We start from the raw sequence: 109,014 nt of genomic DNA, 5'->3' as shown, positions 1-109,014 counted from the left end.
GGGGTGGAGCAGCCCGGTAGCTCGTCAGGCTCATAACCTGAAGGTCGTAGGTTCAAATCCTACCCCCGCAACCAAAATTTCGCAATAAATCAAAGACTTAAAACCAGAGCGTTTCGCTTGTGTATAGGCTAATGCGTTTTGCATCAACGCCACATCAACACTGACGCATAAAAACCGCACCAGCGCGCATAAGCGGGCAGCGATATGCAGCCACGTACAAAAAAGCGTGACCCGAAGTTGCCCAGACCCAGTGACCGCGATGCCCGCTTATTGCTTTGCATCTAGGTTACAGTGAATTGCCCCATCATACCGGCGTCTTCATGTTCCAGGATATGGCAGTGAAACATGAATGGCGTCTCGGCGCTGGCCGGTTGGTCAAAGCGGGCGAGGATCTCCGCCTCGCCTGGAACCAACAAAGTATCTTTCCAGCCGGTGTTCTCAGGGAGCGGGGGGCCGCCGTTCTCGGTGACCACTCGGAAGCGGACACCATGGACATGGAACGGGTGCGCGACCATGGAACTGCGGATGTGCCAGCGTTCAACCGATCCGAGGGCGACCTCAAAATCGATCCGGCGCATGTCGTAGGGGCTCCCGTTGATGGCAAATCCGCCGCCCATCATCATGCCGCCCATGCCCATGTCGAGCGAGACTTGTCGTGTTGTGACTTCGGCTCCGATAAGGTCTTCTAGAATTCCGTCCAGGCGTTCGGGCAGGCGTGTGATGCGCGAGGGCAGGGTGCCATCTGTGGCGAATTGCAGGACGCCATACGCTTGCCCCGGATCGCTCATCAACACGGGCGCCGGGCCAGCCGAGAAATCGACCAGGATCTCTGCCCGCTCGCCGGGCGCAAGCCGCAGGGTCTCAATTGCTATTGGCGCGGGCAAGAAGCCAGCATCCGTTGCCACCAAATGCATTGGGCGTGTATCATCGAAGAACAGCGTGTAGATGCGCGCGTTTGACCCGTTCAGCAGTCGAAGCCGGACGATCCCCTCCGGCACGACTGCTGTTGCCCCCGACTGACCATTGATCTGCATCCGGTTGCCAAGAAAGCCGTGCATCACGTCCATCATCGACGGTTCATAGACCATGCGCCCAGCGCGGTCGAAGCGGCGATCTTGTAGAACCAGCGTCAGATCATCCACACCGTAGCCTGACGGCAGGCCGCGCGCATCGTCTTGCCCGTCAGTCACGTGGATCACCCCGGCCAGCCCGAAATACACCTGCTCGGCTGTCCGCTCATGGATATGCGAGTGATACCAGAGTGTTGCTGGGTCTTGTGCGATGTTCAGAGGGGGCCGCCACGTCGCGCCTGGGTCAATGGGCTGGTGCGGGCCGCCGTCATGTGAGCCGGGCGCGAGCAAGCCGTGCCAATGAGTGCTGACGGGTTCTGCGAGGGCATTGGTCACTTCGGTGGCCAGTTCGCCATTTTGCATCACAATGGTTGGTCCAAGATAGGACTGATTGAAGCCTGCGGTGACCACCGCAGGACCGTCGCCAAAACTGGTCCGGCCGGGCTGTGCTTGCAACGCCAGCCGACCCGTCGCGCGCGTGTCGAGTATCGGTGGCATTGCGAGCCGCTGCGCTGGCGTGCCGGTTTGCGCAAAGGCATTGCGAGCGGATGCCAGAGGCAGGATCCCAGCCCCGGCCAGGATTGAAGCAGATGAAGTCAGGAATTGGCGTCGGTTCATTTTGATCTTTCCTAGAGCATTCTTGCGCGCTTTGCCTCGGTTCTGGCAAGCGAGAGCAAGCACTTAGGCCGCCGAGACTAGTATGCGGCATATGAGTCCGTTTTGTTTGTTCATAATCAAAGGGAAGCTATGTTTTTGGGCCAAAACGATGCAGGCACCTTGGCACCGCCAGTTGCGCATTCACAACTGGCGGTGGTCGTTGTTCTGTAAATTACTCGTTGCGCAATTGCACAACAGTCAGACGACCGTTGACGCGGCCGGGGACAAACTGGATGGCTTGGCCAACAGTCAGGCCGTCAATCATCGTCGGTTCAGCAAGGCGGAACACCATGGTCATGGCCTCCATATCAAGGTCCACCAGGGGATCATGAGCGATGGTTAGGCGCCCGCGGTCGGTGTCGATGGCCTCGATTACGCCATTTACAAAGGTCTCGGCAAAGCTGGGCATTGCGAATGCTGCAAAAGCGACGGCGAGGGTCAGGGTTTTGGTCCGTTTCATGTGTCTTTCTCCAAGGTTCAGTTGACGGTCAGTGGGCCGTGCATGCCTGCGTCCATGTGGCCAGGGATCAGGCAGGCGTATTGAAACGTGCCTGCTTGGCTGAAGGTCCAGATCAGCTCGCCGGATTCGCCGGGCGCGAGGGTTAGGGCGTTCGGATCGGCGTGGCGCATTTCGGGCTGGTTCATCATCAGATCGGCGTGGTCCAAGATTTCCTCGGCGGTGTCGAACACGATTTCATGGTCCAAATAGCCGGTATTGGTGACGACAAAGCGCACGGTTTCGCCGCGTGCAAAGGTTAGCTCACTGGGGTCATAGGCCATGCCACCGGCCTCAGGCTCGACCATCGAAATCTCGACGGTGCGCGTGACATCGGCGGCCTGACCGGGACGGCCGATTTCCATGTCATTGTCATGGGAATCTGAGTGCGTACCCGAGGCGAACGCCGTGCTTGCCGAGAGCAGCAGGGCGCAGATGGCTGTGGTGATTTTCTGTGTCATGGGTTTTCCTTTGTTGACGTCAGAGATTGGTCGCGCGTGTCGGGCGCGGGGTGAGGGTGGTTCTTGCGTCGGTGTTGCGGGTGACGTCTGGCATATCGCCAGTCCATTCGGCGGCCTCGGTGCCGGGTGGGTTTTCATACCAACCGGGATCTGCGTAATCGTCGGGCGCAATGTCCGGGCGCACTTTGACCACCGAGAACATGCCGCCCATCTCAATCGGGCCATGCGGTCCCCACCCGGTCATCATCGGCGTTGTGTTGGCGGGCAGGGGCATCTCCATCTCGCCCATCTCGGCCATGCCATCAGAGCCCATCGGCATGAAGCTGCGTTGATGGCGGCGAATGAGGCTGGTGGCGCGCGATTGATCCGCTCCGATCAGCGTTGGAATGTCGTGCCCCATCGCGTTCATCGTGTGGTGCGACTTGTGGCAATGGATCGCCCAGTCGCCGGGGTGGATGGCGTCGAACTCATACGCACGCATCGCACCGACCGGGATGTCGATCGACACCTCGGGCCAGCGCGCTCCGGGCGGAACCCAACCGCCATCGGTGCCGGTGACCTCAAAGTCATAGCCATGCATGTGGATCGGGTGGTTGGTCATCGTCAGGTTGCCGACGCGGACGCGCACCCTGTCGCCCTGGCGCACCACCAGCGGGTCGATGTCGGGGAACATGCGACTGTTCCAGCACCACAGATTGAAGTCTGTCATCGTCATGATGCGCGGCACACTGGCACCGGGGTTGAGGTCGAACGCATTGAGCAGGAACGCAAAATCGCGGTCCACCGGCATGAAGGCCGGATCGCGCGGATGCACGATGAACAGCCCCATCATGCCCATCGCCATTTGCACCATCTCGTCGGCGTGTGGGTGATACATGAAGGTGCCGGACTTGGTCAGGTCGAACTCGTAGACAAAGGTTTTGCCGGGCGGGATACCGGGGTGTGATAACCCGCCAACCCCGTCCATACCCGACGGCAGGATCAACCCGTGCCAATGCACCGAGGTGTGCTCAGGCAGCCGGTTGGTGACAAAAATGCGCACCCGGTCGCCCTCGACGGCCTCAATCGTGGGGCCAGTCGAAGAGCCGTTATATCCCCACAGCCGGGCAACGGTGTCCTCTGAGAGTTCGCGCTCGACGGGTTCGGCGATCAAGTGGAACTCTTTGACATTGTCCTTCATGCGAAATGGCAGGGACCAGCCGTTCAGCGTGACCACGGGGTTATAATCACGGCCCTGGTTGGGGCTCGGTGGCACTTGCGTATGGCTGCTGACGGCCACCGGGGCCTCGGGGATCTGTTGGTTGGAAGTTTGCGCCCAGGCCCCTGTCGCGATAAGCGAGGCACCGGCACCCAGAATTTGACGTCTATACATGGGGTTCTCTTTCTATCAATGACCAGGGCTGGCACCGGCGATGGCGGCAGATGCGCCACCTCCGCCGCCGCCCGCAGCATCGCCGCCGCCGTAAATCGCACCCATCATGGCCGCTTCGGCGCGCCAGAAATCGGCGCGCGCACCGGATTCCATCAAGCCTGCGTTCAGCGCCTCACGCGTGTCGGCGAGTAGCTCAAAGGTTGTAGTGATCATGCCGTTGTAACTGAGCAGAGCCTCGGCCTCGATCGTGCGGCGCAGCGGCAGCAAGGTATCGCGGTAGTGGGTCGCGATACGGTGTGCGCCGACGTATTCGGCATGGGCTGCGCGTGCTTCTGAGCGCACCGTGACCGCCCGTTCCGCCAGTTGATGCGCGGCACGCAGATAGGCGGTCTCGGCACGCCGCATCCTTGCTTCGCCGCTGTCAAAGATCGGAATGGCGAACTCGATTTCAAGCTGCGGGGTGGTGGAAGTCTCAATCACACCTCCGGCATTTTCGCGTTCGGTTTCGAACCCGGCGATGATCTCCAGATCGCTGACGATCCGGGTGGCTTGGGTCAGATTGTGTTCGCGTGCGACAGCTTCCAGTTCAAGCCGCGCAATCGCCAGATCGACCCGGCCCGCCAAAGCTTCGGCTTCAACACCGCGCTGCGCGCTGGGTGCGCGTGGCAAGGCGGGCAAGGCGTTGGGCACAAAGTAATCGACCTCGGTGCCCCAAAGTCCCAGGGCACGTGTCAGCCGTTCCTTGGCCAGTTGTGCGTCCAACCGCGCCCGGGCGCGCTGCCCCGCCAACTCTGCGTGCAAGGCTTGTTCGCGGGCCTGATCCGACCGGTTCAAGAACCCAGTTTCGCCCAGCCGCGCTGCCAACTCTGACGCAGCATCGGCGGTGGATTCTGCATCGCGCAACAGCCCGGCGGTCTCAAACGCGGCGACGGCGTCAATCCAGGCCGTGCGCGCTTCAAGACCGACAGCCAAGGTCGCTTCAGCGGCGCGCAATTGCGCTTGGCGAAACCGAACGTCTGCAACCCGGTCGCGACGCCCGGAAGTGGCCAGCGACAAGATGTTGTTGGCGATAATCCCTTCAATTGCGCGCCACGCCCCGACGCCCTCAGCCCCGATGCCTAGAACGCCGAGCGAGACCACCGGGTTTGGCTGCAATGTGGACTGCCAGATCTCGGCCGAGGTCATGCCCAGTTCGGCGTAAGACGCTTGCAGGCCCCGATTGTTCAGAAGCGCAACTTGCACCGCTTGGTCTGCCGTAATGGTGCGTTCATGCACCATTCCATGAACGCGTTCGGCAGTCTGGCGGATCTGATCGGCATCCTGCAGCCAAACGGTGTCTTGGCGCATGACTGTCTCGGTGACACTTCTTACCTCTTCAAAGCCGGGTTCACGGGCGGACAACGCCGCGGTCAGGTCTGGATTGGCGCAGGCAGACAAAGTCAGTGCCGCGCTCAAACTCATCACAATCGGGCGCATCATCGGCTCTGCGCCCCGCCCGGTGCCTGAAGGTCGTTCAGCCGTTGCCAATCGCCGGGTCTGACAACCGGACGCGGCGTGAAGTTGGTCAAAAGCGCGGGCATCGTGGCCGCACTACGCGAGATAGCGGGATCGGCGGCTGTGGTCAGCGCAGCGCCATCAGGCAGTGCGGCTGGTGCTGCACAGGCAGCCAGCGCCAGCGGCAATGCCGCCAGTAGGTGAATTTTCATGGAATGTCCTGAATCGTATCAAACCGATACGGACCAGCATCAGCTAGTCCGCGCGACGAGACAGATCAGGCTTTGGGTGGTCGACGCAGTGACCCGTCATCATGCGATGGCAGGTGCAGATCTTGAAGGTCAGCGCGAGGAGCGCGTGACAATGAAAGCGCGTTTGCGTGGTCAGCAAAAACCGGCAACAGAACGACTGCTGCACACATGGCCTGACAGCAAGAACTCCCGCTGTCATGGTGATCAGACATTGGCTGCGACGAGGTGCCGGTCTCGGCACAGTGTTGTTGCACCAGCGTAACGTCGTCACCGGACATGTGATCTGACTGCGCGACCGACGGCATGCCGTGCGACATCGTGACAGCGTTTGCGCCTGAGCCAATCAAGGCAAAGGCAATCAAAACAATCGCAAAAAGATGTATCACACGCATATTCATTGTCTGAACCTAACGGACGAAATTTTTCCCTGCAATGCAGAATCGGCGCGCCCGTGACGGGTCTGACGCGTTCGTGAGCCACCGTGTTGACGTCGATAGATCATGCCGACCCTGACATATCGTCACGAGGTAGCCGGACCTTGGCGACCAGCCCGCCATCGACTCCATTGCTCAATGTGACGGTCCCGTCATGCGCTTGGATAATGGCGCGGGTGATCGCAAGGCCCAGCCCCGATCCCCCGGTTTCGCGGTTTCGCGAGGTTTCTGCGCGCGTGAATGGTTCGAACACGGTTTCCAACTGATCCTCGGGCAGACCCGGACCCGCATCCGCGATGTCGATGACAAGGGCATCGGGTTCGGCCCGCAGCGTGACGCGTGCCTGTGACCCATAGGACACCGCGTTGTCGATCAGATTGCGAAGCGCGCGGGTGATACTGTTGGCACGAACCGTTGCAAGGATCGGGCCTTGAGCCGACAGAACCGCCTTGCCAGGGCCGACGTCACTGACCAGATCCGCAAGGAGCTTTGCAAGGTCGATCGCGACAAGGGGCTCAGCCTGCGCGACCCCGCGCGCATAGTCGAGCGTTCCTTCGACCATCGTTTGCATGTCGTCGACCAGTGCTCCCAAACGCAGGCTGTCCTCGGTTTCATCCAAGAGCGCAATGCGCAAGCGCATGGCCGTGAGCGGCGAGCGCAAGTCATGGCTCAGGGCTGCCAGCATTTGCGCGCGCTCACTCGAATGCCGGGTCACGCGGTCCTGCATCCGGTTGAACGCCCTCATCGTCGCACGAATTTCGCTTGGGCCAGCCTCATCCAGTGGATTTGTTGTCAGACCACGCCCCAGCCGATCAGCACTCTCTGCTAAGGCGCGGATCGGGCGGACGACGCGGCCCACCGTCCACGTCGTGATCAGACCCAGCGACAAGATCATGAGAAAGACCGGCAACAAAGCCTGGGGTGAAAGCTGCGGACCGGGGCGCTGAAACATCGTTCGGACATTCAGCCACTCCCCGCCCGGCAGTGCGATTGACAGCGTCATTTCCACCGCCTCGGGCTGACTTGCCATCATCGCCTCGTGCATCGCACGCATGTCAGGGGGAACGTCGATCAGGGACTGCGGTGCTGGAAAAGTCAGGGCATGGATATCGACGTGGATCGTTCGGTCATCCCGCCCAAGAATTTGGGTGATCTGATCCCGAACGCCGCGCGAGTCGTCGCTATCATGCGTGGCTTCGGGCTCAGGAGCGATTGAAAATCGGACGAGCGGCGAGTTGGCGGCCCGCAAGATCGAAGACCGCAGGTCGGCTGGAGCCTCGTCGAGCAGCAATACAACATTCGCCGCGCGCCCGGCCGCTTCGAGCCCCAAAGCGGCGCGTACGGCGCGGTTGCGTTCGTCGGCTAGCAAGATCAAACTGAGCGTCTGCGTCACGACCAAAGCAAGAAGCAGCAGGGCCAGTAACTGCCCGCCAAGGGATCGTGGCATGAAGCGGCCCATTCTGGTCATGTCAGTTCCCTCACATCGGAAGAAAAGCTATAGCCGCCGCCCCAAATCGTGGTGATCAGGACCGGGTTTGCCGGATCGGCCTCGATCTTGCGGCGCAGTCGGCTGATCTGGTTGTCGATCGTGCGATCAAAAACCTGCGCAGAGCGGCCGGAGGTCAGATCCAGCAATTGATCGCGGCTGAGGACAAATCGCGGGCGTTCCAGAAGAACTGACAAAAGGCGAAACTCGGCGGTGGTAAGCGCAACTTCGTGGCCATCGTCGTCAGCAAGCGTTTTCTGGTCAACATTCAGGACCCATCGGTCGAAGGCAAGCTTGCGGCCAACAAGCGTCCCACCAAGTGTTTGAGTGCGCTCCGAGCGACGCAGTATCGCTTTGATCCGGGCCAGAAGTTCGCGCGGATTGAAGGGTTTGCACAGGTAATCATCGGCGCCAACCTCAAGCCCGACGATCCGATCGGTGTCTTCGCCGAGGGCCGTAAGCATCAGAATCGGCATCTCGCCCTTGGCGCGAAGGCGACGGCAAACCGACAACCCGTCTTCACCCGGCATCATGACGTCCAGCACGACAAGGTCATAGCGCCCGGTTTTGAGCATTACATCCATGGCAACCGCATCCTTGGCGACCGAAGCCCGCATTCCGTTCTTGTCCAGATAGCGCGCCAGCGCATCGCGGATTTCGCGGTTGTCATCAACGATCAGGATATGCGGGGTGTTTGTCATGGACGGCTCCTTGCGCTGTTCATAGCCGACAACCGCGGCGAGCCGAAAGAATTCGTGTCGCAAGATGTCGCGAGGGCGGGTCTTGCGACAGATTGATACAAAAAGCCCTCCGACTGACAAACCTGTGCGACACCTGCCCCCCAGATTGGTCTCATCGAAATAAAGTCTAGGAGAGACAGAATGAAACGTTCAACCAAACTTGCCTTTGCAGCCGTTGCCACACTTGGCCTTGCCGCCGCCGCTGTGCCGGTGATTGCCCAGCAATCCCAGATGCCGCATGGCGGAATGATGGGGGGCGGAATGGGTATGATGGGCGGTCAATACGGCATGATGGGCGGCATGATGGGCGCCGGCATGACCTCGACGATGGCGGCGCATGATACCGACGGTGACGGCACCCTCAGCGACGAAGAACGCGCCGCGGGGATCGCAGGCGAGATCACCAGCTATGACGCAAATGCTGACGGCACCTTGTCGCTGGACGAATTCGCCACGATGCATGCCGCGCATATCCGCCCGATGATGGTGCGCGTCTTTCAGATGCATGACGCCGATGGCGACGCTCAAGTGACCGATGCCGAAATGATGGCGCTGGCTGATATGATGCAAGGCCATGGGCAGGGTTCCGCTGGCGGGTATGATCATGGCCACGCGGCACAAGGCGACATGCCCCGGTCACGGCATGGTCAGATGGACGACAACTGAGTAACCCACTGTTCCTGATGAACACCCACGGGCGTTTGTCAGGAACCACACACAAGGAGACGGGGTTATGGATGGGTATGGTATGGGGTTCGGAATGGGCTTTGGCTGGTTGTGGATGATCTTGCTCTTGGTCGTTGTCGGCCTGTCGATCGCGGCTTTGATCAAGTATCTGCGCAAATAAGACGAGGATGAGAAAATGACATATACGATTAACAGATTGATTGCGAACGCGGATTTTGACGCAGTCGATGCTCGCACCCGTGCGGCATTGGCAAAGGACGGCTTCGGCGTCCTGACCGAAATCGACGTCAAGGCGACGATGAAAATGAAGCTGGACGTCGAGATGCCGGCCTATCGCATCCTTGGCGCTTGCAACCCGAAGATGGCGCATCAGGCCATCGGTCTGGAACCGCGCGTCGGTGCGATGCTGCCCTGCAACGTCATCCTGCGCGAAGTCGAGGGCGGAGTAGAGGTCAGCGCTATCGACCCGGTGGCATCGATGCAGGCGATTGAGAATCCCGAATTGACGGCCGTCGCGGGTCAAGTCCGCGACCTACTGGCCAAGGCTGTCGCGGCGGTCTGAGGTGACCCTGCGCGCCATCATCCTCGTGGCGCTGGCGATCCTCGGGATCGTCCTTCTCGGCGTCTGGCAGTTCGCCCCTTCGGTGTTCGCCGAGGCGCGTGGATTGATGGACGGAGAGCGTCTGAGGACGCTGGTCGCCCGAGCAGGCCTTTGGGGGCCGGTTCTAATCGTTACGCTCATGACCCTTGCAGTCGTGGCGAGCCCGATCCCCAGCGCTCCGATCGCGCTGGCCGCCGGGGCTGCCTATGGACATATCTGGGGAACGGCGCTTGTGGTGATCGGCGCCGAGCTTGGCGCCTTGATCGCCTTCGCGCTGGCGCGCATTCTGGGGCATGACGTCTTGCGGCGGGTATTCGGAGACCGCGTGGACGTCGGCCTGCTCGGGTCGCAGACCGCGTTGACGACAACGGTCTTTGCCAGCCGTCTGATGCCCTTCGTGTCCTTCGACATGATCAGTTATGCGGCGGGGCTCAGCCGCCTGCATGCCTGGCGTTTCGCGTTCGCGACACTGGCCGGGATCGTTCCGGCAAGCTTCTTGTTAGCCCATTTCGGCGGCGAAGCGGTCAGCGGAGACCTCGGGCAAGCGACATGGGCGGTCCTCGGCCTCGGCCTGGTCACCGGATTGCCGCTGCTCTGGATCGCGACCCGGCGGCAGGAGAAAGAGGAACCCTGATGGCGAAAACCATGACACCACGAGCACGCCTGAGGGACAGGCTATGGACCGTCAATCGCCGGATAATCCTGTTAACGCTCGGCCGGTCTGCCAGCAGGGTTCTCTTGACCCGTGAGATTTCGGAAAACGGCCAAGCGTCTCGCCGCTGGTTGCCGTCCGATGTTGATCGGTTCCTGTCAAAAGTCGCGGCTGTGGCCGAGGATTTACGCCCGGTCGCAAATCTCGATGCTTTGCCAAAGGCTGGCAATAGGCTGATGGTCGAAATGGCGATTTTCACTAGCGCCGCCTATCGCGTATTGCTCGATGAGGGTGTCCCGGCAGACAGCGCTCGCGCTCTTGTAGCAGATGTGGGTTGGGACTACTACGCCCGGCTCCTGCGCCTGACGTCCCTTCCGTTTCGGCTGACCTCGCGCGATCCTGGGCGGCGCCTGCGACGAACGATCCGGCTTTTGCTTCGGTTTCCGTTCAGCGCACCCGGAGCACCCGGCTACGCGGTCAATGTGCGCACTGAAGGTCCTGACATCCTGACCGACTTCACGCATTGCCCGCCGCAGACCTTCGTCCGCACCCTCATCGCCACCCAAGGGGATCGTGGTGATCTCGAGGCATTTCGGCAAAGCTGGTGCAAGTATGATTGGCCGGGTGCCGATCTGATCGCCGATGATGGACAGCGTGGCCATTATGTTCGGCGCCAGACGCTGTCGGCAGGCGATCCCCGGTGCGACATGTGCTGGGCCGCTCGCGGACATTAAGAGGTATAGGAGAAACATGGCGATGGTGGACGGTTACAAGAAAAACAGCATCACCCTCTTGGGCGCAGTCGCCATGGGGACAGGCGTAATGATCGGTGCGGGCATCTTCGCTCTGACCGGGCAGATCGCCGAGCTTGCCGGACCGCTCTTCCCGCTCTCATTTGCTATGGGCGCCATGGTGACCGCCTTCAGCGCATACACCTACATCAAGATGTCGAACGAATACCCGTCCGCGGGCGGCATTGGGATGATCCTGAAGAAGGCCTATGGACCGACGACAGTCGCGGCGGGTGCCTCGCTCCTGATGGCGCTGTCGATGGTCATCAACGAAAGCCTCGTCGCGCGCACCTTCGGAACCTACACCCTCCGAGCATTCGGCGGCGATCCGGACAGCGTTCTTGTGCCGGTCCTCGGCGCCGGGCTGATCGTTTTCGCCTATCTCGTGAATGTCTCGGGCAACCGGTCGGTCGGGCTGTTGTCCGTCGTCATGGCCATTCTCAAGGTGGGCGGCATCGCGCTGTTTGGGGTTTCTGCGCTTTGGGCCAGTGGTCTGTCGTTCGAGGCAACCGGCGGCGACGCGGGTGCCACCGGCTTCGTGGCATCGGTGGCACTTTCGATCCTGGCTTTCAAGGGCTTTACCACAATCACGAACAGCGGCGCGGAGGTCACTGACCCGCACCGCAACGTCGGCCGGGCCATCATCTTGTCCATCGCGATCTGCGTGGTCGTCTATCTGCTGGTCGCCTTCGCCGTTGGCTCCAGCTTGCCGCTCGACCGCATCGTGGCGGCCAAGGATTACGCGCTGGCCGAAGCCGCTGAGCCCTCCCTTGGGCAGACAGGCTTCTACCTGACGGTGGCGCTGGCACTTGTGGCCACCGCGTCGGGCCTGATCGCCAGCGTTTTCGCGGTGTCTCGGATGCTGGCGATGTTGACCGACATGAAGATGATCCCGCATAGCCATTTCGGTATGCCGGGCACGATCAAGGACCATACGCTCGTCTACACCGTTGTGATCGCAGGTTTCCTGACGATCTTCTTTGACCTCAGCCGGATCGCCTCGCTCGGCGCCTTCTTCTATCTGGTCATGGACATGATCATCCATTGGGGCGTGTTCCGGCATCTGCGCGAGGAGATCGGCGCGAAAGGATGGGTGCTGCTGACGGCTATCACCCTCGACGCTGTGGTGCTGGCCGCCTTCGCCGCGATGAAAGGACAATCCGACCCGATGATCGTCGTGATTGGCCTCGTCGGCATGGCGCTGGTGTTTGTATTCGTGCGGATCTTTCTCGCGCGGAACCCGGCAACGGAAGGCGCTCACGACAACCCTTGAGAAAGGACTTGAGCTTCCAGTGACTGGAAGCACTAGGCTGAAAAACAACTGAAAGGCTGGTACTTCATGGACCACGATCATCATCAAGTAGCAACCGAACTCCCGGCAGGATCCGAGACGGCAAAGGACCCTGTGTGCGGGATGACGGTCGCTGTCAAACCCGACGGACGGCACGCAGAGTTCGGGGACGAGACCTTCCAATTCTGCTCAGACAAATGCCAAACAAAATTCAAGGGTGATCCCTGGTTCTACGCCTCGGGGCGGGCCGCTAGGCACAAGACGGCCGCTCCGGCCAACGTTCAGTACACCTGCCCAATGCACCCCGAGATCGTCCGCGATGCGCCGGGGGCCTGCCCACTCTGCGGCATGGCGCTGGAGCCGATGGTGCCCTCCGATGAACCCAGCCATGAGTTGACCGACTTCACCCGGCGGATGTGGATCTCTGCGGCGGCGGCTGTGCCGCTGATCATTCTGACAATGGGCGAACTGGTGGGTCTGCCAGTCCGCGACTGGATCGGACACCAAACAGCCAGCTATCTCGAATTCGTGCTGGCGACGCCCATCGTTCTGTGGGCAGCATTGCCGTTCTTCATGCGCGGCTGGGACTCGCTGGTAAACCGCTCGCCCAACATGTGGACGCTGATCAGTCTCGGCGTGGGGGCGGCGTATCTCTATTCGATCTTCGCGACGTTCCTGCCGGGCGTGTTTCCTGAGCAGTATCGCATGGGTCAAGGCGTCGGCACCTATTTCGAGGCGGCGGTGGTGATCATCGCACTGGTGTTTGTCGGCCAAGTGCTGGAATTGCGCGCCCGCGAGCGTACCGGCGACGCGATCCGCGCGCTTTTGGATCTGGCACCCAAGACAGCGCGGCGCATTCTGCCCGATGGCACGGAATATGATGCGCCCTTGGAAAACATCATGGAGGGCGACCGCCTGCGGGTGCGTCCCGGCGACGCGGTGCCGGTGGACGGCACGGTGATCGAGGGGCGGTCATCGCTGGACGAGAGCATGCTGACCGGCGAGTCGATGCCAGTGGAAAAGGGCCCCGGCGATACTGTGACAGGCGCCACGATCAACAAAAACGGCTCTTTGGTGATCGAGGCGGGCAAGGTTGGCGCGGATACCGTGCTGGCGCAAATCGTGACGATGGTATCGAACGCACGGCGATCACGGGCCCCAATCCAGGGACTAGCGGACCGGGTCTCAGCCATATTTGTGCCGACGGTCGTTGGTATCGCGGTCTTTGCTTTCGTCGTGTGGATGATCTTCGGGCCCGAACCCGCACTGGTTTTTGCCATCGCTTCAGCCGTCTCGGTGCTGATCATCGCCTGTCCGTGCGCGCTGGGCCTCGCCACGCCGATCTCGATCACCACGGCGGCGGGGCGCGGCGCGCAGGCGGGCGTGCTGATCAAGGATGCCGAGGCGCTGGAACGTATGGCGGGCGTTGATACGCTGATCGTCGACAAGACTGGCACGCTGACCATGGGCAAGCCGAAGCTGACCGACACTGTGACACTGGGGGATGTGGCCGAGGCGGACCTGCTGTCATTGGCAGCGGCCCTTGAACGCGGGTCAGAGCATCCTCTGGCTGAAGCAATCGTGGAAGGCGCAGAAGCGGCAGGCACCGCCCGCCAAGAGGCCAAGGATTTCGAGGCCATCACCGGCAAGGGTGTGCGCGGTCAGGTCGGCGGGCGCACGGTCGCGCTCGGCAACACGGCGATGATGAAGGAGTTGGGTCTGGAGACGACGCAGGCAGAGGTAAAAGCCGACAGCCTGCGCGCCGAGGGCAAGACGGCGATGTTCATCGCGGTTGATGGGGCGCTGGCGGGCATCGTGGCCGTGGCCGACCCTATCAAGGACAGCACCGCGCAGGCGATCAAGGAGCTGCACGCGCAGGGGCTGCGTGTTATTATGGCGACGGGCGACAATGAACGCACGGCGCAAGCGGTTGCGAGTAAACTCGGCATCGACGAAGTGCGCGCGGGTGTTCTGCCCGAGGCCAAGAAGGACCTGATCGACCAGTTGCGCCGCGACGGCCACAAGATCGCCATGGCAGGCGATGGGGTGAACGACGCCCCCGCGCTAGCCGCCGCCGATGTCGGCATCGCCATGGGCACCGGGGCCGACGTGGCCATGGAAAGTGCAGGCATCACGCTGTTGGGCGGTGATCTGATGGGTATCGTGCGGGCGCGCAAACTGGCGCGGGCGACCCTGCGCAACATCAAACAGAACCTGTTCTTCGCCTTCGCCTACAACGCGCTTGGCGTGCCCATCGCGGCGGGGCTGCTGTACCCGGTGACCGGGTTGCTGTTGTCGCCGATGATCGCGGCGGCGGCGATGAGCCTGTCTTCGGTTTCGGTGATTTCCAACGCCTTGCGGTTGCGGCGCGTTGACCTTTAGACACCTTCAATAGGAGATTGAGAATGGCGACCTACCATATTCCCGACATGAGCTGCGGTCATTGCAAGGCGACGATCGAGACGACCATCCAAGCCCTCGACCCAGCGGCACGGATCGACTTTGACATGGCGGCGCGGCGCATTTCGGTCGAAAGCACCCTTGACGCTGTTCAAATCCAGGCAGCGCTGGGACAGGCCGGATACCCCGCGGCCTTGCCGTGATCTGCTCTATTGTCCACCGTCGGACGCAGTCCGCTCAGCCTGGTAGCGGCGCTCACGCTCGGGCCAGCGCGATTTGATATAGTCCAGAATATCGGCGATCTCTTCCGCATTCAGTTGGTTGCCGTAACCGGGCATGCCGCTGTCATAGGTTACGCCCATCTGCGCCAGCGCCTCCGCGCCGCCCAAGGTGATGTAGGCGATCAGGTCGGCGTCGGAATGATGCCACGTATGGCCCGTGGCATCATGGGGCGGCGCGGGCAACTGCCCATCCGCCCCGGGGCTCTGCCAATTCGGCTGACCTTCGAGGTTTCCCCCATGGCATGCGGCGCAATTGGCATCGTACAAAGCCCGGCCGCGCGACCATGTGGCCCCGTCGCGGGCGGAGATATGCAAGGCGGCCCCGATGATCCCCACAAGGGCCGCGCCAGCGAGAACAAGGATGCTGGTCTTCATTTCTGTAGACCGGAGTCGCACCAACGGGTCCGGCTGGGTTTATGCCACATCAGTTGATCCCGTTTGCGCGTTGCAATTCTCGCACATAAGAAACAATGGCGCCGAGTTCGCCATCTGTCAGAGGTTGTTCGATTGGCGGCATGTTGCCGAACGGCCAATGATGCGCCCGGACGCCATTGCGCGCCGCCAGAACAAAGGCCATGTCCCCGTGGTGCGACGGCTCGTAGATGCGGTGCACAAGCGGTGGCGCGACACCGTCCTGTCCCGCAGCATTCGCGCCATGACAGGCCGCGCAGACGGCATTGAAATAGGTCTCGCCGGTTTGCGCCTGTGCCGAAAGCGTGGCGGGAACAATGACCTCCACAAGTGGTGATCCCGGTTCCTGAGCTGCGGCTGCCTCCACAGAGACGGGGGCCGGATTGTCGATGGAGGGCGTTTGTGTCCAATACCAGCCGGCCCCAGCAACAGCTATGACCACCAGCGCGCCAATAAGTCTCTTGTTCATGATTTCATGTCTCTTTTTTCGGCGAAACCTGCGGCCGCGATACTCGATCATCTTCAAGTCATCGGAACCGGTTGCGGTGTTAACGCCAGCACTTGATTTGGCCGCCGGAAATAGGTTTCGTTCCGGCAGCAGTTTGACAATCAGGCAAAGCGAACTCGCATATCATCAGAACCAGAAAAAGCGGCCGTTTGCGTCAGCATTACGTTTACTGCATGACCCGTCTTGAAAGCACGAAGGCAGCCAAGGAGATAGGCAACAGGTCGACACAACGCCACAGCGAAAAGACTGCAGTCCTGCTCAGATATCGAGCTCTTCAGAGGGTTCTTGGAGGTCGGTCAGCAGGATCTATCGGTCGACCGGACAATGCGAGAAGTGTCGGCATCCAAAGGGGGGCTTGGCTGAACTCAATCGCCGCTATTCCAACAGACAGCGCCCAAAATGCGGTTGGTCCCTGACAGCCGATAGCGCAAGCGCCACTCATCGACTGATCCCCATCTCCGCACGGATGGGAGCGATTTCCATCCATCACCGTCCCGAGCTCGTCGTGGAAACATGCCTCAGAAGCTTCGGTTGCACCACTCGCCATGGACCCATGCGGAAAAGCGCCAAGAAAAACCGCGGCGATCATGAGGACTATGAAAAGCATATTGCGCGGCATCGGTGTCGGCATTCGTTGCAAGCAAGGGTTCTAGGCCCTTTCTATGCTTGATAAGTGCTGGCTGCAACTCGCGTTCCTGCTCAGCAGGCGAGAACGTCAGAATTGGAGTTTCATGTGCAACCGTATCTCGATCGATAGTTAACACAATCTCGCCTGATCCCTCAAAACAACGTAATCGGCCACCATCTCGACGATGGCTGATCCATTTGGCAACAGCGTCAATTCCTCTGCTGCCCGCGCCCGAAACTCTCGGCTGTATTCCACGATCGGCGGACAGGCCGCAAAGCCCATCGCTTCAGAATCCGCCGTCGCGCAACCGGTCAACCAGCTCATTGCGATCACGAGGACGGCGAACGGCCGCCTGCAACATCCGGCGTTGGACTTCATTGGTGGGCTCCAGCATGTTGATCCGCTCGGCTGCACGGCCTGCGCGCTCACCCATTCGGCGGAGGTTGAGAAGGAAGAGTGTGATCGTGAGCGCGGCGAGAGCGATTATCGCCACCCGCCGCGCCCATGGCCGGGCGAGGACCCCGGCCAGCAGGCTGCTAAACATCATCGCCGCCCTCGCGTCCAATCATCGATCCTCGCCCAGACCGCGACGGCAATCCCGCCCAGCGCCACGGCGATGAACACCCAGCGCAATGTGTCGAGATACGGCACCAGCGGTAACACCGCGTCCTGCGCTTCAGCCAGAACGTCCTGCGCAAGCTCGACCCCAGCCGCGCCGACGGTCGCCACGCCAGCAGCCCCGGTGCCGCGCAGCGTCCGGCTCTGGGCCAGCACTTCGCGCGCGGGTGGTGTTTCCTCGACGAACGCCGTTGCCTGGACCGGGAAGCGGCCACCCCAAGACCGCGCTGGGCCCAGATCGATGTGCATGAAGCCCGAGCGGGGATAGTACCCAAAGCCAAGGAACCCCATCGCGCGTGCCGCTTGCTCAAACGCCACGGGGTCGTGGTTCGACATGGCGATGTCGAAGGCGGTGCCCTGCATGTGCCTGGACGCCGGCGCGCCGCCGACGGCGCGGTTATGCTCCGGGCTACGATAGGCCGACAGCACGATCAGCGGCTTGGCGAGCCGATTGCGCAGACGCTGCAGCGCGTCCATCGCTTCCGTGTTGATCTTGAGGGCGCCAGTGCCGCGGCAGGCAATTTCCGCCGGAGAGAAGCTGGGCCAATGCCAGACGGTTTCGCGCACGTCGCGCCAATGGGCATAGGTCAGGGTCGTCATGATGTCCTCCAATTAGACAAAACCCGCCTCTGGGGCGGGTTGGGGTGGGGATTGGGAAAGGGGGCTATGCGTAGCGCTAGGGGCTTGAACCAAAGATCTTGAGCTTGAGGGCGATCCCGGCGAGCAGGCCGAGCATCACGCCGGTGGTGATCATCCGCACGGCCGTCTGCATCGCGGTGCGGCGCACGAGCCGGATGCAATCGAGCAGGGAGCGCAGATCGCGGATGTCGAGGGCGGCTTCTTCGCCGTCGAGGCCGACATTGGCCAGCGCGCGCTGGGCACCGGCCTCGGCGGCGCGCGCCAGCAGGTCCTCGAACTCGGAATCGGGCATACGAACATGGTGCTCGCCAGAGCGGCTTGGTGTCATGGTGGCAAAATCCTGAGAGGTGTTTCGTCGCTTCTGGCCAAACGGGCAATCTGAACTGCGTTCAGGCTAAGGCGACCTTGTCCACAACTGCGGCGTTGTAGGGCCCCGCGAGCGGATCGAGGGCGAAGACCGTGTAGTCAAACCCGATCAGGGCCGGCAGCGAGAACTCTCCGCTACCATCGCTTTGGCCATGAAACAGGTATTTCTGCTCCCCCCGGGCGACAGCGACCACGGGTCGCGAGACCGGCGCGTCGTCTGCGCGCACGATGCCCGACAGGGCGCCATAAAGGGGCGGCGCGCTATCGCCCTCGGTCCCCGTCGAGAAATGCGACAAGTAAGCGGGGAAGCCGGTGCCTGTGCGACCGATTACCGAGAAGCCTGCGTCGTTGGTGCTGGTATAGGTCGTGGTGACATCCCAGAGGGTAGGCTCGGGCTCGCCAATGGGCCAGGCCCTGGCGAAGACGCTGACGGTCCCGGTGCCTTCGACTCTCAGCCGCACGGTGATGGGCCAGCGATTGCGGCCTAGCGCCGCCAGATCGATCGTCTCAAGGGCACCCTCTGCCCCGGTTGTACTCCTGCGGGCGACGACGATCGTGGAGGAATGCGGCGCGACGAAGATGGTGCCATTCGGGGTTTGCGTAAACGTCTCGGGGGAACGGCAGAAGCACCGGCTCGTCTGGTTGTTGAAGGGATGCGCGAAGACGGCGAGGATCTCGTTGGTTTCGCTGGGGGTGTCATCGGCGGTGATGCGGAAACTCGAACCGCCACCGCCGCCGCCTGCACGGCCAAACACCGAATGCAAACCGCAGGGACCAAAGAAGCTCTTGAACCCGCCGCTGGTCAGCAGGGCGAGATCGGCTTCAGTATTGCTGAAGGCGTTGTCAGGTGTGGCCCAGCGCGCCGGGGCCAGCCATTTGAATTGGGCCATGGTGTCAAAACTCCAGAATGAGGGCGTCGCCCGCCGGTGGGGCGAAGGGGGTGTCGGGGAGGATGAGGGTGATGTTGCCCGCGTCGGGTGGTGCGTAGGGCCCCGGAGAAGGCAGCGAGGTCTCGCCGAATTCCAGGGTGATTGCGTCGCTGTCTGGCGGGGTGAAAGGATCCCCGCTGAAGGCGAGGACGATGCTATCTGCCGAGGGGGGCTCATAGTTGTCCGTGGGTGGAGGTCCTGCAGCACCGCGCTGGGCGAGAATTGCCGCGCGCATCAGGAGCAGGCTCATGCCACGCTCCCTGCGAGCGCACCCTGAACAACCCAGGCATCTGCCCCACGCTTGGTGAGAGCGACGCCGGACCAAGGCCCGTCGAGGTCAACCGATCCGGCAATGACGCCATTCAGGGACACGCCCGCCGCAGCCGAGATCGTCGCGACGCCAGAGCCAGTTTGCGTGACGTTGATCAGCGTGCCGATCTCGAAGAGCACGCTGGCCTCCGCGGGGATCGTCACGGTTACGGGAGAAGCCCCAGTTGTCTCGATGATCGTACCAGTGTCGATCAGCTCCAGCACATGCGTCGTGCCCGCAAGGGTTCGGATCGGCACGATGCCGGGGCGCGGCACCGCGGCCCAGGCGCCACCGGCAAAACGAAGCCGGCGCGCCTCATCGGCGATCCAGACTTCCCAGCCCTCCTGTGGGATGAGAAACACCCAATCCTCCGCACCCGGTTCGCCGTCCCAGACTGCGATGGCGTGGGTGTTGGCTGGCGACCCTGCCGGCACGACGGTTATGTCGCCTACATTCCCTGCTAGCGGCAACGGCGTGCTCCGCGAGAGCACAGTTGCCTGCACCAGCACCGAGAGACGGCGCAGGTCTTCGCTGAGGCTGGTGCCCCAATCGCGTTGGCCAGGATCGTAAAAGGCGCGCAGCCCCAATCCCGGCATGATCCGTTCCGGCATGCGTATCCTCGTGCTTGGTCGTCATTGTGGTCTGGGCGGTGGTTCTGGCGTCGGCCGCGCTGGCCGCGCCGACCGAAGTGGCCGCGTCGGCCCTGGCGTTCACGGTGATTGCCGCGATCAGCTGCCCCAGAGAAATCCCCAGCCGCGATCCCAGCCGGCGGCAAAAGGTGCGGTCAGGCGAAACCATCGCGCCTCGCGATCGGTGAGCCAAGCGCCCCCATTGAGCCGGCGCGCCCTGACCGCGACCGCGATCTCAGCCGTGCGCTCCGGTGCGGAGCCCTCGGGAATATCTTCGGAGGAAAGGGTCCAGCTGGTGCTGGCCCCTGCGTCAATGACGACGCCCGCGGGCAGGATGGGCGCATTCGTGTCCGGGTCGATCCAGCGAACCTCGATGACATAGGAGACGCCCGGCTCCGGCCCGATCGAGGCCGCGGTGTGATCGATGATCACCGGGCTCGTTTGCGTGAGCCGGTCCCGATGCGCCCAGGTCAGCGCCAGATCGCCAGCGATCAGAGCGCCCGCGTCCGGCACATTGCTGCCATTGCCCTGCACCCGACCGGGCGGCAGCGGCCGGATGGCACGGCGGTTCAGTGTCACTGTATCTTCCGGCGCCAGTGCGTAAGCCAGCGTGCCACGCCCGGTCTCGGGCAAAAGCCGCATCGCCAAGGTCTCGCCCGCGGCCCAGGAAGTTTCTGTGATCCGCGCGGATTCGTCGAAGAACACGATCGGCGTGCCGGCCGCATGCGCGCGCGGCACGGTATCAAGGCACCCCCGGCCGACGGTTATGGTGGCTTGCGTAATTCCGTCGATGCGCACGAGCTCGCCGTCGATGCTGGCCAGCGTACCAATCCCAACCCCAGTCACGTCGCGCCAGCCCGTGACGGCGAGAGTCCTGTCCTCCGGATTGTCCGACAGATCAGCATCCAATATCGCGGTTGGTGCAAAGGCGACCACGCCCTCCAGCTCAGGACCGGTGCCAGGATCGATCCAGAGCTGAGCAGCCAGCGCGTCGGCACTCGGTCGCTCGCCGGCAGCGACCAGCGCTCCGGCATCGGGATCCTCGGCCAGAAGACGGTCGGCGTCGGAATGCCCGAGCTCACGCACCAACAACCAGTAAGGGGCTTCCTCGACCATGCGATGTGCGAGCGCCCGCGGCGGGGTGGTGATGCCCGGGCGGTGTGGCAGGGTTCCTCCGGCAACGGCGGTGGCGCCCAGCGCGAAGACATCCTCTGCAATCTTGAGCCGGATGCCATTGTCGCGCCCATCCCCCTGGCCGATCTCCGTGAGGCGCATGACCACGTCATCGAGCCCGAGACGCTCCGAGCGCAGCCGGATTACATCACCGGGGCCGAGGTTTGACCCTTCGCGGTTCACGACGATCTCGCCACTCAGGAGCGGGGCGGACAAGGCGCGCAGGTCCCGTTCCGCCACCCGCAGCGCCAGGCTCTGATGGCGGATGCCTGGATAGTCGAGCGTCGTAGCAACCACCTCGCCCATCGCCTGTACCCGGGCCGTATCGGTCACGCTGACCGCTCCGGTCTCATCGGTGCTGGCATCGGTGAAGCGCACCGTCACGCTGTTGAGCAAATCGGTGGGAGCCCGGCGCCCCAACCGGCCCCAATCAACGACGTTGGTCTCATCAAAGAGGGGCAGCGTTGCGGCGGTGTAGTCGGCCCGGATCAGCTTGAGTTCCCAAAGCCCGGTGCGCCGGTCAATGAACAGCGTGGCATCGATATGATCGAGGACGCTGGCGATGAATTCCTCGAGTGAGCTGTCCTGCTGCCAGATCAGCGAGAGCCCGAAGCTCTCGGCATAGAGGGTATCGGCGGCAGTGGTAAAACTCTCGCCGATCTCCACCGCCGGATAGCCCAGCCCCCAATCGCGGTTGGTCAGGCACTCGCGGATGATATGGGCAGGGTTCATGTCCGGCCCGGAGCCAAAGGCCCCGCGCAGGGAGGCAACCAGCGCCTGGGCGTCACCGGGCGGGATTATCGGCACGCCATCGACGAGGGTGTTATCGATGCGCGCGGTCCAGCTCGTGTCCGAAAGTGCGATGTTGAAGCCAAAGATATCGGTCGGGGGCAGGGTGGCGATCATCGCCTCCGCAGCATCGACCGAGGAGGCGGGTTCTGGAAACCCGTCGGTGACGAAGATCGCGATCCGCCGCTTGGAACCGCTGCCGGCGAAGAAACCCGCGGCTTCGGCAAAGGCAGTATCAAACCTTGTGCCGCCAAAACTGGCGATCGGCAGCGCCAGCAGCCAGGTGTTGAGCGTCGAATAATCGTCGGCCGTCACATCGCGGTGCTCGATCCCTCCGGCCACGGCCTCGTTCCAGAGCACGATGCGGATGTCGTTGGGCCGGTCGGGATCGACGCTGGCCCCGATCTCGCGGATCAACGCGGCGACGCCGGCCTTTTGCGCGGCCATGCGCGTGCCTGACATCGAGCCCGAGGTGTCGAGCGCGATGTAGATCGCAGCATCCGAGATGCTGGCCTCCGGAACGATGGCGGCCTTCTCGGGGTACCATTGCTGGGCACCCGCTTCACCCGCCAGAACGCGGGTCACGCGGATCGCCCAGGGCTTCAGGTAGGGGTTGATGCCGAGATAGACCTGCCGCAGGACGAGACTGCAGAGCCCGCGATAGGCGGGGACATCCGCGCCCTGTTGTGCGGTGAGATAGTCGTTCGGTCCCTGGTTGGGGGCGCCCATCAGCACATCGATGTCTCCGACGATGCCGCCCTCGCGGGTTTCGCCGCCAAAGAGCTCGGGCGCGTCGATGCGGATGCGCCCGCCACCTGCGCCCGCGTTGCTGGCGGGGTTTGCCGCGAGCCGGGTTTCGACCGATTGCGCGGGGAAGGCTAGGGTGGCGGGCAGCACGGACCAGGACGTCGTCTCTGTCGTCGCATCGAATGCCACGCTGTGCAGGGTGATCGTCTCGCTGGTGCCATTTGCAAGTTGCAAACGATACGACTGTCCAACGCGCACGCCTGCCAGCGTGCCGGGAAAGATGATCGTCGCATCGCCATCGCCGAAGGGCGCAGAGGTGGCCGACATGGCGGCGACGAAGCCAAGGCGTTTCTCCACCGCGGCACCGCCACCGCTTGCCTCGCTGCCGGTCGTCACCGACCAGGCGGTTCGGCGATCGACCAGAATCTCGCGGATGGCATCGACCGGGCCGTGGCAGAGGGCGAGATGCGCGCCCAGGGAATACCGATAGCCGACGGTCTGGGACTTGCTACTGCCCATCGCCGGCCTCCAGGGTTGCGGAAACCGAGGCCAATGACGGTGCTGGTTTGCGTGTCTCTGCCAGTCCCAAGGCCAGCGCTTTCGTCTCGCGCGTCATGGCCACCGCGATCACCGGATCGACCAGTGCATCGCCTGTGGCGCAGAGCCTCTCGGCCTCGATGCCGGTCTCCAGAAATTCCTGCCAATCAAGCCCGTGGCGGCGAAACCATGGCCGCACACCGGCGAGGCAGTAGCGTGCGGCGCGCAGGTCCTGGATCGTCACGCGGAGGGTGGGCGCGCTGGTCTGATCTGAGCTCCTCACTTCTTGCCGCCTTTCTTCTTGATAGGGTCGACCAGCAGATCACCGGCCCAGACAACATTGGGGCCGGTGATCAGCACGGTGCCGAACACGACCGGGATCGGTCGGCCTTCTTCGGCAGTGGGCAGCGAGAAGTCGTCGAGCCCCGCCGCTTGCGGCTGCTCAGTCTTGGGGCGGGGGTTCAGTGCATAGGAAATAGCGGAAAGCACGAGCCCGAGAACGAGCCGCGCGATGAAGGTCCAGACCATGAGAGTGTGCCGTTTGCCGGGATGCGCTGCGCGCGTCAGAGGATGGAGCCGCCGCCGAAGGGATTGCGGCCCGGGATCTCGGGAAATCCGCCGAAGTTGAGCAGATTGCCGAACTTGGCCGCACAGGTTGCCGCGCGCAGATCGCAACCCGGAGCGATGTCGACGAGTACGGGCAGTGGGTCGCCGGTGACCGGGTCGAGACCTGGTGCAGCCACTGCCGCGGCGATTTCCGGGATCGGTCGCGACAGTATCAGTTGCGCCCCGACATGGTCGATGATGAAGCCCAGTTGCGCGCCAAAGCGCAGCACCCCGCCGCGGTACCAGCCGTCTGGCCGTTCCGCCGCCTCAGTCACGGTCACGGTGCTACCACTCGCGCTCAGTACGGTTCCGGTCTGCCAATGCCCCGCGATGTCCAACCCGCAGCCGCGCCCGTAGAGGGCATGCCGGCAGAGCCGCTGGTACTTCGCCCGCACGCCCGCCCGGCGCAGCGTGCTGAACACGCTTTCGCAGGTCAGCAGGATCCGCTGTCCCTCAACCGACGCGCCGACCACCCGGCCTTTCCAATGCGCAACCGTTTCGCCCAGCACCTGCTCATGGCCTCGGAAGATGGTCAGCGTAACCGGGGTGTTTCCAAGCGGTGCCAGGAACCGTCGCGCGAACAGGTGCGACAGTGACCAGGTCAGTTCCAGCTGCCCGCGCTCGATCTCACTCGTTTGCACGACATCGCCGTGCGCGATGGCTGTGGGCTCCCAGGTGATCTGTGTCCCGCTCACGTCCGTGCTGATCAAGACGGCGGCCCGGCTGGTGAAGCGCCAGATCTGGGCGCCTTCGGCGAATTGGTAGAGAAAGTACGGGCGGCCATCGGCGGTGGAGGATTCGGCGAGGGCGTAGGTCATGGGGGGATTCACGGGTTCACGGGGATATAATGCTCGATGTCAGTCGAACCGTGATGAAATCTTATTATTTTCCGCCAATCTGCCGATCAAGCGTTTGAAATACCGCAATATGCCGAAAGCATTGTGACCGGTGGCATTGGGCGGATCAGCTGCTGGCGAAGGGTTTGGGGACGATGCTTCTCCCGGCAGAAGACTTCCCATGCCGGAAGGTCGCCACTCTCGAAAATGCCGTCAAGCGTCACACGTCCAGAAGCCGCGAAACCGTGCCTCGGGGCCGGGATCGAGACGGAAGGTCAACTCGCTGTCCGACCGCAGGGCGTCTATGGTTGCGACGCTCATCTCGATGCCTTCGACCCCGTAGCGCCCGTCGGCCACCGCGGGAAGCGTCAGCAGGACACCGTTCAGCAAGGTGACCGCAACGGAGCCGTCCCGCGCGGCAATGAGCACAGGCTCTTCGCTGCGAGTGCGCCGGAACGCACAGGTCGCACCCTCAGGCAGCAGACCTTCGGCCTGACCTTGGGTCAGCGGCGCGGGGTCGAGCGTCGACAGCAGTGTGTTCGACAGCGCGTCCTGCAGGCCACCGACACGCGGGGGCGGATCGCGATAGATGTCGGTTGCCATGTTTCCTGACTCAAGATCGGCGATCATTGCCCGCATCTCACTGATCTCCTTGTTCTGGGCGGCTATGATGCCATCGGCCAGTGCCCGCACGCGCGCATCTTCGATGTGCGCGCGCCCAGAGGTCATTATGGCGATCGAGTGATGCGGAATCATTGCCCTTAAGTAACTGAGACCATTCACGGTAGCCTGACTGCGCACCAGCCACAAAGCACCTGCAAAGACCACGACCGAGCCCGTGAAAATTGCGATGTTGATGGTACGACTTGGGTACATCGACGCCATGAAGGCCAACATAACGAAGGCCATAGCGGCGCCCATGACGACGGACATCCACGCCCTCGTCTCGCTGAAAAAGACGTGTTCGACCGCAAAAGTGTTGAGATACATGAGTCCGAACATCACAAGGGTCGAGACCACGATCATCAAGGTGAAGCGTTTGTATGTCATGGTAACCTCCGGTTTGCTTACGAAACAACAACATTCCAGCGCTGGAAGGTTCCCGGAAAAATTCGACTCTGCGCTTCTCAGGGCTGACTTCGGGTTGGTCTGACCGTTTATGCTCGGGCCCAGTCGAGCGGAAGCAATCCAGCACCATGTTGATATCGTCCCTGCGTATGATCCTTGCGGATCATAGCTTTGCGTTCAGACGAGCACATCACTTCAGCTCTAGTGACAAAAAATAGTTTCGACCGGCAACTTCGCGATCTTGGCATGGAGTTCTTTGACTTCTACCTTTTTTGCCTTGTCAGAAAAAAACCCGTTGGGCCGTCAATCGCCTGCCAATTCTATGCCGTCACCTGCGTTGGGTGGATCTTGTGGTTGGCGCAAGCACTTGCACCATCTTGTCTTCACGCAACGCCGCGAGCGCTACAGTGGCTTTGAACTTGACCGAAAAACCGCGTCTCGTGGTCATAGGTGTATCCCGTCAAAAGCGTTGGATAAAGGTAGGCTCCAGACCCATTGATTTCAGGCGTTTGGCGTGATTCAGGCTCCGCAAGGAGACCTGATCGATGAGCAATCTTTACTGGCTGACGGACGCCCAAATGGAGCGCCTGAAGCCGTTCTTTCCCAAGAGCCATGGCAAGCCCCGCGTCGATGATCGTCGCGTCCTCAGCGGCATAATCTTCATCAATCGCAATGGGTTGCGGTGGTGCGACGCGCCGAAGGAATACGGGCCCGCCAAGACCCTTTACAACCGATGGAAACGCTGGAGCGACAATGGCGTCTTCGCCAGGATCATGGTCGGCCTGGCCGCCGAGAGCGCCGAGCACAAGACGATCATGATCGACGCGACCTATCTCAAGGCGCACCGCACGGCATCAAGCCTTGGGGTGAAAAAGGGGGGCGCGGGCGCCAGATCGGGCGCACCAAAGGCGGCATGAACACCAAGTTGCACGCCGTTGCCGATGCCAAGGGGCGCCCGATCAGGTTCTTCATGTCCGCCGGGCCGATCAGTGATTACACCGGCGCGGCGGCGCTGCTGGGCAGTCTGCCGAAGGCAGGGTGGTTGCTGGGAGATCGGGGCTATGATGCCGATTGGTTCAGAGAAGCATTGAAAGACAAGGGGATAAAGGTCTGCATCCCCGGCCGAAAGTCTCGCAAGACGGCGGTCAAATACGACAAGAGGCGCGACAAACGGCGCAACCGCATTGAGATCATGTTCGGGCGGTTGAAGGATTGGAGGCGTGTCGCCACCCGATACGACCGCTGTCCTCAGACCTTCTTCTCTGCCATCCTCCTCGCCGCAATCGTACTGTTCTGGCTATGATCCACAACGAGATGCCGTAACGGGGCCTGCGTCGCGACCCGCCCGTTACCGTTGCAAAATAGAGGGCAAGCTGGCGCCATACCCCTATCAGATCCAAAGGGAGGACTGCGGGATGAAGCTGTTTGTCGGGCTGGATGTGTCGCTGGAGAAGACCGCGATCTGCGTGATCAGCGAGCATGGGAAGATCGTGAAGGAAGCGCAGGTGGCCAGTGAGCCCGAAGCATTGTTGCGCTGGATCGGCGATCAGGATGGCGCGATTGCTGCCATCGGACTTGAGGCTGGCCCCCTGTCGCAGTGGCTGCATCGCGGTTTGTCAGAGGCGGGACAGCCTGTCGTGCTGATGGAAACCCGGCAGGTGAAGGGCGCTCTGAAAGCCATGCCGATCAAGACGGACCGTCGTGATGCTGAAGGTATCGCGCGTCTGTTGCACCTCGGCTGGTTCCGGCCGGTTCATTGCAAATCGATGTCTGCACAAGAGGTCCGCGCTGTGCTCAGCGCTCGTAAGGCCGTGCAACAAGGGTTCATCACGCTGGAAATGTCCCTGCGCGGGCTGTTGCGGAACTTCGGCCTCAAGGTTGGCGCGATATCCCGTGGCCGGTTCGAAGAACGTATCCGCGAACTGGCGGCGGGCAATCCGATGCTGGAAGCTGCAACCGAACCCATGCTCCGCGCGCGTTCCGCGCTGCGGCGGGAACTGGCAGGCCTTGAACGCCATGTCCGCCAACTCGCCCATGAGGATCCCGTCTGTCTGCGCCTCATGTCGATGCCCGGCATTGGCGCGGTCGTGTCACTGACCTATCGATCCGCTGTCGATGACCCGGCCCGGTTCACCTCCTCGAAGAAGGTCGGGCCGTGGGTCGGCCTGACGCCCTCTCGCAACCAGTCGGGCGAGCGCGATATCTCGGGCGGGATCACCAAGGCGGGCGACGTCAACCTTCGGCGCGCGCTGTGTCAGGCTGCCACCGTCATGATGCATCGCGGGCGGGCGACTTGGCTGCGAACATGGGCAGCGAAACTCGCGCGCCGTCGTGGCGCCAAGCGCGCGGTGGTTGCCCTGGCGCGGCGCATCGCCGTGATACTGCACCGGATGTGGAAAGATGACACGGACTTCCGCGTCGATGTTCCGGCGCCTCATGCCAGCTGAAGACACAGATTCCAGACTGCTGCCCGCCTGATCGCGGGCCTTCGAGGTCCCCACGGGACGCGGTTCCGGTGATGCCGTGCTCAGGACTGATGCCGATAGCATCGAGCACGCCAATGAGATGGGCACATCGGAATTGCATTGAACCAGCATCATGTTGGCGGCCATCGCGCCGACCACGGACCGAAGCATGCACCCGGGTCGATCTCAGGCGAAGGCTGCCAAACAGGGAAGCAGATCACTTGTTTAAAGGAGAAAACCGCGGTCCGGCGGCGCATCCCGCATGCGCAAAACCGCTTGACTGGGACGGACCCGTTACCGAAGTCCTGAGCCTAGCGTCCGAGACCTCTGGCAGAAATGTTCCGATCCGGAAATGCAGCCCTTTGTGCCCCGAACCCTCGTAGAACATCGCAGGCATTTCCGCGTCGTGGCTGCAGACAGTGCCGCACCCGCCGTCACTCCCCCACCTCGACCATTGGCAAGGTCAGCTCGCTGGCCACCGCCCCATGCTGGATCTCCACCCGATCCGCGTCCAGCCGCACGCAGGTCAGGAAATGCACTTTGGTCCCATGCGGCACCGCTTCGCCGAGGTTCGAGCTGAGCGTCAACCTGTGCTCGGCACCGTCTTCAGCCGCAGCGATGATCGAGCGAAACCGCAGGCCCCCCGGCATCTCCAGCATTATCCTGCGCCCGACATACGAGGCGATCGGCGCAACCGGTGCGACCGATGCGATCGGTGCGACGCGCATGAGGACCGATCCCGAGGTCATGGCGGCGCGAAGCTGCAACTCGTGGCCCCAAGTCGGCAACCAGAAACTCGCCTGGCGGCCGTGCAGACTGTAGAGCCACCGGCGCAGCGCCCAGCGCGCCGTCGTGCCCTGTGCCTTCAGCGTGATGGCCTCACCGCGCTCGAAGACATCGCGGAGCGGCTCCACCACAACGGGGCCAAAACCGTTGTCGACATACTCGACTGCGCGCCGCAGGCTGGCGGTCAGCGGACGCCGCACAAGGCTCGGATCGGTCTGCACCGGGCGGCCGAGGTAGCTCGGCAATACCGGCGCGGTCAGATCGGGCGCATCCCGCAGCAGGAAACTCGCGGTTACGGTTCCGTCTCCCTGCCGGCGGCGAGCAATCTCGACCGCCGAGGTCAGCACGCCCGCGCGGATCGGTGCAACCGTGATCCGTCCTGCAGCGATCGACAGGCCGGGCAGCGGCAGGCCCGCCAGCGGCAAAATCAACGGCTCCGCCAGCATCAACCGATCCGACTGAACCGTGTCGATCGCCACCGGAACCACCTCGCCCCCATCCAACGCCACGGCCACCAAACCCCCGCCGCGGAAGTCAGACACAGAGGTGTCGAGCAGGATCTCCGTCGCCCCTTGATCCATATCCACCACCGGCTGCACCGCCATGTGCCAGAGAGGCACGTTGCATTCCCCGGCAAACCCAGCCCGCGCCAGTTCCGCGACGCGCGCCATGCCCAGCGCATCCAGCCGATGCCGGACGGTGATAATCTCGCGGGGCAAGGCCCTCAGCGCAATCCGCTGCTCGCCCGCGCGCGCCTGCAGCACGTCGGTGCGCCATTCGAGCACCTCGCTGATCTCTTGCGCTGCAGGGAAGGGCCAGAGCAGCGGCTGACCACCATCGTCAGGCATTGAGCGCACCCCTGTTGCGGCGGATCACATTGAGGATCGCCCGCTCGCCTGAGGGCGTGGCGAGATAGTCCCCGACCACCGAGGGGTCGAGCACATTGATGATCCGGGTCGACGGGGCCGCCGCTGGAGCCGTGGCATCGCCGTTCATCTCAACCCCGAGCCGCCCGCCGCGGCCGCGCCGCAGGGGCAGAATGGCCTCGGGCCCGGCCTCGCCCATCAGCCCGATGCCGCGCGCGAAGGGAAACACCGTCGGCCGGTTGACCACGCCGCCTCGGGCGAAGGCGGTGAGTTGCTGACCGCCCGCAAAGACGCCACCCCGGGCAAAGCCGAAGAGGCTGGCAAAGAAGCCACCGCCCCCGCCACCCCCACCGGACAAAGCGCGCATCAGCGCATTCTCGATCGGCTGGAAGGCCAGCTCGATCAGCCGAGTGGCGAGGTTCTGGGCAATGCGCGAGATGGCGCTGGCAAAGGTTTCCCAGGTGAACTCACCCGACTTCAGCGCGTCCTTGATTGGCCCGAGGATATCCTGCGCGAGGCCCTGGGCGATCTCGCGCGATCGCTCTTGTGCTGCCCCCACTGCCTCGGCGGTAGCCTCCCAGGCGCCCCGCGCTGTGTCAGCCGCCTCGCGCAGGGCCTGACCGGCCCCACGACCGGCACCGCCGGCGCGCCCCGCAGCTTCGCCCGCAGAATCGAGCGTCTGCTCCAACCCTGCTGCTGCAGTTTGCGCCCCGTTCAACCCGGCCTCGGCCTCGACGCCAGAGACGGCGACGGCCTCGCGCAGCGCGGCGATGGATTTAAGCGGGGCAGTGGCCGCCCCAACCACACCGGCCAGGGTCTCACGCAGAGCGTCGGCTTCCGCTCGGGCCTCGCTGACATACTGGCCCAATCCCAAATCGGGCAGCGCAATTGGGTCGGCAGCGAAGGCTGCCTGAAACGCTGCGCGCGCCTCGGTCCCCGCTTGCGCGGCAGAGTCCGCAAACGGATTCTCGACCCGGCCAAGCTCCAGAGTGCCGATGAGCGAGATCCGCCGCTCGATACCCAGGGCCTCGAGACCGGTGTTGATGCCCTCCAGGAACCCGTTGATCCGCTGCCCAACACCGTTGAGCATGGCCTCGACACCCGCGATCAGCGCGTTCGCCGCCTGGAAGGCAAAGTCACCAATGACGCCGGGCAAGGCGCCCCAGAGCACCTGAACCGCGCTGAACGCCCCCTCGAACGTGTTGAGGACGCCATTGCCGAAGTTCACCACGGCTTCCAGAGACGCCTGCAACGCCTCGGCAATCGCGGCCTTGATCCCAGCCCAGCTTGCCATGACCTGCAGACCCATGGCGGTGGCGCCAAGCTGTATCCGCTCCCACACTTCCCGGGCCAAATCGCCGAGAAGCGTGAGCGCATTCCCAAAGCCGCCCGCTCCGCGCACCAACCGCCCGAACCAGAGGATCAGCTCGCCCGCGGCAACGATCAGCCCGACAATCGGCAGGCGCAGCAGCGCGCCGCGCAACACGACCAGTGCCATGGCCAGCCCGCGCACCGAAACCGCCGCGGCCAGTTTCGCCGCGACAAACCGCCCAGCCATCAGGGTGGCGATCCCCGTCGCATAGGCGCTCAGCCGTCCGAGGTTCTCAAAAAGCCCCCGGATCGCGATGCCCAACGGCCCGGTGGTCCGCGCCACTGTTGCCATGGCATTGGCCACAGCTTCCAGCGCGGGGGCGGCAGCGACGGCCAGCTGGTTCGACAGACCCCGCCAGATCAGCCCCAGCCGTGAGATCGCGTCATTGGTCCGCTCGATCTGCTCGGCATCCTGCTCGGAGACCACGACGCCGAAGTCTCGCACATCCTGCGTCGCCTGGCGCAGCGTGGCGGTATCGATCCGCGCCATAGCGATCGAGCCTTCCTCGCCGAAGAGCTGACCGGCGACGGCCGCGCGCTCGGCGACCGGCACAAACTCCGCAATAGCCGCATTAATCGCGCCGACGCGCTCATCGAGCGGCAGGGCCATCAATCCGCTGGCCGTGAGGCCAAGCCGCTCCAGCGCATCAGCCGCGGGTCCTGTCCCAGCCGCGGCCTGGCTCAGCCGCCGGGTCAGATCCTTCGTCGCCTGTTCGATACCGGACATCGACACGCCTGCCAGTTCGCCGGCGCGCTCCAGCGTCTGGATGGAGGCAACCGTGGTGCCGAGCGACTGGGCGAGCTTTGCCTGCGCATCGACGGTTTGAAGTCCGGAGCGGATCATCGCCCCGCCGGTCGCTGCGGCAGCGGCGACGGCCGCAGCCGCCACCAACCGCACGCGCCGCGAGAAGGCGGCCAGCCGGGCGTTGGCGGATTCCATCTCGCGCCCCAGACGACCAAAGCCGCGCGAGCCGGCCTCGCCGACGCCTTCCAGCTCCGCGCGAACCTGGCGCCCGCCGACGGCAGAGAGGCGGACGGAAACGCGTTTCTCGCTCATCGGTCAGAATCCCTGCTGTCTTCCATTTGTTCGTTGAGTTTGCGCGCCATCACCGCTTCAAGAACGGGGAGGAATTCGGCGGCGGCACGGCGATCAACGCCCAGCGCTTCGGCCATGGCGAGGGCTGCATTCATATCCCACCCCAGCACCACCCCGGGCAGAGCGCGGATCTGACCCCCGAGGCGGTCAGCCAGATCCCAGACCTGCCAGCCTTCCCAGGTCTGGGGGGCGTTCAGGATTTGCGGGCAGTCTTTGCACGTGGCGCCGCGGGGCTCGCAGCCCTCGCAGGGCCCGCCGCCCTCGCATGGTTCGCAGGGCTGACAGGCGGCGCAATAGCGATCGCCCCCGCCGTAGACCCAGTCGGCGAGGGCGCGGAGGCGTTTTTTTCTGCGTCCAGCTCCAGCCCCTTGGCGACATAGGCCAGCTGGAAACGCTCGAAGATCGGCCAGATGTCGAGAAGAGCAGCAATCCCCTCCGGGCTCACAGGTACCGGCACGCCTTCCGCGTCACCCACACCTTCCCAGTCGGTGATCGCGCGCTCGGCCAGTGCCTTGCCAAAGATCACCGCGATCTCGTCGTCGCTGGTGCCCTCGGGCAGGGTGCGCACAGCGGGGTCGCTGCGACTGGCGACCATCAGCGCGGTGGTTAGGGGCTCGACACGGACGCGCACGCCGAGGCCAAGATCGAGCCACCCGGGCTCGCGGGCGAGGTTAAGACGCAGCATGCTCAGTATTCCTCAACAGAGTTGATGAGAGTGACGGTGGCCATCCGGCCCAGCGTAGCGTCGCGCGCGGCCTGCCAGTCGAAGGTGGCTTGCACGCCCTGTGGCCCGGAGATCTCGATGCGCGGGCGGGGCAGGTAAACCGCGTGGGCGGTGAGCGTCAGGCTGTCGCCGGAGGGCAGGATGTAGCCAAAGGTCAACTCGCAGGGATCGCCGCTGATCGCCTGGTCGACCAGCACCTGGTCGGCAAAGCGCACTTCAATCCGACCGGTAAGAGCAGCAATCGAGGGGTCCGCGCCGTCGATGCGCCCGTCCGAACGGATGGTCTCCACCCGGTCAAGACTGTTGGCATAGGTGATCTCGGCCGACACGATGTTGCCGAGGGGGTTGCCGTCGCGGGTGATCGCGCCGTTGAAATGCCCGAACCGCTGCAGGCCGAGATCGGCCAGCGTGCCCGCGGCAGAACTTGTTGCTACGCTCTCGCCCTGCGCGACCAGGCTTGCCGTTGCGGTCAGCAGGCCAGAGCGCTGCATCTGCCAGCTGAGCGTGTCGAGCACGCAGCCAGAATAGAGCGCATAGCGTGGCACCTCGGGCATGCCGGTCTCGATCGACAGGGACGGCAGGGTCCAGCCGCCGGTGCGGAACTCGTGGGTGAAGGGCCCCGGTGCGATGCCTGTGGTGGCCGGCTGCCCGAACGCCGCCTTCAACCAGAAGCCAAAGGCCTGGGCGTCGATGGGCACGACGACGTTGCCATCGACCGTCACCGCATCCTTGATCGGCGGAAGCGGGTCGCGGCCGTAACCCAGCAACTCGCTGTTCAGCAGCGGCTGCTCGGCCCCCAGCGTCGCACTGGCAAACGGCATCCGTGTAAAGCCGCTCACCGGCGGGGTGCCATAGGTCGTCTCGAACGCAAGCGCCATCTGCGCCCGCGCCCCCTGGGCTCGTGCCATTGGAATTTCCTCAGTTCGTTGGAGCGTGTCAGGCCAGCGGATCGGCCGTGGAATAATGGAGCAAGACCGGGATCACGGCAGCCTTGAGGGCCGCCGCGCCCTCGACGGGCAGATCGACCGGGCGGGGTGCTTCCGCCTCGACCCAGTCGCACAGGCCACCCAGCGTGCGGTCGGCCGAGAGAGCCACGCCGATGCCCGCGCAAAGTGTGCTGAAGGCCGCGTCGCGCGCAGCACCCTGCACGACCGCCTCGATCTCGGCGCGGTGCTGGTAGTGATACCGCAAGGGCGAAAGCGTCACGCCGGGATCGCCCGGATCGCCATCGCGCAGGATCAGAAGACCGGCGGGTGGGACACGCTCGGGCAGGATATCGCCGCGCAGGACGGTGGCGGACGACGCCTGTAGCAGGGCGTGCAGCGCGGTCAGTATGGTTTCGCGGGAGGGCATTGTCTGTTCCAACAGGGAGGGGCTGGCCGAGGTTACGGGAGTATTTTTGCCCGTTCGTCATGCTGCGGCCTGCTGCACCGCTCGCGCTCCGATACGCTGAACCGGCAACCTGAGAGGTTTTGCCAAGGATTCTGACCGAGCAGACTTGGTGACATTGGTCGCGCAGTCAGGAACGACTGTTCTTGACCACGATGTTAAAGGTAGGGGTTATTATCCGAGGACAGCCATTGAAGAAAAACGCAGCGACGGCCGGCTCAGAGCCCAAACCCACCGACTTGATGTGTCGAAGCGATTTCTGACTTTAGTGCTTTCGCCGAAGAGCAAGCTCTCGATATAGCGCAGGTTGCGAAACTCCAATCGCGTTTGCGACCCGAATCCATTCGCCCTTCGCTGGCTCACTGTAAAGGTCTAGCCATGCGTCCAGCCTGTCTGCCACGCGACGCAGCCGCAGTATTTCGATACGTGCCCTTTGGCTCTGAATCTCGCGGGCATTGGCATTGATCAGAGCAAGAGCTGAATCTGGCGATTCTCGGAGTGACGCTAGGAAAGCCGAGCGGGGCATGCATGCGATGACAGCCCGTTCCCGGACGACCGCATCGCAGTGGTAGGCGTCCGCGAATATCGAGGCTTCCGCAAGCATCATGCCAGCTGATGCAATATGCAGCGTCAGCGTGGTGCCGTCTGCCAACGGTCGCTCCAAGGCAATCTGTCCTGACCGCACAAGATAAATTGACCGCACGGGATCTTCTCGCCGGAACAGTGTTGCGCCTTCATCAATGCTGCGCACCGGGGCGCCATCAAAGGATTGCTGCCAACTCGACATGATAGAAATCATACTTGGTTTTGTTGGCAGGTCATAGGGTCAACCTGAAAACACATTTCGGAGATTCCAATGCGATTTGAGACTGCCATTGCCCTGACCATTCTTGTTGGCACAGCCACCACTGGCTTTGCTCAGACGAGCCAGATGGGTCACTCGCCTACAATGGATCACAACGCGCATATGCAGAGCGCGACACCGGGCGGCTCGGTGCTGACCGAACCGGGGCAGGGTGCGTTCGCCGCTTTGTCCGAGATCGTGAGCGTTCTTGAAGCCGATCCCCAGACTGACTGGTCACGGGTCGATCTGGGCGCCTTGCGCTATCATCTGGTCGATATGGATCGCCTGATTAGCGGCACGGTGGTGGAAGAAACCGAATTGCAAGACGGCCTTCGCGCCGTCGCCACCGGTGACCCGGATACACTGGCGACCCTTCACCGGATGGTGCCTGCCCATGCGGCACAACTGGCAACTGATAGCCGTTGGATCGTCGCTGTTTCCGAGGACGATGTGAGCGTTACGCTGAGCGTCACAAGTGAAGATTCCTCCGTCGCAGCGCGGATTCAGGGACTGGGCTTTTTCGGTCTGATGGCGAGCCAAGATCATCACCGAGCACATCATATGATGATAGCACGCGGAGAAGATCCCCACCGCCCCTAGTAAGGCCCTGAACGCGACCGAACCGCGCGATGATCGAAAGCCGACCTTATAGCGAAAAGAGGCAAACTGCCGCAACAGACTGCGCCGTTGTTTTTCAACCCAGCCGCCCCTCCACCCACCTCGCCACGATCAACCCCGGCACGGCCTCATGCGCCCTCGCGGCCTCCCTCGCAAGATCCAGCCGCTTGCTCAGCTTGACCTGCGGTACCAGCAGGAAGATCGGCACGGTGGTCAGCCCGCGCCCGGTCTTTGACCGCGACGCCACGGCGCGGCCCTTGGTGTTCAGCCGTCCTTCGGCCACCAGCAGACTTGGCCCCGTCCGCCGATAGATAAAGCGCAGGCGCAGCCCGGTGCGGCGCTCCCATTCTCCGGGCGTGATCCGACCCCCACGGCTGGACTTGCCCGCCGCAGGGGTCGGAATCGCCAGCCAGAACCCGGTCCTGGAACGGATTAGCGGGCCGGTGTCGTGCGCGCCGATGATCACCGGGGCTTTGGACCAGACGAGGGCCGCTGCCTCGAGGCTGTCACCTGATCTCGGGAAGGTCTGGTTGCGGATCGAGTTGCCAAGGCGCTGGCCCAGACCCGCGCCGGTGATCTGCGTTCGCCACGCGCCCTTGAGCCCGCTACCCGCCTCGCGCATCGCGACGGTCACGGCGCGCTCGCCCGCCGCCACCTCGGCCGCCATCATGGCGACAATGTCAGGGTCGATGTCGAGCTTCAGTCTCATCACCATTACGCCGGCCTCAGATCTACCGTCCAGACCAGCCGCTCGCGATCGCGCACCGGCTCGCCCTGGATCAGAAACCCCTCGCCATCGATCTCTATTCGATCGCCGGGGCGCGGGTTCGGAACCTCGGCCACACGCAGGTCCACCCGGGTCGTTTCCGACCAGAGCCGCGCCTCGCCAAAGCCGGTGATCTCATCCGCGCGGCGCATGACGACGCGGACGAGGACCGGCGCTCCGCCCTCCGCGATGTAGACCGCGTCACGCGCGATATTGGGATCGGCGAAGAGATTGTCGATCACGGCGACAAAGACGGACATCATCGGTTACCGTCAGTTCGAGCTGTGCAGACGGATCGCCAGCCGCGGGCGTTTGTTGACCGGCAGGATCGAAGCCTCGGTCATCAGATCGATCCAGCGGCCCTTGGCGTCGATCATCTGGCGGGCATAGAGCGGCAGGCCGATGGTATTGGCGGTTTCCAGCAGGTTTGCCGGCCCACCATAGGTGGTGAAGGTATCAAACGTGCCCATCGGGAAAGCGATGCCCTCGCCGTTCGGGATCAGCCGTTCCGAGGTGCCGTTTGAGAGCGTGACCGAGCCGTTGTATTCCTCGAACAGGATGCCCGCGAAGGGGAAGGCGCGGCGCATGTCGTCGCGCAGCGGCTGGCCGCCAGTGGCCGAGAAGAACTTGTAGGCGTCCTCGGTCTTGGGGTGGCTGATCAGCTTGTCGAAGAACTCGGAGCTGACCAGGGCATGAGCCGTGGTCATCGTCTCGCCCATGAGGTTGTCCTCGATCGCGCGCAGTGTCGTGCGAACTTTGCCCTGGACGTTGGTGGTCGCGGTGCCAAAGACAAAGTCGACTTCGATCTGCGCCAGCCCGAACTCTGTGAAGTAGTTGTAAAGCGTGGTGCCCGCGCCGTCCTTCACGATGCCGCGCAGCGCGTTCATCTCCATGTACTCGCGGGTCTGGGCATGCTTGCGGCGCATCAGCGTGAGCTTGCGGTTCATCACCTCGACCAGCGGGTCGGCGGCGTCGGACACGCCCAGCGCCGGCATGCCCTGAATATCGGCGGGCAGGATCACGTCATCATGCGGGATCCAGGGCAGCGCGAAGCTGCGCATGGAGCGGGCCTCACGATTGCCGACAGTCGCAGGAGCACCGAGCGGCACCGAGGGCAGCAGGCTCAGCACGCCTTCGCGCTGCTCGATGACGATGGACCGCTGGGAAACCCCCTCGAAGCGAAAGAGGCCAAGCTGGCCGAGGCGCGTATAGAGGTTGGGCAGGATGTTGATGGCCTGCGTCATCTCGGCAAGCGAATAGCCGCCCGCGTCGAACGGGTTGCGGGTGATGGTCATGGGGAACTCCGGGGAAAGTGGGAAGTCAGAAGGACGTCGAGCGGGTAGACCTGACGCTGATCACCGCTGTCTGCGTCGTGAGAACCGCTCAGGCGGTGTCGCGCGGGATGATGCCCAGCGCGGTCAATTGCCCGACCTTCACCGCGATCTTGGCCGGGTCATCGACACTGGAATCAAAAGCCAAGGCCGCGCGCGAGACGATGGCGGGGCCTCGAGCCAGCAGGAGGCCGATGGCATCGCTGAGCGTGGCGTCGACGGCATAGAGCAGGACGCCCAGCGCGGTTTCGGAACCGTCCGATCCGGTCTCAGGGGAGAGGGTGTATTTGCCGCTTGCGGTGATGCGGCCGAGCACCGAACCGACGGAATAGGCGGTGCCGGCCAGCAGGGTGACGGTCTCTCGGGTGTAGTTCGGGTTGACCTCATATTTGAGGACATCGCCCATCATGGCGGGCTGGGTCAGGACGGTCATGGTGGGAGTTCCGTGTGCAAAGGGGTGCAAAGGGACAGCCCCCGCCAGGCGCACCGCGGCGGGGGATCAGTCAGGCTATCGGTCGTTGAGGCGCGGTGACGCCGTAGCCGTCAGCCGCGGGCGCCGGTTGCAGCAGCGCGCTTCGCAGCCGCGACGATCGGGCTCTCCTTCGATTGGGGCCGGATCGGTGAGGGTGCGGCAGCAATCACGTCGCGAGCATCTGCAACTGCACTGGCGCGCTCGAGGACGAGGCGGCGCAGCGCTTCGGGCATCGTGCCGTCGCGGAGCGCTTTGGCCGCGTCGATGGCGATCCCGAGCCGTCCGGCCTGCGCCGCAATCTCGGCGATCTCCGCCGCCGCCTCGCGAACCTGCGCGGAGATCTCCGCCAGATTGCCTGGCTGTGCAGCACCCGGGACAGGCGCTGCAGATGCGGCCGCGGGCGATGGTGGTTGTACGGTTGTTGCTGTCACGGTGTCCGGTGCATCATCATCAGCGGTCTGCCCAGCACCTTCAGCGTCAGATGCGCTATCACGCTCCCCATCATCGATTGCATCCTGCATACCGCCATCCTGATCTTGGTGCGTCGTCATCTGTGGTTTCTCCGTTGGGTGAGGTGTGCTGCTGGATTGGGGCAGTGCGGCACGATGGCCGCGCAGGGGTGAAGCACCACCAGCATCCGCAACCAGCTGCCGAAACGCCGCGAAGCCGCGCGCCAGATCGGTGACCTCGTCAGCGAGCCCCGCAGCGACGGCATCAGCCCCGCGGTAGGTCGCGGCCTCCGTTGCCATGGCGGCGTCCTGGCTAAGCCGACCGGTGCGACCGGCGGCCACGGTCTCTGCGAAGAGAAACCGCAGCACATCGATCTCGCGCTGGATATCGTCGCGCACGGCTTCGGGCAGGGGCGCGTAAGGATTGCCATCAACCTTGTGGCGGCCGGAGTGGATCAGCGTCACGCGCGCACCCTCCTGATCAAGCTGGCCGCTCAGATCGGCGTGCATCACCACGACCCCTATGCTGCCCACCGCTCCGGTGCGGGGCAGCACAATGCGGTCCGCCTGGGAGGCCAGCGCGTAACCCGCCGAGAAGGCGTGCTCCGCGACGAACGCCCAGACCGGCTTGGCGCGCCGCAGCGCGCGTATGCGATCGGCAAGATCGAACACGCCCGCGACCTCACCGCCGAAACTGTCGATCTCCAGGGCGACGGCGCGCACCGACGGATCGCTGGCCGCTGCCTCGATCTGAGCGGCGATCCCTTCGTAGCTGGTCTGGCCCGAGGAATTTCCGATCCAGCCGCCGCGATGGATCAGCACGCCGGAGATCTCGATCACCGCGATCCCGTTCACGACCGGGAAGGGTACGTCGCCGTGCCGTTGAAGGCTCTCAGCAAGCCCGCCAGCCAGGATGCTGGCGCGGGCAGGCGGGACGACGGCGCTTGGCGACAAAATATCTCCATCTGCGATCTCGACCTGCCGGCCGAGAATGCGCGGCCCGAGACCTGAGAGGAAGGCCATGGCCTTGGACGGCTCAACCAGCAGCGGCGTGTTGAAGGCGCGCGCGGCAATGCGGGCGTGGAGCATTACGGTTGGTCCTCTTCCTCGCGCGGCCTGTCGTCTGCGCCGTCGGTTTCATCTGGCTTTTCAGGCTCTTCGCCCTCTGCCGGCACAGCCTGCACGCCCTGGGCAGGCGAACCGGGCCGGCGGAAGTCCAGGCCGAGTTGTCGTTCACGGGTCCGTTCCGCGGCAATCTCGCGGTCGACCTGTTCCGCGTCATAGCCGCGCTCAGCGATGGCCTGCGTGCGGGATTTGAGCCCCGCCTCGATCTGGGCAATCTCAGCATTGGCGTCTTTCAACGGATCAACCCAGTCCCACTTCGTCGGCAGCCAGTCGGCGGTCAGGAGCTGCCTGCGATCCGCCTCATAGCGCGGCAAGGACAATGCGCCCGACAGCACGGCGGCATCCATCCAGCGCGCATAGACCGGCCGGCAGAGCTGCCAGACCATGACGGCATGCTGCCAGGCCGAGACCCGGCGGCGGAACTCGATCAGGGCCAGGCGCGAGTTCGAGAAGTTCCCCTTCACCATGTCATTGGCGAGATAGGGATAGGGAATGCCGAGTGCGGCAGAGATTTGCAGCAGGGTTCGGTATTGGAACGGCTCATACGTCCCGCCACTGTCGGCGGGCTGACCCACGGTGACATCCTCGCCGGGATCAAGGCGAACGATCTGACCGGGGCTGATTTCTACACCGGCGGAGCCGTCCTCGTCGTCTGCGGGGGCGAGGGGGTTCTCCGGTGCGGGCGAGGTCACGAACATCGCGTACATTGCCGCCACTTTCTTGCGGTCGAGCTCGGCGTCGTCATACTGATCGAGCAGGAACAGCTTCACGATGGCGGGTGCCAGCTTTGAGACCCCGCGCAGCTGACCGCCCTCAACCGGGTCGATCACATGGATCACCTCGGTCGCCGGCACCCGGACGATGTCACCGGCGAGCCCCGGATCGGTGCTGTCACCGGGATGACGGCGCAGGAAGTGATAGGCCACGCGCCGTCCAATCCGGTCGAACTCGATCCCCTGGCGGATCGCATTGCCATTGGCTGCAACACCGGTCTGTTCCAGCGGCAGCATTTCCGCGGGCAACATCTGCAATTGCAGCGGCACGGTCAGCCCGTCGCCTGCGCGCCGCATCCTGATCCGAAAGAACACCTCGCCAGCGATGAACACCTCACGCGCGGCGCGGCGCTGCAGTCCGTAGAAATCCGTGAGCCCCTCGGCATCGGCCTCGTCGGTCCAAGCGAGCCACAGGCGCTGCAACTCCTCCTTGCGGGTCGCATCCCCGATCTTCGAGATCGGCTTGATCCCGTCGCCGACGGTATTGGCGGCCCAGCTCTCGACGGCGTTCACCGCATAGCCATTGTTGCGCACGAGCCAGCGGGCGCGGGCGGTGATGTCGGGACCTGACGCCGCAATCAGCGCGTTGACATGGGCACGCGTGGCGCGGAAGCCGCGCAGGCGACGGTGATGCTGGCCTGCATCAAACCCACCGATGAAGGCGCCGAGGCGCTGCCGCCAGCTCATCACAGATCCTTCACGGCGAAGGGGCGAAGGATGCGCCCTGTGCCGCGCTCCAGCCTGGCGATCCGACGTTCGATGTCCGCGATCGCGGCGGCCAGTTCCACGTCCGAGCCATAGGTCACCGTTTTGCCGTCATAGCTCACAGAGCGCGTGCCGCTGTAGCGCGCGGCCAGCAGGGCGCTGTGGCGGGATTTGAGCTCATCAAGGGTCATCGGGGATCCGGTCAGTCCATGTATCGCGGCGTGCTGATCTTCCAGCCGCGCCGCCGCGGGGTTGCGATGCGCCCGGCTTGAGGTTCGGACGGTTTCTCTGGCTCCGGGTTCGGCGCAACTGCGACGGTCTCCACCCCGGCCTGCTTCTCGAGCTGCCGCCACATCCGCTCGTCAAAACGATCGGCACCGAGAATCCAGGCGGCCGCCCTGGCATAGACGCGGGTGTCGAGCGCCTCGTTGCGCTCGCGCAGCTTTTGCCATTCCTGGCGGGCATAGCCGCGCCGGTCGCGGATTGTGACCAGCTGCTCGCCCACCAGCTGCTTGAGCCATTCGCTGTCGGCCCAGTCAGGCAGGTGGATTGTGCCAGCAGGGAAGGCCACGCCCAGCGCACGATCCTCATCGCTCGGGCGTTCCAACCGCAAATACCGATAGGTCTCGGCCTTGAAGGTGGCGGTGGCCACGGTCCAGAGCCGGGCGCCGCGCTTCAGTTTGCGCCCGTTCACGGTCGCATCGACGAAAGTCGGGCCCGATACCGGCGTCGCCCGGTTGAAGCCCTCGAGCCCTTTGACCGGGGCGACTTGTGCAATGCCCTGCTGGCGCGCCCAGCCATAGACGGCGGCGGATTCGTAGCCGGTGTCGATGGCGAGCTTGGCGAGCGTCATGATCGCGCCGTTCTCGTGCGTCCAGGTCTGCCCCAGGAGCGCGGTCAGGGTGTTCCAGCATTCCGGATCATCCGGCCCACCCGGGATCACGATGTGATCGACGAGCCAGCTTTGCAGACCCCGGCCCCAGGCCCAGACGTCGACCTCAATACGGTCCTTTTGCACATCGACGCCCGCCGTCAGGAACAGCCCGCCGGCAGGGATCTGCGCCGCAAACACCTCGCGACGGTCCGCCAGCCGCTGCCATTCCGGCGCCTCGCCGCTCTCGATCCAGGTCTCGCCCAGCAGCGTGTTGCGCGCGGCGCGCAGCATCTCGTCCGAGCCCTGGGCCGCCAGCCAGTCGCGCGCGATCTGCTCCCAGCTCTTCCAGCCGATCGGCGAGTAGAGCGCCGAGAGGTGGAAGCCCAGCGCCTTGGGGTCGGTTGGAACCGCGGTTGCGCGCCATTCGCCTCGCGCCAGCATTTCGGTCTTGTGGTGCTCGGCGATCGGGCGCTCGCAGCCTTCGCAATGATACGCGGCGGTTTCCGGACGCCCCTTGGCCCAACGCAGGCGCTCGAATTGCAGCCATTGCTGATGACCACAATGTGGGCAGGGCACGAAGTAGCGCTGCTGGTCGCTGGCCTCGAACTCCCGCTCAATGCGCGACAACCCGCGGATCGTCGGTGTCGAGACCATGAACACCTTGCGCCGATGCGCGAAGGTCGTGGTGCGCGCCTCGGCCAGCGTAACCGGATCGCCCTCTTCGTCGGCCGAGGCCGGATAGGCGTCGACCTCGTCGAGAAATACATAGCGCGCCGGCATTGACCGCAGGCCGGTCGCCGAATTGGCACCCGTGAGCACCAGGATACCGCCCGGAAACTCTTTCGACAGCATCGAATTGCCCGCATCGCGCGAGCGGGCAGGGTTCACCCGCTCCCGTAGCGCCGGGCTGTCCTCGATCAGCGGATCGATCCGGCCCCGCGACGAGCGCTTGGCCATCTCGACGGTCGGCAGCACCGCCAGCATTGGCCCCGGCGCGTGGTGGATGACAAAGCCGATCCAATTGTTGCCGGCCTCAGTCGCGCCAACCTGCGCGGCCTTCATGAAGGAGATCCGCTGCGCCGGGTGGCTGGGAGACAGGGTGTCCATGATGGCGCGCAGATACGGTGTGCGCGCCGTGCGATACCGTCCCGGTTCGGCCGAGGCCCGCGAGGACAGCCACCGGTTCTGATCCGCCCATTCCGACACCGTCAGGTCCGGATCCGGCCGCATGCCGCGGCGCCAGGCGCGCAGGATGTCTTCGGCCCCGTCAAAGCCGAGGTCGAGGCCTTCTGTCAGATCAGGGTCAGAATCTCCGTCATGCAAGCGAGACCCGGAGGTCTGCCAGGGCGTCGAGTTGCTCTCGGACATGGGTTTCCAGCACCCTCTGCAGGATCGCAGTCTCGAGTGTCACGGGTGCGCCTGAGGCCTTCTCCATCTCTGCGGACAGCTGCGCCGCCATCAGCGCCGCCACGCGGGTGGGCCAGGTGACCCAGACGTCGCGTTCCTGGCGCGCAAGGCGAAACACCAGCGTTTCCGCCCGCGCCCGATCAACCAGCACGCCCTTCTTCTTCTGGATCGACAGCTGGCGTTCTTGCGCCTGGTAGACGGTTAGCGCGGTGCGGGCTTTGAGGTAGGACGAGGTCTCGCCGGGGCCCGAGACGTTGTTGCCGCCAAGGCCAAGGCTATCGCTGCTGCTGCCCAATCCACCCCGCGACCGGATCTGCTGATCCGGATCGGTCATCGCACCACGACGGGCATCCGAGGCGGCCGCGTTGATCGACCCGTCCGCAAACAGCACCAAGCGGCCGTTCCTACGGGCCTTCTGCACCGCCCCGCGCGAGAGCCCGGAATGGGCAGCGTAGGCCCGTTCGCTCATTCCCTCCATGGCGCGGACCGTTCCTATTAAAGCAATGATATTGCTTGGTATTGAGTTGATTGATGTCGGCCAAAGAGCGATTCTGATTGTACCAGAACGAAACAACTCAGCCCGGGAGACGACACCATGACCACCAAGAACGCAGCCGCCACCGCCACCGCCGCCACACAAGCCCTGCTGCAAGAAATCGCCGCCAGGCATCTCTTCCTGGAGACACTGGACACCCGCAACGCTGACAGCCTCGACTTCCATGATGTTGCGGTCTGGTCGATCCGCGCCGCGCTCGAAGCCGCATTTGCCGCGGGCCAAGCTGCCTCGCGCGCACCCTGAGCCCGGAGGCCAAGATGACCAAACTCACCCAAACCCAGACCACCATCCTCAGCCGCGCCGCAGCCCGCCCGGGCGCTCTGGCCCTGCCGCTGCCCGAGCGGTTGGCCGGTGCCGCCGCCAACATGGCTGTTGCCCGGATGATTGAGCTCGGCTGGCTCGAGGAAGTCGACGCTGACATCAGATGCCGCGAGCCGCTCTGGCGCGAGACTGGCGATGGCCATGGCACCACGCTGATCGCCACCGAGGCCGGGCTCGCAGCCATCGGGATCGAGCCGGTCGTCCTGAAGGCCGTGGCCGGATTACGCGGGGCGAAGTCGGCACAAGAGCGGGAGCCGACCTCGACCAGCATCGCCGACGCTCCAAAGCCCGCAGCCATCCGTACCGGCACCAAGCAGGCGCAGATCATCGCGCTCCTGCAGCGTCCCGAAGGTGCGGCCATCGCCGAGATCGCTGCCGAGACGGGCTGGCAGGCTCACTCCGTGCGCGGCGCCATCTCCGGAGCGCTGAAGAAGAAGCTGGGTCTGCCAATCACGTCGGAGAAGGTTGAGGGGCGAGGCACAGTCTACAAACTCGACGACGCCTGAGCATTTAGACGTCAACGCCACCGCTCGAACAATCGGCGCAGTGTGGACGTGCGCAGAAGCGATATCCCGGTGAACAGCGCGCCGATGGCAAGGTTCTCGCCGAGGCTGGGATACAGGCCGAACCACGGGAACACCACGATTTGCGTGACGACGGCTAGTACATAACCCACCGTGACATTGGTGGCAGCCTCGACCAGTGACATGGGGCGGGACTGGCTCATGCCGCGAGCCGCTTGGCCTTGAGCGCCGCGAACCTCTCGCCGGTTTCCACCAGCACGGGCTCTTTGCCGGTGAAGGATTGCCAGCGCTCGACGGCCACATCGACATAGGCTGGGTTCAGTTCGACCCCGAAACAGACCCGGCCCGTGGTTTCGGCTGCGATCAGTGTTGTGCCGGATCCCATGAACGGCTCGTAGACGGCCTGACCGGGGCTGGAGTTGTTCAGGATCGGGCGGCGCATGCATTCGACTGGCTTTTGCGTCCCATGCACGGTGTCAGCATCCTGATCGCGGTTGGCGATCTGCCAGAGCGTCGTCTGCTTGCGATCCCCCGCCCAGTGACCCTTGCCCTTTGTGCGCACCGCATACCAGCAAGGCTCGTGTTGCCAGTGATAATCGCCGCGGCTCAGCACCAGCCTGTCCTTGGCCCAGATGATCTGTGACCGGATGGCGAAGCCCGCGGCGGTCAGACTTTCTGCTACCGTCGTGGCGTGCAGCGCGCCGTGCCAGACATAAGCGACATCGCCCGGGAACAGCACCCAGGCCTCGCGCCAGTCGGCCCGGTCATCGTTCAGAACTTTCCCGGTGCGCTTGGTTTTGGCAGCACCGGCCTGGTTGCGCCAGGCCGGATCATACTCGACTCCATAAGGTGGGTCCGTCACCATCAGCATCGGCTTCACGTCCCCGAGCAGCTTGCCGACCACGTCGGCCGCGGTGCTATCGCCGCAGATCAGCCGGTGCGCGCCTAGCTGCCAGAGATCGCCGGGCATCGACACTGGCGTGGCGGGCAACTCCGGCACCTCGTCCTCGCCTTCGATCGGACCGTCACCGCCCAGCGCCTCGGGGTCACGCAGCAGGGCGTCGAGATCCTCGTCGCTCATGCCGAGCAATGACAGATCAAAATCCTCAGCCATCAACCCCGCGATCTCGTCACGCAACATTGCATCGTCCCAGTCGCCGAGTTCCGTCAGCTTGTTGTCGGCAATCCGGTAGGCCCGTCGTTCGGCCTCATCGAGGTGACCGAGCCGGATCACCGGAACTTCGGTAAGCCCGAGCATCGTCGCGGCCAGCACGCGGCCGTGTCCGGCGATCAGTTCGCCGTCGCCGGCCACCAAGCAGGGCACCGTCCAGCCGAACTTCGCCATGCTGGCGGCGATCTTTGCTACCTGGTCGTCGCCGTGCATCTTGGCATTGCGGGCATAGGGGCGCAGCCGATCGATGGACCACGTCTCGATCTGGCTCGGCGCGAAGACGAGGTCCATGGGGCGGTTCTCTGTGAGGTGAAAGGTGGCCGGCACTACGCTGCGCCGGCACGGCGAGCGCTTAAACCACGGTCCACAATGTCGGGAAAACAAAAGCGCCCGCGAGGGGGTTCCTCCGGGCGCAACTCTTCGATGATCAAGGGATAGGTCAAGGGGGGCAGCTTTGTCAAACCATTTTTGTACTTTGAATCAACGCCTTCCGGGGATGCCGCAAAGCCCGCTCAGCGAGGTGGCCTGCGGCCGTGGCTTCTGGCCAGGGTGGCTTCCCGAAAGTGGCTTGGGTGGATTCCGCGTGGGAATCCACCTTGGCCACCGCATGGTTGCGCAAGCGTTTGATTTTGAGTCAGAATTTCGCGCGGTGCCCGCGAGGTGGATTCCAAGTGGATTCCCCGGTGAAAAAGCCAGTCGCTAGAAAACGCCCGCGCTGCGCCCCCCCGCATACCTTCGGGGCCGGGGAGGAACCATCCCAGGGGGGACGACGTGCTCGGCCCTTAGCCCGCCTGTGGACGTGGCTAAGCGACAAGACTGGCTGACGCCGGTTCGGTGATGTCCCGCCACCAACCCCAACGCTCGCTGCCAATCAGACAACATCGGCGGCAATCGGGCGGAACAGATCGATTGGGCCCAGTACATGGCCGTCCGGGAGATAGCTCGCGCCGCTGAACCCAGTAATCCGGCGCTCGATGCGCGGGAGATCGTTGATCGTCATCGGCCCGTTTCGCGCGGCGCCGACAAGGTGTCGAAAGGTCTTCTCCTCGATGCCGATGAAAGTGCCTGAACTCTGATCGAGTCTGAAGGGATCGTTCGGCACGGCGACCAGCTTTCCGTCGTCGAACTTGAAGGGCAGAACGCCCTCGGGATCGGTTGGGAAATAGCCTCCGACGAACCGTAGTCCCTTCAGCGTTGGCAGCAGACATTCCCACAGAACGATCTGGAAGCTCAGGTCGTCAGCGATCGTCGTACCTGTCGCAAGCGCGGCCGAGAGGACGGGCTGACGGATCTTCGCAAGGCTCGGCGCATAATGGAGGGAGCGGACCGCGGCCGCGAACCCGCCGCTTTCATCGAAAAAGGGACGCTCGCCCGGGGTCTGCGGATCCTCCGCGGAGAGGGTAGTGAAGATGGCGGGGCTATGGGTGTGGACTGCCCATCGCATCGCGACGATGTAACCCTTCACGCTCATCGCGTTTCCGGACCGATCAAGAACGCGCACCCGGTTGAACTGATTGCGCCACGTCGCGAATTTCTTAGCCTTGAAACCGACCGCCTCGATCGTGCCCTTCGCCTCTGCGAGCGACACCTGGCCTGTCGGCTCCACGCAGAAATAATCGGGGGCGTCTCCATCGGTGCCCGGATTGCATTCGACCGTCACGCCATGCGCCCAGGAAAGCGCGCCGTGATTGCGAACGTCATCGATCCGGGCGACGTGCGTGATGTCGAGGTGCTCGGACAGGAACCAGCGACAGAAGGCTTCGCCGAGCTCGTTCGAGTTGTTTTGCTTCTTCGTTTTGTTGGCGCCGAGGCCGTTCGGCTGGAACCGAAATGCGGTGCATGGCTCCAGATATCGAACGTGCTCGAACTGGGCGGGGTTAGGGTTCGGCGGGGCCTTGTCGTAGCTCTGCAGATAATAATGGTGATACAAGTCGGCTAGATCGACCATGATTTCCGGCACTGGACTTCCCGGCTTTGCTGGATTTTGGAGTGAAGCCGGCACGGCCGGAAACTTGTTAAGCGCTACTCTCACCGATTTCTGCATGCATCCCCCAAGGCGTTTCCCGGCCGACGTCGGACAGCGGCAACCCGTTGCCGATTCCAATATGAACCCGACCCTTTCTCCGTGGCAATACTCGGCCGCGGGAAACCACCCTCAATGACCGATTCTTGACTGCTATTCCGGTATTGCCGCGGTTGCAATGCGGCGCTGCGGTCAGGCCGCTTTCCGCCGTTTGTGTCGATCATGGCTATCTTAATTTGATCGGCCGACAGCTGCCTTCGGCTGCACCGCAATGTACTGCGTTGCAGAACACGATCACAGACATTCGTCTAAATCCTGGGAACACCGTGACTTAATCAGAAAGAATATATACGATTCGACATTATATTTTTATGAGGTACAGGATGAAGCTTGAAGAATATTATCGGCCTCGGCTGTCTGAAGCAGGCTACGATCTGTTGGCTGTCTTCAGTCGATTTGAATATGCGATGAAGAAGGGTGGGTTTCGCCGAGTGAACTCACCTGACGCCGCTTGGCAAACCTTTGCGGAGCATCTGCCGCAGAATTTCTTTCAAAAGATGCGACAGTCCGACCAAGCCCAAATCTATTTTGAGGCACCCCCAGATTACCTCGTTACAACAGCTGATGATGGCGTGGACTGGTCGGGGACGCCACTCGTTCCTAACGATGCGGCAAGCCTATTTCAAAGCATTAAGACGGCACGAAATAACTTGTTTCATGGGGACAAGAAACATGACAGCGACCGAGACACCCGACTAATGGAAGCTGCGCTGTTCGTGCTGAATGAAGCCTACAAGGAAGCGGAGGGTAGTGAAGTGTTCCATAGGTTTCTGAACGCTATGGAGTTTGGGCTTTAACACTCGGCCCATAGCAGACTGTCGTGCCGCAGCGCAGGAATCACCGAACTAGCCATCCGAGCCCCGCGCAGCGTAGGACGGCAGGAGCCTCTACCCGGACTTTCGTTCAGGGTGCAACTCGAGACAGGATACTGGCGCGAAGGCGGAGACCCGACCATCGCAGAATAGACGGCGAATGGCCGAATTGGATCCTTGTCGACCGCCGACAACTGGTTCCTAAAATTCAAATCTTGTTGTTCGCCTCTTCAATCGGATTGGGACCGGCTCAAATGTTGATCGTGTTGCGAATGAATTTTTATTTGCGGATTGACGTATCAGCTTGCCCCTCAAGATCGAAACGAAAGCCAAAAAGCCCCCCTGTCTCATCGTCTGTCAACTTCACTACGTTGACGAATGGCAACAACGATATGTCGCTAAGTGAATCCGCGCTCCTAAATTCGTCGCTATTGAGCGCAACGATGTACTGGCCGGAGACGGCGTTTGCGACCTTATCGCCATAGACCAACGCTTGGCTGACCTGACGGGAATCGACACCATCGAACAAGTGGCTGTCGTGGATGATGAGGCGAGGGCCATAACGAAAACGCTCAGCCGTGATGCACAATAGTGCTGTATCGAAGCAAAAGATTTTCATCATATCGATGCCACCCTTATTGCCGCCGCCTTGTATATCTATGCGGATTTGCGGCCCTAATCTCGAAGGCGCAATGATCAGGTTTCCGGTGCGGTCATCGTAGAGTTCAGAAATCGCTTGATCGACCAAAACCGTCGCGCGTTTAATCGAGCTATCTGAGTCAGCGAGACTTTGCTGCAGTTTAAGTTCGAGCTCGGCACTTTCGGCTTTGAGCTGAACGCGATTATTTTCAAGGACAGCAGCGTGTTGAAGTTTGCTGCGAAGCATCTCGGCACGCGCGGAGTATTTACCCAATTCCTCCTGGAGACGAACTAGATCATCGAAGGCGCCTTTTCCGGCCAGCGACCGAAGGATGTCTGATCGCTCTTTCCCCTCATCATCAAGGTCTTTGGACAGGATATCGCGGCGCTCACGAATCTCGTTGATTTGCTCGTAAAGATATTGCTGCCGATTGGCGGTCACCGAGGCTTGAAATGCTTTGACGTCTTCAAACCGGCGCATCGCGACATTGGGGAGCTCGACGCCGACCATCTGGTACAGGCGCTCAATATCGGTATAGGCTGGTGGGGACTCTTGAGCCACCGATTTGGCAAGATAGTCGAGCGCCGAGTTCGCTTCGGAAAGCTCAAGGGTAATCTCGTTAAGGCGATCCTTGAGCTTGCTGGCCTGAAGGGCGAGCTTTCGATAGCTCTCGTGCACCACAAAATTATCTACCTGCAACCGAAGGGCGGTCATTTGCTTTTCGACACGTGCTAGCTCAGGCCGAATCTGCGCTGTTGCGCCGAAAATATCGCCGAGTTCGCCGTTATTGATGGCCTTTTTCAAGGCGGCGACAACCTTTTTGCGGTCGCGCATGTCCTGAAACTGCCGCGCAACGTGCCAGTTGAGCCCCAAGAGATACGACAGAGATACTTGCCAACTGCCCGGCTGTTGCTCCTTCGTGTTCTTCTCGATCGTTTCGAAGCCACCCGCCTTCCGTCGTCGCACAAAATAACCGATGAGTTGGCGAAAGCTAGGCGCGCCTTTGCCTGAAAACTCGGTGTCATCGCGATTGATGGGCAGATCGAACCAATACGATCCAATTATCGATTTCCAAGTTTCGATTGATACAGGCGTCTGGGTCTGCGCATCATCGAAAAGGGAGACTGGGACGGTGATGCCTAAGGCTTCAGCATCGTCAATACTAAGTTGGACAATATTGTCGTCAGCACCTTTGCGCGTCGCGGTAACCCAACGGTCCCCGAGCAAAATTTCGATCGAAAAACTTTGCTCGATAAGGGCATCGTGCTTGAACAATGTTTTCTTTGCGGCCTCACCGCCGAGTACGAAGTTTATGATCTCGACAAGACTGGTCTTGCCTGCCGAATTCCGAGTGTGACGATCCGTCGATGCTTCGGCGACATCCGCAAGCACGATGTTCAGCCCTGAACCGAAGGTGATCGGTTTGAAACTAGCTAGAGAACTGCTGACGGTCCGAATCATCAGTTAACTTTCTTGATCAATAATTCGCCGCGCATGTCGATGGCGCTGATGGTATATAGCAGAGTGAGTGCCAGCAAAAACCAGTCGAAGGGCAGAGGCGACTTATCCTCACGCTTCGACCGCAGCACACGCACCTCGTCCCAGAGCACCGACACCGTGGATGTCTCACCCATCACCGTGAGAATTTCCCCGCCGACGGATAGCAACGCGCGGTCGGGCTTGAGGTGTTTTCCCGGCAGGATCATGCGACCGCCTCCGCCACCGGGCTGTCCTCGAAAATTGTGCACTTTTCGAAGAAATGCGCGAGCAGACTCCATATTACCGCATCCAGAGCAGCCGTCAGGGCCGTGGTGTTGGCGACAAACTCCCATAACTGAAACATGATGTCATCAGGGTCGAGCGATTGCGCCTTAAGATCGAAATACTTGTCATTGAGGACGGCGGCGACGGCACCCTCGAACAGCGGATCCTGATGGTCTTGGAGGAGTTTCGACACCCAATCAGCATTCTGCAGCCCTTGCACGATCCGGCCCTGCGCGTGGTCGGAAAGCCCGTTGAAACGCAATTTCTGCGCCGGGACCTTTACCGGCTCATCGTCAGTTGGCACCGAAGCGCTATCATTCGCCAGTAAGGTGTCGACGACCTTCAACAGCACATCGGGTTGGAGCGCGCGAAAATCTTCGTCGCTGGCAGCGTCGCCAACCAGTTCCTCAATCGCAGCATCATCCAAACTGAATAACGTGGCTTCGAACTGCTCCCTGCCAAATAGGCTCATATCGATGCCTGGATGTTGATTGCGCAGGCCCAGAATCTTCTGGACAATTTGTGCCGGTGGCTCGACGTAGTTGTGAACGAATTTCCACCCTTTTAGGTTTGGCCATTCCTTCTTAGCTCCGAGAAAGTCGCTTTCGACCTTTGCAACAGCCGTCCTCATAGAGGCTTCGGTCGCGCTCGCCCCCGCGTTCACTGGTCCGTAACACGCGAAAATCGTCAACGGACTATCGAGAAGGCCGTCACATTGCAGATCGCCACGCGAATAGTCGGTGCCGACCGACTGGAAATTATCGCCGTGCACCTTCGTCATGAGCAGTGCTAGGAACTCTTGAAGTCGCGTTCCCTTCGCCCGTCGCAGCTTGAGTTCCAATGCTGCCTTAATCGCTTTCTTTCGGGAGGGAGATCGCGCCACGCCAGCTTCCTATTTTTCCTTGGGTATGCAAATCTCTTCTTATTTCTTATCATCCACTTAACGCCCCTCGAACGCAATCAAATAGCGCAAGATTCGCTGAAATCTGGTTTCGCCAGCGTACTTCTGCGGCTAGAAGTCGGTGCGGCGAATGGCTGCTTCTGCGGTGAGTTGCATTTGCGAGGATGCAACTTCGCAGTCGGCTCTGCGCACCTCTGTGACGCTTTCAATCGGCTTTCCATGGACGCACCTTCGGCATCGCCGTGGTCACCTCGACCTCTCTCAGCATGCCGCCGACCACCAGCCCATCCTGTATCCAGCCCAACGCCTGCCACCAATCCCCATATCCCCGCCGAGCGGACGCAATCTGCTCCGGGTGCGGCCGCCAGGTGACCGGACAGGCCAAAACCTCTACCGATCGCCATTTGCCGCGGGTCAGCACGCGTTCGGTGCCGACCACCACCGTGGTCGACCGCTCGCCGTGTTGGTTGCGCTTGGTCTCAACCGGCACACAGCGCGGCACGACGCCGGGCATCCAGTCGGGCGTTATCCCCGCGCGCGCAAGTTCGGCCACGCTGATCGCCATGCGGACGCCGCCGAGGCTGTTAGGCATCCCCGCGACTGTGGCGGCGATCACGTCCGCATCTGGATGGGTGTAACTGCCCATCTTGTATTGGCCGCCATCGACCTTGCAGCCCAGCGCCGCACGCTGCAGCAGGACATATTCCAGACCGAAGCCGAAGCCTTCTTCCGGCACGTCCTTGCGAGGCGGCAGTTCCAGCTGTGCTTTCTCGATCCGGAACGCCCATTCCAGTGCCGCCTGCACGCTCAGCGCACGTTTGACACGTGCGCCGCGATTGTTGATGGGTCGGTGCATCGTCATTGCACACCCCGCATCCGGAGCCGTTCTGGGGTGACCAGCCCTCGCACCAGCATTGCGTTGCGGGTGGTGTTGCTGATCATGCTGACCGGTAGGTAACGGTCGGAGTTCACCAGATCGGCGTAGAAGGCGGCCAGATCGTCGGCGCTTGCTCGCGGCGTCAAATTGCCCTTGCGGGTGGCCTTGGGCTTGAGCGGCTTCGCTAGGCCTGCCGCAGCCTGTGCGTCGCGCTGGGCGGCGCGTTCCATGAAACGATCCAGCGCCTTGGGGCCATCGGGCGGGTTGGGGTGATCGCGGCGAGTTTCCGTGGCGGTCTCGAGGATCCGCGCTTCAGACAACCCGAGATCATCAATCCAGCGGTGAACGTGCACCCTTGCTGGCCATCCCTGCCACCAAGCGGGCAGGGTGGCGTTGGCTTTGAGGCCCAGCGCCGTCAGCAGCTCTGCAAAGAACCGATCAAACTCGATCTCGCGCGCCTGCGCGTCCTCCTCCTCCTTTACTGGTTTCCTTAAAGGTTCTCTTACAAGGTTAGTGTCCGGATTTCGGACACGGCTTTGGTCATTTTCCGGACACGGCTCCGGGCAAAATCCGGACACGGCTTGCCCGTCGATCCCGTGTGTGAATTCCGGACACGGCTCGACCGGAAGAGTGGGTATGGGGTCGATTTCAGGGGCCGTTTCTACATCAAGGCCGCGTGCCGACCCCCCGTGTCCGATTTCCGGACATGGAACCACATCAGCCGGTGTGAAGCCCGGCTCAAAGCCCAGAATGTAGCGGGTGGGCAACTGCCGTTTGGTCACCGGATCAATGCGCGGGATGCGGCGTAAGAGACCCGCGGCTTCAAGTTGGGCGATATGGTCGTTCAGCGTCGAGCGGCTGATCTCGCAATCATGGGCCAGCCGCACCTGTGAGGGGAAGCAGCCGTAATCCGGGTTGAACCGGTCGCAGAGGTGCCAGAGCACAATCTTGGTGGTGGGTTTCAACCCGCGCTGCTTGATGGCCCAATTGGTGGCGTCATGGCTCATGACGGGGACCTCCGCACGGGTGGCACAATGCGCGTTGTAAAACCGTGATCGGCCAGAGCGCCGAGCGCGTCGTCGAGGCTGCGCACCAGGGCCCAGCCAAAACCTTGCGCCAGCACGGCATCGCGAAACGCCTCCTGCGTTGGGCGCAGGCGACCTTTCGGGGCCTTCAGCTCGAGAAACAGGATGCGCCCGTCGCAGAGGACCATCAAATCGGCAGAGCCTGCATGAACGCCCATGCCGTTGAGGATGGCCTGTCGCTTAGCGCCACGGGGGCTAGGCTCGGTCACCTCGTTGGCGCAGTGATGAATGATTGCTGTGCGGGGCAGGGCGAGGCGCAGGGCCTGCACCACGGCGCGTTGCAGATCAGCCTCGGGAGTGGCGCGCCGGTTCATGGCTCAGCCCTCCCGTCGTCATCCTGGCGCTGGGCTCGGCGCAGCGGCCGCCGTGCGTCGATCACCACCAGGAGAATGCGAGCGTGTTTGCGCTCGGCGGACGTTTCGCCGTGTGTGATGAGGACATGGCAAGCGAGCCGGATCAGGTGATCGGAATGATGGGCGACATCGGCGATGACGGCGCGCGCTTCGGCCAGACGGTCGGCGGGCCAGACGGCTTGATGGGGCAGGGCGTGCATCAACGGCGCCCTCCCGCACGACGGCGCCGCGGCGCATTCAGTTCCTGCTCTTCCAGCCATTGCTCGACCGCAGTGCGGCGGTAATAGACTTTGCGCCCGGCGCGGATGCAGGGCGGACCCGTCCGCTGCGCCTCCCAGCGGCGCAATGTGTCGACCGACAGGCCGAATTCCAGCGCGAGGTCTATGCGACTGATCCAGCCGACCAGAAGCGTGCGGGGTTTTTCTTGCGGGTCTGGCATCGATCCGAGATGCGGCATGTGGGTCTCCCTGTCCTGGCCCCGTGACGGTTGATGTCGGGGGGCGTTTGCAGAGACCAGTGAGCGCAGAGGGGCAGGGGTGGCGGGAAGGCGGAGGGTGGCGCAAAGGACGCGGCCTTTGTGCCACCCCATATTTTATTGGGAATCTCGCATCAAAGAGGGAGGGCGCGGCTATGGCGTCGGGGGCGGTCCTGCGGTCGGCAATTGCGCCAAAACTGCATACACCTGCGAACAGCCGGATTTACAGGGGATTGACCGGCATTGGCGGGCAAAGAGGGGGTGGCACCCGGCACGCCACCGCGCCACCCCCTGAATTTATTGGGAATTTACAACCCTGATGCGGTCAGGCGCGCTGATTTCAGCTCTTTTGGCACTGAGTCGCGGGAAATCGGGACCAAGTATCGAGTTGGCTGTCGCCCGCGTCCACTCCCTCCAGTGCTGAAACGCCTGTAAAACAAGGGGTGGCACAAAGGCCGCGACCTTTGCGCCACTCTCTGCCTCCCCGCCACCCACGTCGCCATGCTTGCCTTGCAGTCTAGGCGAAACCACGCCTCATGTCGGATGCAAGACAGGACGGAACCCATGCCCGAGCGCCAAAAGTTGACCGAGAAACTGCTCCGCGAGGTCGAACCCGTCGCCGGGCGAGACTACCAGATTTTTGACACGGACCTGCGCGGGTTCGCTGTCTGCATCTACCGCGGCGGTGGCCGGGCCTTCACGCTCGACTACCGTCATGCCGGACGACAGCGCCGGATGACCTTTGGGCGCTGGCCGGAATGGTCAGTGTCAGCGGCGCGCGAGCGGGCCAAGGAACTCCGCCGTGAGATCGATGCCGGCGCTGACCCGTTGGCCCAACGCGGAGCGTTGCGCGAAGCCCCTCGCGTGAACGATCTCATTGAGCGCTACTGCGCCCAGCATCTGCCGAAACTGGCCGAACGCAATGCGGCCGATCAACGATCCGCGTTGTCAAAGATGGTGGCCCCGGTCTGGGGGAGAAAGCTGGTGACGGAGATCACGTCGACCGATGTCGACAAGCTTTTGAACAAAGTGGCCGAAGGCCGGGCGCGGCCCCATAAGGACAAGCCCAACAACCGGGCGCGCAAGTTGCAGGGGGCGAAGGCCACGCCGGTTCGCGCCAACCGCATCGGGGAAATTCTGCGCAAGATGTTTACGCTGGCGATGGAATGGGGCTGGTGCGAGGACAATCCTGCCCAGCGCTTCCATCGCCGTATAGAAACCCCGCGTGAGAGATTCCTGTCCAAGGAGGAAATCGCCAGCCTTGCCGCCGCCCTGGATGCCGCCGAGGACCGGCGCGCGGCGGATATCATCCGGATGTGTATGTTGACGGGGGCGCGGCTGGGCGAGGCGCGGCAGGCGCGGTTCGAGCAGTTTAACCTCGAGCACCTGAGTTGGTCGAAGCCGCCGACCATGACCAAACAGCGCCGCGTGCATCGTGTGCCGATCTCTGATGAGACTGCCGCCATTGTGCGTCAGCGCCAGCTTTTAGTGCTGAGCGGCACGCCGTGGCTCTTCCCGGGTGACACGCCGGGCCAGCCGGTTCAGGAAGTGCGCCGGTTCTGGGCGCAGATCCAAAAGCAGACCGGGTTGCAGGACGTGCACATCCACGATCTGCGCCATACGTTCGCATCGCTGCTGGTGAGTGGTGGGGCGTCGCTGGAAATGATCGGCAAGCTCTTGGGTCATAGCCAGACGCAGACCACTTTGCGTTACGCACACTTGATGGACTCGCCATTGCGGGCGGGTGTTGACGCCGTGGCCAGTGCGTTCCGACCGAAGCCCCGACTGGTTCATGATGCGGAGGCGCGGGGCGACAGGCATTCCGCGTGATCCGGCCCAGCGTGCTGCGACCAGCGCGTTGGGCCCAGCGCGGGACTTGTTCATCATGCTTCTTCCCGTCGAAGTGCCTTCCACACCGGCGTGATCCGCCGCCGGATGGTGCGGCTAAGCGGCATAGGCACGTCCGGCGAGATCCGAAGGGGCAAGCGTCAGGAGCCAGGCGAAGGCTGCAAGACTGGCCAGACCGGGAATGAGCCACAGCGCGCTTGCGCCGAGCCGCATCCAGCTCCACACCGCGAAGCAACCGGCGATTTCGGTCAGTGCAGCGACAGCGTAGACTGCGAGGGTTCCTGGCAACGTCATGACGTCTCATCGCCTCTTGGATGGCGATGGTCGGTCGCACACAAGGAATGGTCGCCAAGGATCTCAATGACCCGGCAATCGGCGATCCGCCCGCCCGCGCATTGCACAATCATGCGCTCCAACTCCCCCTTCAGGGCCGTTAGCCGAGCAAGGCGGCTTTCCACCTCGAGCAATTGCGCCTTGGCGATGGCATCTGCGGCGGCGCAGGGCTGGTCGGGATTGTCCGACAGGCTGAGCAGGTCACGGATCGCCTCGAGCGTGAAGCCGAGGTCACGCGCATGCCGGATGAAGGCCAGCCGTTCCAATGCCTTCTGGCCATAAAGCCGCTGATTGCCCGAACTGCGTTCCGCCTCTGGTAAGAGCCCGATCTGTTCATAGTAACGGATGGTCGGAACCTTCACCCCGGCACTTGCACCCAACTTTCCGATGGTCAGCATCAATTTCCCCTTGAAGCTATAGTTACTAGAGACATTAGATATCTGATTCGATGAAGGCAATGACCCGTTGAAGAGGACTGCGATGACAAACCCTGAGAACGAAGCAACCTGCGACTGGACGGTCTCTGGGATGGATTGCGGATCCTGTGCCAGCAAGGTCAAGGACGCTGTCGGACGGCTACCCGGTGTCAGCGATGTCGAGGTGGGCCTGATGTCTGAACGCCTGCGCCTGAGGCTGGACGAAACGAAGACCGGTCGTGACAAGATCGAGGGTGTTGTAAAGTCTCTTGGCTACGGGATCGCGACACGCACTGCCGGAGCGAAGAAGGAATTCGTTCTGCCGGGTGCCGGGTCCGAGGAGTCTCATGATCACGAACATGATCACTCGCCCAAGTCGTCTGTCAAATCCGATTCCGGCCACGGCAGTCCCGGCCATGTTCATGATGATCCTGCCGATAAGGGAAAAAGCTGGTATCAGACAGGCAAGGGCAGGCTGGTGATCTTCACGGCGATGCTTCTGGGGCTGGCTTGGATCGTGGAGTTCTTGACCCCGGCGCTTGGGGCTTGGCCTTTCATCGCGGCCTGCCTGATCGGTGTCGCACCCGTAGCCAGACGCGCTTTCGCCGCGCTGCGACTTGGCCAGCCTTTCAGCATTGAAAGCTTGATGACCGTGGCTGCGATTGGTGCGCTATTCATCGGTGCGGCCGAGGAAGCGGCGCTTGTCGTGTTCCTCTTTGCGGTAGGCGAGGTTCTGGAAGGCGTCGCCGCTGGCAAGGCGCGAGACGGCATTCGGGCGCTGGCCAATCTGGTGCCCAAGACAGCGCTGCTTGAGGTCGACGGCGTGACACGCGAAGTGCCTGCCGCCAGCTTGAGCGTTGGTCAGACGGTGCTGGTGCGCCCTGGTGACCGCGTTCCGGCGGATGGCGAGATCGCCGAAGGAATCTCGGGCGTCGACGACAGCCCGGTCACCGGCGAAAGCGTGCCAGTCACCAAAGGCCCCGGCGATAGCGTGTTTGCCGGATCCATCAACACCGAGGCCGCGTTGCGGGTAACCGTGACCAAGGCAGCCGAGGACAACACCATCGCCCGCATCATCCGATTGGTCGAGGACGCCGAAGAGGCACGCGCCCCAACCGAGCGGTTCATTGACCGGTTTAGTCGCTGGTACATGCCCGCCATCGTCTTAGTCGCCGCGCTGGTAGTGTTGGTGCCACCGCTGGCGTTCGGTCAGCCATGGGATACCTGGGTCTATCGTGGTTTGGCGCTATTGCTGATCGGATGCCCTTGTGCGCTGGTAATCTCGGTCCCGGCGTCCATCGCCTCGGCGCTGTCAACGGGTGCACGGCGTGGGCTGTTGATGAAGGGCGGCGCGGTGATCGAGGCAGCAGCTAGCGTAAAGCAGGTGGCCTTTGATAAGACCGGAACGCTAACCCACGGGCGGCCCGTGGTAACAGATGTGGTCCCCTTTGGGGCGACCTCCGAGGCCGAGCTTCTGGCCGTCGCCGCCGGTGTCGAAGCTGGGTCCAGCCACCCGCTTGCCATGGCGATCCTAAACAAGGCGCAGGATGAAGGCATTGCCCTGCTGCCGTCCAAAGACGCGAGGGTGTTGATCGGCAAGGGCGTCTCGGCCGAGGTGGACGGTGCACTTGCCTGGGTTGCGTCGCCGCGCCATGCTTCGGAAAACGGTGGACTGGATGACAAGGGCGTCCAGCAGGCAGCGGTTTTTGAGACCGAAGGCAAGACGGCTGTTGCGGTGTTCCGTGAGCACAAGCCATTGGGCCTGATTGCCATGCGCGATGAACCGCGCGCGGATGCCAGCGTGGCGGTTGCGCAGTTGAAGCGGCTTGGCGTCACCTCGGTCATGCTGACGGGCGACAACGCGCGGACCGCCGCCGCCATCGCGGGTGGGCTGGGCATGGAGTTCAAAGCCGACATGATGCCCGAGGACAAGCTGGACGCGATCAAAACCATGAGCGCCAATGGCGGCGTGATGATGATTGGCGACGGCATCAACGATGCCCCGGCGCTGAAACAGGCCAGCGTCGGCGTGGCGATGGGATCGGGCACTGACGTGGCGCTGGAAACCGCTGACGCAGCGATCCTGCGCGACAAGGTAACGGACATCTCCGCCACGATCCGGTTGGCCCGTGGGGCGATGGCCAATATCCGCCAGAACGTGACCATCGCGCTAGGGCTGAAAGCCGTGTTCCTTGTGACTTCGGTCTTTGGCATCACCGGCCTATGGCTGGCGATCATGGCCGATACCGGCGCAACGGTTCTTGTCACGCTGAACGCCTTGCGGCTCTTGCGTTTCAATCCGGAAGGCGAGAGTTAAGAGATGCTGCAATTGCCAACGGAACTGGAATGGATTCCCTTCGTTGCAGGCGCCTATTTGCTGGTGCGTTCGGTTCGCGCAATGCTTGATCCCACCGCGCAATTGTGGCCCCCAAAGAACCGCAATGGCCCTGTATACGCGAAGTTCATCTGGCCGTTCAGGATCTTGTTTTGGGGCCTGATCGTTGTCTCGCTGCTGGTCATTCCAGAGGTCGCGCCTAGCCCCGGCATGCCAGGCTTCTGGATCGGTATTGTCCTGCTGATCCTCGGATTTGGGATCGCGGTGCATGCGACTCTGCAACTTGGCTGGTGCGTAGCCTTTGGCCAGGACGGGGCATTGCAAGAAGGCGGTTGGTTTCGGTTCAGTCGTAACCCCGTCTATGTCGCTACCTGGATGGGTCTCGCCGGTTGGGCAATCTTGTTGCCCAAAGCCCCGATTATGGCGGCCCTCGCCGTCTGGGCCGGGTTTTACATTTTCGCTGTTTTTCTCGAGGAGCGCGCTCTCGAGCGCAGCCACGGCGCCGAATTCGCCGCCTATAAATTAAGAACCGCGCGCTTTCTCGGATGGCCGCGCGTGGACGAAAGACAAGGATCCTGACATGAACACTTGGTTTGGCTGGGCGGCGCTTGCTGTTCTGCTCGCATATCTTGCGCTTTTCTACTGGGGCACTTATCGCGCCGCCAAGGCCGCTGGAAAGCAGGTCTGGCTCATCGGACAGTCTGGTGGTCACGACCGACTAGCCGCTCTGGGTTACCGTGCTGCCTTCTCCATGGCCCTCTTTGGACCGCTCGTCTGGATGACCCTACCTCTGTTGCAAAGACTAGACCCGCTTTGGACGGAAGGCCGCTTTCCTGTGCTCGGCACTCTGGGTATCACTCTCGCGGGTAGCGGTGCCCTGATTGCTGTGGTGGCACAGCTTTCGATGGGTGCCTCTTGGCGTGTGGGTGTCAAAGAAGGTGCAGCCGGAGATCTCGTGTCAGGTGGTATCTTCAAGTTCAGCCGCAACCCGACCTTTGTCGGACAATTCTTACTGCTAATCGGTGTTGCCTTGGCTATCCCATCACTGCCAACGGCCGTGGCACCGCTGCTCTTTATCCGGTTGGCCTCTGCACAGGTCCGATCCGAAGAAACCGCACTGCGCGCGGCGATCGGGTCCGAATACGATGCCTATATGAGGTCCGTACCGCGATGGATCGGGCTGCCCCGAAAGGAGGCATCATGAAAACGCCCCTGATGCTGTTTGTGATCGCCGTCGCTGCGGTTGCCGATCAGGTGACTAAGGCTCTTGCATTGTCGCTGCTTTCGGCTGACATGCCCTTTTCGATTCTACCCGGCTTCAACCTCACGCTTGGCTTCAACGAAGGAGCGAGCTTCGGCATGTTGTCGGGCGTCATGTCTGGCAAGCCCTTGGTCATGGCCGGACTGACGGGCGTGTTGACGCTGGGTTTGGCTGTTGTGGCGTTTCGGTCGCGGCATCCCTTGGAGCGCGCGGGTTTTGCGCTGATCGTCGGCGGGTCGCTTGGCAATATCATTGACCGGGTGCGACAGGGGGCAGTGACCGACTTCCTTGATTTCTATTGGCGAGACTGGCACTGGCCGACGTTCAACCTTGCAGATATCGCAATTTTTCTGGGCGCAATGTGCATCATCGCAACGGCCATCCCCTTACGCAGCCGAAAGGGATCCGCCGATGACCAAACCTGAATCACAGGCACTTTCACGCGAAGACATTCTCCTCCTTGCCGCGTTTCTGATCGCGCTTGCAGCCACACTGGGTGCGCTGTTCATTGGCGAGGTGATGGGCCAGATGCCCTGTACCCTGTGCTGGTATCAGCGCATCGCGATGTTTCCACTTGTGCCGATCCTTGGTTTGTCGATGTGGCGCGGCGACGGCGTAGCACGACCTTACGCCGTACCGTTGACGCTCGCAGGTCTTGCATTGGCGGGGTGGCACGCGGGTCTTTATCTCGGGATCGTGCCCGAGGCGATCGTTCCCTGCACAGCAGATGGACCATCCTGCAGTGGCCCGTCGCAGATGATATTCGGGCTACCCATCCCTTATCTGTCGTTGGCTGCTTTTGCCGCGATTCTTACTTGCTTACTTGTACCGAAAGGAAATCAGACATGAATCGTCGTACTGTGTTGTTGGGGGCGTCGGCAATTGGGGCAGCAGCCTTTGGTGGCGGCTATGTATTCTTGTCTCGCCGACGCGAGGCCGAAGCTGAGGCCGCTGCTGCGGCCATCCCCCGTGCTGACCCGGCGCTTTTGATTCGCGCCTATTCGCCGAGTTTTGGACCGGTGGACGCACCGGTCACGCTGGTGGAGTTTTTCGATCCGTCCTGTGAAGCCTGCCGCGCTTATCATCCGGTTGTCCAAGGAATCCGGCGACAGTTCCCGACGCAAGTACGGGTTGTATTGCGCTATACCATATTCCACGAGGGGTCGGATGAGGCGGTACGCATCCTCGAGGCCGCGCGGATGCAGGACGTTTTTGAACCCGTTCTGGATGCCTTGCTAGAGCAACAGCCGAACTGGGCCGTGCATGGCACGCCGAGGATGGATGTGGCTTGGAACATCGCGGGGGCTGCTGGCCTTGTTCTCCAGCGCGCGCAAAACGATCGGCTCTTTCCGGGAATCACTGGGACAATCAATCAAGACACAGCCGATGTCGAAGCATTGGGAATTCGCCAGACACCAACGTTCTACCTCGACGGACGGCGGATCGAGAATTTGAGTCGCGACAGCTTGATCGCCGAAGTCCGTCTCGCGGTCGAAAACGCCTGATCGGCGCTTAGGACCGGTCTGCAAAGTCAGCGAATAGGGCAAGCGTCCGTTCGCTGACGTGGTGCTCGATGCCTTCGGCATCGCGTTCCGCCGTCTCTGGGTCAAGTCCGAGGCTCAGGAGAAACCGCAGGACAATCTCGTGGCGGTGCCTGCATTCCTTGGCGAGCGCCCGGCCTTCCTCGGTCAAAAAGACTGAGCGGTATTTGGCGCGGGTTATCAGGCCATCCCGCGCCAGACGGCCGAGCGTTTTCGCGACCGTCGGCGCGGTCACACCCATTCGGGTCGCGATATCGACCGGCCGGGCCTCGCCGTTGTCGTGGATCAGTTCGGCGATCAGTTCGACATAGTCTTCCGCCACTTCGCTGCGACGCGCCTCGCGCACGCCGATGAATGCCTCTACGCGGGCTTCAACGGCACGTGCCTCGACTTCTTGTGGTGCTGTTTCAAGGTTCTGATCATTCGTCATGTCGTCACCCTCGCATGATCGGGATTGACTCGTAAAGTCTTAGCCTTGATTGTTAGCCTAAGCTAACTTTTTGCACCAGGGCTTTGGCCTGCGTTTCAACTGAAGGGACCACGCCTATGTCAGTCGATACCGGGAAGTGGGCGCGCGATACATCGCCCGCCGTGGAGAAAACGCGACCCACAGCGCCACCTGTCATAGGTGCGGAGCCAGTTTCGGCGTCGCGACGTGCGCTGTTGGTCGGCGGTTTGGCGGCTGCCAGCGGGGCAGCCGTGGCCGCGAGCCGCGCACAATCACAGGCGACGCAGGGCCCAATGGCGGGGCATGCCATGTCCGGCGGGGCGCCCGATCCGTATTCGGCCCATAGCAGTGGCATGGCGCACGGCAATATGACGATGGTCGGCCGCGTCGATCACGACCGGAACGGGTTCGACCCGATTTCCATGTTGACCGATTGGGATACTGGCCGCACCGAAATCCTTCCGGATGGCCGCACGTTGCGTACCTTCGAGGTCGAAGCCATCGACATGGAAATCGAGATCGCTCCCGGCGTGTTCTTTCCCGCCTGGACGTTCAACGGTCGCGTGCCCGGCCCCGCGCTGCGCGCAAAGGAAGGTGAGCGGCTGCGGATCATCTTTCGTAACCTCGGTTCACACCCACATTCCATGCACTTTCACGGCATTCATTCGGCGAGAATGGACGGAATTCAAGGCGCTGGATTGATCGACCCGGGCGAGGAGTTTGTCTACGAATTCGATGCCAAGCCCTTCGGCTGTCATCTTTATCATTGCCACGCACTGCCGCTGAAACGGCATATGCACAAGGGCATGTACGGCCTGTTCGTGGTCGACCCCGATCCGGCCCGCCACCCCGAACACGCGTCTATTGCGGCGTCGCGCGTTCTCGGCAGTCCAGAAAACGCCGAGTGGCAGGAACTGGCAATGGTGATGAATGGCTTCGACACCAATTTCGATGGCGCCAACGAGGTCTATGCCGTCAACACGGTCGGTCAAGCTTACATGAACGAGCCGATCCGGATCGACAAGTCGCGCCCGGTACGCATCTATCTCATGAACGCGACCGAGTTCGACCCGATCAACTCGTTCCACCTGCACGGTAATTTCTTCGACTATTACGACACTGGCACCCAACTTACGCCCACCCTGCGTACGGTCGATGTGATCATGCAATGTCAGGCGCAACGCGGCATCCTCGAGTTCAGCTTCGCCGACCACGAGGATGGGCTGTACATGTTCCATGCCCACCAGGCCGAGTTCACCGAACTTGGTTGGATGGGCTTTTTCGACGTCCAGGAGGCGGGGGCATGACCGACCAAAGCCAAACCCGCCGCCCGCCACTGATCCGGCTGCTTCTGGTTCTCGTGCCACTGGCCGCCATGCTGGGTGCCTTTGTCTGGATTGCCTCGCTCGATCCCCTGCGCGGTTTTAACAACGGCGCTCCGCCGGTCGAGGCGTTGACGGTCGAACGGGCGATCCTAGACGGGTCGGGAATATCGCTCAAAGTGCGTGCTGGCGGATCGGATGCAATGGTGGTCGCGCAGGTTGCCGTGGATGATGCCTATTGGAGCTTCACGCAGGAACCGGCGGGGCCGATAGCCCGGGGCGACGCAGTCTGGTTGCGAATTCCCTATCCGTGGGTTCTTGGCGAGGCCCATCATGTCAACTTGTTGTCCAACTCCGGTGCGACCTTCGGGCACGAGATCGAGGTCGCTGTGTCGACGCCAAGTGCCACCTGGGGGCAACTTCGGCTCCAGGCGGTGATCGGGGCGATCGTCGGCCTTCTGCCAGTGGCGCTTGGCTTGATGTTCTATCCAGCCATGAAGGGAGTCGGTCGGCGCGGGATGAACTTTCTGCTGGCTCTGACGGTCGGGTTGCTGGCTTTCCTACTGATAGACACTATTTCCGAGGCGCTGGAGCTTTCTACAGAAGCGGCTGCGATTTTCCAGGGCTCCGCAATGGTCTGGCTGGCGGCGCTGGCAAGCTTTCTCTTGCTGATGGCGATAGGGCGTTGGCGCGGCAATCCGGAAGGCATCGCGCTTGCGTTCTACATCGCCCTCGGCATCGGGCTTCACAACTTTGGCGAAGGGTTGGCGATTGGCGGTGCATTCGCCGCCGGATCGGCCGGGCTTGGCACCTTCCTTGTCCTTGGCTTTGCCCTGCACAATGTCACCGAGGGCATCGGCATCGCCGCCCCGATGCTTCGGGCCCGGCCTGCGCTCTGGACCTTCGCGGCCCTGACTCTGCTCGCCGGTGGCCCGGCGATCCTTGGAATGTGGGCGGGCAGCCTTGCCTACGCACCGCAATGGTCCGCGCTGGCGCTGGCCGTCGGGGCAGGTGCAATCTTGCAAGTCATGGTCGAAGTCAGCGCCTATCTTGTGCGACAGAACGCTGACAGGCAGGCGACGTTGATGTCACCGGCCGTCCTTGGAGGGTTCTTGGGTGGGGTCGCTTTCATGTACGCCACGGCAGCATTGATCAAGATTTGAGCCGGAGGTCGGTTGTCTCGGACTTAGGGGGCGGTCGACCGGCACCAGAAATCGGCCTGCGCGTCTACGGAGAGACCAAGATTTTCGCTGCCCCTATTTGGGCAGCCAAGTGGCTCATTCTTTCGTGAATTCGAAATGATGGGCTTGAAGCTAAAGCTGCTAGAGGGTTTAGGCCGAACAAGATACTTGGAATGTACAATCGAATGCGACTGACATATTTGCAGAAAATCCTCTGGGCTGCCGCCGCATTGGCCTCGCTGGCTTTTGGGGCTTGGCAGTTTGCGGGCGCCCGCGCGCCATCGGGCGTCGATGAAGCGCCCTTCCGCCCAACCTTTGCCCTTCCGGACGCGGAAGGGCAAATGCGAACGCCTGCCGACTTTGCGGGCAAATATCTTTTGGTGTTCTTCGGCTTCACCAATTGCCCGGACGTGTGCCCGACGACGCTTGCCGAAGTCGCACAGATCATGGACGACTTGGGTGCTCAATCCGTTGAGGTGCAACCTTTGTTCATCTCAATTGATCCTGAACGGGACCGGGCGCTTGGCCTTGCCGAATTCACTGCGGCATTCCATCCGTCCATCATCGGATTGGCCGGGGAAGGCGCGCAGACACGTGCGGCGGCCAACAGCTTCCACATATTTTTCGAACGTGAGGACGACGTCACAGCGCCGGACGGCTATTCCATGTCTCACAGTCCCGCGCTCTACCTGATCGGTCCGGACGGCGACTGGCTGCGCCAGTTCACGTACGGAACCCCCGCTGCAGAAATCCTTGACGACCTACAATCGAGATTGTGAAACCCATGAAAATAACAGTCTTTACTGCGCTAATTCTGACCTTGGCGTCGCCTACCTTGGCATGCGAGACCGTCACATCCGGCGAGATGACCATCGAAAACGCTTGGTCTCGCGCGACAATCGGTGCCAACCGCCCCGCTGTATTCTATGTGGCGATTACAAATGCCGGAAGTTCCGGTGACGCCCTTATCGGGATCGCGACCCCTGCGGCCAGCATGCCGATGCTGCACCAAACCGTGGTTACCGAAGACATAGCCTCTATGCCGCATGCCATGTCCATTCCCATTGCCGCAGGTCAGTCTGTTCAACTCGCGCCCGGTGGCTACCATGGAATGCTGATGGGGCTGACGGAGGCGCTGAAAGTAGGCGACAATTTCCCTATGACCCTGACGTTTCAGAACGCAGGCGACATCACAATCAATGTCGAGGTGCTGTCTATCCGGGCGGAGGGGCCAGATTGCGAATCCGACGGGCAGTAATCCTTGGCATTGGCGGCGTGGCAGGTGCTGCGGCGTTCGCACTGGGCCTTGGCGGGTGGCGAACCCGCAACCGCAGCCAGTCGGGCGCAGATCTGTTGCCGTTGCCCTTTGCAGATATGTCTTTCAGTTTGACCGACCAACGCGGCAACATGGTGCGCCCAGAGGACTGGATCGGGCGGCCGACGATGGTGTTCTTTGGCTTTACCTGGTGCCCGGACGTATGTCCGACCACGCTGAGCGATATCTCCGGCTGGCTGGAAGAGCTTGGCACCGATGCCGACCGGCTGAATGTGGCGATGATCACCGTGGATCCCGAACGTGATACGACGGAGGTGCTTGGCGACTACCTGTCCCATTTCGATCCCCGCATTATCGGCCTGACCGGCACATTGGAAGAGATCGAACGCGCGGCATCAGGCTTTCGCGCCCGGTTCGAAAAGTTGGCCCGCGATGACGACTACACCATGAACCACACGGCCGGGGTTTTTCTTTTCCGATCGGACGGTGGGTTTGCGAGCATCATCGACTATCATGAGGACCGGCGTTTCGCGGTGCCGAAGATTCGTAGAGCGATAGGCTGATGATTTGACCGTAACCGAACAAAATATCACCGAAAACACGTGAACAGGAAAAAGTCATGACACACACATTCAAACTTTCCCGCAGATCCATGCTGTCGTCCAGCCTTGCCATGCTGGCAGCCTCGGCCGCGCCCAGTTGGGCTCAGGTTCCTGCAATCCATGTCGTCAAGGGAGTCGGTTGCGGATGCTGCAATGCTTGGGTCGCCTATCTGCGCGAAGAAGGATTTAGCGTCACCGAAGAGGAACGCTACGGCGCTCTTTTGACAGCCTTCAAAACCGAAGTCGGCGTTCCGCCACGGATGATTTCCTGCCATACCGGCATGGTCGATGGCTATGTGCTCGAAGGACACGTCCCAGCTACGGAGATCCGCCGCCTGCTCGAGGAGCGCCCCGATGTCATTGGGCTTGCCGTGCCAGGAATGCCCTTTGGGTCACCCGGGATGGGGCCGGAAGAGGAGCGCGAAGCCTACGAAGTGCTCCTTATCAACAATGACGGGACTGGTGAGGTCTTCGCCAATTACGAGCAGTTGGGATGACTGCGCTCATCGACCGTCAGTAATAGGTCTCAATGTACACCTTCGAGCAATCGTAGGCGACCGCCGCTGGGTAGGCCTATTGCTGATGAAACTGAGCGAAGTCAAAAGCCGCGTCGCGACGGGGATATCGGTGTCGAGCGAAGTCTCGATCAACGCCCCGATCATCTTCTAGACGGGGCGAACGCCGATCTAGCTGATATTCGGCGGGCCCGGAAGGGTCAGGGTGAAGTGTTGGCGACAGGATTGCTGGCGCCCGATTGGTGAGGGTCGCTGCTCCTACGCCGCCAGACTGAAGATTCTCCATGTTGCTAACCGCTGAGTAGCCGAACGGCAGGAAGAAACGCACTGCAGTCATACGATGGGTGGGAATGCTGCACTATGCAGGGATGGCCGTTTTGGTGAAGCTGCATAGCCGTGATCCCGGATGAAGTGAACGACAGATCTGGGCCGGAAGCGATGGTGTTCATGAAGCCGTTGACTGGCTTACATCAACACCACATCAACCTGCGAATGCACGTTTCGCACTAAGTGTGCTGCTGAAAGCCGTTGAAAATGGCTCATTGCGAACATGGAAAATGCGCAAAATCAAAGACTTGCCGCGTAAGTTGTTGAAATATATAAGTTATTGGAATCGCCGGGGTTTTGGCTCATAACCTGAAGGTCGTAGGTTCAAATCCTACCCCCGCAACCAGATACTTGTTCATTGTCAGATAGTTAAGCCCTGCGGAAACGTGGGGCCGTCTGCTGTCCAAATCCCGTGGAAGCACGGCGGAAGCAAGCAGACGTAACTTCCTGACGTGGCGCTTCGTAAATCGGTGCCTGCGATGACCGTTGCTTCCCGTGCCGTTCGATTGGGAAAGTCACATCAATACTGGCCGGGATCCCGCTCCGAAAGGTGAGCTCTCGGCCATCGATCGTGGCGACATCCAGTAGCGGAGGCCCTTCGGTCGGGGGCTCGAACTCGGTGATCCTTCCCGTCGGCAGTCCACTGAAGCCGAAAAGATTAGCGCGCTTCGCTAACAGCGGTAACGACGGGCGTAGGCGTTGATCTGATACGCGTCGGGCGATTGCTCAATCTGCGCGATAGGCAGTAAACCTCGAACGGGTTCACGTCGCAGTTGGAGGAAAGTTCAGCGGCAGTCAAAGACGATATGATCTGTGCCCCAAGGGGTCCAATCGACCAGTCCCCTTGCTGCAACTTTGATGTTCTGGGTGTGTGGGCTGACCCTGGCCCTGCCGGGATCTGCCGACGCGGAGAGCGCTCGATCATGCCCCGGCGATGATCCCCGTCGTGACTTTCCCAATACCCAGCCCGTTCCTGCCTCACGCCCTCCCGGGACCTCCTCCAGATTGACGCACCAGAACAACGCCGCCTAAGGTTGCAAAACTGCAAGCGGGAGGAGAACCACTGATGCAGAGATACAAACCCGTGCCCAAGGGCACGAGAGGCGTTGTTGCGGCCGCGACCCTGATCACGGCTGTGGTTCTGGGCGGGGCTGCAGCCGCCACGCCGGGCGCTGAGGCCTGCACGGCGATGCAGGATGCCAGCGTGGCGGGCTATGGCGATCTGAGGATCAACGCCACGACCCACGCCGATGGTCGCTGCCTGATCGAGGGTAGCTTCGAGCATCGTACGGGCGTCGACGGTGTCGACTATTTCATCGGCTTTGCGGTTGCGCTGCCCGATAGCTGGAACCAGCGCTTCCTGTTTCAGGGCGGCGGGGGTCTCAACGGCAGCGTGCGCCCGCCCGAAGGTCCGGCCGGTGCCGGCGACATGCCGGCGGTAGAGCGCGGTTTCGCCGTCGCCTCGACCGACTCGGGCCATCAGGGCGTCGGCTGGGATTCGTCGTTCAAGGCTGACCAGATCGCCATGCTGAACTTCGCCAATGACGCCGTGCCGAAAGTCGACACGCTGGCCCGCGCCTTGGTTGAAAGCTACTATGGCAGCGCGCCCCACCATGCCTATTGGGCCGGTTGCTCGACCGGCGGGCGTGAAGGGATGATGATGGCGCAGCGCCATCCGCTCGCCTTCGACGGGATGATCATCGGCGCCCCGGCGATGCGCACAGATCAATCGAACACGGCGCTCAGCCATATGGCCTCGGCCTTCAACGCGCTGGCCGCGACCGGGGCGGATGGCACGCTCGACCGCTCGACCGTGTTCTCGGATGCGCAGCGGTCGCTGATCGCGGATGGCATTCTGGCTGCCTGCGATAGCAATGACGGGGTCGCGGATGGCATGATTTTCGACACGATGTCCTGCGCGTTCGATCCTGCGACGCTGGCTTGCGGCAACGGTGCGGCGACGGGCGATGGCACCTGCCTTGCGCCCGAGCAGGTGGCACTGGTCGAGACAATGTTCGCGCCGACGGTCGATTCCACGGGTTACGAGGTCTATCCGGCCTATCCTGTGGATGCCGACGTGATGGCCACGCCTGAGCGGGGAATACCGGGTCTGTTCCGCTTCGACCGCGAGAACAACCTGCAATACCGCAACACCATCACCGAATTGAGTGTGGAAGATGCGGTTGCGCGCGGCATCCGTTCGGACCGGCAGCAATGGATGGTCAACACCCGGCTCTGGACCAACCTGTCGAGCTTTGCCGGCAATGGCGGGCGGATCCTGTTCTACCACGGCACCGCCGATCCGTGGTTCTCGGCCCTCGATACGGTCGGCTACTATGAGGATCTTCAAGCCGAGGGTGGCGCTGTGGCAGACGCGGCCGCGTTGTACCTCGTCCCCGGCATGGGGCATTGCCGGGGCGGGAGCACCGCGCTGGATCAATTCGACCTGTTGACCTCTCTCGTCGCCTGGGTAGAGGACGGCACGGCGCCAGCCTCGGTCGAGGCGACCAGTGCGGCGAACGCCGGTCGCAGCCGACCGCTTTGCCCGTATCCGCAGCATGCGCAGTATTCGGGATCTGGCGACAGTGAGGATGCAGCCAACTTCGCTTGCGTGGAGTGATCCCTGGGCAGGGCGCATGGCAGATGCCGTGCGCCCTGTTGCTCAGCGGGGGCGTTGACGCTCAGATCGCCACGCGCCTGAAGTGCCTGAATGGCTTTGCAGGACCGCGTCAGTGCGGTAGGGCGGGGCGAGCCGGCCAGAGCCTGGCGTCAGGGGAGGGCAGCTGTGCAACTTGCGGACATCACCGTCGTTTCGGTCACCTATAACAGCGGTCATGTTCTGCCGGGGATGCTGGCGTCCGTGCCTGCCGAAACGCCCGTTGTCGTGGTTGACAATGCCAGCCCCGAAGGGGCGCCGATCCCGACAGCGGAGCGCGACATCCGGGTGATCCGCAGTGCGGTCAATCACGGGTTTGGCTGGGGTTGCAACGCCGGGGCGGCTGTCGCCCGCACGCCGTATCTCTTGTTTCTGAACCCGGATGCCCGGCTGACGCCCGACTGTCTGACACGGCTGCTGGAAGCCCGGCAGGCGTACCCGGCAGCCAGCGCGTTCAATCCGCGCATCGAGGACGAAACCGGCGCGGTGTTCTTTCGTCGGGCCACGCGGCTACGGGGGAACAAAGGCCGTATCCGGGTCAAGCCGACGCGGGACATGGAAGTGCCGGTTCTGAGTGGGGCGGCCCTGTTCGTGTCCAAGGCGCATTTTGACGCGGTCGGGGGCTTTGACGAAAATATCTTTCTGTACGCTGAGGATGATGACCTGTCGGTGCGGTTACAGGATGCGATCGGGCCGCTGATGCTGATCTTTGACGCTGTGGTGACGCATGAAGCAGGCACCTCTACCGAACCAAGCCCTGCGACCACGGCCTTCAAGCAATTTCATCTGACCCGCGCCATGGTTTACACCATGCACAAGCATGGCCGCCCTCTGGCCTTTGCCCAGTGCTTGCTGCAGGCGCTGCGCCAGTTCCTGAAGCCGCGCACCTACAGGTCCGAGGCGGTCAAGGCGGCGACGCAGGCCTATCTGAAGGGCGTCTGGAGCGCCCGCAGGGACCACGGGCGCTATAACCCCAAAGGCTGACACGGGGCTGCGGCCTTCAAGCTATCACCTGACAAGGTCACACGGCGGGGGCTGCGCCCGCTAGACGGGCAAAATGATGGACGTCTATCAGAAAATGATTGACGTCCATCATTTTTAACGATTTGCTGCGCGGCAGGGGAGGACCACGATGAACAGGCCGACGCTGCATGACGTCGCGCGCGCCGCTGGCGTGAGCTACGCCACCGCCGACCGGGTGGTGAACGCGCGTGGAGGCGTGGCGGACAAGTCTATCCTGCGGGTGCAGCAGGCCATCGAATCCCTTGGGTATGAACGCGATATCTTTGCCGCCAACCTGTCGCGCAAGCGCGTGTACCGCTTTCTCTTCATCCTGCCCAAAGGCGACCACAGCTTTTTCAGCGCCCTGCGTCTGGCTGTCGATTCGGAAGCGGTGCTGCGGCTCGCCGACCGGGTGCGGATCGACGTGATCGAGGTTCCGGCGCTCGACAGCGATGCGCTGGCCGAGGTGCTTGAAAACCATGACGACGACTGCGACTGCATGGCCGTCGTCGCGACAGAATCGCCGCGCGTCGCTGCCGCCATCACCGCCATGCGCGAACGCGGTATCGCCGTGGTGACGCTTGTTGGCGATACCGAACCCGAAGGGCGCGCGGCCTATGTGGGGATCGACAATGTCGTGGCCGGTGCCACGGCGGGGCGCCTTCTGCGGATCGCGCACCGGGACCGGCCCGGCCTGATCCTGCCGGTTCTGGGCTCACTCAGTGCGCGCGATCACCGCCAGCGTCTTGAGGGCTTCTTGCCGGTTCTGGCCGAAACCCCCGCCCTCAGGGCGCTGCCCGCCGTCCCGGTGAATGACCGGCGCGATCTCATGCGCGAGCGTGTTCTGGACGCGATAAGCGCGGCAGGCGGCGATCCGATTACCGGGATCTATTCGATCGGCGGCGGCAACCGCGGCCTGATCGAGGTTCTCGAAAGCCTGCAAGGGCCGCGCCCTTTTGTGGTGATGCATGACATCACGCCGACCTCTTACCGGGGGTTGATGCGCGGGCTGGTGGATGCGGTCATCGACCAGAAACCGGCGCAGGAGGTGGCTTTGGCCATCGATGTGATGAAGGCGATTGCCGACGGGCGCGACTGGAGCGACCCGGCGCGGCAGATCACCCCGACAATCTATCTGAAAGACAACCTGCCGGACATCGGCGGTCAAGGAGACATCAAGTGAGCGGATATTTCAGCACAATCAAACCGGTAAGCTATGATCCCGATGCCGCGGGACTGGCGTTTCGCCACTATAACCCCGACGAGATCGTTCTGGGCAAACGGATGGAAGAGCACCTGCGCTTTGCTGTGGCGTATTGGCATTCCTTCGGCTGGGAGGGCGGCGATCCCTTTGGCGGGCGCACGTTCGAGCGTCCGTGGTTCCCCGGCGATACGATGGAACTGGCCGAAGCCCGTGCCGATGCCGCCTTTGATTTCTTCCGCATTCTGGGCGTGCCGTATTTCTGCTTCCACGACCACGACGTGCGCCCCGAAGGCGCCAGCCTGATCGAGAGCCGCGAGCGGCTTGAGCGCATCGCAGATGTGTTCGAGGCCAAGATGGCCGCCGGTGGCCCCAAGCTGCTGTGGGGCACGGCGAACCTGTTCTCGAACCGGCGCTACATGTCCGGTGCCGCCACCAACCCTGACCCCGATGTCTTCGCCTATTCCGCCGCCACCGTGCGCGGGGTGCTGGAAGTGACGCACCGTCTGGGCGGTGAGAACTATGTGCTCTGGGGCGGGCGTGAGGGGTACGAGACGCTGCTCAACACCGACATGGGGCAGGAGCTGGAGCACATGGGCCGCTTCCTGTCGCTGGTGGTCGAGCACAAGCACAAGATCGGCTTCAAGGGCACCATCCTGATCGAGCCCAAGCCGCAGGAGCCGACCAAGCACCAGTATGACTATGATGTCGCCACGGTCTACGGCTTCCTGCGCCGCTTCGGGCTGGAGAACGAGGTCAAGGTGAACATCGAGCAGGGCCACGCGATCCTTGCCGGGCACTCGTTCGAGCATGAGCTGGCACTGGCCGGGGCGCTGGGTATTCTGGGGTCCATCGACATGAACCGGAATGACTATCAGTCCGGCTGGGATACCGACCAGTTCCCCAACAACGTGCCCGAAACCGCGCTGGCCTATTACGAGGTGCTCAAGGCGGGTGGCTTTAGCTCGGGCGGCACCAATTTTGACGCCAAGGTCCGCCGTCAGTCGCTCGATGCCGAGGATCTGGTTGCCGCGCATGTCGGCGCGATGGATGTCTGCGCGCGCGGCCTGAAGGCGGCGGCAAAGATGCTTGAGGACGGCGGTCTGGAAGCCGCGCGGCGCGAGCGTTACGCAGGCTGGCAGCGGCCCGAGGCGCAGGCGATGCTGGCCGAAGGCGCGACGCTGGCCTCGATCGCTGACGATGCCGAGAAGCGCGGGCTGGACCCGCAGCCGGTCTCGGGGCGTCAGGAAATTCTGGAAAATCTGGTCAATCGCTACGTTTGAAGCGGAGGGGAAAAACCATGAAGACCATCAAAGGTCCGGGCCTGTTTCTGGCCCAGTTCGCCGGGGATGACGCCCCGTTCAATTCCTGGGACAGCATCACCAAATGGGCGGCAGACTGTGGCTACAAAGGTGTGCAGGTGCCCAGCTGGGACGCCCGGCTGATCGATCTGGACAAGGCGGCCAGCAGCAAAACCTATTGCGACGAGTTTCTGGGCAAGGCGCGCGAAAACGGCGTCGAGGTGACCGAACTGTCCACCCACTTGCAGGGCCAGCTGGTTGCCGTTCATCCCGCCTATGACGAGGCCTTCGACGGCTTCGCCGCCCCCGAAGTGCGCGGCAACCCCAAGGCGCGGCAGGAATGGGCGGTTGATCAGGTCACCAAGGCGCTGACCGCGTCCAAGCATATGGGCATCACCGCGCACGCGACCTTCTCGGGCGCGCTGGCCTGGCCGTTCATCTACCCATGGCCGCAGCGCCCCGCCGGTCTGGTCGAGGCGGCGTTTGACGAACTGGCAAAGCGCTGGCTGCCGCTGCTCAACCACGCCGAGGAGTGCGGCGTCGATGTCTGCTATGAAATCCACCCCGGCGAGGATCTGCACGACGGCGACAGCTATGAGATGTTCCTTGAGCGCACGGGCAACCACGCGCGGGCGAACATGCTCTACGATCCGTCGCATTACGTGCTGCAATGTCTGGATTATCTGGACAATATCGACATCTACAAAGACCGCATCCGCATGTTCCACGTCAAGGATGCCGAGTTCAACCCGACCGGTCGCAAGGGCGTCTATGGCGGTTTCCAGAGCTGGGTCAACCGCGCCGGGCGCTTCCGCTCGCTGGGCGACGGGCAGGTCGATTTCGGCGCGGTGTTCTCGAAGATGACCGCCAACGGCTTTGACGGCTGGGCCGTGGTCGAGTGGGAATGCTGCCTGAAACACCCCGAGGATGGCGCGCGCGAGGGGGCTGATTTCGTCAAGCACCACATCATCCGCGTGACCGAAAAAGCCTTTGACGATTTCGCGGGCGGGGGCACAGACGATGCCGCCAACCGCCGCATGCTGGGGATCTGAGCCATGGCACCGATCCGTTTGGGCATGGTGGGCGGCGGCAAGGATGCCTTCATCGGCGCCGTTCACCGCATCGCGGCGCGCATTGACGGCGAATATGCGCTGGTCGCCGGCGCGCTGTCCTCAACGCCCGAAAAGGCCCGCGAAAGTGGGCTGGCGCTGGGGCTGGCGGCTGAGCGCAGCTATGGCAGCTATCAGGAGATGGCCGAGGCTGAGGCCGCGCGCGCCGATGGCATTCAGGCGGTGTCCATCGTGACGCCGAACCACATGCACGCCGGTCCCGCGATCGAGTTCCTCAAGCGCGGTATCCATGTGATCTGCGACAAGCCACTGACCGCGACCATGGCGCAGGCTGAGGAACTGGCCGAGGCCGTGCGCGCCTCAAAGGCGCTGTTCATCCTGACGCATAACTACACCGGCTATCCGATGGTGCGTCAGGCGCAGGCGATGGTGGCCTCGGGCGCGCTGGGCAAGATCCGTGTCGTGCAGGTGGAATACCCGCAGGACTGGCTGACCGAGGCCGCCGAGCAGTCGGGCGACAACAAGCAGGCCGAGTGGCGCACCGATCCCGAACGCTCAGGCGCGGGCGGGGCGATTGGCGATATCGGCACGCATGCGCATAACCTTGCGTGCTTCGTGTCGGGGCTGAAGGTCGAAAAACTGGCCGCCGATCTGCAAAGCTTCGTGCCCGGTCGGCGCGTCGATGACAACGCGCAGATGCTGTTGCGCTTTGCTGGCGGCGCGCGTGGGATGCTTTGGGCCAGTCAGGTGGCACCCGGCAATGAGAACGGCCTCAGGCTGAGGGTGTACGGTGAAACCGGCGGGCTGGAGTGGTCGCAAGAGGATCCGAACTATCTGTGGCACACGCCGTTCGGGGAACCCAAGCGCCTGCTGACGCGCGGCGGGGCAGGGGCCTCGGCTGCGGCGGGGGCGGTGTCGCGCACGCCGGGCGGGCATCCCGAAGGCTATCTTGAGGGCTTTGCCAACATCTACACCGGCGCCGCAGCGGCAATCCGTGCGGCGGAAGCTGGCGAGGCGCCCGACCTGTCGCTGCTGCCGGGGATCGACGAAGGCCTTGACGGCATGCGCTTTATCGCCGCCTGCATCCGCTCGTCGCAGGCCGATGCTGCGTGGGTGGCGCTGTGACCCAGCCGGTTCTGGCCCTGAACGGCGTCAGCCGCAGCTTTGGCCCGATCGAGGTGCTGCACGGCGTCGACATCGCCCTGCACCCCGGTCGGGTCCATGCGCTGATCGGTGAAAACGGCGCGGGCAAATCGACGACGATGAAGATCATGGCGGGCTATCAGCCCGCCAGCTCGGGCACGATTGCGGTGGATGGACAGACCCGCACGCTGGCGTCGATGGGCGAGGCCGAGGCGCTGGGCATCTCGATGATCCATCAGGAATTCAATCTGGCCGAGCAGCTGAGCGTCGAGCAGAACATCTTTCTGGGGCGCGAGCTTAAGCGCGGCTGGCTGCTGGACAAGGCGGCGATGCGGGCGAAAACCCGCGAATTGCTGGACCGGCTGCAATGCGATGTGTCGCCGGACCGGATCGTGTCGACGCTGTCGAACTCGGACAAGCAGATGGTCGAGATCGCCAAGGCCCTCTTGCGCGACATCCGCGTGCTGATCATGGACGAACCGACCGCCGTGCTGACCCGCACCGAGACCGACATCCTGCTGGGTCAGGTCCGCCGTCTGCGGGCCGAGGGGGTGGCGGTACTGTTCACCTCGCACAAGCTGGACGAGGTGGCCGAGATCGCCGACGACCTGACCATCATGCGCGACGGCGCGGTGGTCTGGACCGGCCCCACGGCGCAGATGAACGAACACCAGATGGCCGAGGCGATGGTCGGGCGCGAGGTGTCGGACCTGTACCCGCCCAAGGATGGCACCCCCGGCGAGATGATGCTGGAGGTCAGCGATTTCGGCGTGCCGGGCTATTCCGAGGGCATCAGTTTCACCCTGCGCCGGGGCGAGATTCTGGGCGTGGCCGGGCTGATCGGCTCGGGCCGGACCGAGACATTCGAGGGGCTGGCGGGGCTGCGCCGCGCCGAGGGGCAGGTGCGCATCAAGGGTCAGCCCGTCACCATTCGCCATCCGTGGGAGGCGCTGCAACACGGGCTGGCCTATCTGACCGAGGACCGCAAGACGCGCGGCTTGCTGTTGGACAAGGGCATGGGTGAAAACCTCACGCTGCTGGCGCTGTGGAAATTCACCCGTGGGCTGCTGGACAAACGGGCCGAAGCGGCAGCGTTAGAGACCGCGATTGCCGACTTCGACATTCGCGGCAGTCAGGCTGTGGCGGTCGGGCAGTTGTCGGGCGGGAACCAGCAGAAACTGCTGTTTGCCAAGACCATGCTGGCAGACCCTGAGATCGTGGTGATTGATGAGCCGACCCGCGGCATCGACATCGGCACCAAACAGCAGATGTATCAGTTCATTCGCCAGCTGGCGGCCTCGGGCCGCGCCATTGTGGTGATTTCATCGGAAATGCAAGAGGTTATCGGCTTGGCCGACCGGATATTGGTGCTGCGTCGCGGCCAGTTGACCGGAACGCTGGACGGGGCCGAGGCCACTGAAGACGCCATTGTGCGGCTTGCCATGGGGGTCGGCGCTGCCACCCCCGAGAAGGAGACTGTCTGAATGTCCGCCACCGCAACCCAGCCGCGCAAGATCCAGATGAGCGTGATCGGCCCCGTTCTGGCGCTGATCCTGCTGATTATCCTGGGCGCGCTGATGAACCCCAACTTTCTGGGCTGGAACAACATCTCGAACGTGCTGTCACGCTCGGCCTTTATCGGCATCATCGCCGTGGGGATGACCTTTGTGATCACAGCGGGCGGGCTGGACCTGTCCGTCGGCTCGTCGGCGGCGTTTATCGCCGGGCTGATGATTTTGGTGATGAACACCGCGCTGCCGTCCATGGGCGTTGGCGTGCCGATTGTCCTGCTGGGCATGGCTGTGGCGCTGGTCGCCGGGGTGGCTGTGGGGCTGATCAACGGGCTGCTCATCACCAAACTGGGGATCGAGGCGTTCATCGTCACGCTGGGCTCGATGGGGATCTACCGCAGTCTGGTGACCTGGCTGGCCGATGGCGGCACGCTGAGCCTCGATTTCAGCCTGCGCAGCTTTTACCAGCCGGTGTATTACGGCGGGGTTTTCGGGGTCTCGTGGCCGATCATCGTCTTTGCCGTGGTGGTCGTGCTGGGGGAAATCCTGATGCGCTCGACAGCCTTTGGCCGCCACTGCGCCGCCATCGGCTCGAACGATCAGGTCGCGCGCTATTCGTCGGTCCGCGTCGCGCGGGTGCGGCTGGCGACCTATGTGATGCTGGGTGTGCTGGTTGGCGTGGCCACCATCATGTACGTGCCGCGCCTTGGCTCGGCCTCGGCCTCGACCGGCTTGCTTTGGGAGCTTGAGGCCATCGCAGCCGTGATCGTCGGCGGCACCATGCTCAAGGGCGGGTTTGGCCGTGTCTGGGGCACGGTCATCGGTGTGCTGATCCTGACGCTGATCGGCAACATCCTCAATCTGACCGATTTCGTTTCGCCTTACCTGAATGGAGCCATTCAGGGGGCCATCATCGTTCTCGCTGTCGTCTTGCAGCGAGCGAACAAGCCGGCCTGATGGCCGGTGCAACCAAGGGGGAGGAACCCACATGAAGAACTTCGCATCTGCCTTTGCCATGGCCGCGGTGCTGGCAGCACCCGCGCTGGCCCAGGAAACCATGGTCATCGGCGTGTCGATCCCGGCCGCGACCCATGGCTGGGCGGGCGGCATGAACTATTTCGCCCAGACCACCGTTGATCGGCTGGAAGAAACCTATCCGCAGCTGGACTTCGTGCTGGCCACGGCGTCGGACCCGGCGCGTCAGGTCAACGACATCGAGGACATGATGGCCACGCGCGGCATTGACGCGCTGGTCGTGCTGCCCTTCGAATCCGAGCCGCTGACCGGCCCGGTGATGGCCGTGTCCGACGCGGGCGTCTGGGTGACGGTCGTTGACCGGGGTCTGGCGGTCGAGGGGATCGAGGATCTCTATGTCGCCGGCAACAACCCTGACTTCGGCCGCGTGTCGGGCGAATACATGGTCTCGGCCATGCCTGAGGGTGGTCAGATCGTCGTGCTGCGCGGCATCCCGACCACCATCGACAACGAGCGGGTCGAGGGCTTTCAGGCCGCTATCGAAGGCTCGGGCATCGAGATCATCGGCATGGAGCACGGCAACTGGAACCGTGACACCTCGTTCACCGTGATGCAGGACTTCCTGTCGCGCCACCCGCAGATTGATGCGGTCTGGGCGTCGGATGATGACATGGCCGTCGGCGTTCTGGCCGCCATCGAGGCGGCGGGCCGCAGCGATATCCAGTTCGTTCTGGGTGGTGCCGGCATGAAAGAGATGATCCAGCGCGTCATGGAAGGCGACACGATGATCCCCGCCGACGTGACCTATCCGCCGTCGATGATCGCCACCGCGATCGAGCTGACGGCTGTCGGTCTGGTGTCGTCGGCACCGGTGTCGGGTGAGTTCATCATCGGGTCGGTGCTGGTGACCCAAGACAACGCCGAGAACTTCTACTACCCCGACAGCCCGTTCTGAGGCTGAGCTTTGACAAAGCCATGGCCGGGCGTATCCCGGCCATGGCCCTTAATCAGCCTGCCCCGGATCAAACGTTCAGGGCGCGGGCGATGACCATGCGCTGGATGTCGCTGGTGCCCTCGTAGATCTGGCACACGCGCACATCGCGCCAGATGCGTTCGACGGGAAAGTCGCGGGTATAGCCGTAACCGCCGAAGGTCTGGATCGCGTCCGAGGCCACCTTTTCCGCCATTTCCGACGCAAAGAGTTTCGCCATCGATGCCGCTTGCAGCGCGGGCTGGCCCGCGTCTTTCAGCGCCGCCGCGTGCAGGACCAACTGGCGACCGGCCTCGACGCGGGTGGCCATATCGGCCAGCCGGAAGGCGACGGCCTGATGCTCGATCAGCGTCTTGCCCATGCTGATGCGTTCCTGCGCATAGCTCACCGCTGCATCCAGCGCCGCGCGGGCCATGCCGACCGATTGCGACGCGATGCCGATGCGCCCGCCCTCAAGGTTGGACAAGGCGATGCGGTAGCCCTCGCCCTCGGCCCCCAACAGGTTCTCGGCGGGGATCTCAAGGTTCTCCAGCGCGATCTGCGCGGTGTCTGACAGGTGCTGACCGATCTTCTTCTCGATCGACGCTACGCGCCAACCCGGTGTCTTGGTCGGCACGATAAAGGCCGAGATGCCTTTCTTGCCCGCGCCCGGATCGGTCACCGCAAAGACAATCGCGATGTCGGCGTTCTTGCCCGAGGTGATGAATTGCTTGACCCCGTTGAGAACCCAGCCGCCATTCGTGCGCACCGCGCGGGTGCGCAGGGCCGAAGCGTCCGAGCCTGCCTGCGGCTCGGTCAGGCAGAACGCGCCCAGCCATTCGCCGCGCGCCATCGGGCGCAGGTAGGTTTCCTTCTGCGCCTCGGTGCCATAGCGCAGGATCGGCACGCAGCCGACCGAGTTATGTACCGACATCACCGTCGACAAAGCGCCATTGCCCGCCGCGATTTCCTCAAGCGCGCAGGCATAGGCGACGGTATCAGTCAGCGCGCCGTCCCATTCCTCAGGCACCAGCATGCCCATCAGACCCAGCGCGCCCATCTGCGCCACCACATCGCGCGGGAAATGCGCGGTTTCGTCCCATTCGGCGGATTTGGGGGCCAGTTGCTCGGCGGCAAAGCGGCGCGCCATGTCGCGCACCATCGTCTGGTCTTCGGTCAGGATCATGGGCTCTCCTCGCCTGCAAGTCCGTCGCTGTTGACGGTGGTTTCTCCCGTTGGTAACTCGTATACCAACGGGTAACAAAAAGACGCAACAGTATTACGCTGATGACACGCCGCGCCAAAGCCACCGCCGCCCCGTCGCCTTGGTCCAGCCAGAGCGAGCGCGAGCGTGAGCGCGCGGCCAAGCGCGAGGCGGTGCTGCGCACGGCGGCGCGGCTGTTCAACACGCGCGGCTATCATGCGACCTCGCTGGATGAGGTGGCAACGGCGCTGAACGTGACCAAGCCGACGATTTACCACTATTTCGCCAATAAGGATGAGATCCTGTTCGAATGCACGCGCCGCGGGCTGGATGCGATCATCGAGGCCTCGCGCCGGACCGCCGCGCAGGGCGGCAGCGCGGCTGAGCGGTTGCGCGGGGTGCTGACGGTCTATGCGCTGACGATGATGGATGATTTCGGCATCTGCGTCGCGCGGACGCAGGACCATCTGCTCTCCGAACCCAGCCGCCAGCAATTCCGCGCGCTCAAGCGCGAGATTGACGCGCTGATCCGGCATCTGGTGGTCGAGGGCGGTGTGGATGGCTCGGTGCAAGTGCGTGACGTTCGGATTGCGACGTTTACGGCGGCGCAGGCGCTCAACGGGCTGGGCAACTGGTTCAACCCCGAGGGGCCGATGACGGCGCCCGAGGTTGCCGACCAAGTGGTGCAGACATTGATGGCAGGGCTGACCGGACGGGGCGCTGCGACGGACTAAAACACGGCCCGTGCGCGGGCGAGGGGGGATTGATGCAAGTTTCTGGGGCCGGGAAAACCGGGATCAAACGCGCGGCAGTGATCGGGGTAGGGTCGATGGGCGGCGGCATCGCCGCGCAATTCGCCAATGCCGGGATCGCGGTGGATCTGTTGGACATGAAGGGCGGCGACAGTGGCTCCGGCCCGGCCGAAGCAGGTCTGGCGCGGCAGTTGCAGATCGGTGGCTTCATGGTGCCCGAGGCGGCCGAACTGGTGCGGCTGGGCAATGTCGAGGATCACCTTGACCGGCTGGCGCAGGCCGACTGGATCATCGAGGCGGTGATCGAAAAGCTGGACGTCAAACGCGCACTCTATGCCTCGCTTGCGCCGCATCTGAAGGCGGATGCGATCTTGTCGTCCAACACCTCCACCATCCCGCGCGCGGCGCTGACCGAAGGGATGGAGCCCGCGCTGGCCAGGCGCTTTGCGATCACCCATTTCTTCAACCCGCCCCGCGTGATGCAGCTGCTGGAGATCATCTGCGACCCGCAGGCCGAACCCGCCATGGTGCAGCGCCTGCACCGCGCGTCCGAGGTGTTGCTGGGCAAAACCGTCATCGACTGCCGCGACACGCCCGGTTTCATTGCCAACCGCATCGGCTGCTTCTGGATGGCCGCTGCCGCGATGGAAGCGCAACGGCTGGGCTTGAGTGTCGAGCAGGCGGACGCGGTGCATGCGGGGCTGGGCATTCCGCGCACCGGGGTGTTTGGCCTCTTCGATCTGGTCGGGCTTGATCTGGTGCCCAACGTCTGGGGCAGCCTGCTGAGCACGCTCCCCGCCGATGACTCGCTGCGCGGCTATGACATCACTGAGGACGCGGTGTTCACCGGGCTGCTGGCCAAGGGCCATTTGGGCCGCAAGACCAAGGCGGGCTTTTACCGCAAGGCGGCGGATGGCAGCCGCGAGGCCTATGATCTGGTCACGCAGAGCTACCGGCCCGAGCAGAAAGCCACGCCCGTGCCGCGCGACCCGCGCGCCCTGCTGGCTGAGGACAGCCCGTCGGGTGCTTACGCCAAGGCCGTGCTTGGTGCGGTGCTGGCCTATGCGCAGGCGCATGCGGGTGAGATCGCCAGCGATCCGGCCTCGGTCGATATCGCGATGGAGCTGGGGTATTCGTGGAAACAGGGGCCATTTGCGCTGGCGGCCAAGGTGGGGTTGCTTGACGCCGCCCCCAAGCGCCCGCGCCGCGCTTCGCTGGACGACGCGCCGGTGATCCGCTCGAACGATTTTGCCACGCTGCACGATCTGGGCGACGGGGTTGCTTGCTTCCGGGCACGCTCGAAACTCAACACCTTCGCGCCCGAGGTGCTTGCCCTGCTGAGCGAAACGCTGGACGCTGCGGGCAAGGATTATACCGCGCTGGTGTTGGGCAATGACGATCCCCGCGCGTTTTCGGCAGGCGCGGATCTGAGCTTCTTCCTTGATCGTCTCGATCTGCCGGGCGGGATGGACACGATCCTTGGCTATGTCATCGGCGGGCAAGAGCTTTTCCTGAAAATGCGCCGCCTGCCGGTGCCGGTGGTGGCCGCGATCCACGGTTTCACACTGGGCGGCGGGTGCGAGTTCCAGATGCACACCTCGGCCACGGTGGCGCATGCCGAAGCCAGAATCGGCGTGCCCGAAACCGGCGTTGGCCTGTTGCCCGCCTGGGGTGGCTGCACGCAACTGCTGGCCCGTGCGGCGGCGGCGATGCCGGACGCCAGCCCGACCGAACACGCAGCCCGCGCCTTTGCGACAATCTTTGCTGGCGAGATCGCACCCTCGGCGGCGGCGGGCTGCGCGGCAGGCCTGCTGCGGCCTGACGATGCGCTGGTGATGTTCCGCCCCGATCTGATCGCGACGGCCAAGGCGCGCGCGCTGGCGCTGGTGCCGGGCTATGCCGCGCCCGCGCCTTTGGCCGTGCCGGTCGCCGGACGTGAAGGCGCGGAAGCGCTGCTGACGCCGCTGCGCGACCAGCGTGGCATGGGGGCGCTGTCGGCTGTGGATTTGCACCTGGCCGAGGTGATCATCGGCGTGCTGACCGGCGGGCAGGATGCCCAACCCGGCGACACCCGCAACGAGGAACAGCTGATGGCGCTTGAGCGGACGGCGTTTCTGGAACTGGTGCAAAGCGCGCCCAGCCGTGCGCGGATGGAACACATGCTGGCCACCGGCAAACGGTTGAAAAACTGACACGACACTGCCTTGCGCGCGGTGGATCGTGACGATCCGGGCGCGCGGGGTGTCATCGGACCGACGAAAGGTCATCGAGTCATTTTTGCCGCCGACCATCCCCATTGCGCCACCCCCACGCTGAACAGGCGCAGGCTGGGCCCCGCATACTGGCCCAGACAGGGCTGACTTAACACGGAAAGGAACCAATCCATGCTCATCAAGGACCAAGCGGCCATCGTGACCGGCGGGGCCTCGGGCCTCGGCGGCGCGACGGCGGAAATGCTGGCCAAGGCCGGTGCCAAAGTCGCGATTTTCGACATGAACGAAGCGCTGGGCGCGGCCAAGGCGGCCGAGCTGGGCGGGGCCTTTTTCAAGGTCAACGTGACCGATGAAAGCGCCGTGGAAGAGGCGATTGCCGCCGCCGAGGGCCTGCATGGCAAGGCGCGCATTCTGGTCAACTGCGCCGGGATCGGGCCACCCGCCAAGGTCGTTGACCGTGAGGGTAAGGCTCTGGCGCTGTCGTCCTTTGCCTCGGTGGTCGGTGTGAACCTGCTGGGCACGTTCAACGTGCTGTCGAAGTTCGCAGCCTCCCTGCGCACCGCCGATCCGCTGGGCGAAGAACGCGGCGTGGTGATCAACACTGCCTCGGTCGCGGCGTTTGACGGCCAGATCGGTCAGGCGGCTTATGCCGCGTCCAAGGCGGGCGTTGTCGGCATGACACTGCCCGTCGCGCGCGAATTTGCCCGCTATGGCATCCGCGTGATGACCATCGCGCCGGGCCTGTTCATGACCCCGCTGCTGGCCTCGCTGCCGCAAGAGGCGCAGGACAGTCTGGGCCGTCAGGTTCCGTTCCCGCCGCGTCTGGGCGATCCGTCCGAATACGCGCGTCTCGTCGCCTCGATCATCGATAACCCCATGCTGAACGGCGAAGTCATTCGTCTGGACGGCGCAATTCGGATGGCCCCGAAATGAGCAATCTTCTGGAAACCACCGGCATCTCGGCCCGCGCGCTCGACATCGCCGACCGGGTCGAGCGTTTCGTCCGCGAGACCGTCGCGCCCTATGAACGCGACCCGCGCCGCACGTCGCACGGGCCGAGTGACGAACTGGCCACCGAGCTGAAGGTACTGGCGCGCGCGGCCGGGGTGCTGACCCCGCATGTCCTGCCCGACGGCGGCCACCTGACCCAGCGCGAGACAGCGGCGGTGCTGATCCGCTCGGGCCTGTCGCCTCTGGGTCCGATTGCCTGCAACACCGCAGCGCCGGATGAGGGCAACATGTACCTGCTCGGCAAGGTCGCCAGCCCCGAACTGAAGGCGCGCTACCTTGAGCCGATGATCCGCGGCGAGAAACGCTCGGCCTTTTTCATGACCGAACCGGCCGAGGATGGCGGCGCGGGCTCGGACCCGTCGATGATGCTGACCACCTGCCGCATGGACGGCAACCACTGGGTGATCAACGGTCGCAAGACCTATATCACCGGGGCTGACGGGGCCGGGGTGGGCATCGTCATGGCGAAATCCGAGGATGGCGCCTGCATGTTCCTGGTTGATCTGCCCGATCCGGCGATCAGGATCGAGCGGGTGATGGACACCATCGACAGCTCGATGCCCGGCGGTCACGCGGTGGTCAGCATCAACAACCTGCGAGTCCCCGCTACGCAGATGCTGGGCGAAAGCGGCGAGGGGTTCCGTTATGCGCAGGTCCGCCTGTCGCCCGCGCGGCTGAGCCATTGCATGCGCTGGCTGGGTGCCTGCGTGCGCGCCAACGAGATCGCCACCGACTATGCCAACCGCCGCATGGCCTTTGGCAAGCAGCTCATTGACCATGAGGGCGTCGGTTTCATGCTGGCCGAGAACCTGCTGGACCTCAAACAGGCCGAGCTGATGATCTATTGGTGTGCCGATGTGCTCGACACCGGCGCGGGCGGCACAGCGCAAAGCTCGATGGCCAAGGTGGCGGTGTCCGAGGCGCTGATGCGCATCGCGGATCGCTGCGTGCAGGTGATGGGCGGGCAGGGCGTGACCGGTGACACCATCGTCGAACAGGTGTTCCGCGAAATCCGCGCGTTCCGCATCTATGACGGCCCGACCGAGGTGCACAAATGGTCGCTGGCCAAGAAGATCAAGCGCGATTGGAAAAAAGCGCAAGAGGCGTGACCAAAGCGGCCCCCGACGTTCAGTCGAATGCCGGGGGCAAGCCGGTGCGCGCGATGACGGACTCTGTGGCGAGCTTAGAGAGCCCGCTGTCGGTCTGGCAGTTCAAGGGCGCGCAGGCGGTGGATCGCGCTGGCCATTGAGGCCTGCCGCTGAGGCAGGCAATGCCGCTGGCCGACCGGGCTGGCGGGGATCAAACATGCGGCCTCGTCCGGGCCATCACTCAGGAGGAACACCCATGGCCGAGGCCTATCTCGTTGAACTGGTCCGTACCGCGGGCGGGCGTCGCAAGGGCGCGCTGGCAAACTGGCACCCCGCCGATCTGGGCGCCGAGGTGATCGACGCGCTGGTTGCGCGTTCCGGCATCGACCCGGCGGCGATTGACGATGTGATCGTCGGCTGCGTGACGCAGGCAGGCGAGCAGGCCTTCGCCTTTGGCCGCAACTGCGTGCTGGCCTCGGGCCTGCCCGAAAGCGTGCCGGCCGTGACGATTGACCGCCAGTGCGGCTCGTCCCAGCAGGCGGTCCAGTTCGCCGCGCAGGCGGTGATGTCGGGCACGCAGGATGTGGTGATCGCGATGGGCGTGGAATCCATGACCCGCGTGCCGATGTTCTCGAACCTGACCTTGCACAGGAAAGAGGGGCTGGGCATCGGCCCGTTCAGCGACCGTATCGCCCAACGCTTTGGCACCCGCGATTTCAGCCAGTTCAAGGGGGCCGAGATGATCGCGCAGAAGCACGGGTTTGACCGCGCCCAGCTTGACGCTTTCGCGCTCGAAAGCCACCGCCGCGCTGCCGCCGCGACCGACGCCGGGGCCTTTGTCGACGAGATTGTGCCGCTGGCCATCGACGGCGGGATGCACAGCCGTGACGAGGGGATCCGCGCCGATGCCTCGCTCGAGTCGATCAGCTCGGTCAGGCTGCTGGAAGAAGGCGGGATGATCACCGCCGCCAATGCTTCGCAGATCTGCGACGGGGCGGCGGGGGTGCTGGTGGTGTCGGAAGCCGCCCTCAAGCGCTACAACCTGACGCCACGGGCGCGGATCGTGACCATGACCGTTACCGGCGGCGATCCGGTGATCATGCTCGAAGAGCCGATCCCGGCGACGATCAAGGCCCTCAAGCGCGCGGGTCTGAGCATCGACGACATCGACCTTTACGAGGTCAACGAGGCCTTCGCCCCGGTGCCGATGGCGTGGCTCAAGATGCTTGACGCCGATCCTGCCCGGCTGAACGTCAACGGCGGGGCCATTGCGCTGGGCCACCCGCTGGGTGCATCCGGCGCGCGGTTGATGACCACGCTGGTCAACGCGTTGCACAAGCGGGGCAAGAAATACGGCTTGCAGACCATGTGCGAAGGTGGCGGTCTGGCGAATGTGACGATTGTGGAGGCGCTCTGAATGGCTTTGAAAACGAAGATCACCGAGATGCTCGGCATCCGGCATCCCATCGTGCAGGGCGGCATGATGTGGGTTGGCACCGCCGAGATGGCCTCGGCCGTGTCGAACGCGGGCGGGCTGGGCATCCTGACCGCGCTGACGCAACCGACCCCGGACGATCTGCGCCGCGAGATCGACCGCTGCCGCGCGATGACCGACAAGCCTTTCGGCGTGAACCTGACGCTGTTGCCCTCGGTCTCACCGCCGCCCTACGCCGAGTATCGCCGCGCGATCATCGACAGTGGCGTGACCATCGTGGAAACCGCAGGCTCGCGCCCGCAGGAGCATGTCGAAGAGTTCAAGTCGCATGGCCTGACCGTCCTGCACAAATGCACCTCGGTCCGGCACGCGTTGTCGGCGCAGCGCATGGGCGTCGATATCATCTCGATCGACGGGTTCGAATGCGCGGGCCATCCCGGTGAGGATGACGTGCCCGGACTGGTGCTGATCCCTGCCGCTGCCGATCAGGTCACGGTGCCGATGCTGGCCTCGGGCGGGATCGGTGACGGGCGCGGACTGGCGGCGGCGCTGGCGCTGGGGGCCGAGGGCGTCAACATGGGCACCCGGTTCTGCGCCACGGTCGAGGCACCGATCCATGACGAAGTGAAAGCGATGCTGGTCAGCAACACCGAGCGCGACACCAACCTGATCTTCCGCGGCTTCAAGAACACCGGTCGGGTTGCCAAGACATCGGTGTCGGACAGGGTGGTCGAGATCGGCACGCGCCCCGGCGCTGTGTTCGAAGATGTGCGCCCGATGGTGTCGGGCGCCAAGGGGCGGCAGGCGCTGACCACCGGCGATCTTGAGGCGGGGCTGATCTGGGCCGGACAGATCCAGGGTTTGATCCACGACATCCCCACCTGTGCGGCGTTGTTGTCACGGATGGTGGCCGATGCCGAGGCGATCATTCGCGGGCGCATGACCGGCTTCCTTGCCTGACCGACTGCCGTCGGCCCCCGTGGGCCGGCGGTTCTCATGCCAGCCCAGCACGCCGCTACGGCGTGGTGCGGACAGGGTGTCCGTCTCCTTTCGTGCCATGGACGGCGGAACGCTGCCTGTGGACGGGCGCGGGGCCGGGGCATGTCAGGCGTCGGTCTTCAACAGCAGCGTGTCACCATCGTCGCGCGTCTTTCGCGCGATGACCGGCATCAGCCGGTCGCGCTGGCGGGCCCAACGTGACTCATGCCTTTGCTGGCTATGAGCGGATCGTCCGTCTGATCTGCCGCAGGTCTGTCATCCAGCCACGACCGAAGCCCGATCGTCATGTGCGCCTCGTGGTGCGGGTTGAGCAATCGCCGGGCGCGCGGACCCCTCCCGCGTGCAGCGCGATGGGCGATTGCAGCGGTCAGCCTGACGGCCAAAGGGCGTGGAAATGGTGGACCGGCCCGTGGCCGTGGCCCACGTCCAGCGCATCGGCGGCAGCGAGGGCGGCGTGCAGATAGGCCTTGGCCTGCCGCACGCTCTCGACCATCCCGAGGCCGGGCAGCAGCGCCGCGATGGCCGAGGACAGCGTGCAGCCGGTGCCGTGGTCATTGGTGGTGGCGATGCGGGGCGCGGCGAAAGCGGTGACGCCACCGGCACCTGCCAGCAGGTCGGTGCTCTCTATGCTTGCGGCCAGATGCCCGCCCTTCAGCAGCACCCAGTCCGATCCCAGCGCCAGAAGTTCGGGCAGGGCGGTTTGCATATCCTCAGCGCTCCAGTCATCCGCGCGTCCCAGCAGCACAGCAGCTTCAGGCAGGTTCGGCGTGATCAGAGACGCCAGCGGCACCAGCAGGTCGCGCACCGCGGCCACCGCCTCGGGGTCCAGCAGCGCGTGGCCGCTCTTGGCGACCATCACCGGGTCCAGCACGATCTTGGCCACCTTGTGATGCCACAGTCGATCCGCCACGGCCTCGGCAATACCGGCGTTGGCGATCATGCCGATCTTCACCGCGTCGATGCGCACGTCTTCCAGAACCGCGTCGATCTGGTCGGCCACGAAGGCCGGGTCCAGCGCCACAAAGGACCGCACGCCTTGCGTGTTCTGCGCCACGACAGCGGTGATGACCGAACAGGCATAGGCCCCCAGCGCCGAGAAGGCCTTGATATCGGCCTGAATTCCCGCGCCGCCAGACGGATCGGTGCCTGCGATGGTCAGGACATTGGCGATCATGGCGCGACCTCCGCCATCAGCGCCGCCGCCTGCGCGGCGACCTCGGCCACATCGCGGCTGAGGGGCAGCTCGGCCAGACGGTCGAGCGCGATCCACCGCGCCTCGAGCGCGTCGTCTGCGGCGACGGGTTCGCCCTGCGTCCACTGGCACAGGGCGGTGATCAGGATGAAATGATGGCGCAGCGCCTCGTCGTCGCCCCGGTCCAGCGCATCCAGCGCGCCAAAGACGCGCAGCACGCGGGCAGAAACGCCGGTTTCCTCTTTCAACTCGCGCAGGGCCGCCGCGTGCAGCGTTTCGCCCCGCTCGATCTTGCCGCCCGGAAAACCCCACAGCCCGGCATCGGGCGGATTGGCGCGGCGGACAAGCAGGACGTCACCGTCGCGCACCACGACAGCGAGAATCGCGGCAACCGGGCGGTCGGGCAGGGGGGATGTCAGCATGGCGGCCTCGTGCGTTTGAGGCCGGCAAAGGAGAGAGCGCGGCGGTCCCGTCCCTTCGCCGGCATGATCCGGATCAGGTTCAAAGGGTCACTGCGCTGCGCCTTGCGGTGCGGTCAGACTCTCAGCCCCCTGTCGGGGCCCCCCTCGGTGGCGGTGATGGTATCAGGCTGCGCCCCGGGTTCAATGCTGTCTGGCAAAGGAGCGTAGAAACTTGCAGCATACTTGTTGCATAATAAACAAGTTGCAATATAAACCGTGCTGAAGAGGAGTTTCCGATGGTCAAGATTACCTTTGTGTCGGCCTCAGGCGCGCGCACTGAACTGGACGTGTCCGAAGGCACCAGCATCATGCAGGCCGCTGTGCAGAACGGCGTTGACGGCGTGATCGGCGAATGCGGCGGGGCGGCGATGTGCGCGACCTGCCATGTCCATATCGACCCGGCCTTTGCCGACAAAGTGCAGCCGATTGCCGATATCGAAGAAGCGATGCTGGACTGTGCGATGTCTCCGGTTGACGCGCGCAGCCGTCTGGGCTGTCAGATCGCGCTGGGGCCGGAACTGGACGGGGTGATCGTCCATCTGCCGCCGTCGCAATGACCGTCGGTGCGCTAGCGCCCGAGGGCCTCGCGGTCCACGGTGTCGATCTTGGACAGGTTCTGGCGCATGCGCTCGAACAGAGCGAACAGCGTGTCCAGTTCGGCCTCGTTGAACCCGTCCAGCAGCGCGGCCTCGCGCCGCAGCGCGATCGCGATGATGCGGTCATGCAGCTCTGCGCCCGAGGGGGTCAGCCACAGCAGCCGCTTGCGATCCACCAGCCGCGCGACGGCATGGCCCATCTCTTCCAGATTATGGCTCGACCGGCTGACGATGGATTTGTTCATCGCCACCATCTCGACAATGCGCATCGCCTGAATGCCGGGCTCGTTCCGCAAGGCGGACAGGATGCGCCATTCGTTCAGGCCGATGCCGAACATCTCAAGATAGAGCTGCGAGGCACCCCAGGACAGGCTGTTGTTCAGGACGGACAGGTAATAGGGCGCATAGCGCTGGGCCGTAACGGACAGATCGCGGTCGGTGATGATGTCGGTCTCGGGCATCCGGCGTCTCCTGCGTTCAGAGGTCTTTAGCGGTGACTAGGTTTAATTGCAAACTACGAGGGAGGGCACGTTGAAAAAGCTCATCAATGACGTGAAAGATGTCGTACCGCAGGCGCTGGCGGGTCTGGTTGCCACATCGAACGGTCTGCGCCTGATCGAAGGCACCACCATCGTGGTGCGCGCTGATCTGGACGCAGTGAAAGCGGCGGGCAAGGTTGCGCTGATCTCCGGTGGCGGCTCGGGGCATGAGCCGGCGCATGCGGGCTACGTCGGCGCGGGGATGCTGACGGCAGCGGTGGCGGGGGACGTGTTCGCTTCGCCCTCGACCGATGCTGTGCTGACCGCGATCCGCGCCGTGGCGGGGCCGGGGGGCGTGCTGCTGATCGTGAAGAACTACACCGGCGACCGGCTGAATTTTGGACTGGCCGCGCAAATCGCGCGCGGTGAGGGGATCGAGGCCGAAGTGCTGATCGTCGATGACGACGCGGCGCTGGGCTCGGCGGAAAAGACCGCCGGACGGCGCGGCATCGCGGGCACCGTGCTGGTGCACAAGATCGTCGGCGCTGCGGCCGAGGCCGGGCTGTCGCTGGCCGAGATCAAGGCGCGCGGCGAGGCGGCGGTCAAGGCCACCGGCTCGATGGGTGTGGCGTTGAGCCCGTGCACCGTGCCCGCCGCTGGCACGCCGAATTTCGAGCTGGGCGCGGATGAGATCGAGATGGGTCTGGGCATCCATGGCGAATCCGGGCTGGCGCGCATCACCCTGCGCCCCTCGGCGCATCTGGCCGAGGATATGATCGACACCATTGCCGCCGACCGCCGCTTCAGCGCGGGCGACCGCGTGGCGCTGTTGGTGAACAATCTGGGCTCGACCCCGCCGATGGAGGTGTCCATCGTCGCCGGCGATGCGCTCAACGCCTGTTCGCGGCTGGGGCTGGAGGTGTCGCGCGTCTGGGCAGGAACGTTCCTGACGGCGATCGACATGGCCGGGGTCTCGCTGTCGCTGATGGCGCTGGATGACGAGCGGCTCGCGGCGCTGGACGCCCCGGCCTCGGCTCCGGCGTGGATGCTGCCCGGATTGCGCACAGGAATGACGATTCCCGCGCCCGCTGCGGCGGTGGAAGCGGTGGCTGACGGGGCAGGGGAGCCTGCCGTTCTGGCCGCGCTGATCGCGGGATGCGAGGCGCTGATCAAGGCCGAGCCCGAGCTGACGCGGATGGATCAGGTGGTCGGCGACGGCGACATTGGCCGCTCGCTGGCGGGCGGGGCCGAGGCGCTGATTGCCGAGAAAGCCACGCTGGCAGGCCTGTCGGGCGCGGCGTTCTGGCGGCATGTCGGCGCGGTGGTTCGGCGCTCGACCGGGGGCACCTCGGGGCCGCTCTATGCGATCCTGGCCTTTGGGGCGGCGAACGAGCTCGACACTGCCGAGGGGGATGCCGGCACGGTGCTGGCCGCCGCTTTCGCCAGCGGTGTCAGAGCCTTGTGCGATCTGGGCGGGGCCGAGCCGGGCGACCGCACGATGGTCGATGCGCTGGCACCTGCTCTGGGCGCGATGGCGGCGGGCGGATCCCCGTCCAAGCGTCTGCGCGCGGCGGCGAAGGCCGCCGAAAGCGGGGCCGAGGCGACCAAGCAAATGAAGCCTCGCCGGGGCCGGTCCAGCTATGTCGGCGACCGGGTGCTGGGTCATCCCGATCCGGGAGCGGTGGCGGTGGCGCTGTGGCTGAACGCGGCTGCCGGCTAGATCGTTTCCAAAGATACAAGTCGCTTGCAATATAAACCCGTTGCTAATTAAACTACACGTGTTCGGAGGAGAGCGCCCCATGACCAACAGCGATTCGCTAGATCGCCCCGTGCTGGATATCGACCCGTTCAGCCGCGAGAGCATGGATAATCCCATAGCTCTGGATGAAGCGATCCGCGCGGCGGGACCGATTGCCTGGGTGCCCAAATATGGCTTCTGGATCACCGGCCACGATGCCGTGGTGCGCGAAGTGTTCGAGGATTGGCGCCGCTTTTCCTCGGCCTTTGGCACCGGGTTGACCAATGTCGTGACCGAAGAGCCGTGGCGCAAACCGTCCAGCATTCTGGAAGCCGATCCGCCCATCCACACGCCCAACCGCAAGGTGCTGGCCAAGGTTCTGTCGCCGTCGGCGCTGCGCAAGATGGCCGATGATTTCCGGGCCGAGGCTGACCGCATGGTCGACGCCTTGCTACAGCAGGACACGGTGGATCTGGCCAGCGATCTGGCCTTTGCCTTTCCGTTCAAGGTGCTGCCGGATGCGGTGGGCCTGCAACCCTCGGGGCGGCATCATCTGATGCCCTATTCCACGTTGAATTTCAACGCGATGGGGCCAAAGAACGAACGCTATCACGCGGCCCGCAAGATCGTCGAAGAGCAGGGCACCTTCGAATACGTCGCGGCGCAGATGGCCGAAGAGAACCTGCTTCCCGGCGGGTTTGGCGAGGAAATCTACGCTGCCGCACACCGGGGCGAAATCTCGCTTGAGGATGCGGGCATGCTGGTGCGTGCCTTCATCTCGGCCGGGATCGACACCACGGTCTTTGGCATCGGCATCGCCATCAAGGCGCTGATCGAAAACCCCGCGCAATGGGACAAGCTGCGCGCTGACCCTTCGCTGGCCCGTGCGGCCTTTGAAGAGGGGCTGCGTTGGTACGCGCCCAGCCCGGTGATCGGCCGCACCACCAGCGGCCCGACCGAGCTGGCGGGCGTGCAGCTGGGTGGCGGTGAAAAGGTGATGATGTGGCTGGGTGCCGCCAACCGTGACCCTGCGCGCTGGGAAGACCCTGACACCTACGACATCAGCCGCCGCACCGTGGGCCATCTGGCCTTTGGCACCGGCATTCACGGCTGCGTCGGCCAGATGGTCGCGCGGCTGGAAGCGGAATCCGTTCTGGGGGCGCTCGCGCGCAAGGTCGCGAAGATCGAGCTGATCGGCACCCCTGAGCGCGTCTACATCAACTGGCTGCGGGGGTATCACGCGCTCCCGGCCCGGCTGACGCCTGCGTAAGTTTCTGAAGAAATGCGTCCCCTTCGGGCGCGATTTACTGGGAGGAGTAAATAATGACCCTGACAAAGACCCTGACCCTGACGAGCGCGCTGACGCTGCTCGCCACCGGCGCGCTGGCGCAGACCCCGATCTATGGATCGTGGCCGCCCGCCTCGGATTACCTGAACACCGACACGCTGCCCGAAGCCTTCGCGATGATGTCCGAAGCCACCGGTGGCGCGCTGGAGTGGGAGCTGATCGCCGGTGGCCAGTTGGCCGATGGCCGCGGCACGCTGGCGGCGGTGACCGACGACCTGATGCAGGCTGGCCTGCAGATTCCGGTCTATACGCCCGAGGCGATGCCCTCGTTCACGCTGCTCTATTCGGTCGTCGTGCCGGGTGATGACCCCATGGCCGTCGCCGCTGCCGCCGCCGAGACCGTCTTCCTGCACTGCCCATCTTGCCTGCAAGAAGCGCGTGACAACAACGTGCTGCCGTTCGGCGGCTTTGCTTCGGCCTCGTACCGGCTGATGTGCACCTCGCCGGTCTCGTCGCTTGAGCAGATGTCCGGCCTGCGCATCCGCGCCACCGGCGGCTATGGCGAAATGGCGATCATGGGCGGCGGCACCCCGCTGTCGGTCACGCTGACCGAGGCTGTGGGCCTGTTGCAACGCGGCGGTCTGGATTGCCTGATGGCGACCCGCGAATGGCTGCAAACCTATGGCTACGGCGAATACGCCCGCTATGTCACCGATCTGCCGCTGGGCAACTCCAGCCCCGCTGTCGGCTTCCTGATGAACCGCGATCTGTTCATGGGTCTGTCGGCGGACGAGCAGCAGGCGATGATGCGGGCCTCGGCCTTCATCACCGCCAAGCACACGATCGGCAACTACGTGATCCGCGATCAGGAAAGCTTTGAGAACCAGCAAGAGGTCAACGGCGTCGAACTGGTTGCACCCGACGCCGGTCTGACCGCGATGGTCGAAGGCTTCTCGGCCCATGACCGCGCGCGTCTGCTGGAAGCCGGCGAGCGTCTGGGCGTCGAAGACCCCGCCGCGCTGATCGACACCTATCTCGCGGCTGTCGAACGCTGGCGCCCGATCTCGGCCGAGCTGGGCAATGACGTCGAAGCCATGACCCAGCGCATCTGGGATGAGGTCTTCTCGCAGGTTGATCCCTCGACCCTGTAAGCTTGCCTCTTTGGCCGGGGGCGTGTCAAACGCCCCCGGCTTTCCCTTTCGCGCACCCGAGGACGTGACATGAAATTCTTCCACCGCTTGGTGAGCTGGATCGCCAACGCGCTCTTTGCCGTGTCGATGGTCGCCGGTGTCCTGATGATGCTGCACGTCACCATCGACGTGATCGCGCGCTCGTTCTTCAACAGCCCGCTGGCGGGCACCGGCGAGATCACGGCGAGCTATTACATGATCGCCGTCGCCTTCCTGCCCATCGCCTGGGTGACGCTGCGCGACCAGCATGTGACCGCCGACATCTTTGTCAGCGCCTTGCCGCGCCTTTTTCAGACGGTGATCGCGCTGTTGGTCGATGTGCTGGTGATCCTCTATGTCAGCGCTTTCGTCTGGCAAACGTGGATCTCCGCTGCCGCCCGCACCGAACGCGGCGAGGTCTGGGAAATCCTTGGCGGCTATCTGCCCATCTGGCCGACGCGCTGGATCCTGCCGGTGGCAGGGGCGGCGATGGTGCTGACGATGATTTTCCGGCTGTTCGCCAAACTGACCAATACCAACCCCGTGACCGGGGAGAAGGCCTGACATGGACGCCCTTCAATTCGGACTGGCCACGCTGGGCATCATGCTGACCCTGATCGCGCTGCGCGTGCCTATTGGCGTCGCGCTGGGCGTGGTCTCGGTGCTGGGTCTGGCCTATGTGCGCAACTTCAACATCGCGCTGTCGATCTTGCGCGAGACGCCCTTTGCCTTTGCCGCCAGCTGGGATCTGACCGCGATCCCGATGTTCCTGCTGATGGGGGCGATTGCCAACCATTCGGGGATTTCGTCGTCGCTGTTCCGCGCTGCCCGCCTGTGGTTCAGCGCGCTGCCCGGCGGTCTGGCCGTCGCGGCCAACATGGCCAGCGTCGGCTTTGCCGCGGCCTGTGGTTCGTCGCTGGCATCCTCGGCCGCGATGGGGCGGCTGGCGATCCCCGAGATGCTGCGCGTCGGTTATGACAGGGCGCTGGCGACCGGGGTTGTGGCCTCGGCTGGCACCTTGGCCGCGCTGATCCCGCCGTCGATCATGCTGGTGCTGTACGGCGTCTTCGCCGAGGTTTCTATCTCGCGCCTGCTGATCGCCGGGATCGTGCCGGGCATCCTGACCGCGACCGCCTATGTCGCGCTCATCGTCATCCGCTGCAAGCTCAACCCGGCGCTGGCCCCCAAGCTGGACGATACCGAACTGGCCACGCTCAAGGCCGACCGCATGTCGGCCCTGCGCGAGGTCTGGCCGGTCACGCTGCTGATCCTTGGCATCATCGGCGGGCTCTATGGCGGCATCGTCACGCCGACCGAAGCCGGGGCCACCGGGGCCGCGCTGGCGCTGGTGATCGCGCTGGCTCAGCGCCGCATCTCGATGCCCAATTTCATCGACGCGCTGCGCGAATCGATGTCAGGCACGGCGCAGATATTCTTCGTCGGCATGGGTGCGGTGATGTACACGCGCCTGCTGTCACTGACCGGCGTATCCTCGCTGCTGGCGGATATGGTCGGCGGCTGGGCGGGTGATCCGATTCTGGTGATCCTTGCCATCTCGCTGGTGTTTCTGGTGCTGGGCATGTTCCTGGACCCGCTGGGCATCATGCTGATCACGCTGCCGGTGTTCCTGCCGATGATGAAAGCGCTGGATCTGGACCTGATCTGGTTCGGCATCATCGTGGTGAAATACGTCGAGATCGGCATGATCACCCCACCATTAGGCATGAACGTCTTTGTGGTGAAATCGGTGGTGGGTGATTCGGTCCCGATCTGGACGATCTATCGCGGCGTGCTGTGGTTCCTGCTGGCCGAGGTCGTTGTGATGGCCCTGCTTATCAGCTTCCCGCAGATCACCCTGTTCCTGCCTGATCTGATGCGCTGATCCACGCCTGACGTGGTCGAAATTCGGCTGTGCGAGAGCCCCGTGCGCGGGTTCTTGCGCAGCCGTTTTGCATTTTCTTCGCCGCGATGAACAAATCCGCGCGACGTGGCTTGTGTTTGTGCAGGGAAGGACTTCTCTGTGATGCCGCGCCGCTTAGATGAGCAGGATTCTGCCACGCAGCATCTTGGGCGTGTTTCTTGCTGCACCGCAAAATTACCGGTGTGGTAAGAGGTTAACCGAATGATTGAATGGAGACTGCGTGTGTCTAAGTTGTCTGGCCATCTGACCGAGGCTCTGACCACCCACTACCCCAGCCGCCGCCGCTTTCTGGCGGGGCTGGCCGGAACCGTTGCAGCCGCAGCGCTGCTGGCCCCTGCCCACCTGCGCGCGCAAGAGGTGGCTCCTGTCGAAGCCGCACCCGAACCCGCGCCGGTCGAGGCAGCGCCGCCTGCTGCGCCTCAACCGCAGCCGTTTTCCTATGAGATCCTGACCGAAGCGCAGCGTCTGGCCAGCGAATCCGCGCCGCCCGCGCCTGAAGCGATCGAGGGTTTTCTGGCCGATCTGGACTATGACGGCTACCAGCGCATCCGCTTCCGTCCGGCCCGCGCGCGGTGGCAGGACCCGGCGCAGAACTTCCGTCTGCACGCCTTCCATCTAGGCTGGCTGTTCGAAGAGCCGGTGCACATCCACGAGATCGTCGAGGGCAATGCGCTGCCGATGGATTTCTCGACCGCCGACTTCGAGTACGGCGGCGCGCTGGCTGAGTCGGTTCCGGCCGATGCCGTGATGCCCGGCGTTGCCGGGTTCCGTCTGCACACGCCGCTCAACCGTGCCGATATCTTTGACGAGCTGATTGCCTTTCTGGGCGCCAGCTATTTCCGCGCGCTTGGCCGTGACACGGTCTATGGCCTGTCCGCGCGCGGTCTGGCCGTGAACACCGCCCTGTCGGGACGCGAGGAATTCCCGCGCTTCACCGATTTCTGGCTCGAGCGCCCGCTGCCCGGCCAGACCAGCGTCACGCTCTACGCCGCGCTTGCCAGCGATTCCGTCACCGGCGCTTACCGCTTTGTCATCACGCCGGGCGAGAATACCGTGGTCGAGGTCACCGCCCGGCTGTTCCTGCGCGCCGATGTCGCGCAACTGGGTCTGGCGCCGCTGACCTCGATGTTCCTGTTCGGCGGGGCCGATCCCGGCGCGTTCGAGGATTTCCGCGCCGCCGTGCATGACAGCGAGTATCTGGTGCTCAACAGCCGCGAGGGCGACACCTATGTGCGCGCGCTCAACAACCCGGTGCGGCTGGCCAGCTCGTATCTGCGCTCGGACAACCCGGCCTCGTTCGGGCTGGTCCAGCGGTCGCGCGATTTCGGTGATTACCTCGATGCCCAGGCGCATTACGAATCGCGCCCCTCGCTGATGGTCGAGCCTTTGGGCGACTGGGGCCGGGGTTCCGTGCGTCTGGTGGAAATCCCGTCGGATCTGGAAGGCAATGACAACATCGTCGCCTTCTGGGTGCCCGAGGGGGATTTCAAGCAGGGCAACGCGCTGGAGCTGAGCTATCGGTTGCACTGGGGCCGGACCCCGCCGGGCGACCGCAATGTCGAACGCGCCACTATTTTGCGCACACGTGCCGGTCATGGCGGCGTTGCCGGGGTGGCAGCGGCAACAGACCGCCGAAAATTCGTGATCGATTTCCAGGGCGGACTTTTGGGGGAACTTTCCGCAGATGCGGACGTTTCAGCCCAGGTCAGCGCGGACAGGGGTGTCGTCACCGAAGCCATTGTCAGCAAGATCAGCGGAACCGAGATCTGGCGCCTCGTACTTGAGGTGCAAAGCGATCCCGGTGCGGTGGTTGAGCTACGCGCAAGCGTGACCGGATTTGACCGGGTGCTGACCGAGACATGGCTTTACCAATGGGTGCGGGAATGAACGCCGAACCGAATACGATGATGACCGAAACCGCCGACGTGGTGCCCGCAGCGCATTGGGCGCCGCCGGCGGCACCGCTGGACATGCCGCGTCAGCGGCTGGAAGCGCCGGTAGCCCGGTTGTCTCTGGTGCGCCTGATCGCGCAGTTGCTGCCGCGTCAGCGCGTCTGATTGCGCCTGCGCATGGGGGCTCCCTTGAAAGCGGATTTCCGCACGCTGCTGGTTCGGACGGCGGCGCTGTCCTTCACCGCGCTTGCCGCGCTGACGGCGACGTCCTTGCTGGCCGAAGCGGCGATTCAGGACGGTGTCGATCTATGGGACGTCGTGCGCGGCGTGCTGATCTTTGTCACCACGGCCTGGCTGGCCTGGGGGGCATCGCTGTCTTTCGTCGGCCTGTGGCCGATGCGTGTCAAACCGGTGCCAGACCTTCAGGGGCCGCAGCCCTCGCTGGTCATCCTGATGCCGATCTGCAACGAGGATCCGGTCAGCACCTTCGCGCGCATCGCCGCGATGGACCGCTCGATCCGCGACGCGGGTCTGACGGCGGATATCGCCATCCTGTCCGACACCCGCGACGAGGCTGCGGCGCTGCGCGAACGTCACGTATACGTCCGCCTGCTCAGCCAGACCAACGGGGCAGGGCGTATCTTCTACCGCCGCCGCTCGGACAACCGGGGCCGCAAGGCGGGCAATATCGAGGAGTTCATCCGTTCCTCGGGTGCCGCCTATGATTTCGCGGTCATTCTGGACGCCGACAGCCTGATGGAGGGCGCTGCCATCCGTCAGATGTTGGCCCGCATGCAGGCCGACCCGAAACTGGGCCTGTTGCAGACCCTGCCGAAGATCATCGGCGCACAATCCTTCTTTGGCCGCGCCATGCAGTTTGCTGCCGGGTTCCACGGTCCCGTCTTCACGCGCGGTCTGGCGCGGATGCAGGGCCAGACCGGCCCGTTCTGGGGCCATAACGCGATCATCCGCGTCCGCGCCTTCGCGGAAAGCTGCGGGTTGCCGGAACTGAGCGGGCGTCCCCCGTTCGGCGGGCATATCCTGAGCCACGACTATGTCGAGGCCGCGCTGCTCGCCCGCGCCGGGTGGAGCGTGCAGGTCGACGGCTCGATCGAAGGCTCGTTCGAGGAAGGCCCCGAGAACCTGCTCGCCTTTGCCAAACGCGACCGCCGCTGGTGTCAGGGCAACCTGCAGCACAGCCGCCTGCTGTTCGCGCCGGGTCTGTCGGCGTGGAGCCGGTTTGTGTTCCTGCAAGGCATCTTCGCGTATCTCGTCTCGGTCCTGTGGGGTGCGTTCCTGATCGCCTCCATCGTGGCGACCATCGCGGCCCCGCTGCCCAACTACTTCCCCGAGCCGCATCTGCTGTTCCCGGTCTTCCCTGACGACCGCACCAAGGAAATCACCGCGCTGGTGTTCGGCATTGCCGGACTGCTTGTGTTGCCCAAGCTGGCCATCCTCATCGGCGCTGCGGTCTCGGGCCGGGTGCGCGGCTTTGGCGGCACCGACCGGGCGGCGGCTTCGGTGGCGGTGGAAATCCTGCTGTCATCGCTGCTGGCGCCGGTGATGCTGCTCTATCAGGGGCGTGCCGTGTTTCAGGTGTTGATCGGCTACGATGGCGGCTGGCCTGCCAACCAGCGCGGCGAAGGACGGCTGAGCCTGACCCAAGGGCTGCGCGCGGGTCTGTGGATCAGCGCCATCGGGGCTGCGGCACTGGCACTGGTCGCGCGCATTGCGCCCGAACTGGCGCTGTGGCTGATGCCGGTCAGCCTTCCGATGCTGGCCGCGCCGCTGCTGATCGCGCTGACCTCGCGCCCGCTTACCCGCAGCGTGTTCATCACACCCGCTGAGGGGGAACCGTCGCCCGTGACCCGTGACTACCGCGCGATTGTGGCGCGGTGGGAGCAGGGCGAGGAGGTGCAGACCGCGCTGCCGGAGGGTGCCGATGTCGCACTCTGAGCGCCGCGATCCTGTGAGCGTGCCCAAACGCGCGCGCGATCCGCGCATCGATGCGTTTCGCGGGCTGGCGCTGGTGATGATCTTTATCGATCACGTGCCGGGCAACCCGTTCGAGTATCTGACGATCCGCAACCTTGGGTTTTCCGACGCCGCCGAGTCCTTCTTTATCCTGTCCGGCATCGCCGCCGGGCTGGCCTATTCCGGGCGTTTCCTGCCCGAAGCGCGCGCCAAGACCGGGCTTTGGTCCGCCGTGCAGCCGATGTGGAGCCGGGCGTGGGTCTTGTACCTGATGCAGATCTTCATGACCCTGTGGGCCATCGCGATCTTTTCCTTTGGCGCGCAGGCGTTCGACCTGCCGCAGATGCTGACCATCATCAACCTGCGGCAGGTGTTCGAGAATACCGAGCAGGCGCTGCTGGGCATCCCGTTGCTGACGCATCAGCTGGGCTATGTGAACATCCTGCCCGCCTATAGCGTGCTGCTGTTCATCGGCCCGGCGCTGATCCTGCTGGGCCTGCGCCACCCTATGCTGCTGGTCGGGCTGTCTGCGGCCGTCTGGCTGGCGGCGGGGATCTGGCGGCTCAACCTGCCCAATTTTCCCAACGAGGGCGGCTGGTTCTTTAATCCCGTCGCCTGGCAGGCGGTGTTCGTGGCGGGGCTGCTGACCGGCATCTACTTGCGCAAGGGCGAGCGCTTTGTGCCGCGCAATCCCTATCTGTTTGCGGCGGCGCTGGGTTATCTGGTGCTGGTAGTGGCATGGCGCTACCTGCCCGGTCTGGGCGAGGTGCTGAACCATCAGATGGCGCGGTTGGGCGCTCTGGGCGTGCCGTTCAACGTGGTCTCGCATGACAAGACCTATCTGGCGCTGCCCCGTTTCCTGCATGTGCTGGCGATGTTCTATGTGCTGTCGTGCCTGCCGGTGGTGACGCGCATTGCCGCGCATGCGCTGGCGGCACCGTTGCGGCTGATGGGGCGGCAGGGGCTCTTGGTCTTCGTCTCGGGCACCCTGCTGGCGCTGGTGTTTCAGGTGATCATGACCAACTGGGAACAGGCGGGCTGGTTGGCCTGGGTGTTGCCGCCGCTGGGCGTAGCAGGGATGATTGCCATCGCCTGGGTGGCCGAGTGGCAAAAGGCCCTGCGCAAACCCAAGGGTGCGCCGGTGGTGCTGCCCGCCCGCCGCAGCGCGGGCGAGGCGATGGCGGCAGAGTAATCAGATCTTGGTATGGTTGACCCGCGCCATCAGCGCCTCGGCACTTTCCTTGCGCTCGCTGTAGCGGTCGGTCAGATAGGCGGCACTGTCACGGGTCAGCAGGGTGAATTTCACCAGCTCTTCCATCACATCGACCATCCGGTCGTAATAGGGAGAGGGCAGCATCCGGTCGTCATCGTCAAACTGCTGGAACGCCTTGGCGACCGAGGATTGGTTGGGGATTGTCAGGCAGCGCATCCAGCGGCCCAGAATGCGCAACTGATTGACCGCGTTGAAACTTTGCGACCCGCCCGAGACCTGCATCACCGCCAGTGTCTTGCCCTGCGTCGGGCGCACGGCCCCCAGCGACAGCGGAATCCAGTCGATCTGCGCCTTCATGATGCCGGTCATCGACCCGTGCCGTTCGGGCGAGCACCAGACCATCCCTTCGCTCCAGCTGACCAGATCGCGCAGCTCCTGCACCTTGGGATGCGCGGCGTCGGCATCGTCGGGTAGCGGCAGGCCCGAGGGGTTGAAGCTGCGGGTCTCGGCCCCCAGCCGGGTCAGGACGCGCGCGGCTTCCTCGTTCATCAGGCGGCTGAACGAACGGGCGCGCAGCGATCCGTGCAGCAGCAGGATGCGCGGCGCATGGGTGGCACGCCGGGCTGGGTGCAGGCGGCTCAGGTCAGGGGCGGCGAAATGCGCATCGTCGAGCTGGGGGGTGTCGGTCATCGGTCGGCCCTTTGCTGGCGGGCCGCAGAAAACATACGCCCGGTCCCGCGCATACGGAACCGGGCAGGGGGCGTCAATCAAGGGTCAGCCCAGAAAGGCGTCACAGAGCGGGCTCTGCGGATCTTTGAGCGCCTCGATCACCGAGAAATGGTGATGAACGCTGTCCACGACGCAGCGCGTCTGCGCGTCCAGCCCGTCCCACATCATCGCCATCAGCTGCGCCTGCCGGATGAACTCGGGCAGCTCGCCGCCACCGACCCACGCGGTCAGCTGCCCGCCGGGCAGGGGGCGGTGAAGCGCCGGGCTTTCCGCTGTCGCCTCCGCCATGTCCAGATGCAGCGTCTCGTTCATGCCGGTGTGCAGCAGCGGGCGCAGATCGTGCAAGCCGCTGATCGACAGGACGTGTTCGATCCGGTCGGTGACAGCAGCGGGCAGGGCGGTGTCCTGACAGAGCATCCGCGCCACCAGATGCCCGCCCGCTGAATGCCCCGACAAGCGGATCGGGCCGGCAACGCGCTCGGCCGCGACGGTGAGCGCGCGGGTGATTTGCTGCGTGATCTCGCTGATCCGGGCGTTCGGCGTCAGCGTGTAACTGGGCAATGCCACCGCCCAGCCCCGCGCCCGCGCGCCCTCGGCAAACTGCGACCAATGCGCCTTTTCCAGCCGCATCCAGTAGCCGCCATGCACGAACACCGCCAGGCCCTTGGGCGAGCCCTCGGGCCAGACGATGTCCAGCTTTTCGCGCGGTGCATCGCCGTAGGCAATGTCCTGCTCGACACGTACGCCGCTGTCGCGGTACGCCGCGCCCTCGGCGGCCCAATGGGCGGGCAGCTGCGCTGATCCCGCCACATGGGCCATGTTGTCAAAGGCGCGGTTCCAATCCCGGCTGGGCGTCATTCATTCGCCTCGGGCGGCAGGAACTCCACATCATGCTCGGCCGAGACCCGCACCACCGCGTCGGTGTCGGTCATCCCGTTCAGCTCCATGAACAGCTCTTGCAGCTTGCCAGCCGGTGAGACCCAGAACAGCGCGCGCACCGGCTTGTCGGATTTGTTGAAATACCCGTGCGGAATGCCACGCGGCATGCGCACCAGATCGCCCGCTTTGGCCTTGGTCCACTGGCCGTCCAGCTTCAGATCCAGCTCGCCCTCCTGCACCAGAATGAATTCATCCTGCGTGGGGTGGATGTGCACGGGCACGAACTGGCCGGGGGCCGAGTTCGCCTCGAACGCAAAGCTCGAGTCGCAATGGGATTTCAGGTAGTAGGTCTGCCCGAGGATATCGAGCTTGGTGCCCGTCCCGTTCGGCGTGACGCCTTTGTCCAGCGCTTTGGTCATCATCGTGTCTCCCTGTCAGGTCTCAGCCTGCGTGATACTGGGGGGTGGTCGCCAGAAAGCGGCCATAGGCGGCAGCATCCGGTGGCGAGAAGGTTTCGGCAAGCGGGTTGCTGCGTTTCCATTGGCGCGCGCCCATGTCCTGCAGCAGCTCGTCAAAATGGTGGAAGTGGAACGGGGCCGAGCACAGCCCGCCATAGATCTGCGCGGCGGGGCGCTCATTGCGCTTCCAGTGCAGCATCTGGTCGATGTTCTGACCCATCTGCTGCGAGGTCGGCTGGTTGGCCAGCTGCCCGTCAGCATAACGCACCAGCCAGTTGGCGACCATCTCGGCCGACAGCACCGTGCAGAAGCTGGAGTTGAAGCCGACAAAGCCCATGTCCGGCAGGTCAGGATTCACCGCCAGCCGGTAGACGCGGTACTGCCCGTCACTCTCGATCAGCTTGTCGCGGTAGGCCTGCGGCAGATAGGGGATGCCCAGCTTCCAGCCGACGGCCAGCACCGACACATCGCAGTCGATCACGTCGCCCGTGGTCAGGGTCAGTTTCTTGCCGTCGTAATGGTCATAGGTGCCGATCACCGGCTTGATCTTGCCTGCATTCAGCGCCTCGAACAGCCCCGGTGTGACGATGGGGACCGAGCACGAGACGTCCTTCTCGATGGGAATGGTCGGCACCATGTTGTGCTTCTTCAGCCCCAGTTGCAGCTTGAGCAGCGTCTCCAGCCCGCGAAAATTGGCCCAGACCAAGGGCTTGGTGATCGCCTCGACCAGCTTCTTGCCCGGCCCGCGCCCCCAGCCGTTGAACTGCATCTCCTGCGCGCGCATGTAGAGCAGGTTCTTGAAGTTGATCCCGCCGACGTAATACGGGATGCGCCAGACATTCTCGCGGTAGACCAGCGTCACCTGCTTGGCACCGTTTTTCACCGCGTTGACCGCGATGTCGGTGGCCGATTTCGACCCGCCCAGCACGACGACGCTCGCGCCCTGACAGATCGACGGATCGGTGTAGTCGGACGAGTGCATGATCTTGCCCCCCGCCGCGACAAAGCTGTCCTGACCGGGGTGGCTGATGATGTTCTTTTCCGAAAACTGCCCGGTGCAGATCGCCACGAAATCAACGTCCTGCGTCCATTCCTGCCCGCCTGCATCCAGCGTCAGGGTCCAGCCCGGTTTGCCATCCGCGCGCCGGTCCATGGATTTCACTTCCGTGTTCAGCCGAAACAACCGCGCCAGACCGTGCTTGGCGGCATAGGCATGCAGATAGGCGTGGACCTGCGGGCCTTTGGGCCATTGCGGGTACTCGGCGGGCATCGGCAGATCGGTGTAGCAATACAGCTCCTTGGGCGATTGCGTCTGCACGTCGGGGTACGAGCGCGACAGCTCCCACACCCCGCCGAAATCCGCGCTGCGCTCATAGCCCAGCACGCGGTGGCCCTTTTCGTCAAAGGCCTTGGCAGCGGCCAGCCCGCTGATGCCGCCGCCGATAACCGCCACGATTTTGCGTTCAACCATGGTGATGCGCCCCCTCAGCCCGCGTCCGGGGGCGGCAGGAAGTCGACCTCGTACATCGCAGACAGCCGCACCAGTTCAGCGGGGTCGGTCACGCCGTCGAGCTTGCCGAACAGATCGAACAGCTTGCGCGCCGGGGCGACGCCGAAGACGCAGGTGGCCTCGGTGCCTGAACGGTTGAAGATGCCATGCGCGATGCCCATCGGCATCTTGATCGTGTCGCCGGGACCGGCTTTGTGGACGTCGCCGCCGAATTCGACCTCAAGGTTGCCGGTCAGCATATAGATCCACTCGTCCTGCGTCGGGTGGATATGGGGCGGCACGAAGGTGCCGTCGGGCACATGCGCGTGCCAGATGAACACGTTGGGGCTGTGCAGTTTGGGGGTGTAGGTATGGCCGACGACGTTCCAGCTTTTGCCGCCGATTGCGTCGCTTTGTGGTGTGACTCCAAGTTCCATGTTTTGCCGTCTCCCTGTTTTTATTGGCTCAGGAGAGGATGCCAGAGCGCAGCCGCGCTGATTATCCAGATTGCGAGTCCAATATCTCAAGCTTGAAATGTGCGTTTTTCGGCGTAGCATGACGCGATGCACAGCCCTGAGCTTCTTGCCGCCTACCCTGTCCTGCGGACCCGCGATCTGGACGCGGCGCGGGCGGCTGTGTCACAGCGCTACTGCGATCACCGGCTGACCCTGCCGCAGGGCCGCGGGCTCGATGTGCGCCACAACCATGTGCGCGGCACGAACCTGTCGCTGAACCTGCTGGGCTATGGCGGCGACGTCGCGATCGATCCGGGGCAGTTGCGCGACTTCTATCTGTTGCAGCTGCCGCTGGCCGGGACGGCCCGCATCCAGCACCGGGGGTATGAGGTCGACGCCAGCCCTGCGCGCGGGACGATCATCAGCCCGGACCGGCCGACGCGGATGGAATGGCGGGGCGATTGCGTCAAGCTGATGGTGCAGATCGACCGCGCTTTCCTGAACCGCGTGGCCGAGGATGATCTGGGCATCCCGCTGCCCGGCCCGATCCGCTTTGACCCGGCGGTGGACCTGACGCGTGAAGCGGGGCGCACGCTGAAAACCCTGACGCTGGCCATGGCCCGCGCGATTGATGCGGGCTCGCTGTCGGTCGAGCGGCAAAGCCTGCGCCAGATGAGCGTCGAGCACGAGATCGCGCGCATGTTGCTGGAACTGCAGCCCAGCAACATCAGTCATTTGATGGACCGCACGGCAACCCGCGTCGCCCCGCGCCAGTTGCGCCGGGCGATTGGGTTTATCCACGAGGCTTATGCCGAAGAGCTGCGGCTGGAGGATATCGCCGCCGCCGCCGAAGCCCATCCGCGCACTTTGCAGATTGCCTTCAAAGACGCGCTGGGCATGACGCCGATGTCCTATCTGCGCAAGGTGCGGCTGGACATGGCGCGCTATCGGCTGTCGGCGCGGGTGGTGACCGAGAGCGTGACAGACGTCGCCTTTGGCTGCGGCTACACGCATCTCGGTCGGTTTGCGCGCGATTACCGCGCGCAATTCGGGCATTCGCCCAGTGTGAGGGACTGACTCAGCCCTGCAGGTCTTTCCACATCTGCTGATCGCGTTCGGCGGTCCAGATGCGGGGGGTGTCGATGCCGCGGGCCTCGTCATAGGCGCGGCCGACGTTGAAGGGCAGGCAGTGCTCGTAGATCGCGTAGTCCTTGAACTTGGGGTCGCACTCGGCGCGCACCGCGTCCCAGGCCTCTTTCAGCGAGCCGCCGCGCGCCGCGACGCGCTGCACCGGGCGGTAGGTGCTCTCGACGAAATCGCGGGTATTGGCCAGCGCGCTCGCGACCATCTCGCGACCGACCAGCGCATCGCCCCGACCCGGCGCGATGGCGATGGGGTCATAGGCGGCGATGGCGTCCAGCGTGGCGCCCCAGTCGGCGAAATGGCCATCGCCGCAGTAGCAGGCCGAGTGGTATTCGACGATATCGCCGGTGAACATCACGCCCGCGTCGGGCACCCAGACGACGGCGTCGCCCGCCGTGTGGGCGCGGCCGGGGGTCAGGAT

The 109,014-nt window shown here is 63.5% G+C and carries 112 protein-coding genes, 2 pseudogenes and 1 riboswitch; of the genes and pseudogenes, 53 read left to right on the top strand and 61 right to left on the bottom strand.

Annotated features, from left to right (window positions below; all coding sequences use genetic code 11):
* Positions 1 to 281 precede the first annotated feature (281 nt).
* From EAE28_RS21875 to EAE28_RS21845, 8 genes are all read right to left on the bottom strand, one after another.
* Entirely contained in the window at positions 282 to 1,688 is a 1,407-nt protein-coding gene (locus EAE28_RS21875) for a multicopper oxidase family protein (RefSeq protein ID WP_164736739.1), read from the bottom strand.
* A gap of 211 nt (positions 1,689 to 1,899) precedes the next feature.
* A complete protein-coding gene (locus EAE28_RS24275) occupies positions 1,900 to 2,187 on the bottom strand; it encodes a copper-binding protein (RefSeq protein WP_246022543.1) in 288 nt (95 codons plus the stop codon).
* Positions 2,188 to 2,204: 17 nt separating this feature from the next.
* The gene (locus tag EAE28_RS24270) at positions 2,205 to 2,684 is read right to left on the bottom strand and encodes a cupredoxin domain-containing protein (protein ID WP_246022541.1); all 480 of its coding nucleotides are present in this window, start codon (positions 2,682 to 2,684) and stop codon (positions 2,205 to 2,207) included.
* 19 nt (positions 2,685 to 2,703) lie between these two features.
* A complete protein-coding gene (locus EAE28_RS21865; protein ID WP_127110294.1) occupies positions 2,704 to 4,056 on the bottom strand; it encodes a multicopper oxidase family protein in 1,353 nt (450 codons plus the stop codon).
* A 15-nt stretch (positions 4,057 to 4,071) separates the two neighbouring features.
* Positions 4,072 to 5,403 carry a TolC family protein gene (locus EAE28_RS21860; protein WP_246022539.1) on the bottom strand — a complete coding sequence of 444 codons (1,332 nt, stop codon included), beginning with the start codon at positions 5,401 to 5,403 and terminating at the stop codon, positions 4,072 to 4,074.
* Between the two features lie 128 nt (positions 5,404 to 5,531).
* On the bottom strand, positions 5,532 to 5,762 hold the full coding sequence (locus EAE28_RS21855; protein WP_127110290.1) for a hypothetical protein: 231 nt from the start codon (positions 5,760 to 5,762) through the stop codon (positions 5,532 to 5,534).
* A 537-nt stretch (positions 5,763 to 6,299) separates the two neighbouring features.
* The gene (locus EAE28_RS21850) at positions 6,300 to 7,694 is read right to left on the bottom strand and encodes an ATP-binding protein (RefSeq protein ID WP_246022537.1); all 1,395 of its coding nucleotides are present in this window, start codon (positions 7,692 to 7,694) and stop codon (positions 6,300 to 6,302) included.
* 5 nt (positions 7,695 to 7,699) lie between these two features.
* Positions 7,700 to 8,422 (bottom strand): response regulator, encoded by a 723-nt coding sequence (locus EAE28_RS21845; protein WP_127110286.1) that lies wholly within the window; start codon positions 8,420 to 8,422, stop codon positions 7,700 to 7,702.
* A gap of 180 nt (positions 8,423 to 8,602) precedes the next feature.
* Here EAE28_RS21845 and EAE28_RS21840 point away from each other — a divergent pair, with 180 nt between their 5' ends.
* The 7 genes from EAE28_RS21840 to EAE28_RS21810 all read left to right on the top strand — a co-directional run bounded on the left by EAE28_RS21840 (position 8,603) and on the right by EAE28_RS21810 (position 15,086).
* Positions 8,603 to 9,127, top strand: coding sequence for an EF-hand domain-containing protein (locus EAE28_RS21840; protein WP_127110284.1), 525 nt, complete (start codon positions 8,603 to 8,605; stop codon positions 9,125 to 9,127).
* A gap of 196 nt (positions 9,128 to 9,323) precedes the next feature.
* On the top strand, positions 9,324 to 9,710 hold the full coding sequence (locus EAE28_RS21835) for a DUF302 domain-containing protein (protein ID WP_127110282.1): 387 nt from the start codon (positions 9,324 to 9,326) through the stop codon (positions 9,708 to 9,710).
* A gap of 1 nt (position 9,711) precedes the next feature.
* Complete coding sequence (locus tag EAE28_RS21830) at positions 9,712 to 10,383, top strand: TVP38/TMEM64 family protein (RefSeq protein ID WP_127110280.1); 672 nt, start codon at positions 9,712 to 9,714, stop codon at positions 10,381 to 10,383.
* Positions 10,384 to 10,487: 104 nt separating this feature from the next.
* Positions 10,488 to 11,135: a hypothetical protein gene (locus tag EAE28_RS21825; RefSeq protein WP_246022535.1), complete on the top strand. Its 648-nt coding sequence runs from the start codon at positions 10,488 to 10,490 to the stop codon at positions 11,133 to 11,135.
* Between the two features lie 22 nt (positions 11,136 to 11,157).
* Positions 11,158 to 12,465, top strand: coding sequence for an APC family permease (locus EAE28_RS21820; RefSeq protein ID WP_127110306.1), 1,308 nt, complete (start codon positions 11,158 to 11,160; stop codon positions 12,463 to 12,465).
* 66 nt (positions 12,466 to 12,531) lie between these two features.
* A complete protein-coding gene (locus EAE28_RS21815) occupies positions 12,532 to 14,865 on the top strand; it encodes a heavy metal translocating P-type ATPase (RefSeq protein ID WP_127110276.1) in 2,334 nt (777 codons plus the stop codon).
* A gap of 23 nt (positions 14,866 to 14,888) precedes the next feature.
* Positions 14,889 to 15,086, top strand: coding sequence for a heavy-metal-associated domain-containing protein (locus tag EAE28_RS21810; protein WP_127110274.1), 198 nt, complete (start codon positions 14,889 to 14,891; stop codon positions 15,084 to 15,086).
* Positions 15,087 to 15,092: 6 nt separating this feature from the next.
* On the opposite strand, the gene EAE28_RS21805 is transcribed toward EAE28_RS21810, so the two are convergent.
* The 13 genes from EAE28_RS21805 to EAE28_RS21740 form a co-directional block, all read right to left on the bottom strand.
* On the bottom strand, positions 15,093 to 15,539 hold the full coding sequence (locus EAE28_RS21805) for a c-type cytochrome (RefSeq protein WP_127110272.1): 447 nt from the start codon (positions 15,537 to 15,539) through the stop codon (positions 15,093 to 15,095).
* Positions 15,540 to 15,588: 49 nt separating this feature from the next.
* Positions 15,589 to 16,044, bottom strand: coding sequence for a c-type cytochrome (locus tag EAE28_RS21800; RefSeq protein ID WP_127110304.1), 456 nt, complete (start codon positions 16,042 to 16,044; stop codon positions 15,589 to 15,591).
* A 796-nt stretch (positions 16,045 to 16,840) separates the two neighbouring features.
* On the bottom strand, positions 16,841 to 17,089 hold the full coding sequence (locus EAE28_RS21795) for a hypothetical protein (protein WP_127110270.1): 249 nt from the start codon (positions 17,087 to 17,089) through the stop codon (positions 16,841 to 16,843).
* A 165-nt stretch (positions 17,090 to 17,254) separates the two neighbouring features.
* Complete coding sequence (locus EAE28_RS21785) at positions 17,255 to 17,929, bottom strand: YcbK family protein (RefSeq protein WP_127110266.1); 675 nt, start codon at positions 17,927 to 17,929, stop codon at positions 17,255 to 17,257.
* Positions 17,930 to 18,005: 76 nt separating this feature from the next.
* Positions 18,006 to 18,296 carry a DUF6127 family protein gene (locus EAE28_RS21780; protein WP_127110264.1) on the bottom strand — a complete coding sequence of 97 codons (291 nt, stop codon included), beginning with the start codon at positions 18,294 to 18,296 and terminating at the stop codon, positions 18,006 to 18,008.
* Between the two features lie 61 nt (positions 18,297 to 18,357).
* Entirely contained in the window at positions 18,358 to 19,224 is an 867-nt protein-coding gene (locus EAE28_RS21775; protein ID WP_127110261.1) for a hypothetical protein, read from the bottom strand.
* Between the two features lie 4 nt (positions 19,225 to 19,228).
* Complete coding sequence (locus EAE28_RS21770) at positions 19,229 to 19,513, bottom strand: hypothetical protein (protein ID WP_127110259.1); 285 nt, start codon at positions 19,511 to 19,513, stop codon at positions 19,229 to 19,231.
* Positions 19,510 to 20,184 (bottom strand): DUF2793 domain-containing protein, encoded by a 675-nt coding sequence (locus tag EAE28_RS21765; protein ID WP_127110257.1) that lies wholly within the window; start codon positions 20,182 to 20,184, stop codon positions 19,510 to 19,512. Before EAE28_RS21765 ends, EAE28_RS21770 begins: the two co-directional genes overlap by 4 nt.
* 117 nt (positions 20,185 to 20,301) lie before the next feature.
* Complete coding sequence (locus EAE28_RS21760) at positions 20,302 to 23,430, bottom strand: phage tail protein (RefSeq protein WP_127110255.1); 3,129 nt, start codon at positions 23,428 to 23,430, stop codon at positions 20,302 to 20,304.
* A complete protein-coding gene (locus EAE28_RS21755; RefSeq protein ID WP_220443977.1) occupies positions 23,420 to 23,731 on the bottom strand; it encodes a hypothetical protein in 312 nt (103 codons plus the stop codon). The genes EAE28_RS21760 and EAE28_RS21755 overlap by 11 nt, the downstream gene beginning before the upstream one ends.
* On the bottom strand, positions 23,728 to 23,976 hold the full coding sequence (locus tag EAE28_RS21750) for a hypothetical protein (protein ID WP_127110253.1): 249 nt from the start codon (positions 23,974 to 23,976) through the stop codon (positions 23,728 to 23,730). Before EAE28_RS21750 ends, EAE28_RS21755 begins: the two co-directional genes overlap by 4 nt.
* 35 nt (positions 23,977 to 24,011) lie before the next feature.
* Entirely contained in the window at positions 24,012 to 24,872 is an 861-nt protein-coding gene (locus tag EAE28_RS21745; protein WP_127110251.1) for a phage BR0599 family protein, read from the bottom strand.
* A 231-nt stretch (positions 24,873 to 25,103) separates the two neighbouring features.
* Positions 25,104 to 25,940 (bottom strand): DUF305 domain-containing protein, encoded by an 837-nt coding sequence (locus EAE28_RS21740; RefSeq protein ID WP_127110249.1) that lies wholly within the window; start codon positions 25,938 to 25,940, stop codon positions 25,104 to 25,106.
* A 563-nt stretch (positions 25,941 to 26,503) separates the two neighbouring features.
* On the opposite strand from EAE28_RS21740, the gene EAE28_RS21735 reads away from it, so the two are divergent.
* Both EAE28_RS21735 and EAE28_RS21730 read left to right on the top strand, forming a co-directional pair.
* A protein-coding gene (locus tag EAE28_RS21735) for an IS5 family transposase (protein WP_127110247.1) occupies positions 26,504 to 27,261 on the top strand; the annotation gives its coding sequence in 2 pieces (ribosomal slippage) (positions 26,504 to 26,828 and positions 26,828 to 27,261; 759 coding nt in all).
* 112 nt (positions 27,262 to 27,373) lie between these two features.
* Entirely contained in the window at positions 27,374 to 28,405 is a 1,032-nt protein-coding gene (locus EAE28_RS21730; protein ID WP_127110245.1) for an IS110 family RNA-guided transposase, read from the top strand.
* Between the two features lie 452 nt (positions 28,406 to 28,857).
* Here the strand turns inward: EAE28_RS21730 and EAE28_RS21725 are convergent, their stop codons facing one another.
* The 7 genes from EAE28_RS21725 to EAE28_RS21695 all read right to left on the bottom strand — a co-directional run bounded on the left by EAE28_RS21725 (position 28,858) and on the right by EAE28_RS21695 (position 35,442).
* A complete protein-coding gene (locus EAE28_RS21725) occupies positions 28,858 to 30,057 on the bottom strand; it encodes a hypothetical protein (RefSeq protein ID WP_127110243.1) in 1,200 nt (399 codons plus the stop codon).
* Positions 30,050 to 32,503, bottom strand: a complete 2,454-nt coding sequence (locus EAE28_RS21720) for a phage tail tape measure protein (protein ID WP_127110241.1) — start codon at positions 32,501 to 32,503, stop codon at positions 30,050 to 30,052. Before EAE28_RS21720 ends, EAE28_RS21725 begins: the two co-directional genes overlap by 8 nt.
* Positions 32,500 to 32,652, bottom strand: a complete 153-nt coding sequence (locus tag EAE28_RS21715) for a DUF7697 family protein (protein WP_425466784.1) — start codon at positions 32,650 to 32,652, stop codon at positions 32,500 to 32,502. The genes EAE28_RS21720 and EAE28_RS21715 overlap by 4 nt, the downstream gene beginning before the upstream one ends.
* A gap of 83 nt (positions 32,653 to 32,735) precedes the next feature.
* A complete protein-coding gene (locus tag EAE28_RS21710; protein ID WP_127110237.1) occupies positions 32,736 to 33,227 on the bottom strand; it encodes a hypothetical protein in 492 nt (163 codons plus the stop codon).
* 2 nt (positions 33,228 to 33,229) lie between these two features.
* Complete coding sequence (locus tag EAE28_RS21705; protein ID WP_127110235.1) at positions 33,230 to 34,174, bottom strand: phage tail tube protein; 945 nt, start codon at positions 34,172 to 34,174, stop codon at positions 33,230 to 33,232.
* 28 nt (positions 34,175 to 34,202) lie between these two features.
* Positions 34,203 to 34,619, bottom strand: coding sequence for an acyl-CoA transferase (locus EAE28_RS21700; protein ID WP_127110233.1), 417 nt, complete (start codon positions 34,617 to 34,619; stop codon positions 34,203 to 34,205).
* 301 nt (positions 34,620 to 34,920) lie between these two features.
* Positions 34,921 to 35,442 (bottom strand): Crp/Fnr family transcriptional regulator, encoded by a 522-nt coding sequence (locus EAE28_RS21695; protein ID WP_164736738.1) that lies wholly within the window; start codon positions 35,440 to 35,442, stop codon positions 34,921 to 34,923.
* Between the two features lie 69 nt (positions 35,443 to 35,511).
* Between EAE28_RS21695 and EAE28_RS21690 the strand changes: the two genes are divergently transcribed.
* Positions 35,512 to 36,099 carry a hypothetical protein gene (locus EAE28_RS21690; RefSeq protein WP_127110229.1) on the top strand — a complete coding sequence of 196 codons (588 nt, stop codon included), beginning with the start codon at positions 35,512 to 35,514 and terminating at the stop codon, positions 36,097 to 36,099.
* Between the two features lie 94 nt (positions 36,100 to 36,193).
* On the opposite strand, the gene EAE28_RS21685 is transcribed toward EAE28_RS21690, so the two are convergent.
* From EAE28_RS21685 to EAE28_RS21645, 9 genes are all read right to left on the bottom strand, one after another.
* Positions 36,194 to 36,826: a DUF6441 family protein gene (locus EAE28_RS21685; RefSeq protein WP_127110227.1), complete on the bottom strand. Its 633-nt coding sequence runs from the start codon at positions 36,824 to 36,826 to the stop codon at positions 36,194 to 36,196.
* Between the two features lie 5 nt (positions 36,827 to 36,831).
* Positions 36,832 to 37,143 (bottom strand): head-tail joining protein, encoded by a 312-nt coding sequence (locus tag EAE28_RS21680; protein WP_127110225.1) that lies wholly within the window; start codon positions 37,141 to 37,143, stop codon positions 36,832 to 36,834.
* 12 nt (positions 37,144 to 37,155) lie between these two features.
* The gene (locus tag EAE28_RS21675) at positions 37,156 to 38,178 is read right to left on the bottom strand and encodes a major capsid protein (protein ID WP_127110223.1); all 1,023 of its coding nucleotides are present in this window, start codon (positions 38,176 to 38,178) and stop codon (positions 37,156 to 37,158) included.
* Between the two features lie 88 nt (positions 38,179 to 38,266).
* On the bottom strand, positions 38,267 to 38,647 hold the full coding sequence (locus tag EAE28_RS21670; RefSeq protein WP_127110221.1) for a head decoration protein: 381 nt from the start codon (positions 38,645 to 38,647) through the stop codon (positions 38,267 to 38,269).
* Between the two features lie 110 nt (positions 38,648 to 38,757).
* Complete coding sequence (locus tag EAE28_RS21665) at positions 38,758 to 40,224, bottom strand: S49 family peptidase (RefSeq protein ID WP_127110219.1); 1,467 nt, start codon at positions 40,222 to 40,224, stop codon at positions 38,758 to 38,760.
* Positions 40,224 to 41,720, bottom strand: coding sequence for a phage portal protein (locus EAE28_RS21660; protein ID WP_127110217.1), 1,497 nt, complete (start codon positions 41,718 to 41,720; stop codon positions 40,224 to 40,226). Before EAE28_RS21660 ends, EAE28_RS21665 begins: the two co-directional genes overlap by 1 nt.
* Positions 41,720 to 41,929: a phage head-tail joining protein gene (locus EAE28_RS21655; protein ID WP_127110215.1), complete on the bottom strand. Its 210-nt coding sequence runs from the start codon at positions 41,927 to 41,929 to the stop codon at positions 41,720 to 41,722. Before EAE28_RS21655 ends, EAE28_RS21660 begins: the two co-directional genes overlap by 1 nt.
* Positions 41,930 to 41,940: 11 nt before the next feature.
* Positions 41,941 to 43,980 carry a phage terminase large subunit family protein gene (locus EAE28_RS21650; protein ID WP_127110213.1) on the bottom strand — a complete coding sequence of 680 codons (2,040 nt, stop codon included), beginning with the start codon at positions 43,978 to 43,980 and terminating at the stop codon, positions 41,941 to 41,943.
* Positions 43,928 to 44,497, bottom strand: coding sequence for a hypothetical protein (locus tag EAE28_RS21645; RefSeq protein ID WP_127110211.1), 570 nt, complete (start codon positions 44,495 to 44,497; stop codon positions 43,928 to 43,930). The genes EAE28_RS21650 and EAE28_RS21645 overlap by 53 nt, the downstream gene beginning before the upstream one ends.
* A gap of 117 nt (positions 44,498 to 44,614) precedes the next feature.
* Here EAE28_RS21645 and EAE28_RS21640 point away from each other — a divergent pair, with 117 nt between their 5' ends.
* On the top strand, positions 44,615 to 44,818 hold the full coding sequence (locus tag EAE28_RS21640; protein WP_127110209.1) for a DUF6900 domain-containing protein: 204 nt from the start codon (positions 44,615 to 44,617) through the stop codon (positions 44,816 to 44,818).
* Positions 44,819 to 44,832: 14 nt separating this feature from the next.
* Positions 44,833 to 45,402: a DUF3489 domain-containing protein gene (locus tag EAE28_RS21635; RefSeq protein ID WP_127110207.1), complete on the top strand. Its 570-nt coding sequence runs from the start codon at positions 44,833 to 44,835 to the stop codon at positions 45,400 to 45,402.
* An 11-nt stretch (positions 45,403 to 45,413) separates the two neighbouring features.
* On the opposite strand, the gene EAE28_RS21630 is transcribed toward EAE28_RS21635, so the two are convergent.
* From EAE28_RS21630 to EAE28_RS21620, 3 genes are all read right to left on the bottom strand, one after another.
* Entirely contained in the window at positions 45,414 to 45,623 is a 210-nt protein-coding gene (locus EAE28_RS21630) for a DUF7220 family protein (protein WP_127110205.1), read from the bottom strand.
* Positions 45,620 to 46,882 (bottom strand): site-specific DNA-methyltransferase, encoded by a 1,263-nt coding sequence (locus EAE28_RS21625; protein WP_127110203.1) that lies wholly within the window; start codon positions 46,880 to 46,882, stop codon positions 45,620 to 45,622. Before EAE28_RS21625 ends, EAE28_RS21630 begins: the two co-directional genes overlap by 4 nt.
* 580 nt (positions 46,883 to 47,462) lie before the next feature.
* On the bottom strand, positions 47,463 to 48,551 hold the full coding sequence (locus tag EAE28_RS21620; protein ID WP_164736737.1) for a hypothetical protein: 1,089 nt from the start codon (positions 48,549 to 48,551) through the stop codon (positions 47,463 to 47,465).
* Between the two features lie 446 nt (positions 48,552 to 48,997).
* Between EAE28_RS21620 and EAE28_RS21615 the strand changes: the two genes are divergently transcribed.
* Positions 48,998 to 49,471, top strand: a complete 474-nt coding sequence (locus tag EAE28_RS21615; RefSeq protein ID WP_127110199.1) for a hypothetical protein — start codon at positions 48,998 to 49,000, stop codon at positions 49,469 to 49,471.
* 295 nt (positions 49,472 to 49,766) lie between these two features.
* Here EAE28_RS21615 and EAE28_RS21610 read toward each other — a convergent pair whose 3' ends face one another.
* From EAE28_RS21610 to EAE28_RS21575, 8 genes are all read right to left on the bottom strand, one after another.
* Positions 49,767 to 51,587: an ABC-three component system protein gene (locus EAE28_RS21610; protein ID WP_127110197.1), complete on the bottom strand. Its 1,821-nt coding sequence runs from the start codon at positions 51,585 to 51,587 to the stop codon at positions 49,767 to 49,769.
* Entirely contained in the window at positions 51,587 to 51,832 is a 246-nt protein-coding gene (locus EAE28_RS21605) for an ABC-three component system middle component 6 (RefSeq protein WP_127110195.1), read from the bottom strand. Before EAE28_RS21605 ends, EAE28_RS21610 begins: the two co-directional genes overlap by 1 nt.
* A complete protein-coding gene (locus EAE28_RS21600) occupies positions 51,829 to 52,773 on the bottom strand; it encodes an ABC-three component system protein (protein WP_164736736.1) in 945 nt (314 codons plus the stop codon). The genes EAE28_RS21605 and EAE28_RS21600 overlap by 4 nt, the downstream gene beginning before the upstream one ends.
* 223 nt (positions 52,774 to 52,996) lie before the next feature.
* On the bottom strand, positions 52,997 to 53,653 hold the full coding sequence (locus EAE28_RS21595) for a hypothetical protein (protein WP_127110191.1): 657 nt from the start codon (positions 53,651 to 53,653) through the stop codon (positions 52,997 to 52,999).
* Positions 53,650 to 54,675: a helix-turn-helix domain-containing protein gene (locus tag EAE28_RS21590; RefSeq protein WP_127110189.1), complete on the bottom strand. Its 1,026-nt coding sequence runs from the start codon at positions 54,673 to 54,675 to the stop codon at positions 53,650 to 53,652. The genes EAE28_RS21595 and EAE28_RS21590 overlap by 4 nt, the downstream gene beginning before the upstream one ends.
* Positions 54,672 to 55,067, bottom strand: coding sequence for a VRR-NUC domain-containing protein (locus tag EAE28_RS21585; RefSeq protein ID WP_127110187.1), 396 nt, complete (start codon positions 55,065 to 55,067; stop codon positions 54,672 to 54,674). The genes EAE28_RS21590 and EAE28_RS21585 overlap by 4 nt, the downstream gene beginning before the upstream one ends.
* A complete protein-coding gene (locus EAE28_RS21580) occupies positions 55,064 to 55,306 on the bottom strand; it encodes a hypothetical protein (RefSeq protein ID WP_127110302.1) in 243 nt (80 codons plus the stop codon). The genes EAE28_RS21585 and EAE28_RS21580 overlap by 4 nt, the downstream gene beginning before the upstream one ends.
* On the bottom strand, positions 55,306 to 55,563 hold the full coding sequence (locus tag EAE28_RS21575; protein WP_127110185.1) for a helix-turn-helix transcriptional regulator: 258 nt from the start codon (positions 55,561 to 55,563) through the stop codon (positions 55,306 to 55,308). Before EAE28_RS21575 ends, EAE28_RS21580 begins: the two co-directional genes overlap by 1 nt.
* A 582-nt stretch (positions 55,564 to 56,145) precedes the next feature.
* On the opposite strand from EAE28_RS21575, the gene EAE28_RS21570 reads away from it, so the two are divergent.
* On the top strand, positions 56,146 to 57,411 hold the full coding sequence (locus tag EAE28_RS21570) for a tyrosine-type recombinase/integrase (RefSeq protein ID WP_127110183.1): 1,266 nt from the start codon (positions 56,146 to 56,148) through the stop codon (positions 57,409 to 57,411).
* Between the two features lie 120 nt (positions 57,412 to 57,531).
* On the opposite strand, the pseudogene EAE28_RS21565 reads toward EAE28_RS21570, so the two are convergent.
* Both EAE28_RS21565 and EAE28_RS21560 read right to left on the bottom strand, forming a co-directional pair.
* Positions 57,532 to 57,723: pseudogene (locus tag EAE28_RS21565) on the bottom strand (YnfA family protein); the annotation flags it as partial.
* Positions 57,720 to 58,160 (bottom strand): MerR family transcriptional regulator, encoded by a 441-nt coding sequence (locus EAE28_RS21560; RefSeq protein ID WP_127110181.1) that lies wholly within the window; start codon positions 58,158 to 58,160, stop codon positions 57,720 to 57,722. The pseudogene EAE28_RS21565 and the gene EAE28_RS21560, both read right to left, overlap by 4 nt.
* Positions 58,161 to 58,242: 82 nt before the next feature.
* Between EAE28_RS21560 and EAE28_RS21555 the strand changes: the two genes are divergently transcribed.
* Genes EAE28_RS21555 through EAE28_RS21530 form a run of 6 tightly spaced genes read left to right on the top strand, consistent with a single transcriptional unit; the run spans position 58,243 to position 63,279 of the window.
* Positions 58,243 to 60,495: a heavy metal translocating P-type ATPase gene (locus tag EAE28_RS21555; protein ID WP_127110179.1), complete on the top strand. Its 2,253-nt coding sequence runs from the start codon at positions 58,243 to 58,245 to the stop codon at positions 60,493 to 60,495.
* Between the two features lie 3 nt (positions 60,496 to 60,498).
* The gene (locus EAE28_RS21550) at positions 60,499 to 61,092 is read left to right on the top strand and encodes a methyltransferase family protein (RefSeq protein WP_127110177.1); all 594 of its coding nucleotides are present in this window, start codon (positions 60,499 to 60,501) and stop codon (positions 61,090 to 61,092) included.
* A gap of 1 nt (position 61,093) precedes the next feature.
* Positions 61,094 to 61,717, top strand: a complete 624-nt coding sequence (locus EAE28_RS21545) for a methyltransferase family protein (RefSeq protein ID WP_127110175.1) — start codon at positions 61,094 to 61,096, stop codon at positions 61,715 to 61,717.
* Positions 61,714 to 62,199, top strand: a complete 486-nt coding sequence (gene lspA, locus EAE28_RS21540; protein WP_127110173.1) for a signal peptidase II — start codon at positions 61,714 to 61,716, stop codon at positions 62,197 to 62,199. Before EAE28_RS21545 ends, lspA begins: the two co-directional genes overlap by 4 nt.
* Positions 62,186 to 62,623, top strand: coding sequence for a disulfide bond formation protein B (locus EAE28_RS21535; protein ID WP_127110171.1), 438 nt, complete (start codon positions 62,186 to 62,188; stop codon positions 62,621 to 62,623). Before lspA ends, EAE28_RS21535 begins: the two co-directional genes overlap by 14 nt.
* Positions 62,620 to 63,279 carry a DsbA family protein gene (locus EAE28_RS21530; protein ID WP_127110169.1) on the top strand — a complete coding sequence of 220 codons (660 nt, stop codon included), beginning with the start codon at positions 62,620 to 62,622 and terminating at the stop codon, positions 63,277 to 63,279. The genes EAE28_RS21535 and EAE28_RS21530 overlap by 4 nt, the downstream gene beginning before the upstream one ends.
* Positions 63,280 to 63,286: 7 nt before the next feature.
* Here EAE28_RS21530 and mntR read toward each other — a convergent pair whose 3' ends face one another.
* Positions 63,287 to 63,745, bottom strand: a complete 459-nt coding sequence (gene mntR / locus EAE28_RS21525) for a manganese-binding transcriptional regulator MntR (protein WP_127110167.1) — start codon at positions 63,743 to 63,745, stop codon at positions 63,287 to 63,289.
* A 116-nt stretch (positions 63,746 to 63,861) separates the two neighbouring features.
* Here mntR and EAE28_RS21520 point away from each other — a divergent pair, with 116 nt between their 5' ends.
* From EAE28_RS21520 to EAE28_RS21450, 15 genes are all read left to right on the top strand, one after another.
* Positions 63,862 to 65,070, top strand: a complete 1,209-nt coding sequence (locus EAE28_RS21520) for a multicopper oxidase domain-containing protein (RefSeq protein WP_246022529.1) — start codon at positions 63,862 to 63,864, stop codon at positions 65,068 to 65,070.
* Positions 65,067 to 66,248: a ZIP family metal transporter gene (locus EAE28_RS21515; RefSeq protein WP_127110165.1), complete on the top strand. Its 1,182-nt coding sequence runs from the start codon at positions 65,067 to 65,069 to the stop codon at positions 66,246 to 66,248. Before EAE28_RS21520 ends, EAE28_RS21515 begins: the two co-directional genes overlap by 4 nt.
* Positions 66,249 to 66,439: 191 nt before the next feature.
* Complete coding sequence (locus EAE28_RS21510) at positions 66,440 to 67,045, top strand: SCO family protein (RefSeq protein ID WP_246022527.1); 606 nt, start codon at positions 66,440 to 66,442, stop codon at positions 67,043 to 67,045.
* A gap of 5 nt (positions 67,046 to 67,050) precedes the next feature.
* On the top strand, positions 67,051 to 67,524 hold the full coding sequence (locus EAE28_RS21505) for a copper chaperone PCu(A)C (protein ID WP_127110161.1): 474 nt from the start codon (positions 67,051 to 67,053) through the stop codon (positions 67,522 to 67,524).
* Entirely contained in the window at positions 67,509 to 68,105 is a 597-nt protein-coding gene (locus EAE28_RS21500; protein WP_425466785.1) for an SCO family protein, read from the top strand. Before EAE28_RS21505 ends, EAE28_RS21500 begins: the two co-directional genes overlap by 16 nt.
* A gap of 56 nt (positions 68,106 to 68,161) precedes the next feature.
* On the top strand, positions 68,162 to 68,641 hold the full coding sequence (locus EAE28_RS21495; protein WP_127110157.1) for a DUF411 domain-containing protein: 480 nt from the start codon (positions 68,162 to 68,164) through the stop codon (positions 68,639 to 68,641).
* A gap of 1,411 nt (positions 68,642 to 70,052) precedes the next feature.
* Positions 70,053 to 71,606 (top strand): tannase/feruloyl esterase family alpha/beta hydrolase, encoded by a 1,554-nt coding sequence (locus tag EAE28_RS21490; protein ID WP_127110155.1) that lies wholly within the window; start codon positions 70,053 to 70,055, stop codon positions 71,604 to 71,606.
* A 165-nt stretch (positions 71,607 to 71,771) separates the two neighbouring features.
* On the top strand, positions 71,772 to 72,626 hold the full coding sequence (locus tag EAE28_RS21485) for a glycosyltransferase family 2 protein (RefSeq protein WP_164736735.1): 855 nt from the start codon (positions 71,772 to 71,774) through the stop codon (positions 72,624 to 72,626).
* Positions 72,627 to 72,774: 148 nt separating this feature from the next.
* Positions 72,775 to 73,827 carry a LacI family DNA-binding transcriptional regulator gene (locus EAE28_RS21480; protein WP_127110151.1) on the top strand — a complete coding sequence of 351 codons (1,053 nt, stop codon included), beginning with the start codon at positions 72,775 to 72,777 and terminating at the stop codon, positions 73,825 to 73,827.
* On the top strand, positions 73,824 to 75,128 hold the full coding sequence (gene xylA / locus EAE28_RS21475) for a xylose isomerase (RefSeq protein ID WP_127110149.1): 1,305 nt from the start codon (positions 73,824 to 73,826) through the stop codon (positions 75,126 to 75,128). The genes EAE28_RS21480 and xylA overlap by 4 nt, the downstream gene beginning before the upstream one ends.
* A 17-nt stretch (positions 75,129 to 75,145) precedes the next feature.
* On the top strand, positions 75,146 to 76,198 hold the full coding sequence (locus EAE28_RS21470) for a sugar phosphate isomerase/epimerase family protein (RefSeq protein ID WP_127110147.1): 1,053 nt from the start codon (positions 75,146 to 75,148) through the stop codon (positions 76,196 to 76,198).
* A 3-nt stretch (positions 76,199 to 76,201) separates the two neighbouring features.
* The gene (locus EAE28_RS21465) at positions 76,202 to 77,341 is read left to right on the top strand and encodes a Gfo/Idh/MocA family protein (protein WP_220443976.1); all 1,140 of its coding nucleotides are present in this window, start codon (positions 76,202 to 76,204) and stop codon (positions 77,339 to 77,341) included.
* Positions 77,338 to 78,843 (top strand): sugar ABC transporter ATP-binding protein, encoded by a 1,506-nt coding sequence (locus EAE28_RS21460; protein WP_127110145.1) that lies wholly within the window; start codon positions 77,338 to 77,340, stop codon positions 78,841 to 78,843. The genes EAE28_RS21465 and EAE28_RS21460 overlap by 4 nt, the downstream gene beginning before the upstream one ends.
* Complete coding sequence (locus tag EAE28_RS21455; RefSeq protein WP_127110143.1) at positions 78,844 to 79,827, top strand: ABC transporter permease; 984 nt, start codon at positions 78,844 to 78,846, stop codon at positions 79,825 to 79,827.
* Positions 79,828 to 79,858: 31 nt separating this feature from the next.
* Positions 79,859 to 80,800, top strand: a complete 942-nt coding sequence (locus EAE28_RS21450) for an ABC transporter substrate-binding protein (RefSeq protein ID WP_127110141.1) — start codon at positions 79,859 to 79,861, stop codon at positions 80,798 to 80,800.
* 67 nt (positions 80,801 to 80,867) lie between these two features.
* On the opposite strand, the gene EAE28_RS21445 is transcribed toward EAE28_RS21450, so the two are convergent.
* Complete coding sequence (locus EAE28_RS21445) at positions 80,868 to 82,001, bottom strand: acyl-CoA dehydrogenase family protein (protein ID WP_127110139.1); 1,134 nt, start codon at positions 81,999 to 82,001, stop codon at positions 80,868 to 80,870.
* 101 nt (positions 82,002 to 82,102) lie between these two features.
* Between EAE28_RS21445 and EAE28_RS21440 the strand changes: the two genes are divergently transcribed.
* From EAE28_RS21440 to EAE28_RS23990, 7 genes are all read left to right on the top strand, one after another.
* Positions 82,103 to 82,753 carry a TetR/AcrR family transcriptional regulator gene (locus EAE28_RS21440; protein ID WP_127110137.1) on the top strand — a complete coding sequence of 217 codons (651 nt, stop codon included), beginning with the start codon at positions 82,103 to 82,105 and terminating at the stop codon, positions 82,751 to 82,753.
* A 32-nt stretch (positions 82,754 to 82,785) separates the two neighbouring features.
* Positions 82,786 to 84,963, top strand: a complete 2,178-nt coding sequence (locus tag EAE28_RS21435; protein WP_127110135.1) for a 3-hydroxyacyl-CoA dehydrogenase/enoyl-CoA hydratase family protein — start codon at positions 82,786 to 82,788, stop codon at positions 84,961 to 84,963.
* 192 nt (positions 84,964 to 85,155) lie between these two features.
* The gene (locus EAE28_RS21430; RefSeq protein ID WP_127110133.1) at positions 85,156 to 85,917 is read left to right on the top strand and encodes an SDR family NAD(P)-dependent oxidoreductase; all 762 of its coding nucleotides are present in this window, start codon (positions 85,156 to 85,158) and stop codon (positions 85,915 to 85,917) included.
* Positions 85,914 to 87,104, top strand: a complete 1,191-nt coding sequence (locus tag EAE28_RS21425; RefSeq protein WP_127110131.1) for an acyl-CoA dehydrogenase family protein — start codon at positions 85,914 to 85,916, stop codon at positions 87,102 to 87,104. The genes EAE28_RS21430 and EAE28_RS21425 overlap by 4 nt, the downstream gene beginning before the upstream one ends.
* Positions 87,101 to 87,244 (top strand): hypothetical protein, encoded by a 144-nt coding sequence (locus EAE28_RS23900; protein WP_164736734.1) that lies wholly within the window; start codon positions 87,101 to 87,103, stop codon positions 87,242 to 87,244. Before EAE28_RS21425 ends, EAE28_RS23900 begins: the two co-directional genes overlap by 4 nt.
* Positions 87,245 to 87,339: 95 nt before the next feature.
* Positions 87,340 to 88,500 carry an acetyl-CoA C-acetyltransferase gene (locus tag EAE28_RS23995; protein ID WP_181954511.1) on the top strand — a complete coding sequence of 387 codons (1,161 nt, stop codon included), beginning with the start codon at positions 87,340 to 87,342 and terminating at the stop codon, positions 88,498 to 88,500.
* Complete coding sequence (locus tag EAE28_RS23990) at positions 88,501 to 89,478, top strand: NAD(P)H-dependent flavin oxidoreductase (protein ID WP_181954510.1); 978 nt, start codon at positions 88,501 to 88,503, stop codon at positions 89,476 to 89,478. It begins immediately after the preceding gene.
* A 406-nt stretch (positions 89,479 to 89,884) separates the two neighbouring features.
* Here EAE28_RS23990 and thiD read toward each other — a convergent pair whose 3' ends face one another.
* Both thiD and EAE28_RS21410 read right to left on the bottom strand, forming a co-directional pair.
* On the bottom strand, positions 89,885 to 90,691 hold the full coding sequence (gene thiD / locus EAE28_RS21415; RefSeq protein ID WP_127110129.1) for a bifunctional hydroxymethylpyrimidine kinase/phosphomethylpyrimidine kinase: 807 nt from the start codon (positions 90,689 to 90,691) through the stop codon (positions 89,885 to 89,887).
* Complete coding sequence (locus EAE28_RS21410; protein ID WP_127110127.1) at positions 90,688 to 91,131, bottom strand: NUDIX hydrolase; 444 nt, start codon at positions 91,129 to 91,131, stop codon at positions 90,688 to 90,690. Before EAE28_RS21410 ends, thiD begins: the two co-directional genes overlap by 4 nt.
* Positions 91,132 to 91,164: 33 nt before the next feature.
* Positions 91,165 to 91,286: riboswitch (TPP riboswitch) on the bottom strand.
* Between the two features lie 120 nt (positions 91,287 to 91,406).
* Between EAE28_RS21410 and EAE28_RS21405 the strand changes: the two genes are divergently transcribed.
* Positions 91,407 to 91,727: a 2Fe-2S iron-sulfur cluster-binding protein gene (locus EAE28_RS21405; protein WP_127110125.1), complete on the top strand. Its 321-nt coding sequence runs from the start codon at positions 91,407 to 91,409 to the stop codon at positions 91,725 to 91,727.
* Positions 91,728 to 91,738: 11 nt separating this feature from the next.
* Here EAE28_RS21405 and EAE28_RS21400 read toward each other — a convergent pair whose 3' ends face one another.
* Positions 91,739 to 92,227: a MarR family winged helix-turn-helix transcriptional regulator gene (locus EAE28_RS21400; RefSeq protein WP_127110123.1), complete on the bottom strand. Its 489-nt coding sequence runs from the start codon at positions 92,225 to 92,227 to the stop codon at positions 91,739 to 91,741.
* Positions 92,228 to 92,297: 70 nt separating this feature from the next.
* Here EAE28_RS21400 and EAE28_RS21395 point away from each other — a divergent pair, with 70 nt between their 5' ends.
* The 9 genes from EAE28_RS21395 to EAE28_RS21360 all read left to right on the top strand — a co-directional run bounded on the left by EAE28_RS21395 (position 92,298) and on the right by EAE28_RS21360 (position 103,419).
* Positions 92,298 to 93,965, top strand: a complete 1,668-nt coding sequence (locus tag EAE28_RS21395; protein WP_127110121.1) for a dihydroxyacetone kinase family protein — start codon at positions 92,298 to 92,300, stop codon at positions 93,963 to 93,965.
* A gap of 79 nt (positions 93,966 to 94,044) precedes the next feature.
* Entirely contained in the window at positions 94,045 to 95,253 is a 1,209-nt protein-coding gene (locus tag EAE28_RS21390; protein WP_127110119.1) for a cytochrome P450, read from the top strand.
* A gap of 53 nt (positions 95,254 to 95,306) precedes the next feature.
* Entirely contained in the window at positions 95,307 to 96,422 is a 1,116-nt protein-coding gene (locus EAE28_RS21385; protein ID WP_127110117.1) for a type 2 periplasmic-binding domain-containing protein, read from the top strand.
* Between the two features lie 69 nt (positions 96,423 to 96,491).
* On the top strand, positions 96,492 to 97,004 hold the full coding sequence (locus EAE28_RS21380; protein ID WP_127110115.1) for a TRAP transporter small permease: 513 nt from the start codon (positions 96,492 to 96,494) through the stop codon (positions 97,002 to 97,004).
* Position 97,005: 1 nt separating this feature from the next.
* Positions 97,006 to 98,322: a TRAP transporter large permease gene (locus EAE28_RS21375; RefSeq protein ID WP_127110113.1), complete on the top strand. Its 1,317-nt coding sequence runs from the start codon at positions 97,006 to 97,008 to the stop codon at positions 98,320 to 98,322.
* Positions 98,323 to 98,583: 261 nt separating this feature from the next.
* Positions 98,584 to 100,248, top strand: a complete 1,665-nt coding sequence (locus EAE28_RS21370) for an OpgD/OpgG family glucan biosynthesis protein (RefSeq protein ID WP_246022525.1) — start codon at positions 98,584 to 98,586, stop codon at positions 100,246 to 100,248.
* Positions 100,245 to 100,418, top strand: a complete 174-nt coding sequence (locus EAE28_RS23895) for a hypothetical protein (protein ID WP_164736733.1) — start codon at positions 100,245 to 100,247, stop codon at positions 100,416 to 100,418. Before EAE28_RS21370 ends, EAE28_RS23895 begins: the two co-directional genes overlap by 4 nt.
* 12 nt (positions 100,419 to 100,430) lie before the next feature.
* Positions 100,431 to 102,209, top strand: coding sequence for a glucans biosynthesis glucosyltransferase MdoH (mdoH, locus tag EAE28_RS21365; RefSeq protein WP_127110109.1), 1,779 nt, complete (start codon positions 100,431 to 100,433; stop codon positions 102,207 to 102,209).
* Entirely contained in the window at positions 102,196 to 103,419 is a 1,224-nt protein-coding gene (locus tag EAE28_RS21360) for an OpgC family protein (protein WP_127110107.1), read from the top strand. The genes mdoH and EAE28_RS21360 overlap by 14 nt, the downstream gene beginning before the upstream one ends.
* Here EAE28_RS21360 and arsH read toward each other — a convergent pair whose 3' ends face one another.
* The 5 genes from arsH to EAE28_RS21335 form a co-directional block, all read right to left on the bottom strand.
* Positions 103,420 to 104,130 (bottom strand): arsenical resistance protein ArsH, encoded by a 711-nt coding sequence (gene arsH / locus EAE28_RS21355; RefSeq protein ID WP_127110105.1) that lies wholly within the window; start codon positions 104,128 to 104,130, stop codon positions 103,420 to 103,422.
* 84 nt (positions 104,131 to 104,214) lie between these two features.
* Positions 104,215 to 105,027, bottom strand: a complete 813-nt coding sequence (locus EAE28_RS21350; RefSeq protein WP_127110102.1) for an alpha/beta hydrolase — start codon at positions 105,025 to 105,027, stop codon at positions 104,215 to 104,217.
* Positions 105,024 to 105,470: a cupin domain-containing protein gene (locus tag EAE28_RS21345; RefSeq protein ID WP_246022522.1), complete on the bottom strand. Its 447-nt coding sequence runs from the start codon at positions 105,468 to 105,470 to the stop codon at positions 105,024 to 105,026. Before EAE28_RS21345 ends, EAE28_RS21350 begins: the two co-directional genes overlap by 4 nt.
* 19 nt (positions 105,471 to 105,489) lie before the next feature.
* On the bottom strand, positions 105,490 to 106,977 hold the full coding sequence (locus EAE28_RS21340) for a flavin-containing monooxygenase (protein ID WP_127110098.1): 1,488 nt from the start codon (positions 106,975 to 106,977) through the stop codon (positions 105,490 to 105,492).
* A 14-nt stretch (positions 106,978 to 106,991) separates the two neighbouring features.
* Positions 106,992 to 107,432, bottom strand: a complete 441-nt coding sequence (locus EAE28_RS21335; protein ID WP_127110096.1) for a cupin domain-containing protein — start codon at positions 107,430 to 107,432, stop codon at positions 106,992 to 106,994.
* Positions 107,433 to 107,558: 126 nt separating this feature from the next.
* Between EAE28_RS21335 and EAE28_RS21330 the strand changes: the two genes are divergently transcribed.
* On the top strand, positions 107,559 to 108,527 hold the full coding sequence (locus EAE28_RS21330; RefSeq protein WP_127110094.1) for an AraC family transcriptional regulator: 969 nt from the start codon (positions 107,559 to 107,561) through the stop codon (positions 108,525 to 108,527).
* Between the two features lies 1 nt (position 108,528).
* Here the strand turns inward: EAE28_RS21330 and EAE28_RS21325 are convergent.
* Positions 108,529 to 109,014, bottom strand: a pseudogene (locus EAE28_RS21325) (MBL fold metallo-hydrolase); the annotation flags it as partial.

Source organism: Pararhodobacter zhoushanensis (assembly GCF_003990445.1).
GTDB lineage: Bacteria > Pseudomonadota > Alphaproteobacteria > Rhodobacterales > Rhodobacteraceae > Pararhodobacter > Pararhodobacter zhoushanensis.
This window is presented reverse-complemented; position numbering and strand designations above follow the sequence as displayed.

Excerpts from the sequence above, each read along its gene's own strand:
- EAE28_RS21815 (WP_127110276.1), top strand. The coding sequence starts at position 12,532 with ATGGACCACGATCATCATCAAGTAGCAACCGAACTCCCGGCAGGATCC.
- EAE28_RS21675 (WP_127110223.1), bottom strand. The coding sequence starts at position 38,178 with ATGACCATCACCCGCAACCCGTTCGACGCGGGCGGCTATTCGCTTGCC.
- EAE28_RS21490 (WP_127110155.1), top strand. The coding sequence starts at position 70,053 with ATGCAGAGATACAAACCCGTGCCCAAGGGCACGAGAGGCGTTGTTGCG.
- EAE28_RS21605 (WP_127110195.1), bottom strand. The coding sequence starts at position 51,832 with ATGATCCTGCCGGGAAAACACCTCAAGCCCGACCGCGCGTTGCTATCC.
- EAE28_RS21750 (WP_127110253.1), bottom strand. The coding sequence starts at position 23,976 with ATGGTCTGGACCTTCATCGCGCGGCTCGTTCTCGGGCTCGTGCTTTCC.
- EAE28_RS21860 (WP_246022539.1), bottom strand. The coding sequence starts at position 5,403 with ATGCGCCAAGACACCGTTTGGCTGCAGGATGCCGATCAGATCCGCCAG.
- EAE28_RS21640 (WP_127110209.1), top strand. The coding sequence starts at position 44,615 with ATGACCACCAAGAACGCAGCCGCCACCGCCACCGCCGCCACACAAGCC.
- EAE28_RS21515 (WP_127110165.1), top strand. The coding sequence starts at position 65,067 with ATGACCGACCAAAGCCAAACCCGCCGCCCGCCACTGATCCGGCTGCTT.
- arsH (WP_127110105.1), bottom strand. The coding sequence starts at position 104,130 with ATGACCGACACCCCCCAGCTCGACGATGCGCATTTCGCCGCCCCTGAC.
- EAE28_RS21545 (WP_127110175.1), top strand. The coding sequence starts at position 61,094 with ATGAACACTTGGTTTGGCTGGGCGGCGCTTGCTGTTCTGCTCGCATAT.
- EAE28_RS21575 (WP_127110185.1), bottom strand. The coding sequence starts at position 55,563 with ATGCCGCATCTCGGATCGATGCCAGACCCGCAAGAAAAACCCCGCACG.
- EAE28_RS21400 (WP_127110123.1), bottom strand. The coding sequence starts at position 92,227 with ATGCCCGAGACCGACATCATCACCGACCGCGATCTGTCCGTTACGGCC.
- EAE28_RS21550 (WP_127110177.1), top strand. The coding sequence starts at position 60,499 with ATGCTGCAATTGCCAACGGAACTGGAATGGATTCCCTTCGTTGCAGGC.
- EAE28_RS21635 (WP_127110207.1), top strand. The coding sequence starts at position 44,833 with ATGACCAAACTCACCCAAACCCAGACCACCATCCTCAGCCGCGCCGCA.
- EAE28_RS21585 (WP_127110187.1), bottom strand. The coding sequence starts at position 55,067 with ATGAACCGGCGCGCCACTCCCGAGGCTGATCTGCAACGCGCCGTGGTG.
- EAE28_RS24270 (WP_246022541.1), bottom strand. The coding sequence starts at position 2,684 with ATGACACAGAAAATCACCACAGCCATCTGCGCCCTGCTGCTCTCGGCA.
- EAE28_RS24275 (WP_246022543.1), bottom strand. The coding sequence starts at position 2,187 with ATGAAACGGACCAAAACCCTGACCCTCGCCGTCGCTTTTGCAGCATTC.
- EAE28_RS21720 (WP_127110241.1), bottom strand. The coding sequence starts at position 32,503 with ATGAGCGAGAAACGCGTTTCCGTCCGCCTCTCTGCCGTCGGCGGGCGC.
- EAE28_RS21730 (WP_127110245.1), top strand. The coding sequence starts at position 27,374 with ATGAAGCTGTTTGTCGGGCTGGATGTGTCGCTGGAGAAGACCGCGATC.
- EAE28_RS21845 (WP_127110286.1), bottom strand. The coding sequence starts at position 8,422 with ATGACAAACACCCCGCATATCCTGATCGTTGATGACAACCGCGAAATC.
- EAE28_RS21685 (WP_127110227.1), bottom strand. The coding sequence starts at position 36,826 with ATGAGACTGAAGCTCGACATCGACCCTGACATTGTCGCCATGATGGCG.
- thiD (WP_127110129.1), bottom strand. The coding sequence starts at position 90,691 with ATGATCGCCAATGTCCTGACCATCGCAGGCACCGATCCGTCTGGCGGC.
- EAE28_RS21650 (WP_127110213.1), bottom strand. The coding sequence starts at position 43,980 with ATGTCCGAGAGCAACTCGACGCCCTGGCAGACCTCCGGGTCTCGCTTG.
- EAE28_RS21560 (WP_127110181.1), bottom strand. The coding sequence starts at position 58,160 with ATGCTGACCATCGGAAAGTTGGGTGCAAGTGCCGGGGTGAAGGTTCCG.
- EAE28_RS21480 (WP_127110151.1), top strand. The coding sequence starts at position 72,775 with ATGAACAGGCCGACGCTGCATGACGTCGCGCGCGCCGCTGGCGTGAGC.
- EAE28_RS21765 (WP_127110257.1), bottom strand. The coding sequence starts at position 20,184 with ATGCCGGAACGGATCATGCCGGGATTGGGGCTGCGCGCCTTTTACGAT.
- EAE28_RS21350 (WP_127110102.1), bottom strand. The coding sequence starts at position 105,027 with ATGACGCCCAGCCGGGATTGGAACCGCGCCTTTGACAACATGGCCCAT.
- EAE28_RS21710 (WP_127110237.1), bottom strand. The coding sequence starts at position 33,227 with ATGCTGCGTCTTAACCTCGCCCGCGAGCCCGGGTGGCTCGATCTTGGC.
- EAE28_RS21580 (WP_127110302.1), bottom strand. The coding sequence starts at position 55,306 with ATGCACGCCCTGCCCCATCAAGCCGTCTGGCCCGCCGACCGTCTGGCC.
- EAE28_RS21780 (WP_127110264.1), bottom strand. The coding sequence starts at position 18,296 with ATGACACCAAGCCGCTCTGGCGAGCACCATGTTCGTATGCCCGATTCC.
- EAE28_RS21760 (WP_127110255.1), bottom strand. The coding sequence starts at position 23,430 with ATGGGCAGTAGCAAGTCCCAGACCGTCGGCTATCGGTATTCCCTGGGC.
- EAE28_RS21445 (WP_127110139.1), bottom strand. The coding sequence starts at position 82,001 with ATGATCCTGACCGAAGACCAGACGATGGTGCGCGACATGGCGCGCCGC.
- EAE28_RS21375 (WP_127110113.1), top strand. The coding sequence starts at position 97,006 with ATGGACGCCCTTCAATTCGGACTGGCCACGCTGGGCATCATGCTGACC.
- EAE28_RS21340 (WP_127110098.1), bottom strand. The coding sequence starts at position 106,977 with ATGGTTGAACGCAAAATCGTGGCGGTTATCGGCGGCGGCATCAGCGGG.
- EAE28_RS21705 (WP_127110235.1), bottom strand. The coding sequence starts at position 34,174 with ATGGCACGAGCCCAGGGGGCGCGGGCGCAGATGGCGCTTGCGTTCGAG.
- EAE28_RS21865 (WP_127110294.1), bottom strand. The coding sequence starts at position 4,056 with ATGTATAGACGTCAAATTCTGGGTGCCGGTGCCTCGCTTATCGCGACA.
- mdoH (WP_127110109.1), top strand. The coding sequence starts at position 100,431 with ATGGGGGCTCCCTTGAAAGCGGATTTCCGCACGCTGCTGGTTCGGACG.
- EAE28_RS21700 (WP_127110233.1), bottom strand. The coding sequence starts at position 34,619 with ATGCCCTCCCGCGAAACCATACTGACCGCGCTGCACGCCCTGCTACAG.
- EAE28_RS21450 (WP_127110141.1), top strand. The coding sequence starts at position 79,859 with ATGAAGAACTTCGCATCTGCCTTTGCCATGGCCGCGGTGCTGGCAGCA.
- EAE28_RS21655 (WP_127110215.1), bottom strand. The coding sequence starts at position 41,929 with ATGACCCTTGATGAGCTCAAATCCCGCCACAGCGCCCTGCTGGCCGCG.
- lspA (WP_127110173.1), top strand. The coding sequence starts at position 61,714 with ATGAAAACGCCCCTGATGCTGTTTGTGATCGCCGTCGCTGCGGTTGCC.
- EAE28_RS21800 (WP_127110304.1), bottom strand. The coding sequence starts at position 16,044 with ATGAACAAGAGACTTATTGGCGCGCTGGTGGTCATAGCTGTTGCTGGG.
- EAE28_RS21875 (WP_164736739.1), bottom strand. The coding sequence starts at position 1,688 with ATGAACCGACGCCAATTCCTGACTTCATCTGCTTCAATCCTGGCCGGG.
- EAE28_RS21385 (WP_127110117.1), top strand. The coding sequence starts at position 95,307 with ATGACCCTGACAAAGACCCTGACCCTGACGAGCGCGCTGACGCTGCTC.
- EAE28_RS21435 (WP_127110135.1), top strand. The coding sequence starts at position 82,786 with ATGCAAGTTTCTGGGGCCGGGAAAACCGGGATCAAACGCGCGGCAGTG.
- EAE28_RS21430 (WP_127110133.1), top strand. The coding sequence starts at position 85,156 with ATGCTCATCAAGGACCAAGCGGCCATCGTGACCGGCGGGGCCTCGGGC.
- EAE28_RS21695 (WP_164736738.1), bottom strand. The coding sequence starts at position 35,442 with ATGTCGAGTTGGCAGCAATCCTTTGATGGCGCCCCGGTGCGCAGCATT.
- EAE28_RS21465 (WP_220443976.1), top strand. The coding sequence starts at position 76,202 with ATGGCACCGATCCGTTTGGGCATGGTGGGCGGCGGCAAGGATGCCTTC.
- EAE28_RS21530 (WP_127110169.1), top strand. The coding sequence starts at position 62,620 with ATGAATCGTCGTACTGTGTTGTTGGGGGCGTCGGCAATTGGGGCAGCA.
- EAE28_RS21725 (WP_127110243.1), bottom strand. The coding sequence starts at position 30,057 with ATGCCTGACGATGGTGGTCAGCCGCTGCTCTGGCCCTTCCCTGCAGCG.
- EAE28_RS21570 (WP_127110183.1), top strand. The coding sequence starts at position 56,146 with ATGCCCGAGCGCCAAAAGTTGACCGAGAAACTGCTCCGCGAGGTCGAA.
- EAE28_RS21425 (WP_127110131.1), top strand. The coding sequence starts at position 85,914 with ATGAGCAATCTTCTGGAAACCACCGGCATCTCGGCCCGCGCGCTCGAC.
- mntR (WP_127110167.1), bottom strand. The coding sequence starts at position 63,745 with ATGACGAATGATCAGAACCTTGAAACAGCACCACAAGAAGTCGAGGCA.
- EAE28_RS21440 (WP_127110137.1), top strand. The coding sequence starts at position 82,103 with ATGACACGCCGCGCCAAAGCCACCGCCGCCCCGTCGCCTTGGTCCAGC.
- EAE28_RS21680 (WP_127110225.1), bottom strand. The coding sequence starts at position 37,143 with ATGTCCGTCTTTGTCGCCGTGATCGACAATCTCTTCGCCGATCCCAAT.
- EAE28_RS21775 (WP_127110261.1), bottom strand. The coding sequence starts at position 19,224 with ATGGCCCAATTCAAATGGCTGGCCCCGGCGCGCTGGGCCACACCTGAC.
- EAE28_RS21740 (WP_127110249.1), bottom strand. The coding sequence starts at position 25,940 with ATGACATACAAACGCTTCACCTTGATGATCGTGGTCTCGACCCTTGTG.
- EAE28_RS21610 (WP_127110197.1), bottom strand. The coding sequence starts at position 51,587 with ATGATTCGGACCGTCAGCAGTTCTCTAGCTAGTTTCAAACCGATCACC.
- EAE28_RS21335 (WP_127110096.1), bottom strand. The coding sequence starts at position 107,432 with ATGGAACTTGGAGTCACACCACAAAGCGACGCAATCGGCGGCAAAAGC.
- EAE28_RS21665 (WP_127110219.1), bottom strand. The coding sequence starts at position 40,224 with ATGCTCCACGCCCGCATTGCCGCGCGCGCCTTCAACACGCCGCTGCTG.
- EAE28_RS21840 (WP_127110284.1), top strand. The coding sequence starts at position 8,603 with ATGAAACGTTCAACCAAACTTGCCTTTGCAGCCGTTGCCACACTTGGC.
- EAE28_RS21660 (WP_127110217.1), bottom strand. The coding sequence starts at position 41,720 with ATGAGCTGGCGGCAGCGCCTCGGCGCCTTCATCGGTGGGTTTGATGCA.
- EAE28_RS21330 (WP_127110094.1), top strand. The coding sequence starts at position 107,559 with ATGCACAGCCCTGAGCTTCTTGCCGCCTACCCTGTCCTGCGGACCCGC.
- EAE28_RS21745 (WP_127110251.1), bottom strand. The coding sequence starts at position 24,872 with ATGACCTACGCCCTCGCCGAATCCTCCACCGCCGATGGCCGCCCGTAC.
- EAE28_RS21390 (WP_127110119.1), top strand. The coding sequence starts at position 94,045 with ATGACCAACAGCGATTCGCTAGATCGCCCCGTGCTGGATATCGACCCG.
- EAE28_RS21405 (WP_127110125.1), top strand. The coding sequence starts at position 91,407 with ATGGTCAAGATTACCTTTGTGTCGGCCTCAGGCGCGCGCACTGAACTG.
- EAE28_RS21795 (WP_127110270.1), bottom strand. The coding sequence starts at position 17,089 with ATGAAGTCCAACGCCGGATGTTGCAGGCGGCCGTTCGCCGTCCTCGTG.
- EAE28_RS21535 (WP_127110171.1), top strand. The coding sequence starts at position 62,186 with ATGACCAAACCTGAATCACAGGCACTTTCACGCGAAGACATTCTCCTC.
- EAE28_RS23995 (WP_181954511.1), top strand. The coding sequence starts at position 87,340 with ATGGCCGAGGCCTATCTCGTTGAACTGGTCCGTACCGCGGGCGGGCGT.
- EAE28_RS21595 (WP_127110191.1), bottom strand. The coding sequence starts at position 53,653 with ATGACGATGCACCGACCCATCAACAATCGCGGCGCACGTGTCAAACGT.
- EAE28_RS21380 (WP_127110115.1), top strand. The coding sequence starts at position 96,492 with ATGAAATTCTTCCACCGCTTGGTGAGCTGGATCGCCAACGCGCTCTTT.
- EAE28_RS21555 (WP_127110179.1), top strand. The coding sequence starts at position 58,243 with ATGACAAACCCTGAGAACGAAGCAACCTGCGACTGGACGGTCTCTGGG.
- EAE28_RS21360 (WP_127110107.1), top strand. The coding sequence starts at position 102,196 with ATGTCGCACTCTGAGCGCCGCGATCCTGTGAGCGTGCCCAAACGCGCG.
- EAE28_RS23895 (WP_164736733.1), top strand. The coding sequence starts at position 100,245 with ATGAACGCCGAACCGAATACGATGATGACCGAAACCGCCGACGTGGTG.
- EAE28_RS21670 (WP_127110221.1), bottom strand. The coding sequence starts at position 38,647 with ATGACCGTCCTGACCCAGCCCGCCATGATGGGCGATGTCCTCAAATAT.
- EAE28_RS21690 (WP_127110229.1), top strand. The coding sequence starts at position 35,512 with ATGCGATTTGAGACTGCCATTGCCCTGACCATTCTTGTTGGCACAGCC.
- EAE28_RS23990 (WP_181954510.1), top strand. The coding sequence starts at position 88,501 with ATGGCTTTGAAAACGAAGATCACCGAGATGCTCGGCATCCGGCATCCC.
- EAE28_RS21785 (WP_127110266.1), bottom strand. The coding sequence starts at position 17,929 with ATGACGACCCTGACCTATGCCCATTGGCGCGACGTGCGCGAAACCGTC.
- EAE28_RS21810 (WP_127110274.1), top strand. The coding sequence starts at position 14,889 with ATGGCGACCTACCATATTCCCGACATGAGCTGCGGTCATTGCAAGGCG.
- EAE28_RS21630 (WP_127110205.1), bottom strand. The coding sequence starts at position 45,623 with ATGAGCCAGTCCCGCCCCATGTCACTGGTCGAGGCTGCCACCAATGTC.
- EAE28_RS21820 (WP_127110306.1), top strand. The coding sequence starts at position 11,158 with ATGGTGGACGGTTACAAGAAAAACAGCATCACCCTCTTGGGCGCAGTC.
- EAE28_RS21850 (WP_246022537.1), bottom strand. The coding sequence starts at position 7,694 with ATGGGCCGCTTCATGCCACGATCCCTTGGCGGGCAGTTACTGGCCCTG.
- EAE28_RS21590 (WP_127110189.1), bottom strand. The coding sequence starts at position 54,675 with ATGAGCCATGACGCCACCAATTGGGCCATCAAGCAGCGCGGGTTGAAA.
- EAE28_RS21455 (WP_127110143.1), top strand. The coding sequence starts at position 78,844 with ATGTCCGCCACCGCAACCCAGCCGCGCAAGATCCAGATGAGCGTGATC.
- EAE28_RS21520 (WP_246022529.1), top strand. The coding sequence starts at position 63,862 with ATGTCAGTCGATACCGGGAAGTGGGCGCGCGATACATCGCCCGCCGTG.
- EAE28_RS21805 (WP_127110272.1), bottom strand. The coding sequence starts at position 15,539 with ATGAAGACCAGCATCCTTGTTCTCGCTGGCGCGGCCCTTGTGGGGATC.
- EAE28_RS21855 (WP_127110290.1), bottom strand. The coding sequence starts at position 5,762 with ATGAAAATTCACCTACTGGCGGCATTGCCGCTGGCGCTGGCTGCCTGT.
- EAE28_RS21410 (WP_127110127.1), bottom strand. The coding sequence starts at position 91,131 with ATGCTGACATCCCCCCTGCCCGACCGCCCGGTTGCCGCGATTCTCGCT.
- EAE28_RS21625 (WP_127110203.1), bottom strand. The coding sequence starts at position 46,882 with ATGGACCTCGTCTTCGCGCCGAGCCAGATCGAGACGTGGTCCATCGAT.
- EAE28_RS21770 (WP_127110259.1), bottom strand. The coding sequence starts at position 19,513 with ATGAGCCTGCTCCTGATGCGCGCGGCAATTCTCGCCCAGCGCGGTGCT.
- EAE28_RS21835 (WP_127110282.1), top strand. The coding sequence starts at position 9,324 with ATGACATATACGATTAACAGATTGATTGCGAACGCGGATTTTGACGCA.
- EAE28_RS21495 (WP_127110157.1), top strand. The coding sequence starts at position 68,162 with ATGACACACACATTCAAACTTTCCCGCAGATCCATGCTGTCGTCCAGC.
- EAE28_RS21510 (WP_246022527.1), top strand. The coding sequence starts at position 66,440 with ATGTACAATCGAATGCGACTGACATATTTGCAGAAAATCCTCTGGGCT.
- EAE28_RS21645 (WP_127110211.1), bottom strand. The coding sequence starts at position 44,497 with ATGGAGGGAATGAGCGAACGGGCCTACGCTGCCCATTCCGGGCTCTCG.
- EAE28_RS21470 (WP_127110147.1), top strand. The coding sequence starts at position 75,146 with ATGAAGACCATCAAAGGTCCGGGCCTGTTTCTGGCCCAGTTCGCCGGG.
- EAE28_RS21505 (WP_127110161.1), top strand. The coding sequence starts at position 67,051 with ATGAAAATAACAGTCTTTACTGCGCTAATTCTGACCTTGGCGTCGCCT.
- EAE28_RS21615 (WP_127110199.1), top strand. The coding sequence starts at position 48,998 with ATGAAGCTTGAAGAATATTATCGGCCTCGGCTGTCTGAAGCAGGCTAC.
- EAE28_RS21345 (WP_246022522.1), bottom strand. The coding sequence starts at position 105,470 with ATGATGACCAAAGCGCTGGACAAAGGCGTCACGCCGAACGGGACGGGC.